Origin of the sequence: Bacillus cereus group sp. BceL291, from assembly GCF_051776705.1 — a bacterium.
Classification (GTDB): domain Bacteria; phylum Bacillota; class Bacilli; order Bacillales; family Bacillaceae_G; genus Bacillus_A; species Bacillus_A cereus.
In genome coordinates this window covers 1-115,343 of record NZ_JBPWAP010000004.1, presented here as the reverse complement: position 1 = coordinate 115,343, position 115,343 = coordinate 1, and the positions used below count along the sequence as shown (strand labels likewise).

Genomic DNA, 115,343 nt, shown 5'->3' with positions numbered 1-115,343 from the left:
ATAAAATGTGCGACTATATTGTCAAAGTTCTCAATACAAGCGGTATGATACGAAAGTGATAATACGACAAAACAAATGAGTAACGTAAAACTTAGCAAGTATAAATGTCGATATCGTTTCACATACATAACCTCACTATGCAAAAAAATGGAGCGGTTGTTTTAGTTTTCCTCTCCATTTCTTTTTTATGCATAGTTTATTAAAAAATATAATTATTAATTTTTTGCTTCATCTCAGGGATATCTTCTCTTGTTACAGTGAAGCGAATAACCTTCTCATCAAGATCAAGTGCCTCAGCGAATAAACCAGCTAATCCACGTGATTTTCTATCTACTTCCATAATTATTTCTAATCGGTCGTATGCACGTGGCAAAATTAATAATTCTAATTCATCTAATCTGCCGTAGTACTCTCCAGAAACCGGAATAAACTCAAATTCTTGTGCGAATGGAACTTGCTTACGTAATCGGTGCGGTAATTCTTCACATTCTATATGACGTGCTTTAAACCCTAATTCATTTACACTATCTAAAACACTACTTAATAATGCATTAGGTAACACTTGAACGTAGTCGCGGTCACTTGGGTCTATACTACGTTTAATATCAAGACCTGTATGAATCCAAACCGTTTTCATACCAAGTGTAAGTGGTGCTTCAATTGGCATTGGAAAAGAAAATGGAATGTCAACTGTTTCATTCGGTTCTACAGAAAAAGGTTCGGTTAAGCGTACTCGCTCTAAATCATATGTTGCTGTTACTTTTTTATCATCCACTTCTCGTACATACGACGTCGATAATGTTAAGTAAATGCTTTCAATTTGTTGGCTAACTGAACCTCCAGTTATATGAACCTTTCCAACTATTTCTTCCCCAACAATATACTCATCTTTTTCAAGAACAGTATCTACCTTTGCACTTCCAATACCAACGCTTGCTAAAAACTTTTGAAACATGGAGTCTCCATCCTTTCTAAAGCAGAAGCTACATCTTGTTTTAAATCTTGTACATTCTCATAGTACGGCGTTTTTATTTGTAACATTCGCATAAGCATTTCGCGATTATAATTTTCCAAAGTTAATTCTTCGTACCATGGTTTTTCCTGTTTTTCATTAGATTCATATCCTGCATATAATAAAAATAATGAGAAATGACCGAGCGCATAAAAGTCGCTACGAAATTGAACTTCTCGCATCAAAGCTTGTTCACCTTCGTAAGTTGTAGCTCGCTCATCATCCTCACCTTTCCATTTAGCTAATCCAAAATCAATAATACTAATTTGATTTTCTTTCATTAATATGTTTGGAATGCGTAAATCTCGGTGAATAATGCCTTCACTATGAAACACCGATACAATTTCTAATATTTCATATAAAATCTCAAAAACTTCACGTTCTGTATATACATACCCATCTATGAAAATATAATCTTCAAAATTTTTACCAGACATGTACTCCATCACAAAGAAGCTCTTTTTCTCCCATATGAAATGATCATATAGACTAGGAATTGCATGATGATTTAATGTTTGTAAAATCATTTTCTCTTGTTCAAATGATTTTCTACCAGACTCATATCTTTGTTTACTTTGTCTTAATTGTTTTAAGACTTTATATCTATTTATCTGCAAATCATTAACGACATATGTAACCCCATAACTGCCCATTCCAATTACTGATTCAATTTTATAATGCTCTGCAACAATTGTATTTTTTCGCAGTGGTCTATCAAATAATGCTAGTACACGACGCCATTTCATCAGCTACTTGAAAAGAAGCTACGGCTTTTACGTTTTCTTTTATAATGTTGATGTCCATAACCAGATGAACGTCGTTTATAATCGCTACTTGAATACGAGCGCCCTCTACGACGATAATCACTACTTGAATACGAACGATATTTTTTCTTTCCTAATAAAGAATCAATAATTTTTTTGAACATTCCTTCACCTCTTGAGTAAAATTTCCTTTTCATTATATCAATAATTATTGACTATACTTGTGACAGGTTTGTAAAGAGTAAAAAACGACGAGTTATGCCCGTCGTTACTTTCATTCATCCTCTTCATCAAAAACTTCATCAATCATGCATTTCTCTAATAAATACTCAAATGTAATATCTGCGAGATCTTCAATTTCTTCTCGTTTTGGGACGTACCCTCTTTCAATTAGTTGCTCATAAAAAAACTCCGCAATCTCTTCCGTATCAATCACGACTTCAATTTCCTTCATGAGCATCACTCCTTTATTTCTGTTTTATGAAAAAATCTCAAAATTATGTATATGAGATTAGAAAAATAGATTTTATTTTTTTATAGGTCATAAGCTTTGGACGAGATGCATACGATTGTAGTACAAGCTATTCAAAGGGGGAAATAATAATGGAAAATCAATATGAAGTAAGACAAACAAAAGAAGAGTTCATGCATGAAGATCAATGGGCAGACTCTCTTATAAAGTGGCTTTTTATTTTTTTAATAGTTGTAGGCATACCTTATACTGCATATGTTGTTGTTCAATTTATTCTCTCTTTCTAGTTAACTATTTTTTCTCTGTCAATTTAACTAAATAATTATGAACAACATCCATTACAATTTTATATTCTTCATCTTTAAATGTATCGAACAATAATTGATAATCGTTATAAATGTCAAGTAATCCATCAATGATTTCTTGACGATTCGTCTTAACACTCACTTTTTTCGAGTTGTTAATTGACTTTAACTTTCCTAAATCTAATTTATTCATACCTGCTTTATCTTGTTTCATTTTCTTCAAAATTGCATTTGCCGTTTGAGCATTGGCGAGTAACGTTAAATCTGATTCATCCGCTTCTAACCATTCACCATCCGTAATCCGTGACAATTCATAAATTGTATCTTCCCATGCGTCATTCTTATATCTCCATACTTCTGTACGAAAACCAACAATACGGAAAACATCTTTATCATATCCAGTTACTTGCACAAGATCACCAAACGTGAAATTATAATTTAATTCAATCCACTCCGTATCGCCCTTTTTCATATCTTGCTCTGTAACGTGCTGCAATGTTTGCTCTACGTAAAATCCATCGTGATTATTGACTTCGTATACATAAACTCCATCTAAGACCTTCATATTTGTGATTTTCCCAACGGTTCCATATAGCGTAATCACGACTATGTCCCCTACGTTGTATTTAGGTTGTTTTTTTCTTGCCATCTCTATCTCTCCTTTTTTTGACGTCGTGATTTTGATATCAGTATATGCAACCTACATAAAAACGCTTATCACAGAAGCTTATATTCATAAATTTTTTCAATAAAAAATATAATCTTATAAAATTTACATTACACTCAAACAAAAGCTAGTAACTAGACTAGCTTCAAATCAACAAATTTCATAATAAAAAAACATACAGAATACTTCACTTTAAATAAAGTAATGTATTCTGTATGTTTTCAAATAGTTTTTATCTATCTTGTATGTATAAATCCCAGGCTTCATCAAATATAGACATACTTTCTAGCATTCCGCTCAACTCTAAGTATGAACTAATTTCATCATAGTCTTCAGATTGCTTCGGAAAACTTAAATCATCATACATCGCCTCTGCTAAATCTGAAATTTCATTTCTAAATAAAGCTGCACGATGCTTCATCATATAATGGTAAAATGTCTTTTTCAAAAATATTCCCTACCTTTCTAACTTGGGTACATTATACAAGGCAAAAAAGAAAAAAACCAGCATAAAAGCTGGTTAAAAGTCGAAATAATTTCTTTTTAATAGACGCGGTCTTCCCATTAATTCTTCATATGTTAGTTGTTTTGGTAAATCTTTCGTGTAAATTAAGAATAATTGATCTTCAATTTCTTTTACTGTATGGTCTGATTGATAGTCCATCCCACACGAGGAACAAGAAATACATGGTGTCTCTTGGATTTCAATGGCTTTCGTACCATCTGGTAATTCCCAATATACAGTATTCAAGCTTTCTTTCGCTTCTGTACTGTCACACCACATACAATTCATACTGCATCACCCTCAGTTTTTTTGTCGTTTTCTTCTAACTTAGCCATTTGTGCTTGATATTTTTTATCTTTTAATTGATCGCGCTTATCACGTTTATCTTTTAAAGATGCATGAGTATCATTATCTTCGTAGTCTTTACGACGGTTCATACGCTGTAAGTCGTCTGGAACGAGGTTAAATTTCTTATCGCTCATAAGACCTGCGATACCAACATCTGAACGTTTTTCTTCGTAGTTCGGATAAATCTCTTTAAAGTATCCTTCCGCTCTTCCTGGAATATAGCTCTCTGGCTCTGGATACGTCGTAATAACACCTTCAAAGTTACGAAGTACAACTTTATCTGCACTTTGTGAGATTAAATAGTTTGGTTGAAGTGCAATTTTACCGCCTCCGCCTGGCGCATCAACAACGAATGTCGGAACAGCATAACCAGATGTGTGTCCACGTAAACCTTCAATAATTTCAAGACCTTTAGATACTGGTGCACGGAAGTGACCGATACCTTCAGATAAGTCACATTGATAAATGTAGTATGGACGTACACGGATTTTTACTAAGTCATGCATAAGTTTTTTCATAATTGGAACGCTGTCGTTAATACCAGCTAAAATTACTGCTTGGTTTCCGACTGGAACACCAGCATTCGCTAACATTTCACATGCCTTTTTCGATTCTTCAGTAATTTCAATAGATGTATTGAAATGTGTATTTAACCATACTGGATGGTATTTTTTAATAATGTTACATAAGTTTTCTGTAATACGTTGTGGGAATACTACTGGTGCTCTCGTTCCGATACGAATAATCTCAACATGCGGAATCTCTCGTAAATTTTTTAATACATATTCTAAAATTTTATCGTTAATTAGAAGTCCGTCACCACCGGAGATTAATACATCTCGTACTTGTGGCGTTTCACGAATATAAGCAATTGCATCATCTAATTGTTTCTTCGGTACACCCATTCCAATTTGTCCACTAAAACGACGACGTGTACAGTAACGACAATACATAGAACATTGATTTGTTACTAAGAATAGTACACGGTCCGGATAACGATGTGTTAGCCCTGGAACTGGTGAATCTTCGTCTTCGTGAAGTGGGTCTTCTAAATCATATTTTGTTTTATATAACTCTTCCGAAATCGGTACTGATTGCATCCGAATCGGACAGCGTGGATCATCAGGATTCATTAGCCAAGCATAGTACGGTGTAATGTTTAACGGGATCGTTTTCGTTGAAATTTTAACGCCCTCTTCTTCTTCAGGTGTTAAGTTAATCACTTTTCTTAAGTCATCTAACGTTTTGATCGTATTCGTTAATTGCCAAACCCAATCATTCCATTGCTCTTCAGTAACATCTTTCCATAATTCGATATCCTTCCAGTGACGATTTGGTTTGTATACATCATGTAACATTGCTATTCCCCCTTTTTATACGCTCATCCTTTATATAAGCAATAGTTATGCCAACTTTACATTGTTGATAAGTAAATGTGCGGAGAACCCTATTACATAAGCGAAAAAATATTTTTAAGCGTTGTATGAAATCAATACTTAACATCATATTCATTACTTTTTATATATGTAAACGCTCTTTTATTGGTGCAAACACACAAAAACCGCCGATTATTCGGCGGTTTTGTCGTACTTGCTCAGTTTATATTGAAGCGTTTGACGAGGGATACCCAACATTTTTGCGGCTTGTAATATATTCCCTTCCGTTTCAATCAACGCTTGATCTATTAATTCTTTTTCTGTTTGATGAAGTGCTTCTCTAAGTGGCATTATACCCTTCTTCTTCGAAAACTTCTCTTTCCGAAATGTACGTGGTAAACAATTGGCTGTTAATGTATTCCCTTCTGCAATAATAACAGCATGTTCAACCGTATGTTTTAACTCCCGGACATTTCCAGGCCACTGATAAGCTTGCAGTCTATCTTTCGCTTCCTCATCAATTTGAAGTACACCTTTTTTATAACTTTTATTATATTCTTTCAAAAAATAAGATGCTAATAATAGTACATCCTCAGTTCTTTCACGAAGCGGTGGGATATATAATGAAAATACGTTTAAGCGATAATATAAATCAGTGCGAATTTTATTCTCTCGTAAACATATTTCTGGAGGCTGGTTCATTGCGGTAATAACACGAACATCTACTTTTCTCGTCTTATTATCACCAATTCTTCTAATGACTCCATCTTCTAACACTCGTAACATTTTTGCCTGCAAATCAAGAGGCATTGAATTCAGTTCATCTAAAAATAATGTACCACCATCAACAAGTTCAAATAGCCCAGCTCTTTCAATCGCTCCCGTATAGCTTCCTTTTGTCGTTCCAAACAATAAACTTTCTAATAGCGACTCTGGTAAAGCTGCACAGTTTTGTGCAATAAATGGCTTGTTTTTTCTTTTAGAAGCTTCATGAATTGCTTGTACGAACAGTTCTTTTCCTGTTCCTGTTTCACCATATATTAAAACATTCGCGTCTGTTGGTGCTACTTTTTGTGCTAACTCTTTCGTCTGTTTAAACCGCGTATCATTTGTCACTATCGTCTCAAATGCAGCGTGCTTTTTAATCACTTTTTTTCTAGATGATCGCTTTATTTTCGACTGTAAGTCAACAATTGTGTCAGTAAGTTTTTGAATTGTAGAGTAATCCTTTGCAATTTCAACAGCCCCAGCAATATTCCCATCTATAAAAATAGGTAACGTCGTATTTACTGTACAAACATCTTCACCATTTAAATTTTGATAATGTTGTACCTGATGTACGATAGGTTTTTTTGTATCTAGTACTTTCATCAATGTACTCGTTTCCCTTGATAAAGACGGGAACGCTTCTAACAGATGTTTCCCTAACACTTTTTCAATCTTGGATCCATCGTGTTTTGCAGCTACAGAATTATAAAATATTGTAATTCCATTTTCATCTACAGCGTGTATAGCCTCATCAATACTGCCCAAAATCGCTTCAATGACTTCTTGTGTCGAAACTGCTAGCAATGTCATCCCCCCTCTTGCCGAAAATCCAGCAATTACATGCCGAATTTTCGGCACACCTATGTGCGATTGTAAGCATGACGATTCCGTTCTATAATTTTGACCAATTTTATATTTTCATTAGATAACTCGAAACTCTAATTAGTACAACTTTTTCGAACACCCAGCTCCACCTAACTGTTTTGCTTTACAGCCAAATTTTGAGACGGAAGTTTTACTGCTTTCGAATAACTAGATAGATCTTTCACCCATATATTCATATCTTCCAACTTATCGAAAATGTAGCAATTATTCGCCAGTCTTCCTGTATACGTATAGCCTAATTGATGAAAGGCAGCATTCATTCCGAAAGAAAGCGATCGAGCAATTGTATAGGAACAGAAAATAGATCTTTCTCGAAGCTCTTCCTCTAATTTAATTAGTAAACTTTTCATAAATCCATGTTTACGATATTCAGGTAAAGTAGCACAATTCGTTAATTCTGCATTCCCTTCCTTTATGTTCATTTCTGCAGATGCTGTACTAATAATTTCCCCCTCAAATTCATACACGTAGTAAATTGTATCGTCTTCTTTCATCGTCTGTAATACATAACTCGCTTCATTTAAAGGTGTCGGATACACTTCAAATACTTTTCCGAAGACAGTTGCTAATTCTTCTGCATCTTCTTCAGTCGCTTTTCTCAGCAAAAATTTCTCTGGAACTACTTTTTCTTTTATTTCTTTTCCTTTTACACCGCTTAATATAGTATCTTCCTCAGTCCAATGCATACTATTTCGTCTTTCATCATTATTATATTTCACAAAAAAGTATGCATCGTGTCCTTGAAAATAATGAGGTATCGTTGCTTCCAACACAAAACCGAAAGAGAGCCATGTTGAAACATGCTCTCCCTTTCCTTTAATAATACATTTAGTGAAAGAATGTTTCTCTGCTAGTTCGTCAATTGTCTGTATAATACTTTCAACATTTCCTGTATAGTGATCTACCCGGATACGTTTATTAAAATAATCTAAAACGCCTTCTACTGTATAACAATTCGTCTGTTCTCTAAAAGATTCATAGTATTTCATTTTTTCACCTCACACCAATCTAGTAATGTACATGCAATAATTTTTGCGGCAGCTATCATTTTATCAACTTCTATATATTCGTTTGGATAGTGTGCTACTTTCGTCTCTCCTGGACCAAATACTATTGTTGGTACGTTTGCAATTTGTGTAAATAAACCTCCATCAGTCCCCCACGGAGATGCTTCAATAATTGGTTCGTTCCCTTCGATTTCAACAAAGTTATGATGAAGTGTTGTAATGAGTTCATGATTTTCTTCTAATTCACCAGGAACCCATCTCGCTCCAAACCATTCTACTTCTACCGGATTTTCAACAAACCAATTGTCCACATCATTTAATTCAACAATCCAATTCTCAAACTCTTCTTTTGCCGCCTCTATAGTCTCATTCGGCGCAACACCGCATCTTCCTTCTAAAATTAATTCATCGGGAACAGAACTTGGCCAACTCCCTCCTTCAATTTTGCCAATGTTAATTGGAATTGGAATTGGAATTCCTTTAAATAACGGATCTGTAATTCGACTATTTCTTTTCTCCTCTAGCTTTCTTACATGTTCTATAACAAACATGCTTTTTTCAATTGCACTAACCCCTTCATAGCGCGTTCCACCGTGTGCAGCTTTCCCTTTTACACGTAGACGAAACCACATGGAACCTTGTTGTTTCGGGAAAAACTTCATATTAGTAGGCTCTGGAATAATGACACCATCTGCTTTATATCCTCGTAATATAGTTGCTAATGTCCCTGCTCCACCACTTTCCTCTTCTATTACACTTTGAAAATAGATGTCTCCTTTTAATTCAATACTAGATTCAATGATCGCTTCCATCGCAAGCATAAGTGCGACATTTCCGCCCTTCATATCCGTCGTTCCACGGCCATATATACGATTCCCTATTTTCTCACCGCTATAAGGGTGATGTTCCCACTGATTCACATCCCCTTCTGGAACTACATCAATATGCCCATTTAATATCATAGATTTCCCGTCGCCACTTCCTTTTAAAGTTGCTACAATATTTGGGCTATCTGAAAAACTTGTACGGGGTGATACAAAATAAGGATGATCTTTCATTTTAGAAAAGGAGGGCTCCCATATATCGAGATCTAAACCTAATTCACGTAATTTTTCAATCACAATTGCCTGCGCACCGCTTTCATCACCAGATACGCTCTTTTCTTGAATTAATCGTTTTAAAAATTTCACACTTTCCTCTTCATGGCTCTCAATATAATCACAAACTTGCTTTTTTAATTGCTCCATATATTACATCTCCCTTCATTCAATTACTAGTAAGTTAGAACTAATTTGAAAATCAGCTTCTGTATGTCGTTTTACATCTTCTACTGTGTATGGGCTCATTAATTCTTGTAATATAAGTCCACTCGGAGTTACCTCCATGACTGCCATATCAGTAATAATTAAATCTACACATTTCTTTGAAGTTAATGGCAATGTACACTCTGAAACAATTTTTGCATTTCCGTACTTATCAACATGATTCATCACAACAACGACCCGCTTCGCTTTTTGTGCTAAATCCATTGCTCCACCAATACCTGGAACACGTTTTCCAGGTACAATCCAGTTTGCTAAATCGCCATTTTCACTTACTTGTAATGAACCAAGAATCGTTATGTCTAGCAAACCTTTTCGGATCATCCCAAACGCTGTGCAGCTATCGAAATAACTCGCTCCTGTTATAAGAGAAGTTGGTAAACCTGCTGCATTACACAAATTTTCATCTTCATTCCCTTTACTTGGCGTTGGTCCCATGCCCACGATTCCATTTTCCGCATGAAACATAACATTTATATCGTCAGGCAAATGATTTGGTACAAGCGATGGTATGCCAATACCTAAATTTACAATCATACCATTTTGTATTTCTTTCGCCGCACGCCTAGCAATCTTATCCCTCACTTCTACGCCCATACCCATTTCCAGTTCACTCCTTCCGACGGTACAATATAATTTACGAAAACACCTGGAACGACAATTTCCTCTGGATCTAAACTTCCAAGCGGGACTATTTCTTCCGCTTCTACAATTGTTATATCCCCAGCCATCGCTACGTGAGGATTCATATTTCGTGCACTTTTGTCAAATACAAGGTTACCAAACGGATCTGCCTTTTTTGCATATACAATTGAAACTTCAGCAGTTAATGCTGTTTCAACTAAGTAGGTCTTACCATTCATTTCAACTGTTCGTTTTCCCTCTTCCACAATCGTATCAACACCAACATCAACTAAAACACCACCAAGACCAACGCCACCAGCGCGAATGCGCTCTGCTAATGTTCCCTGCGGAGAAAACTCAATTTGTAATCTTCCCTCGTTTAGTTGCCTTCCTGCATTTGGATTGGAGCCAATGTGAGAAGTAATTATTGATTTAACTCTTTCATTTGTAACAAGACGACCGATACCTACATCAGGAAATCCAGTGTCATTTCCAATTAAATTTAAATTTGTAACGCCTTTTTCTAAAATTGCCTGTATTAAAGATGGAGGGGATCCAATCCCTCCAAATCCCCCAAACATCAATGCCATATCATCATGGAACAAAGAAATTACTTCCTCAATTTCTTTTAATTTACCGAATGTATTTGTAATAGTTGTCATGCGATACTATGCCCTCCTTTTTGCATCATCTCTTCCACACTTTTAGAGAAAATTGAAAGTAATTCATCTAACTCGGAATATGTAGTTGTCATTGGCGGTGCTACAAGCAGTGCACTATCTTCTTTTCCTGCTTGCCCTGAAACTGCTTGGTATAAAAGCAGACCATTTTTAGCTGCAACTGAAATAAGCTCTGACGCTTTTGTAAACGGTTGCAATTCTACTCCGATTAGCAACCCTTTTCCGCGCACATCAGCAATGATTGTCGATTGTTGCTGAACTTTCTGTAAGCCTTTTATTAAATACTCTCCCTTTTCTGCTGTTTTTTCAGGAAGATTATGTTTCTCCATATATTCAATAACAGCTAAAGCCGTTGCTGCAGACAATGGATTTGCACTTAACGTATGACCGCTCATTACTGAACGTGATCCACGTAATATTGGTTCCATAACACGATCACTTACAACTGTCGCTGCCATCGGTGTATATCCCGCTCCTAACCCTTTACCAAGTGTCATAATATCCGGCTCTACGCCCCAATGCTCCATCGCAAACCATGCTCCAGTACGACCAAGCCCAGTCATTACTTCATCCGCAATAAATAAAATATCGTAATGGTCGCAAATCTCTTTAATGACTTTATAATAGTCTTTCGGCGGAACAACCGCGCCTCCAGCTGCTCCGATAATCGGCTCAGCAATAAAAGCAGCAATATGCTCTGCACCAATTCTTTCAATTGATCTTTCTAGTTCAGTCGCACATGCCAGCTGACAAGTTGGATATACCTTTTGAACAGGACATCTGAAACAATATGGAGCTGGTATAGTCGGATAATCTTCCAAAATAGATACGAAACGTTGTCTACGTAGTGGATGCCCAGACATTGATAAAGCACCCATCGTAATACCGTGATAACTCATCCATCTTGATAAAATTTTATGTTTCCCTTGAATACCTCGCTCTTGAAAATGCTGAATTGCAATTTTCATAGCTGTTTCATTCGCTTCCGTACCACTATTTACAAAAAAACTCCAGTTCAAATCTCCTACACTTAAATCACTTAACTTCTTCGCTAATTTTTCAGCTGGTTCACTCGTAAACTGTGATCTATAAACGAAAGCAATCTCCTCAGCTTGCTTTTTAATAACGTCTGCAATCTCCTTTACGCCATGCCCAATACCTGCCGTAATTGCTCCTGACGAACCATCAAAATATTTATTGCCATTTTGATCATACAAATAAACACCTTTTCCATGTGAAATCATTGGATACGGCTGACCAACAAGTGGTTTAATTAAGTAATCGCGCATAGCGCTCCCCCATTTCTCCAATTTGTATATATATATGAAGAAAATTGACGTTTCTTTCATAAAAAAGAATCCTCTGCAAAAGCAGTGAATTTATCAAAAAACTATTATAAAATATACAAATGAGTGCTTAAAAAATTTTATAAAACAGAAAATTCGGAACTAAAAAACTGAAGACCAACCCTTTTCTATACGCCCAAATGACCCTCCTTTTTATATGAAATGACTGCATCACCAAATGTTTTTATAGCATAATGCCAGCTGTCCTTAAATACCGACATTCTGTACACTTCGACGGAACTCCCGTTAAACTCCTTCCTATTATCCTACTTTAAATTGCATATTTTAAAACAAATTTCGACACCCACCTTACTAATCAATTCAGATTCCTATTCATTATGTAAACTTTTCATTTTTAAACTATAAAAAAAGAACCGATTAACCACACTAATCAGTTCGTCATGACGCTCTCTTATGGGTTAATACTGTCAATTGCTAAAATAAATAGAAAAATGAAGTTTACAAATTCATCCTACAGTCTATAACACAAAACCTTTTCATAACTTCATTCACAATTACTATCGGGATATCCCTATCCCGAAGTGGCACTCCTTTCCTCAGATTAAAAGTATCTTTCCTTTATAATTTATGTAGGACAATTATCACTTTGTATGTGTATTTGCCTATAATTAAAAAAATCCCTAGTTTTCTAGCGATTTTTGGACATGTATTCAATATGTTAATTGAAATGCACTTTCAATTTGGCATTTATTTTACTTTCGTACAGTCATATGTACTGCTTTACTCTGTGAAATTCTCGTAAGCACCAGCACCTCTTTATGAAAACATATTTGTTGTCACTTTTTAATTTTCCCTTTATAAAATCATTTTTTTTGCATAACCGCTTTCTTGCTTCGCATATAGTTTTAATGATGACAAAGGAGGAATGTTCATGTCTCAATCTGAAATCGAAAAATATGGACAAGAAGTTACGCAATACGAACAGCTCGCACGTTACTATCAGTTTCGTAACCCTAAAAAATATATAGAATTATATATGAAATATTACGATGCACTATCAAAACTTGTACAGGCGTATGAAACAAGAGACTCACAAGAAGCTGCTTTACCATCACATATAAGAATTTTTCATGCCGATCCAAATATACCAGCGGTTGACATTTTAGTAAACGGACAAAAGGTTATTAAAAATATTTCATTTAAGCAATTCAGCCCTTATTTATCATTAGTGCAAGGTAAATACCGTATAGATATTGTTCCTGTCGGAAATGAAACTCCAATCTTTTCAGCGTTGGTACCAATAATGGGAAATCATACTTATACTCTTGCTGCAATAAATAGTGATAATCACCTACAATTACAACCTATACTTGATAATACACATTTACCAGCTGGTCAAGCAAAAATACGCTTTGCACATTTCTCTCCAGATACCCCTGTTGTAAATGTAGATTTAAAAGATGGAGATCATTTATTTGAAAATGTACTCTTTAAACAAATAACCGATTTTTTGCAAGTTAGCCCTGGTACAGCAGATATTGAAATTTCACTCGCAGATAATAAAAACGTTTTATTGACTATACCGAAATTCAATGTTGAACCAAATGTTATTTATACAATTTCAATAGTAGGTTATTCAACTAAAGATCCTAAATTAGAAGCCGTTATACTAACAAATTAAAACAGTCTACACCATTCATTTGGTGTAGACTGTTTATTTTTGAAATGCAATTTGAAATTCTGTCCAATCGTTATCTGATCGACACATAATGGATCCATTATGTTTTTCCACAATTTGTTTACATACAAATAATCCAATACCAGTTCCTAACTTTTTAGTAGTTACAAATGGTTCAAAAATCGTTTCTACATTTTCAGCTGGAATCATTGGTCCATTATTTTTTATCACAATTCGAATAGCTTGATCTTCTTCAAATACATCAATGATAATTTTTCGTTCTTCTTTCATTGATTCAAGAGCATCAATTGAATTCATTAATATGTTTAAAAATACTTGTCTCACTTCACTCCGATAACCAACAAGCGGAATTGGATACGGTAAATTCTTTTCAATCAAAACATTCGCATTGACCAAACTCGGATATAAGAATTGTATAATGTCTTGAAACAAGTCATTAAGCCAAAACCGTTCCGATTCATTCCACATTTCTTTTTTTGATACGAGTAAAAATTGCGAAATACGAAAATTTAATTGATCTAATTCATGCGAAATAATATCTAAATACGATAAACTCGGATGATCTGCCTTTAATAATTTGACAAACCCCATAATGGAAGTAAGCGGATTACGAAATTCATGTACAAAACTAGCTGACATTTGTCCTAAAATCGTCAGTCTTTCTTTATGTGTTTCGTTAATATATTGCTGTTTTTCCTCTAAATTCTTCGATATAATTTCCGAATATTTTAAAACGGTATAATAAATTAATTTGTCAAAACAAGTATGTATTTTTGCCATAATTGGTTTCAATTCACGAGCGCTAACATCTAATTCACACATCGCTTCGAAAAGTTCATTTCTTCCCACGTTTGCGTTATAAACAAAATCTCCAATATTCGCATCTGCTCCAGCACGTTCAATAGCAATTTTCTCACATAACGGTTGAAGATAATTTATATCTTTATCTTCCATAGTAAGTTCGATAATTAACTCTAGTAAATCCTCTCCATTTTGAACTACTTCTAGTTTAAATGGATCTTTTTCGGAAATTATCATTTTGTTTTTCCAGTTCTCTACGAATTGGTGCCTATTGTTTTTCAAGTGTGAACAAAATATTTCTTTAATATCCTTATCGATTGGAAAAACCTCCATTCCCTCCATTTCCATACGACGAATACCCTTTATATTTTGAATATTAACACAAAAAATACGATTCGTTAATAGATTTTTGTCACATTTTGTTAATTTCTGTTGATAAAATTATTTTTTCTTTCTTATTTAACTAATTGTATGCAAATCCCCTTTTTCCTTCACATATTTTCATTATTTCCGTAGTCAAAACGACTTTTTTTGCATCATTTTTAATTCTTGCGTACAATAGAAAATGAAAGGTGTGAAAAATATGGTAAATAAAAATGTGGAAGATTATCTCCAAGAAGGCATTTACGGCCAAAAGCAAAACAAACCAGAAGAACGTAATATGTATTTAACTACATTACGTGAGCGTGTGGAAATCGCTTTAACGATCGGTCAAGTAATGCAAAGTAATGTATACTCTGAAGTGGCGGGTAGCATGCGCCCTTCTCAATCATTACAACTCCTCCTAAATGGTGGCATTGCTTACCCACATTTATCAAAATACATTAAATTAGCAAACGAAAAAAATGTTCCTTTTACAATTGTTCAAAATAAAGATACAAAAACACCAATCGGTTTAGTATTAACTCATGCTACTGCTGTAGATAAAGAACAAATTTATGTAGAAGATACTATTTTCAAACAAGAAATGAAGTAAAAGTTACACTTAATTAAATAGTTACTAGAAGCGTAAAAAACGAGTATGGAATCGTAAACATTTCCTACTCGTTTTTTAGTGCAAGTTTTAAGTTTTTCTATTTTATTTTTTAATACATACTAATTTCATTTCTGTCATTTCTTCTATTGCATATTTAATTCCTTCACGCCCCGTACCACTTTCTTTCACACCACCATAAGGCATATGATCTACTCTGAACGTTGGGATATCATTAATCATGACACCACCAACCTCTAGCTCATCAATTGCACGCATTGCTTTAAATAAATTATTTGTGAATACACCTGCCTGTAAGCCGTAACGCGAATTATTTACTTGTTCAATCGCTTCATCAAATTCTTTAAATGTATTTACTGTCATGAGTGGACCGAATACTTCTTGGCACTGCACAGATACATAATCTGGAACATTTGTTAATACAGTCGGTTCAAAAATTCTTGCATCCCGCTTCTTACCACCGCATAAAACAGTTGCTCCTTCCTTAATTGCTTCTTGAACCCACATATCAATTCGCTCTACATCTTTTTTTGAAATTAAAGCTGATACATCCGTTTCCTCAAGCAGTGGATCACCAACAACAACTGATTCCATCGCTTTCTTTAGCTTCGAAAGAAATTCATGTATTTTCGTTTCATGTACAAAAACACGTTGTACGGAAATACAAACTTGTCCATTATTAACAAATGCTCCCCATTTTACACGTTCAATTATTTCATCTGTTAACTCTACATCTTCATCAATAATAACAGCAGCATTTGATCCTAGTTCTAACGTAACTCGTTTTAGCCCAGCCTTTTGTTTTATTCCGATTCCAACTTTTGGACTTCCGGTAAAAGTAATAGAAGCAACGTAATCATTTTTGACGATTGCCTCACCAACCGTGGAGCCAGGGCCAGAAATGATATTTAAAGCTCCATTTGGCAATCCTGCCTCTTCAAATAACTCAACTAATGCATAAGATGATAATGGCGTTTGATCAGCTGGCTTTAATACAACTGTATTTCCGGCAGCAATTGCTGGTCCAACTTTATGCGCTACTAAATTTAATGGGAAATTAAATGGTGTAATAGCCCCTATAACCCCAATCGGCTTTCGGATTGTATATGCGATACGCCCATCCGCACCAGGTGCGGCGTCTAATGGCAATGTCTCACCATATATACGCTTCGCTTCTTCAGCTGCAAATTTGTATGTTTGAACAGTACGATCTACTTCTCCCCTTGCAGCACGTATTGGTTTTGCAGCTTCTTTTGCAATAATCTCTGCAAATTCTTCTCTTCTTTCATCCATTTTTTGTGCAACTTTCTCTAAAATAGTCGCACGATCATATGCAGATAATGTATTCATTTTTGTCATTGCATTTTTTGCAGCGGTAACAGCCTCTTTTACATCTTCTTCCGTGCCTTGTGCAATTTCCGCTAATGTTTCTTCAGAATATGGTGCATATAATGGTTTATACGTGTTTACAGATTTCCAATCTCCATTTATATATAAATGCTTTTTCATACTTCTTCTCCTTCCAAATATATGTATACAACAATACTTCACCTAGTGAAAGGTTTGACTTATGTCATTGTATCATAGCCCTTATCCCTCAAAAAACATTATGCTCAAAAAAACTCTGCTATATAGCAGAGTTTACGAGCTAATTTGCTCTTGTAACGAAATTTGTTTTTCATCTTCTAAAATAACAATCGATTCTACTATCTTTGTAACTTCTAATCTTTTTATATAATGTCCATCTAATTCTTTCACACAAAACTTATAATTTTCAATTTCAATGGAATCCTCTTCAGCAATCTCTATATTCTTCGTTAAAATCCAACCACCGATTGTATCAACACCATCATCATCAATCCCTAAACCAAATAACGTATTCACTTCACTAACAAGTACTTTTCCCTCTAGTATCGTCTTCGTTTCACTAACTTGTTGAATTTCTGGCTGCTCATCCGTATCAAACTCATCCTGAATATCTCCAACAATTTCTTCCAGAATATCTTCAACAGTAACAAGTCCAGATGTTCCACCATATTCATCTATCAATATAGCAATATGTGTTCTTTCTTTTTGCATTTTTAAAAACAAATCATGAATTGGAATAGAATCAATAACTAAAATAATTGGTCTCATATATTGCTCTACTGTCTTCTTATTAACAGCTTTATGTTGTACAAATTCAGTAAAAATATCTTTAAAATTCACAAAACCTATTACGTGGTCTTTGTCGCCATCAACAACTGGATACCTTGTATATTTTTCACGAGACATTTTTTGCAAAGCTTCTTCAGCAGGCATCTCTTTACTTATAATATTCATTTCAGTTCGAGGTACCATTATTTCTTTTGCAATGCGATCATCGAATTCAAAAATTTTATTCACATATTTATATTCAGATTGATTAATCTCACCATTTTTATAACTTTCTGAAACTAACAACCGTAATTCTTCTTCTGAATGAATCTCATCATGCCCCTTCGGCGGTTTTAGCCCTAGCAGCTTCGTAATGATTCGAGCTGAACCATTTAATAGCCAAATGAATGGGAATGCAATACGATAAAAGAAAATTAACGGCTTAGAAACAAGTAAACTCACTTGTTCAGATTTTTGAATTGCAAATGTTTTTGGGGCCAATTCACCTATTACAACATGTAAAAAAGTAATTAACAAAAACACTAAAATTACAGCAAAAATGTCTGCTAGTTGAGTAGAGATATTCCAATTTGCAAAAAGCGTATCAAACATTTGCTTTAACGCAGGTTTACCAAACCACCCAATTCCTAAAGCTGTAACAGTAATTCCCAGCTGACAAGCAGATAAATATTCGTCTAAGTTTGTAATGACTGTTTTGACCGATGTTGCACGATTATTTCCTTCTGCAATTAAATAGTCAATTCGTGAACTTCTCACTTTAACAATTGCAAATTCTGCTGCAACGAAAAATGCCGTTAAAGCAATTAAAACAATCACTATACTTATACTATATATGTCCAAATACTTTTCCTTACTTACTTTGTAAGCAAGGAAGCCACCTCCTACTTAATTTTATTCAAGTGAAGTAAGCATTCTAATACTCTAACAAAATTCTACATTAGCAACCACCTTTTTATATATTATATGCATACATAAAAAAGATATTTATCATTATGATAATCTAATTCATTTACACTCGTCAAATTATTCTAAATGTTACGATAAAACATTTTTATTTAAACGAACTATTCTTCTCAACTCAATTTCGTGAAAAAACACTTTCTTTGCCGATTCCACACTTCTTTTGTCGCACTAGAAGGGAACTTACTTCATAGCTCGAAATCATTCAACAGGATATATATAGGAGGGATTATTTTGGAATATAAAACACCATTTATCGCAAAGAAATTAGGTGTTAGCCCAAAGGCTGTTGTCCGGATCGCACAACAATTAAATCTTACGATAGAGAAAAACAAATATGGCCACTTTATTTTCACACAAGAGGATGTCGATCAAATGTTAGAACACCATCGATTTCAAATAGAGCAATCTCAAAATTCTCAATCTACTCAAAAGGCTTCCTCAAATGAAGTTGAGGAATTAAAAACTCAAGTTAATACAATTGTTCAAAACATATTACCCAATGATTTTGAGCAATTAGCTGATCAATTAAACACTATTACGAGAAGACTTGATCGAATGGAAGAACAAATGCAAGATAAGGCAAATGATGTCGTCACGTACCAACTTTTACAACACCGTCGTGAAATGGAGGAAATGTTAGAGCGAATTCAAAAATTAGAAGCTGCCCTAACGAAAGAAGAACCCATTTATATTACTCCTGATTCAAAACCAACATATGAACGAGAAAAGAAACCGAAGCGCCGCAAAATGATTTTTAGTATATTTGGATTATAATTTTTAGACCCTTATTAAAATAATAAGGGTCTTTTTTAATGAAGAGTTATATCCTATACAAATATTATTCTCTTTATTATACATATTCACTTCGCTTTATTTCGTTAACATAATATTTTTACTGTATTCTGCAATTAATGCCTGTGCATGAGCATTCCCTTGAATCACATCACGAAATTCTTTTAAAGAATACAAATGCGTAACCCCTTTTCGAGCATGAATTCTTACTGGTACACCTTGTAAAGTATCATGAAACTGAAATGGATTATCTATTGGCTCAATTGGAAAACCAAGTGTAAGTAAATACATATACATTCTTTTTGTTACTGCTGCAATGTACCATTCAGCTTTTGTTTCTAACGCATGTATAAATAAAATAGCTGTTAGCCTTTTGAAATGTCCTCTCCCACGAGACGTTTTCGAAATACTTAACTTGCCTATTTCATATACATTCTTCAAATCTTTTACTAAATCATTTTTAGAAAACGGATAGAAAAACTCAGAATTTGATTGTTCAGGTATCGTATACTTAATACATTCTACTGTACCAATAGGATGTTCATCTTCTATTAATAAAAATCGTGATGGATTTAAATTACGTTCTACGAACATTAAGTTTCTTTCTTCACAAAAATCTCCCCATAGTTGCTCGAACCCAAAATGTTCTTCCTTTGTTTGAACACGCTGGAACATATTTAACCGCCTTTCCCATCGTCGCTCTGTTTTTGATAACGCTTTCACTATCTATCATATAAGAACAAATCTTCGTATGCAACTAAAAATATTTATGACTTATTATATTCTGCAAAATGAATTAGATTCCAATTTAATCGACTTTTATCCCGCGCTCACATTCCTTTTAATAACACATTTGTAACACTTTTCAAATCTAAATTACATTATGTTTCTTTCCATACAGCATATAATTCTTCTTAATCTAAAGAAATCCTTTATGAAAAAGGATTTCTTTTACTTCTTAATGCTTTTTAACCATTTTTCAAAAATTTGTATCATCCCATGTTTTCCAGCTAATTTCTCTTCCCCTTGTTTCGTCTTATATGGATATAACTGCAAGAAAACACCGCATCCAGACTCAATTTTTTTACTATGCATATGGCTTCCTGGATATACACAAATGACTTCATAAATTGACCTTCGATAATAGACTCGCTTTCCATCCTGTTCTTCTACATACTTTATAGACCAGTACTTATACATTTGCTCAGTTGCTTTCGTATTTCCGACGTGCTGAAAAATATTGTACATTGGACTATACTTCACTTCAATAATAATAGAAGATTTATATACGTATTTCCCATCTTCTTTTACATAACAGTCTAAGCGAATATCTGGCTTCTTCGTATCCTCACCATTGTAAAAATTACTACCTTTACTTAATGCAATAAGAGGATGTGTTTCAATTAAGTCATTAAATGCAACATGCACCTTTATATCATCTCGTTCTAAAACTACTGTCGTTCCATCTTGTAATCCATCTACATAAAAATGTTCTTGTATTTGTTCACGGATAGAGTTTCTAGCTTCAAAACCAATTTGCTCTAAAATTGAAATAACGATAAAAAAAGCGTAATATTCATACACTAAAAACGTTGGCTTATAAACAAATAATAACGATGGAGATTGATCCGTATATTGCGGGAGTACTTCTAAATGATGTAGTAATTGTTGATGTGGTATCGGTAAATCATGTAAGTTCATGTTACTTGTTTCAGTAACTTCCCTCCAAAACGAAGAATGCATTAACATTTGAAAGTATTGTACATTTTCATGCACAATATGCGCCAATATTTTATATTCTTGTATTTTCATTGAGCTCTTTCGTAAATCGGCTTCTTTTAGTAAATGTATATTTTTATATTTTTGCTTCTCTCTATCAGTTACCGATCCATTACGCTCAATTGTTTGTATAATCGTTTTTACGGCTTGAAACTCTTCTGATTTTTTCTTTTTTTCTCTTTCTAAGATTTCAATTGTTTGACGTAAAAAACTTTTTGCTTCAATTAAATAATGATAAAATTGCATCGCTTTATATTTAAGAAATGCATTTTCCTTACTATTTTTTTGTTCCATAAACTTACGATTATAATATTTGGCATAAGGTTTTCGTTCTGCTACTATAGTTCCTTTTCTTGTTGGCCTTCGCTCTTTTCCTTCCCATTTATATTCATTTATAAATTTTGAGCTTGATTCTATTTTCTTAAAGATTTGCTTTATCATTTTCATTTTTTGGGGTAACTTTCTAAGTAACACTAAATAAGAAGAATCCTCAATATCGCTAAGTGCAGAGAAGGTCTTTTTATAGTAACCTCTATCCAAAATCAACTCATTTAAAATTGACTTCACATAGTCTTGAATCATTTCAAATTGATCATCAAAAAAGTTTTTCGGTACGATTTGAAATGCGCCATAATACGTTGTATCTTCTATACGCACTTCAAAATGGTATAAACCACAGCGCCATGGATAAAAGAATTCTGTTTTCCCATGTTCATATATTAATACTCTTTGTTTTTTTTCATTTATTTCATATTGAGCCTCTTTTATATTTTTCTGTCCCTCATATACTTTATTCCATATAAAAGTAATATTCATTGGAATTTCATAATTGTACTGCAATCTTATTGGTTTTAATTCTTGTACTTTATAAATACATTGAACTAATGCTGTAGTAGATGTACAAAGACGATTTAATAAAATATAATCTCCTTTCCCCTCATTTCCAATGATTAACTTTAATACAAAAGGGAGCGTTTCATTCGTATCAACGATTTTTGTTTCGTAACGCCCTTCATTTTGCATATCCATACAGCTCCAGTTCTCTACGTTTTTCTCGTATATATGCTAAAGAGTGTTCAAATGTAGATACTCTGTTTGCAAGTGCAGATTGCAAAAGAGGTACTAAGGTCGCCCCCCTTTTTGCTTCTTCAGAAAGTAAAGGCCCAACCATCATTTCGGTCCCTCTGATTTTCGTCAATACACGCTGCTTTATTTGTAAATCAAACCCCTCTTCTCTACTGATCATATAGGTATGATTATTTTGGAACGGTATGTTTTGCAAATAAGTCGCAATTGCATTTGCACATCGGAAAGAAATTCCCTTAGACGCGTCATGTGATGACAATACGACATGCAACTTATCTAATAGCTCTAATTCTTCTTCAGAAAACACTTCAATCATCGCTTTATTTCTCATCCAATTTATCCGAAATTCTCCCGCTGTTACTTTCAAAGGTGGATGTAATACGACTTTCCCCTGTTCCATGCCCATCTCACAAAACGGAATTTTCTGTAACGTTATTAGGTTCGTTCGATCTAATAATCGATCAGAGAGCTCTTTTGTTGTTTCATCAAAATTCACAGTACCTACAAATATAATATTTTCTCCAATTTCAATTGTTGATGGAATTGAATTCTCTATGTCCTGTACACCCTCATACAAGTTTAAAATACGATTTTTTGTTTCAAGTTCAAGAACAGATAGAAACGGAGTAAACCAATGCTCAATATGAGACATGTTCATTTCATCAAAAACGATTATATACAGTTGATTTGGATTTTCTTTCGCCTTCATTAACGTCCTAACTAACTTCGTTTCACTTTCAATAAAAGTACCATTTGGATGAAGGTAACCAAGTAAATCATGTGGTTCTTGATACGATGGCGAAATCGGAATCCAAACCAACTCTTCCCCATACTGTAACCCTAATGCTTCTGCATAAGTTTGCACAAACCGTGATTTCCCAACGCCCGGTATACCACCAAGAATCGTTAACATATTTGTTTTTACACTTATATGGAAATTATAAATATCCGTTTCATCCAAATATAACCCTTTATTATGCACCATACTTTGTACATACTGTAAAAAAGACGATTCACGCTCATCCCATTCCCATTCATCTTTTTGTACTTTTATATCCTCTACTTCAACTAGCTTACCTTCTTCATGCATTCGTTTTTTTAATTGCTCATACACATAATCACTTACAAAATATAATTGATCTTCTACCGCTATTTCTACATACTTCGTCCAGTCACTGCAGTTTATATATTTACACTCACGTTTCTGTTCAAAATAGGCGATTGAGCTAATTGATGACTTTAGGGATATGTTTCCGTAAAGTCTTCCATCGTGCCACAATAATTCGGGAGGCTCAAAGTCTTTCGGAAATTTTGGCATAAGAAATGATAAATAACCGTTGCTAAGTTTTCGTTCTAAAGATTCTCTTTTTTTATTATTTGTAACTTTAGGTGCCGGAATCATTTTATAGCTGCTTGCTATTTCTTTCGGTTCTTCTGTACATATTAACTCCACGTATACATTTCCTCTTTCATAATAAAGACGAAACATTACTAGTTGCTTTTCTAATTTCCTCTTCTTTAATTCCGAAAAGATTTTTTCATTCTTTTTATTGCTACATAACCCTTCAAATACATATGGTTCATTTGTAAATTGTTCCTGTAAAGTGAATGGTATTGGCGATAAGCATTGTACAAAGAAATTCTCTCCACTCTTCTCTTTCTCAGCTTTTGTAAATTTCCCTAAAAATCTCATATAGTACATTCGTTTTATAAAACTTGGCTGAAGAGCTTTATGTAATTTCACCTTAGTCACCTTCTTTTTTCATACTATTCTTAGTGTATGAAAGAAACGAAAAACTAGAAATAAAAAACCTGACGTTATCCGCCAGGTTCAAAATAAAAACTTATATTAATGAGAAGGAAATGCTTTTTTCTCCTGTAAAATTGCATTATGAGCAATTTTCATTTTCGCAAGTACGTAACGTAATCGATCTTCAGCGTTTTCATCTTTACTTATTTGTAATTCCGCCAAATTTTCAACAGAACTTGCTAAATTTTCAATGACTCCTCTTAGTTCAGGATGATGATTAAAAAAAGATTCTTGCACTAATACTTTCCTTAACTCACTAGCTAAATCAATTATTCTAGACAACTGTTCTTTTTCTTCCATTCTCATCCCTCCTGAATATCTTATGTAGTAAATATTCTCTAAACAAAGAAAAAAGCCCTTTAAATGAAAAGGACTTTTTACATTTTTATATTTCCAGTTAATAACATATATATGGATGTGATAGCCGCAACAATAATTGCCCACATCACATACTTCTCTGCACCTATAAAGCAACGGTTCCCTTGTTCTTTTCTTGCAAATGTGTAAACAATAATTCCAATTCCATACACAATTGAAACGAGTAGTAAATTCTTTAAACCAGCTGCATAAAGAAGCCATACAGAGTAAATAGAAGCAATTAAAGCTAACGCTCCGTTTTTTAATTTAGCGTCTTTTAGCTCGTTTGTAATGACTAATTTAAATTGGAATAACGCTGATAATAAATATGGTAATAAAATTGATGTTGAGGCAATGAAATACATAATTTGATATGTTGATTCCGAAAACAAAACGATGATAAATATAGTTTGGGCAACACCATTTGAAATCCATAATGCCATGTGCGGTGTTTGCTTTTTATTTGTTTTCGTAAAGACTTTCGGAAATACGCCATCTTTTCCTGCCACATGAGAAATTTCAGAAACAAGTAAAAACCAACCAATTAATGTACCGACAAGTGAAGCAACTAATCCGATGTTAATCGCAACTGCACCCCATGGACCAACAACGTGCTCTAATACATGCCCCATTGAAGGGGTTTCTAACACAGAAAGTTCGCCTCTTGTCATAGCTCCCATTGACAGGACAGAAATTAAAATATAAATGGACATTACTAAAATAAGTCCCAATACTGTTGCCTTTCCAACATCTCGACTATTCTTCGCTCTTCCAGATAATACAACTGCTCCTTCAACTCCAATGAAAACCCAAAGTGTTACAAGCATTGTATTTTTCACTTGACCAAGTATAGCGGAAAGTGAGATCGTTCCTTCTCCCCAAAAATCATGTGTAAATGTGTCCCAGCGAAAGGCTGTTACCATTACAACAATAAATAAAACGATTGGAACTAACTTCCCTATTGTTGCGATCACATTCATAATAGAAGCTTCACGAATTCCAAATAAAATTAAAAAATGAAGTGTCCATAATAAAAGTGATGCCCCAACGATAGACGCAACATTATTTCCTCCTTTGAAAATTGGAAAGAAATAACCTAATGTACTAAACAGTAACATAATTGTTGCGACATTACCTAAGATTCCTGCTAGCCAATATCCCCAAGCACTATTAAATCCAATATATTCACCGAAACCAGCACGTGCATAACTATAAATTCCACCTTCAAGTTCCGGTTTTTGTCTTGCTAACGTTTGATATACGAGCGCAAGTGGAATCATTCCCATCGCTGTAATACACCAGCCAATTATTATTGCACCACTGTTTGCTCCTACTGCTAAATCATGCGGTAAACTAAAAACACCGCCACCAACCATTGTTCCAACTACTAATGCGATTAATGGAAAAAATCCTAACTTCTTTTCTATTTGTACCACCCCATCTGTCATTCTAGGTGTTATGTTCGTTCAACTATTAAAGTCACCTTTTTCTCTAATAGACGTTTCTCTTATATTTTTTCAGGAAAACATTACTTATTCTAAAAGAAAATGAGCAAAAATGGAATACTTTTTTGAAAAAATGTATAAGTATGCACAAAAAAACCGCTCATTTTGTAATGAACGGCCATTTCAAACATATAAATTTGTATATTTCTTGTAAATTTAACGAAGTAACTTCTCTTTTTGTAAAAATTGTTTTGCGACTTCTTCACTACTTTTACCATTTACGTTAACTTCATAATTCATTTTTCGCATTTCTTCATCTGTAATCTTTCCAGATAATTTATTTAATACCTTTTCAAGTTCAGGATATTTCTGTAACGTTTCTTTTCTTAATAATGGTGCTCCTTGATAAGGTGGGAATAACCCTTTATCATCTTTTAGCACTTTCAGTCCGTATTGCTCCAATTCACTATCTGTTGAATATGCATCAATTACGTTAACATCTCCAGATTCAATTGCGCTATAACGCAGCTTCGGCTCCATCGTTTTAACATTCGAGAACTTATAGTTATATAATTTTTGCATTCCTTTATAACCATCTTCACGATCAGCAAATTCCAATGTAAATCCTACTTTGGCTTCCTGCGCAACATTCCCTAAATCAGAAATTGTATTTATATTCTTTTGATCTGCTATTTTTTTCGGCATAGCTAGTGCATATGTATTGTTATACTCCATTGGCTTCAACATAATCATATTATATTTCTTTTCCATTCCAATGCGAGCCTGCTCATATACTTCATCACGATTTGTACTCTTTGGTTCTTCTTTTACGAAAGTAGATAAAGCTGTTCCTGAAAATTCTGGGTATATATCTACTTCTCCTGATTTCAACGCTTCAAATACAAATGCTGTTTTCCCAAGACCTGGTTTTAATTGTACGTGTAAATCTGTATCTTGTTCAATAAGCTGCTTATACATTTGAATTAAAATTTCAGGTTCTGATCCAAGTTTGCCCGCAATAACAATATCTTTCTTTTCTGTACTCCAAAGAAATGGAGAAGCAATCATTATACAAACAATACATATCGTCAATATAACACGCTTAGAAGAGCGTTTCGGTCGTTCAAGTATGCGAAGTACTATATCAAAGAATAAAGCGAGTAACGCGGCTGGTACGGCCCCTAAAATGATAAGCGCATGATCATTTCGATCTATACCTAATAGTATAAGCTTACCGAGCCCACCTGCACCAATGAGAGCTGCTAATGTAGCCGTTCCAACAATTAATACCATCGCTGTACGAATACCAGCCATAATGATAGGCAATGCAAGAGGAAGTTCTACCTTCCACAATCTTCTCCAACTATTCATCCCCATAGCTTTCGCGGCTTCTATTAAAGATTCATCTAATTCCCTTATTCCTGTATATGTATTTCGTAAAATAGGTAATAGTGCATACACAACTAATGCGATAATCGCTGGAAGTTTTCCGATTCCTACTAATGGAATTAATAGTCCGAGTAATGCAAGTGATGGCACTGTCTGCATTACTGCAGAAGTTCCTATTATAAATTCAGCCATTCGTTCTTTTCTTGTTAATAAGATGCCAAGTGGCACCGCTATAATTACTGCAAAAAATAATGAAATAAGCGATATTTGTAAATGCTCACTTAATGCAGTTAGTAATTCTATTTTTCGTTCTTGGAACGTTTGTATAAAATTAGTCACTGTTTAGCCTCTTTCCTTCATTTGTTCAACAATGTAATTGACAATGTGACGACTTGTTAACGCTCCAATATATTGACCGTTTTTTTCAACTGGAACGACCTCCTCATCACGCACACGAACTAACGCTTCTTGTAAAGAAGAATGTAATGATAGCGCCTGCCCTTTTAATTGCACACTTTGATCAAGCGGCAATACATCTGCTACACTTTTCCCCTCATACCAAGTTCGCCCACGATTTCCAATGAATTCCTCTACAAATTCATTTTTCGGATTATGTATAATTCCTTCTGGTGTATCTAGTTGAACAACTTTTCCTTCTTTCATAATACAAATGCGATCTCCAAGTGATAATGCTTCTTGCATATCATGTGTTACGAACACGATTGTTTTTTGAATCTTTTTTTGCAACTGTACAATATCCTTCTGAAGCTGTTCCCTACTTAATGGATCTAACGCACTAAATGGTTCATCCATAAGAACGATTTTCGGGTTTGCGGCTAATGCTCGCACGACACCGACACGTTGTTTTTGTCCTCCTGACAATTCATCAGGCATACGATTTCGATAAATATCCGGATCTAATCCAACCATATGTAACAAGTCATCGACGCGTGCTTTAATTTCTTTTTTGCTCCATTGCCTCATTTCAGGAACAACTGCAATATTTTCAGCAATTGTCATATGAGGAAACAAAGCAATCTGTTGCAACACGTATCCTATATCCCAACGTAATTCGTTTATATTATATCGTTGAATATCTTTTCCATCGATTAAAATCGATCCTTCAGTCGTTTCGATTAAACGATTAATCATCTTCATTGTCGTTGTTTTCCCGCAACCACTCGGACCGATGAGAACAAAAAATTCTCCCTTTTTAATTTCTAAATGCAATGAATCCACTGCTTTCGTGCCATCTTCATACGATTTTGACACATGATTAAATTGAATCACAAATACAACTCCTTTACTGTTGTTTCCTTTATTTTGATGGAATATGGCATTCATTTCAAATGATACGCTTTTAAATTAAAAAAGAGCTCACATTTGAGCTCTAACGGTCGAACAATATTGTTTTCATTATAGCAGCATATTCGCGAACATACATTTTTCTCTTAGAACGAATTGGTGTTTCAGCAGCTAGTGCCTCCATCTTCATGCCTAAACGCTTTGCAATTATTTTCGTTCGATATAAATGATACGTATTACTTACAACTACCGCATGTTTCACATTATATAAATCCATACTAAACTTTAAGTTTTCATACGTATTTGTAGATTGATCTTCTATTAAAATACGACTCTCATCTATACCGTGTACCATTAAATAGTTTCTCATGCTGTGAGCTTCCGGTATATCTTCATCTTCTCCTTGACCACCTGAAACAATTACTTTCGCTTCAGGATGGGAAAATAAATACTCCAACGCTACATCCAAACGATTTTGAAGAGATAAAGACGGTCTATCTCCAAATAACTTTGCACCCAGTATAAGAACGTACGGAGAGTGATAGCTCAACTTTTCACGAGCAACTTTGTTCATTCTAAACGTCATATAAATGATATATAGTGGCGGTAATAATAAAATGATAAGAAAGATCCATTTGTTCATAAATAAGTTTGCACTCCCTTTCTTTTTATTATACAGAAAAAGAAAGGGTGGCAGAAGTGTTTTTTAAACGATTGATTTATTAGAAACATTCGCCGCTACTTTACGTTGTGATAGTACATAATAAATAGCGATTCCTAATGAGAAGATCAATATGCAGCTTAATACATAAAATGGAAGCATTACTCCGGCTTTAGATACACCCGCTGTAAACAGCATTAATAATACAATTCGTATTCCAGTACCAATTAAGCGAAATAAGCTGTCTACACGTCCCATTACTTCGTTTGGAATTTCCTCCATCATCAATACATTTCTCGCCACTCTTGTACCCGCATTTCCAACTGCTTGAAAAATTGCAAGTCCATATAAGAAAATTACGGAAGGTTCAATAATCATTGCGGTAATTGAAATTACATAAATGAACATCGTCATAACGATTGAAACTTCTGTTTTTACATATTTCATTATGAGTGGAATACAGATTCCTGCAACAACCGCTCCGACACCGTACATCATCCCCTCTATTGCGTATACAGAGGCATTGGCTTTAAGTATATCCGAAATATAAACTGGTATTAAATAATTTGCCATCATAACACCTATAAACGGCATATAAGTGGCCAGTAAGAACCAAAAGAGCTTAGGACGTTTTTTCATAAAGTGAATTCCTTCAAACAATTGCTTCTTAAATGTTATTTTTCTTTTCACTTCTTTTTTCTTTACGTACGGTATACATAAGAAAAGAAAAAATGCTCCAGCAAAAGTTAACATGTCTACTAACAAAATCCACTTCAAAGATACAATTTCAATTAAGAAGCTCGCGGCCGCTCCAGAAATAACTTGTGTTAACTGTCCTTGTATTTCCATCGTTCCACTTAAACTTTTATAATGTTCTGCTTGAAATATCTCTTGGTTGAACGCAAATATTGTAGGATAAAATAATAAATAGTAGAATGATCCGGCTATATAAATAAGAATATAGTGAATAGAATGATAAGGTTGCCCAGCAAATCCCCATATAACCATTATTCCGATTACGGCTATTCCGATTCCTTCGTTACATAGCAATAAAGATTTTCTTGAAAAACGATCAATACTTTGCCCAATGAATGGTGTTAATAAAAACATAATGAGGGTTGCAATGATAGAAACATAACCAAATGTTGTCTCTCCTCCACTTTCTTTAATTAACAGCCAAGGAATCGTTATCATAACAATCCCGGAACCAATAGCAGATAGACTATTGGCTCCTAGAATGTAATACAAGCGAGAATCATGATAAAGTGAGGACATATCATTCCACTCCTAGTTGTTTTTTCACCTCTTTATATACGCTCATATATGCTTTCAATTCTTTAACTACATCATGAATTAATGGTTTTGCATCTTCCCCAAGTTCACCATCTTGCACATGTAATCCATCAAGCACAACTTGTTTTGGAATTGCATTTGCATAAACACCTCTAGCGACCGTTCGCATGCTGTTTAATGCATTTATTCCACCTTTACCGCCACCAGCAACCGCTAACAACGCAACTGGTTTATGAATAAATTCACTACTACTTAAGTAATCTAAAGAGTTTTTCAGCGCACCGCTCATCGCATTATGATATTCTGGTGTACATAATACAACCCCATCCGCAGCTTTCACTAACGTTTTTAATTTTTTTACTGCCTCTAAATCACGTTGCGACTCTTCTCCATTGTATAAAGGTAACTCCTCAATTGCTAAATCATATAATTCCCCTTCAAATTGATCCGCAATATATTTTGCCACCACGCGAGTTCTACCAAATTTTCTTGGTGTACCGTTAATAACGACTAGTTTCATGATTATTTCTCCCCTTTGTTTTCAAGTTCTACTTATATATTATCAGAAATTTCTATACAAAACACAATATAAAGAGTTAACTTGTTTCATAAAATAGTATGATAAACAAAAAAGAACTCATACTTTCGTATGAGTTTCGTACAATTACTTTGATTCATCTCTCATGCTCAATGTACCTAAACTTTCATTTGCTTCAAAATGATTATATGCTTTTTCCGCTAATCTTTTCCGTTCTTCTGGTAATTCTATATATTTCATTACGTTTTCAATTATTTTTTCGTACGGAGTAAATACAATTCCTGGCCACTCTACCTCATCTTCTGGATTACTATTTTCGGAAATAATAAATTTCTTATTCGCAACTGCATAAGACACGCGAGGTGTTTCAAGAATTCCTGATAAGTAAAAATGAATATTTAATATAATTTTAGCTCTAGCAATCAATTCATTTCTAACAATTCCCCACGCATTATTTTTAAAAACTATATTTAAATTCGGGGCAATCGCTTTTAGATGATCAAAAATAGCTTGTCGCCTCGGATTAAGAGCACCTATAAACAGAATATCAATATCTTCAATAATCTCATCTTCAAACGCATCTTTTTTTATTTCCAAAGTTGGAGCATAGTTCATTTCTACATGTTTTATTTCTTTTCCTACCCCTTTTTGTTGAAGCCATTCTATATTTTGTTTACTATAATCCCAAATCACTCTATCTTTTAATAATATTAAATAAAGGGGATGCGCATATGGACTTCCTTCGTATAGCTGTTCTAAATTATAAATAATTGCATCTTTCGGAAGAAGATTCGGGTTATATGCGTATGTATGTGCTCCAAAAACAACTGTATTCTTTGCATTTTCCAGTATTGTTTCTGATATAATTACTGTATTTCCCTCCTGCTCCAACCGCCACTTTAAAGCTCGCGCAACATCTATGAAACTACCGTATGTCTTTGGGCATATAAAAAGACAATAATCATATTCTTTATTCAAATAAACTTCCATTAATCTTAAATTATTTTTATATAAATCTACATCTGGATGTTTAAGTACCAACTCATTTGCATGTTTTCTTGCTACTTTATATAATCCAGCATAATAAGCAGCGATGCATCTTCTTAATTCGATTCTTTCCCGGTCCTCATCTAATACATCCATGTTTAAAAGAAGATTTGCGATACAATACGCTTTTAAATGATCACGATCATAATAATAGTCTAGTAGTGGCATCAATTCTTCATACGTATTTCCATGCACCGATTCTCCTAGTTCAATCGCCCATCTCATTAATTCCATGATTACTCCACTACTCCTTTAACCGAAAATGTATTTAATAAAATTTCGCATTATTCTCTACTATATTTGCTATATGAAATGGAATCTTTTCTTTTATCGATTCCAAATACTTTTGCGACACCGCCCCTAAATGTTTTTTATGAGGTATATAGAAAGCACTAATAGAAATTTCATAGTCAAATAAGTAATCATACACATGATAATCTACAAATAGTAGATCATCCTTTGGAAAAGGAATTTCCTTCCCTTGCAGAGCATACATCAAAGCAATATTGTTTTGAGATCGTAATCGATACAACCTTGCAAGTTGGTATAATGGTTCAGCCCGGGTTGGTCTATATTCCCAAGCTTTTTGAAAATAAAAAACAGCTAATGCTAAATATTGCTCTTCTTGCCCTTTAACAGTTTCTTTTTCATCAGCATCTGTCACTTCATTTTGTTTATTTGCTGAACGATTTGCTAACTGCTCATAACAAAATCCTATTCGCAATAACGAATAGAATACCTCTTCAACCCATCCTCCTGCTTCCACTCGTTTTTTATACCATTTAATTGAATTCTCAAATTGACTTAAATGAAAATAAGTCTGAGCTAAATAAAATAAATATCTTATATGCAAATCTGGCGTTGTTTCTGGGTCGTTTATTCCTTGTAACAACAACCTCTCATCTCTTTCAAATTTATCAGCTTTGCTCCCGCCATCTCCGGGATCATTCACGACAAGAGTCTCTAACCGAGCTACCCTCGTATTGTAATTCGCTCCAACTTTTGAACGATCTATATCCCAATACTCATGAGTAACACCGACAGATTTCCATGGTAAAGAAGCTTTCAAAAGACGCGTAAGCCAATATTTAATATGAACATCATATTGTAATGTAAGATAATGATCTTCCGTTAAGCTCGTTTTATCGAAATTCGGATCGACCTCTAAAATCATATCCGCATCTAATATTAATAAATAATCTGCTTCTGGGTATGTTTTTTGCGCTAACGAAACAGCTAAGCTTCTGTTATAACCAAAGTTTTTAAACGGCTCATGATGAACCGTCCCAGGTATCTCATTTTCCTTACACCAATTTTCAATAATTTCAGGCGTATTATCCGTCGATCCAGTATCACAAATAGAAACAAAGTCTACAATTGATTTTGTTGCATTTAAACATCTTTCCATAATTCTAGACTCATTTTTGACGATCATACAAAGACATAACTTTTTTTCTTCCTTTACAGACTTCACTTGCTCATTTCCCATTTAACCACCTCATATTTTATTAACACGCTCTTCTCATATGTAACAACATTTCTTAGCTATACTGATGACATAAGCACCCTTTTACTATTTATGAAAACTTCATTTTATTTATTCTTACTTTTATGTTGAGATATATTTCATGCAGCGCTTTATATTTGATACAATCAATACAAAAAAACATAATGCGGGAATCCGTACATTTCAAAGTCTAAGAGGAGGTTATTGTCATTTGTGACAAAAAAACGATGATTGATTGGTATTTTTAAATTAGTAATTTCTTAAACTATAAAAAAGAAACTTGCGCTTATGCACAAGTTTCTTTTCAAAAACATCCTTATTTTTTCACAACTTCATGTCCACCGAACTGATTACGTAGTGCTGAAACTACTTTTCCATGGAATGTATCATCTTCCTGAGAACGATAGCGCATAAATAATGACATAGCGATAACTGGTGCTGCAGCTTGAAGTTCAAGTGCAGTTTCAACAGTCCATTTTCCTTCTCCTGAAGAGTTCATTACACCTTTAATGCCATCTAGTTTCGGATCTTCTGCAAATGCTTTTTCAGTTAAGTCCATTAACCAACCACGGATAACTGATCCATTCGCCCATACTTTTGCAACATCTTCATAATTGAAATCAAAGTCACTCTTATCTAGTACTTCAAATCCTTCAGCGATTGCTTGCATCATGCCGTACTCAATACCGTTATGAACCATTTTTAAGAAATGACCACTACCAACACGGCCAGCATAAGAATAGCCATTTTCTACTGCTAAATCTTTAAATAAAGGTTCTAATTGGTCGTAAATTTCTTTTTCTCCACCAACCATTAAGCAAGCACCGTATCTAGCTCCTTCTACACCGCCTGATGTACCGATATCTATATAATGTAATCCGAAGCTTTTTGCTTCTTCAGCACGGCGTAACGTATCTTTATAGAATGAATTTCCGCCTTCAATAACGATATCACCTTCATCTAATAACGGATAAACATCTTTTAGTACTGACTCTACAACTTCTCCTGCAGGCACCATTACCCAAATTGTACGAGGAGCTTCTAGTTCAGCGATCATTTCTTTTAATGTATGACGTGCAGTAATTCCTAGTTTTCCTGCCTTTTCAACAAGCTCTTTATTTACATCGTATACAACTACTTCATGCTTGTCTTCATATAAGTGTTCAGCTAATGGGAATCCCATTTTTCCTAATCCAATTAAACCTAGTTTCATATTAATCAATCTCCTATTCTATACAAATATATTTAATATCGAAATTAGCCCAAGTGCTACTACAGATAATATAGTCTCCATTGCAGTCCATGTTAATAATGTTTCTTTCACAGTCATTCCGAAATACTCTTTAATCATCCAAAATCCTGAATCATTCACGTGTGATAAAATTAATGACCCTGCACCAGTTGCAAGTGCTAATAATTCAACATTTACACCTGGTGTGCTTGCTGCAATCGGCGCAACAATACCAGCTGCTGTCATCATAGAAACAGTTGCCGATCCAGTTGCAATTCGAATAAGTGCCGCAATTCCCCACCCTAATAATATCGGTGAAATATGTGATTCTTTCGCCATATCTGCAATTGTCGTTCCAATTCCAGAATCTAATAGTACTTTATTAAATGCGCCGCCTGCACCAATAACTAACAATATGTTTGCAATAGGTCCAAGGCAATCATTTGTAAATTGTAACACTTTATCTTTTGAGAAACCTTTTGCATATCCAAGACTAAAGAAAGAGTAAATGGTTGCAATTAATAAAGCGACAATCGGATCTCCAATAAAGTGTAATACTTGTGCTAGTTGACTCGTTTTATTTAATGCAACTTCTGCTATTGATGCACCAAGCATAAGAAATACTGGAAGTAAAATTGTAAACAATGTATTCCCAAAGCTTGGAAGCTCTTTTTTATTATCTTTTTCAATAAATTGCTCCGCTATATCTAATGGTACTTCCTTATGTATACGAGCACCAATCCATTTCCCGTAAAGTGGACCTGAAATAATTGCAGTTGGAAGTCCGACAATTAATGCATATAAAATTGTCTTCCCTACATCTGCTTTAAAAATACCAACTGCCGCCATTGCCGCTGGATGCGGCGGCACTAGTCCGTGCACAACGGATAGTCCTGCTACTAGCGGGATACCGATTGTAATAAGTGATACCCCTGTTTCTAATGCAATTGTAAATACTAACGGAATTAATAGTACAAATCCAACTTGGAAAAATACCGGAATCCCTACTAAAAATGCAACGAACATCATCGCCCAGTGAACTCGTTTCTTCCCAAAACGATTAATTAATGTGTTAGCGATACGTTCAGCACCACCAGATTCGGCCATCATTTTTCCAAGCATCGTTCCTAGTGCTAAAACTATTGCTAAAAATCCTAACGTATTACCAAGTCCTAGTTTAATAGAATCAATAATTCCTGGATCTTTTGGTGAAGTTCCAATTAAAGGCATTCCCATTGCTAATCCTACACCAATTGCTGTTAAAATTAATGCGACAAATGGATGCCATTTTACTACCGTAATAAGTAAAAGTAGTATGACAACTGCCGCTAGTACGATCCCAACTACCATTTCTCCCAATCCCCCTATTTTTTACGTTGGAAAGCAGCTATACAATCAAATTCTTCCTTCAAGCGATTGTAAAGTCGTTCATACATATAAAACATTTCTAAATATATAGCCGTATTTTCTTTATTCGGTACATGATGATGGACAATATCAATCCAATCCTTTACCTCTTCAAGAGAATCAATTTTTCCTACAGCATACAAAGCAACTGCCGCTGCCCCAAGCGCAGATGCTTCATGACTTTCAGGTACAAGCAATTCTTTTCCCATCATATCGGACAACATTTGTCTCCAAAATGCAGATTTTGCAAACCCTCCTGAAACTCGTATTTCAGTAAGTGGCCCTGTACAATCCCTGATTGCGAGTGCTACTGAATATACACTCATACAAACACCTTCCATCACTGCACGTATAAAATGTTCTCGCTTATGTTGAAGATTGATTCCAAAGAATGTACCACGAGCATTTGCATTCCAGTAAGGTGCGCGTTCTCCAGATAAGAAAGGTAAGAACAATAGCCCATCCGCTCCAGCTGGTACGCTTTCTGCATATTTAATTAATAAATCATAAGGATCAATGCCGAGCTTTCTTGCTACTTCTTGCTCTGGACTACCAAATTCATCACGTAACCATCTCAGTAATATTCCGCCGTTATTCGTTGGACCACCGATTACCCAGTGCTCATCTGTTAATGCGTAACAAAACGTTCTCCCTTTCTCATCTGTATTTATATTTGATGAGATTGTTCGAACCGCACCACTCGTTCCAATCGTAATTGCAGCCGCACCCGGTGATATCGCACCAACTCCTACATTTGCAAGAACCCCATCACTTGCTCCGATGACAATTGGTGTTTCTGCACTTATCCCCATCTTCTGTGCTAATTCTGGCTTCATACCTGATAAAATATATGTAGTTGGTACAGGGGTTGATAATTTTTCTGGTGACATATGTAACATAGTTAAAACATCTTTATCCCAGTTTAATGTTTCTAAATTAAATAACCCCGTAGCAGAAGCAATCGAATAATCAACTACGTAGCGTGAAAATAATTGGTAAATCACATACTCTTTAATGGAAATGAATTTATAGGCACTTGTATATAACTCTGGTTCCTCTTCTTTCATCCATAACAATTTAGAAAGTGGTGACATCGGATGAATCGGTGTACCTGTACGTCTATAAATTTCATGCCCATTCATTTGTTGTAATAATTTTTCTGATTGCTTCGTACTTCGATTATCTGCCCAAATGATAGAACGCGTTAATGGCGCACCATTTTCATCTACTGCAATTAATGCGTGCATAGCTGTACTAATACCGATTGAAGAAATATCTTCTGGTAATACATTACCTTTTTCAATGGCAGCGCTTACACTTTTGTATACAGCGGCACATATTACATCAGGATCTTGCTCAGCCCATCCTACATTCGGTTGAATAATTGGGTAATCGATTGCATGTGATGCAATGACTTTTCCTTTTTCTGTGAACACAACCGTTTTTGTACTTGTGGTACCGATATCAATCCCGATTACTCTCCCCCTTGTTTCCATGCGAATCTTCCCTTCATTTCTAGCAAAATATGATTTAGTAAACCGTTTACATGAATTAGTATATAAAATATTTTTTCATTTATCAAGTTATAAAAAGAAAATTTTTTTCATATCAAAAAATAAATCCCCTCATTCCATTTCACTTATATACTACATTTAGCTTTTCCATGGGGTAAAATTACGTTATATTCGTTACGCAATACACTCTTTCCTCTCATTAACAACACATACATAGTCCTCCATACGTTCTACTTATTTGCTTGAAGAAAGAGTTGAAAAGCAATATTCATTTTTAGCGGTCACGTAACATCACCATCAAGCCAAGAAAAGTAACTAACCGCAGAATGGGAATTCTGTGCATTTTGCTCTTATTTATTGTTTTAGGTTCACTAGTCTTTTATCTTGATAAACATAGAGCGTGGCCCCCTACTATCACTTTTTTACCTTGTAAATATATCTTGCATACTATAAAACCGAAAAGTATTTTTATTTTTCAGAAAAATAAAAAACAATGACACGGAATTTATTGTATAATGTTGTAAAAAGATGTCGGAGGGATTTAATGTTAAATAAAATATCTCAATTCACAATTAAGCTTTCATCAATTCTTTTATCACTCTTACTATTATTAAATTCACCTTATTTATTTATCACTCAACAAGGATTTACCTTTCAACCAATTTATTTTTTTAATCAGACCGTTACTATGTTAAAACAGGTTTTTTCCCCTGAATCATTAGTGATTATAGGATCAGACCCGAAGTTTGGCCATTTCAAAAAAACACCATTATTTCCAACTGTTTTAGAACCTTACCTATATTCATTTACTATATTATTTTTAGCCTTTTTTCTTGCTCTCTTTTTATCATCTAGCATGGCATTTTTTTATTTTTTAGCAAAAGATTATATAAAAAAATGGATAAACCGAATTGTGTTCATATTAGAAGCTGTCCCTGATATGATGATGATGATTTGTTTGCAAATATTTTTCATATGGGTACTTCAGAAATTTGGAGAATCTCCTGTCACTATTATTTCTTTTAATGAAAATCGAGCTTATTTACTCCCTATTTTATCATTAGCTGTCTTACCTACATTACAAATGTTTCGGATGATGGTGTTATACATAAAAGAAGAGCAAGGAAAACATTACGTAGAGGTTGCATATGGAAAAGGCCTTTCATCAAGTTATATACTATGCATTCATTTATTCAAAAATATATCTATCCACTTCTTCCACCATTTAAAAACGATTTTTGTTTTCTTACTTTCTAATTTATTCATTTTAGAATTTGTTTTTAATATGGAAGGCATTATTCAATTTTTATTTAATAAGGCGTTTGTTTCACCTCCAGCTGCATTTATCATACTTGTTATGATTGTTTTACCATTTTACGCCATTTTCCAAATAGTCTCATTCATGATGAATAGATGGAAAAAGCAATTGAAAGGAGTATCATTATGAAATCTATTTGGAAATCAAAACGCTTTTTAATCGGCTTTACTTATCTATTCATACTTATTTCAGCTAGTTTTATTTATAGTTGGTTCTTTAAAGATAACATCCCAAAACCTCCTCAGTTACTTTACAATGACAATAACGAATTACTTGGAAAGGCCCCCTTTCCGCCATCGTTAATTCCACCTTTTGGATCTGATCGTTTTGGAGAGTCTGTTTTCTTACAAATTGTAGAAGGAGCAAAATTCACTATTTTATTAGCCGTGGCAATTAGCTTCTTTCGAATTTTATGCGGAACATGTATAGGAATCCTCTTAAGTTTATTTGCTCCAAAACTCAAGAGATTTTTCCAGTCATGCTCAGAAGTTTTTTATTATATTCCAACTCTATTTATCGCATTCATACTCATCACGCCCGTTAATATTATAATTACATCAAATGCTGATGGGGTAGATCCAAATATTTCATTTACGTTTTATCAAGTACTCGTACTTATTTTCGTCGCTCTGCCTACACTTTCTTTATACATATCCTCAGAAGTTGATGAATTTATGAAACAAGATTACATCTTAAGTTCACAATTACTGGGGGCTAGTCGTTTTCATATTATAAAAAAACACTTACGAGTCTTATTACTTGACCGCTTATTTGTATTATTTATGGAACATATCGTCCAAACACTCATACTCGTTATCCATTTAGCGTTGCTTAACATTGTAATTGGCGGCATACAAATGCGTGAACTCTATGACGGAGTGCTCAAACCTGTTTCTCTATCTAATGATTGGGCAGGTCTTATTGGATTAAATCGTAATGAAATGAATCTTTCATGGTGGATTATTTTTTATACTCTCGCTTCATTCTTTATTACGATTCTATTTATTAAGCTTATGACCATCGGGATTCAAGATGCACTGAAAGCAAGAGATTCGCAAATTGTAGCAATTCAAAACGTTCCAGATCATAAAAAATTTGTTAAACATAAAGATTCCTTTTCGTTTGCAAATAAAGTAAACCTTTAATCATTTCTCATTAATCAAGTATTAATTGGCATCGATATTAGTAGAAAATAAAGAAGATGATCCTATTAAATACAGGGATCATCTTCTTATACTGTCTAACTTTTTTACATGTCCTTTGCTAGACTCATGCTTTTTATATTTAAAGTGAATTATTTGCAATCACAATTATGTTTTTTAAAATCAATTACCATACGCCCTTGAATTCTACCTTGTTCCATTTCTTCGAATACATTTTGTACTTTATCTAGAGAACAAGTTTGAACAACCGGCACTACTTTTCCTTCTGCCCCGAACATAAACGCCTCTTCCAAATCTTTACGAGTACCAACTAGAGAACCAACTACTTCAATTCCATCCAGTACAAGTCGTGGGATGTTTAAGTCCATTGTTTCTACTGGTAGCCCTACTGCAACTACTTTACCGCAAGCACGTACTGCATCAACTGCTGAGTTAAAGGCTACTTTAGAGACTGCTGTTACTACCGCAGCATAAGCGCCACCAAACTCCTCTTGCACAATTTTATCAGCAGGACCTTGAGAAATTGGATTGATAGTCATATCAGCACCAACTTCTTTCGCTAAGGCTAATTTGTCGTCATTAATATCTACTGCGATTACCTTTGCACCAAATACATTTTTAGCATATTGGATAGCTAAGTTACCTAATCCACCGCAGCCATAGATTACAATAGGTTGACTAGGTTTAATATCTGATACTTTAATAGCTTTATATGTAGTTACACCAGCACAAGTAATTGATGATGCTTGAGCAGGATCTAATCCCTCTGGTACTTTTACCGCATAATCAGCTGTAACGATACATTGTTCAGCCATACCACCATCCACTGAATAACCAGCGTTTTTAACTTCACGGCAAAATGTTTCTCTACCAGTTACGCAATATTCACAACGTCCACAAGATTGGAACATCCATGCAATACTTACACGGTCACCTATCTTTAGTGAAGTAACATCATCAGCTATTTTCGTAACAATACCTACACCCTCATGACCAAGAATACGGCCATCAGTGTTACCAAAATCATGATTCGCAACGTGTAAATCAGTGTGGCAAACTCCACAATACTCTACATCTACTAACGCTTCACCTGAGTGTAACGGACGTAATTCTTTGTCAATCACTTCGATGTTTGCTTTGCTGTTTTTATTAACCACTACTGCTTTCATATGTGATCTCCCCTTTAGTGTTTTAGCATTTTAATGAGTTTATCTCACAACTACTTTCTTCACTACTTTGGCTAGTTATTGTACCAAATTTAAGTGTTCAATCATCATTACATCTTCATCATAACATGACACTTCATAAACAACTTGTGAAATTATGAACAATATTTGAATCATTACACAAATCGGTCTTTATTTTAAATTTTTAAAAATGAGAGTTTATCATTGACTATAAGTAAGTCACATATTTCTAAAACAAAATAAATTAACAAACTTCTCACCGATAAAAAAGCTCTTCACTCAATATTTTCTACATGTAAACACTTAGTTTCACAGTAATATCCTTTGCCACCAACATAAACTTTTTCTATTTTATTTTTGCTATTGGTTGCTAATTTAACTAATATTTCAGAAGGCGAGTGTAAAGAATAACCTTGTTCAAATACATAGACTTCTTTTTTCAAGTAGTCCTGTTCATAAAGGTAGCAAGCTAATGCACCGTTCGAAGTTCCAGTCGCTGCTTCTTCATTGATGTCGTATAGCGGAGCAAAATTTCTGCATATAATTCGATTGTCATTAAAAGTATATAGATGCATCCCGACAACATTATAATACTTGCTGATTTCTTTAATTTTTTCAAAATTAGGTTGCAGTGCATGTAATTGTGTTTCGCTTTTTATAGGAATTAAAATATCTTTTAAGCCCGTGGAGACAATTTGAATTGGGTATTTATTTTCTATATCTTTACTATCAAAACAGTCGATGAACTCGTTTGGAGATACAACATCATAGAATATCGGTTTATTTTGTTCCATGAATATGATGTCATCTTTTATAGTAATAGTAAGAACACCGCTGTTCGTTTCAATCGTATAGCGATTCCTGAAAAGTTTATTTAAATGCATCAGTATCGCGAAAGAGCCAATTGTGGCATGACCACATAAATCAACTTCTTCTTTTGGTGTAAAATACTCAAATTTATAATCAGCAATTTCAGATTCTGATATAAATGCGGTTTCCGCATAGCCCAGTTGTTTGGCTATTTCCATTTTTTGAGTAGTGGTCAATGTATTCTCAATAAATACCACTCCTGCTTTATTTCCGCCTTTATGATCCTTGCTAAATGCACTTGCAACATAAACAGATATTTTCATAAGACACCTTCCTCACTTATAGTAAATTATAGTATAGAAAGCACTACATATAAATTCCATTGGATAAATTATCCCTAAAATAAGAAACAAACTATTTTTAGCATTTGAACTCTCCAAAAATAGTTTGTCTACAGTCTGAAAGCTCTTCATTTGAAGAGCTTTTTTTATATTCGCTTCATCGAAATCGTTTCACGTATACTTTGTAAATTTTTTAGAGTTTCCTCTTGTCGCTGCAACGACAACCCTACATACAAAGTATCTAATAAGCTTAACTGTGCTAATCGTGATGAACTTGCTTCTGTGCGGAATTCAGTCTCACGTGTTGATGTATATAACGTTATATCAGCAAGTTGACTTAATGCTGATTTCTTATAGCTCGTAATCGCAATAATTTTGGCTCCTCTTGCTTTCGCTACTTCTAACGCTTCAAGTAATCCTTTATTGCTACCAGAATGAGAAATACCAATAACAACTGAATTTTCCGAGAGTAAACCTGCCCCCATAATTTGAAAATGCGAATCAGTATGAGCGATACAAGAAATACCCGTTCTCATAAACTTATGATACGCATCCATTGCAATAATACCAGAGCCACCATTTCCATAAAACTCAATTCGACTTGCTTCTTGTAAGGCTCGTACAGCCTGCTCAAGTGCCGTTTCATTAAGCAAATGTAAAGTATCTTGCAGTCCTGTAATATGCGAATGAAAAACTTTTTTAGCAACAGTTACCATACTATCTTCTGCTGATACCTCTTCATGGATATTTTGCATCGGTGTATGTACAATTTCACGAGCTAATGTAATCTTTAAATCTTGAAAACCTTGCAAACCAAGGTTTTTACATAAGCGGAATATCGTAGCTTCGGAACTATTCGTAACTTCAGCTAATTCTGTAATAGATTTATGTACAACATCTTGTGGATGTTTCAAAATATGTTCGGCAATACTTCGCAATTTCGGTGATAAACCATTTAACGAAGCCTGAATCTTTCCAATCCCACTTCTTGTACCAGGCATAACATATCCTCCCCTTCCATCGTAGCTTTATCCTGTAAAAACCGATTAGTTAAACTAATCATCAGTGGGGATGGTCCTCCACTGATTAGAGTTTCACTTTATTGTACCTAATTATCGAAAGAAGAAAAACCTATATTAGGGATTACTATAATTTTTAGTTGCTCCTATGTATTCTGTCATACGATATAACAGAATTATTCATGCTTATGAATAATTCTCTCCATGTTTCACTGCGTATAATGCGGCTTGCGTACGATCATCCACTTCCAATTTAGCTAAAACGTTTGAAACGTGTGTTTTCACAGTTTGTTCTGTAATATGAAGTTCTGCTGCAATCTCCTTGTTGCTTCTTCCTTTCGCAATTTCGCGAAGTACCTCTTGCTCTCTTTTCGTTAACATTGAAAAAGGATTTTCTACTTCCTTCTTTACTGCAGAACGCCCCATTAATGCAGGTGTTACTTTCGGGTGAAAATTCGCATTTCCTTGATGTACTGCAATAATAGAAGCGACAAGTTGCTCAGGTTGTACTTCTTTTAATTGATAACCATCTGCTCCAGCTTCAAGTGCTGGTATAACATAATCTTGCTCTGAAAAACTACTTAATATAAGTACCTTTATTGTCTCATCATATTGCTTTAGACGTTTTGTTGCCTCAATTCCATCCATTTTCGGCATCGATACATCCATTAGTACGACATCTGGTCTTTCTTTTTGCACGAAATGTAATGCCTCTTCGCCATTTTCCGCTTCCCCAATAATTTCAAATTCTTCTCTCGTTTTCAAAAAGAATACAAGTCCTCTTCGAACGATATGATGATCCTCAACTAGTAGCAGTTTAATCTTCAACCTTATTCTCCCCTTCAAATCGGCAATTGAATTTCTATTTTTGTACCCTTTTTCAGCTCTGTTATAATTTGAAACGATCCCTTCATTAACTGAATACGTTCCTTCATACTTTTCAGGCCAAGTGCTGATTCCCTTACTTGTTCTTGTATAAATCCTATTCCATTGTCTTCTATGTAAAAATGTAACTGGTTATTTTCTATTTTCAAAAGAATATGTACCTTTTCACACGAAGCATGCTTTTTACAATTATGTAGCGCCTCTTGGCTAATACGCCATAAAACTTCTTCTATTTCATCCCCCATTGAAACCATCCCATCAATTCGAACTTCCACTTGAACTCCTAATAACTTCCCGTAATTTTGAATTGCTTCTGCTAATCCTTTCTCCAATCCTTCAGGTCTTAATTGCCAAATTAATAGCGTCATTTCTTGTAATGCTTCTTGTGATAATTCCCCAATATAACTTAACATCTCTTGCAATTCTCTATCTTGCGTCATATTCAGAGTACCTTTCGCTGTTAGCATAATAGAAAATAACAATTGTTTTACTGAATCATGTAAATCACGTGCAAGTCGATTTCTTTCCGCTACCACTACATATTTACGTTCTTTCTCAACTAATTGAATACGTTGTATTGTCGTTCCAATTTGAAATGCAATTGATTCTAATAATGCTAACTCTTCCTCAGAAAAATGAGTCTTATGAGGTGCAGCCACATTTAGTAGACCAAATTTTTCTGATCCAGACCTAAGCGGAATTGTCGCATGATGTGTAACATCTTCTGTCTCTCCCCAATTACATTCAATTGCATCTTCTATTCGCTTACATTCAATAATATTAGTCGCTTTTTCCAATCTCCCATTTACAAAACGTTCTACACACCAACAGTTTCCTTCACACATCGGCTTCTTCTTTTGCCACGTAAGAGCCTCTGGTAAATTTTCGTCTACAAGCATGCTGTGCTTTCCACTTTCATCAATAAAGAATATCCACCCTGTTTGTAAATTCATTACTTGTAACAATGTATGCAACACTTTTTCTAACATATCCTGTAAGTTTGTTGCTTCATTTAATAATTCAGCAATTTCTTTTAATGCTTCTAAACGACGCATCTCTTTTTCTTCAAAGTTCATTCTCATCACCAACTACAATTATAACATTAAGAAATTTCTAAATTCTATAAATAAAAAAAGAACCGAATTCCTTCAGCCCTTTCTTTATATCAATCATTTTATTATTGTTATTCTATCCAATGTTGGAAGCAGAATTTTTGTTAACAAACGATTCTACTTTAGCTGTCCGATAAAGATTGTCCACCATGGATATGCTGTAAACCTTCAGTAGTAACAACCATATTCGCTGCTGGCATTTGCACTTGATTCTTATGGAACATAGACATTAATTCAAATCTTACTTGTCTAGAAGTTTCAAAATAATCTTCTGGCTTTATTAAACCTGTAATACAAAATTCATAGCCAACATATTTCAAGTTAGGATTTAAGTCTGTAACACCGACGTATTTAAATGGTTCAACAGCCTCATCCTCTACTCTATAAAGAGTTTGATTCAATTTTTCATTGCATATAACACATACTTCTTCTAACAATTCCTTCACTCTTGTTGGATCTTCCTGATAACTTACCGTGATGCGTTCAATTACACGCATCCATCCTTTATTAAAATTTTGTATCGTTCTAATCTCTCCGTGCGGGATGGTAAGTAGTTTTCCTGACCATTCACGAATTTGCATAAAACGAATACTAATCTCTTCAATAGTTCCTGAATTTGTTCCGTTAAAAGTTACAAAATCACCAACTCGAAACTCTTTGTCCGCTAATCTTGCAAAGCCTAATATAACATCTTTTAGCATCTGTTGTGCAGCAAAACCGATAACAACTCCAGCTATCCCTGCACCTGCAATAATACTTTTTATATCTACAAATTGGCTAATTAAATATATGATAAGACTGATGATAATGATATATCTAAAAATAGATCGAATTACACTTTGAATCGTCTGCTCTACCTCTTCATCAAAAAAGCTCGATTTCCTAAAAAACCAATCAATAATGCGGTTTATTACAAATGAAATAATGATTAGAACGAAAGCAAATAGTAAAAATCTTAAAAGTAAAAACTCTCTTACATAATTAAAAAATTCTTCCGTATACGTTAATAAACTCATCTAACCACTTCCTTACTAATTAAAAAATTCATAATCGCCTAAGTTTGTTCCAGAAAAATCTATTATCCTAATCTAAAATGCCACTACCCTTACTATGTATTTTGACTCTATTACTAATTCACTTTAAACAGTATGTCTAGCTGTTCTTTTTCCTTTCCCTTTAAATATACCCTTTTTAATAATCTAAAGGGAGCAAATCGTGAAATTTTTTAAACGTTAAAACTTTATTCATGTCATTACGATTTCAACTCATTTATTCATTAACTACGTAAAAAAAGAGCTGAATTTATCAGCTCTTTTATTCGATATTAATTGTTGTCTTACTGCTCTTTTCTTCTTTCAATTTTGGTAATTCAATTGTCAGTACGCCATCTTTATAATTTGCTCTAACATTTTCTTCCTCAACTTGTTTAAAACTAAAGCGTCGAGTTACAGAACCTATAGAACGTTCTTTACGAATATATGTGCCATTCTCATTTTTTTCTTCTACTTCATTATGGTTAGTTGCTTGAATCGTTAATACATCTTGTTCAAAATCAACTTGAATGTTTTCTTTTTGAAAACCTGGTAAATCTGCTTTCACAGTATATTTATCAGATTGCTCATGAACATCTACTTTAAAAGTATCCATGTTCAGTGGCTTAAAGAAAGCATCTGTCATCCCTTCTAATAAAGAAGGCCCAAAATCAAAAATACCATTTTGACGTTTTGTTATTTCTGGAAATAAATTACGCATATTTTTTCCTCCTTATTATTTATGAATGAAAGATTATCTCTTTCTGCCTTTATTATAACATTTGGTCAAAAAAGGTCAAAGTTTTTGTTTGACCTTTTTTGATGTATATTTTACCAAATAAAACACATGAGATATTTGACACCTCTTACATTTATAAAGAGGAATATATTTATATAATAACGAATAGTTTATATGCTCTTATTTTTCCTTAATGAGGTTACCTACAATGGGGTATATCGAAGAAATTAGAGAAGTTGTCGGATCAAGACCACTCAATTTATTAGGCGTTGCGGTAGCTGTTTTCAATGAACAAGGACAAATAAAAGAGACCTTTTTTAAAGGCCTCTTTTTTCACTTCACTTCTGCATGTAGGCATGACTTAAAATGTCCAAGTGCATATTCATGCCCTTGTGCATTAAAAGATGCAACCGCCTTTTCATAAACAACAATTTTAAACCCTTTATTATAAGCATCTACTGCTGTATGAAGAACACAAATATCAGTACAAACACCTACAAGATGAACTTCTGCTATTCCTCTTTCTCTTAACTTCATCTCTAAGTCTGTTCCTGCAAATGCACTATACCGTGTTTTATCCATGTAATATACATTCTCTGCATTTTTATATGTTTCGTACACATCTTGTAATTCACCAAACAAATCTCTTCCACTTGTACCAGCTATATTATGAGGCGGGAATAACTTTGATTCTGGATGATATACATCATTTTCTTCATGTTTATCAATAGCAAAGACAACGTAATCTCCATTTTCAATATATTGCTTCGTTATATGTACAATTTCCTTCTCAATTTCCTGTCCTGGTTTCCCGCATGTTAAAGCGCCTTTCTCAGCTACAAAATCATATGTATAATCAATATTTATAAGAGCTCGTTTCATTACTATCTCTCCTTCTCCTGTTTCACAGTAAACAATAGAAAATTTGTTATTACGACATCGTATGTACTATTCGACATTTCAAATGAAATACCTACATTTTTCTTGCAAAACTCACCTTAATCCGAGTTTATCATAAAGTGAAACTTTAATCATTGGAGAGTTTGTTCATCTCCAATGATTATCAGCCCTCATCAATCGTGCATTTACAGGCAGTTGATCTCCCACCTAATCTCCTCACCTATACCGAGTTTTAAGGTAAGGTCTTACTGCCCGTTAGTGCGGGATATAATAGATAAACAATGGTAAAATAAATAGCTCCTATTAATAAGTCATGAATTTGATAATTGAGCGTAGCTTGAATCATCTCTTGTATCGTAAACCAAAATACTGCCATCATCATACTAATCAAGACGATACGAATACACCGATTCACATCTTCAACCTCTTTCTCTGTCATAGTAGTAACAAGTGATTACTTCCTATTTAATCGTATTAGAAAATGAAATAAGTTATTCACTCTTGCACACTCTAGTCCAAACAAAAAAGCACACTACTTTTTGAGTAATGTACTTTTTATTCTTGTTAAGACGCAGGTTTTGTCTCAAATGTTGCTTGATTAAAACTAATAACCTTTCCTTTCGGGTCATTGTTTTCATACTGAACTGCAGTAATTGTATGACTACCTGTTTCCAGCGTTTTTTCTTTTAACTGCACTGTTGTCTGCGTTGTACTAGTTACTTGATGTTTATCTGTATACATTTGATCTACAAATACGAATGTTTCTTTATCACTTTGAAAATTAGAAAGTTCTAATTCAACTTGCTGAATTAACGTATCCTTTTTGATGAATACAGTCGGTATATTGCCGTTTTCAGAAGTACCATCTGGAGTAATAACTTTTACTTTCCCTTCTCCAATTGACATTGCTCCTTCAGGAAATACAACCATATTCTCATCACTTGCGTTTACAACTTGTTCTTCCTGTTTTGATTGCGCGTCCTCTTTTTCCTGTGGAGCACCGCAACCAACTAATAACAATACAGACAATCCAGTGATTATGAATTTTTTCAAAATTCATCCCCCCTGTAACTTCATTATAATTTATTATACAAAAATAACTTTTAAATTTTGAGACTACTTTCAACACTTTCATGAACAAATAGAATCTTGCTCACGATTAATGTATCATACTTTCCTTAATAGAACATTAATTTTTTTTATGAAATAAATAGTAATTCCCTCTTATCTATCATTTTAGCCCAACATATGAATTACATACCCTCAAAAATAAAAAGACATTGTTAGTTCAATGTCTTTTCTATGCAGCAATTAAAAAACAAACGTTGTAATCTCATCTACTTCTTTTCTTGGAAGTTTCTTCGGTTTATCTTTCGGAAATCCGAGTGAAATAACCATATTTATTTGTTTTTCAGGCTCAATTTGTAAATATTGGCGCAGTTCATCTTGAGCTAGCAATACTGGCCCTGTCATTGGACAAGTACCAAGTCCCTTTGCATGTGCAGCTAACATTAAGTTTTGTGCCGCTAAACAGCTACTCTTAATGCCTTCTTCTTCCCAAACGGAATCTGGAACAAAAGCAATTGGATCAAATATCTTTTCACGGAACTTTGATTCATATGGTGTTGCCAAACATACAATTAATACTGGTGCCTCCGAGAAAGCTGTTGCATATGGTCCGAAAGAACGTGTAAGTAATTTCCCTGCTTTCTCTTCTCCATTTTCTGCTGCTTTTGCCGCAAGTTTATGTAATGCATCCCATGTCATTTGTTCAATTTCTTTAATCTTCTCTCGATTCATGATAACTAAGAATTCCCACGTTTGTGAATTCGTATCACTCGGTGCGTAACGAGCACAATCAATTATTTCTTTTATATCATTAGTAGATACTTCTTGATTTGTAAACTTTCTAACACTTCGTCTTCCGTGAATTACTTCTTTAAAATCTTCATAATTCATATATTAAATCCCCTTTTTACAGCGTTTTCAAAACTTGTCCTATGCTTGAATTATATCATGAAAAAAAGCCGGAAGAATACCAGCTTTTTTCTTCATGATTAATTTGTCACTTTAAACAAACGAATACTCTCTTCGTATGCAGCTTGTAGTTTTTTCGTAATTGGTCCTCTTTCACCAGCCCCGAACTGTTCATCACCAATTTGAACGACTGGGAATATTTCAAGTGGCGTCGCTGTAAAAAAGCACTCCTCAGCGTCATATACTTCTTGTAATGAAAACTCTCGTTCCTCTACATCGATATGTAACTCTTTCGCTAATGTAATTACGTAGTGACGTGTAATACCATGTAAAATGAAATGATCCGCTGGATGTGTAATCAACTTATTATTCTTCACGATAAAGAAATTGGAATGACACCCTTCAGTCACAATACCATCTCGTACTAATATTGCTTCTTGATACCCTTGTTCATTTATTTTGTTTTTGATCATGATATTAGGAAGCAAATTTAAAGATTTTATATGGCAAAACTTCCACCTGATGTCCTCTTCTACTGTCACCTTAATCCCTGCCTCCATTGAAGCAACTGGTCTTGGGAACGAAACAAGATTTGCAAAATATGTCGGTTGTAAATCTGATTCATATACATGATTGCGCGGTTGTGTACCTCTTGATATTTGTAAATATACATTCCCATCTTCTTGAAACTGATTTTTTTCAATCATTTGATATAACTCTTCTACTAATTCTTCCTTCGTAAATGGTGGAATTAGTTTTATTTCTGCCATAGAGTTAAAGAATCGTTCTAAATGTAAATCTAATAAATGTGGCTTCCCGTCATATAGTCTGAATACCTCGTATATACCATCACCAAATTGAAAGCCTCTCTCCTCTAATGGAATCATCGGCTGTTCTTCCTTCGTATTTACAATTCTTCCGTTAAATAAAATCCAATCTTTATGAGTAGCTTTCATTCTTCCCCACTCCTTTATCACATGATTGTTTTAATTGTACAACTTATCTACACTCAAAAGAAGGAATTTTCTGTATTTTAACAAACAAAAAAGTGCATCTCTTATTTAAAGGGATGCACTCGACTATTCATTTACTTCAGAAAATATTTTTCAATATCATCTAACATAAGATTTGCAGCTACAATACCACCTGCTGTATTCCAAATCACTTCATCTACTTGGAATACTTTATTATTTTTAGAAGCCTGTAGTTGCTTAAAGAGTGGATCTTCTGTCCATTCCTTCGCTAACGAATTTCCTTCATTATTCTTATCTGCATCTTTATCAGACGTGAAATAGAATAAGTAGTCTCCGTCCATATTTGGAATCTGCTCTTTTGTAATTCCTTTTATCGCAAAATCATCTTTATCTTGTAATGGTGGTCGTTTAAATCCAATATCATTTAAAACAACACCCGAGAATGAGTTTTTTTGATAAATACGAACATCACCTGGCACGAAACGAATAATAGAAACTTTAGAATTCAATTTATCGCCTAACTTCTCTTTCATTCCTTCAATGCGTTTTTTATAATCATCAAGAGCTTTTTGCCCTTCTTTTTCTTTATTTACAGCTTTTGTATAAAGTGTAAAGTTTTCTTTCCAATCACCGCGTAATGTTTCTGCATAAACAGTTGGTGCGATTTCTTTTAGCTGATCATATATTTTTTCATGACGCATTTTATTTCCGATAATTAAATCTGGCTTAAGCTTCATTACAGCCTCTAAATTAATATCACGTTCAGTTCCTACAACTTCCGTGTTTTTTAACTCTTTCGCTAAATGAGGATACCATTCATCACCAGCACGTGGTTTCGTAGTCCCCACTGGCGTTACGCCCACAGCTAGGAGAGCCTCTGCGCCTTCATTTGTTAAAACAACAACTTTTTTAGGTGTACCATTTACTGTCGTTTCACCCATTGCATGCTTTACCGTATATGAATCTTTTGCTTTCGCTGATATATTATTTTCTTTTTTCTCTTCTTTACTACATCCTGCAATTACAACCATGAGTATCATAATGCAGAACATAATTAGTTTTTTAGTATGTATCATATGTCCTCCCTAGATGAAATCGATTATCATTAACATTTAAAGATTAATGTATCTTATATACATTGTCAATGTATATAAGAAAACTTTTTTAATACATACTATTTAGATTCTATCCGCTTTTCTAAGGTTTCTTTTTAAAACATAGTGCATAAGTATGAAAATAAATGTTGTTATTAAAATGCGTATCCTTGTTATACATAACAAGGATACGCATCCATATTGCATTATCATTTTAATTCCTAATATTGAGTATATTTAATATACGCTGGGTCATTATATACCCACTGATTTCCACCAAGGTTTAACCAACCATTTTCATTTATATATACTAAATAAGATTCTGGAGAATTTAATTGGCGGATAACTGCAGATGTAGTTGATGGACCACTTCTTAAATTTACATTCATCCCTTGTATATATGCAACCCCAATCGGGCTTCCATCACTATTGCTTGTCTTTACAAAATTAATGTACGAAGGATCATTATACACCCATTGCCCATTCCCCAAATCTAGCCATCCGTTACTTTCCTGATATACAACGTAAGATTCTGGAGAATTTAATTGACGAATAACTGAGGAAGAAGTTGATGGACCATTTCTTAAATTTACATTTTTCCCAAGAATATAAGCGATTCCCTTCGTTTGAGGTGTCGGTTGTGGGTTAGGGGGTTGTGGATTTGGAGCTACTCCAAAAATAGCTGCTATTCCATTTGCATACGATTGACTTAGATCTTCAATAAATTGTGGATTTTTTAATAAATTTGCATCAAACGCTGTATCAATAAAAGCAGTCTCAGTTAAAATTGCATCCATTGTGGTTTCTCTTAATACCGCATAATTTTCTTTTTTTGCTCCTCGATCACGAAGACCATATTTTGTTAATACAGGATTGACAGCTGTATGCATTTTTTGTTGCTTTGCATATGCAGTGCTGCTATTGGATAACGCATTATAAATATAACTTTCAAAACCTGTACCCCCGCCGCTATTAATATGAAATGAAATAAAATAATCCGCACTGAAAGCATTAGCAATATTAGCACGTTCAGATAAAGAAATAAACACATCACTATCACGTGTCATTTTAATTGTAATTGGGTAATTTACCGTTAAAATGTCTCGAACGCGTCTAGCAATTTGAAGTGTTAAGTTTTTTTCTACTAAACCATTACCAACAGCACCAGAATCATATCCACCGTGCCCTGCGTCTATAACAAGTTTCATTTTATTGCCCCGCCCCTTTCTTGTAATATGTTTGCATTTCTACTCGTCCTATTTTATGTGAAATGTACAGGTTCTGTTACAATTGCAAATAAAAAAACCGCCTTATGTAAGGCGGTTTCTATCATCTTGCTTTAACCAATTTAAAATAAATATATACGATTGATAGTGAACATAACGTATGCAAAATAAAATAAATAAAAGTGCTATTCCAACACCACTATAAAGTAAACCAAACTTTAAAAAAACATTTACAAGTGGTGGAAAGTTCATTAAATTTTGTAATGTACTAAGCATACAAAACATAATGAAAAAGACAGGGATGTATTGTAATTCATACGGCTTTTTTTTCTTACTCATTCTTTTCCGAATGATTATATGACATAATTCTGCTACTATAAAGCACCCTCCAATTAATACAAGACCAGAAGTCATCGTCATACATCCACCTGCCTTATATTTATTGTATCGCATAAATAATCATCGTTATATTTTCTTTACATACTCTTCATCTTCTGAAGCAAAACCAAAACTCTCTATGAAAGACTTCGCCTTTTCTGTTAATTTCTCTTGTAGCACTTTGATTTCTTTCACATTTCTTTGTTTCATCATTTCTTCAAATGTAAAATACGTATTTGTACCATAACCGTAACCTTGGTAATCAAAATGAATAATTAGCTGTGATAAAACAGCCCGTTCCTCTTGTACACTATAATCTATTACACCAATATATGTATCATCAACTTTCACACAGTACTGTACCTTTTTCTCACCTAAACTATGCGATTTAAACATTTCTTTAACAACGCTTTCATTTTCTACAGTAACTTTCTCAAACGTAATCATATGTTGTCCATCCTTTTACTATTATTGTATCAATAATACTTCCTATTTATGAAAAAAACCTTAAGACCGTATGCGATCTTAAGGTTTTTCTAATTAAACTAAGCTATACGCACGTTTTGTTTCTTCATGGAACTTATTCGTATCGTATTTATGCTCAACATAAATTTGGTGCCATACCATAAACGCAAGTACAGTCCAAATTTTACGGCTATAATCGCCTTTATCTGCACAATGTGCTTCCAGTAAGTTTAATACATACTGTTTGTCGATTAAATGCTCTGTCTTACTTTCGTTTATAATATTTATAGCCCAATCATGCATTTCGTCTTTTAACCAGTGACGAATTGGTACTGGGAATCCAAGTTTTTTACGATCTAATACGTGATCTGGAACGATTCCGCGTGCTGCTTCACGTAAAATAGCTTTCGTAGTTCCGTTAGCAATCTTAAATTCAGTTGGAATTTTAGATGCAACATCGAATACTTCTTTATCTAAGAACGGTACACGAAGTTCTAATGAGTTTGCCATTGTCATTTTATCAGCTTTTAATAAAATGTCACCGCGTAGCCATGTGAACATGTCAATGTACTGCATTTTACTTACATCATCATAATCTTTAATCTCGTTATACAATGGTTTCGTGATATCCATATAGTTAACACTTTCATTGTAATACTTCATTAATTCAGCTTTTTCTTCTTCACGGAAGATTTTAGCATTTCCATAGTAACGCTCTTCAATTGGTGTACATCCACGCTCTAGGAAGCTCTTACCTTTAAATCCTTCTTTAAGAGCACCACTTAATGCTTTTAGAACGCTCTTACCTGGGCTAGGAATGTAAGAGAACATTTTTAGTGAGTTTGGCTCACGGTAAATGTTATAACCACCAAATAGCTCGTCTGCGCCTTCACCAGAAAGAACAACTGTTACATGTTTACGTGCTTCTTTCGCAACGAAGTACAATGGTACAGCTGCTGGATCAGCTAAAGGATCATCCATATGCCAAATGATTTTTGGGAACTCATCCATAAATTCTTTCGCTGAAATGAATACGTTATGGTTTTTAACGCCTAATTTCTCAGCAGTTTCTTTCGCAACATCAACTTCACTGAAACCACGTTGCTCAAAACCAACAGAGAATGTTAAAAGATTTGGATTCATTTCTCTTGCGATAGAAGCGATGATAGATGAATCGATACCACCAGATAAGAATGAACCTACTGGTACATCACTACGCATATGCACTTTTACTGAATCATATAACACATCACGAATTGCTTGGATATGCTCCTCTTTCGTTGCACTTGAAGCATTGAAATAAGGTTTCCAGTAGCGATGGATTTCCATCTCTTTACCGATTTCTTTTACGAAATAATGACCAGGCTCGATTTTATTAACATCAATTGTTAAAGTTTCTGGCTCTGGACCATATTGGTACGTAAAGTAATGTTGTAGTGACGTTGGATTAACGCCTTTATCTTCCATCACATGCATAATACTTTTCTTCTCAGATGCGAAGAATGTAGTATCACCTTGTTGTGCGATGTATAAAGGTTTAATACCGAAGTGGTCACGTGCACCGAAAAGTTTCTTTTCTTCACGATCCCAAATCATAAATGCAAACATACCACGAAGGTAGTCTACACATTTTTCTTTCATATGTGCATACAATGCAATGATAACTTCTGTATCAGATTGCGTTGCAAACGTTGCACCTTTTTCAAGTAACATTTCACGTAATTCTACATAGTTGTAAATTTCACCATTAAAAATAATTACATATCGATCATTTTCATAAGTTAGCGGCTGATGTCCTGCCTCTAAGTCAATGATGCTTAAACGGCGGAAGCCAAATTGTACATGTTCATCACGAAAATATCCTTCGTCATCTGGACCACGGTGGAAAATCATCGTGTTCATATTTTCAAATTGATGTTTTTCTGTTTCTGAAAACTCTCTAGGGTTTTCACATAAACATCCTACAAAACCACACATACTTCTTACCCTCTTTCAGTTTTCATTCTGTCTCTATACTACTATATCAACCCTATTTATACTAGCATAATCAACTGAATATGGCGACCAAAAACTATAAAAAAATCACTCCATTTCACATTTTTAACAATTTTTTATGAAAACATGAAAACTAGGCACTCACCTTTCTCCGCTTTTGTCATATGATATTGCAAATTGATTTCTAGGAGGGAATACCATGAGTGAAGAAAAAAAAGATTCTTCTCGCCCACCGGTTCGTAATTACTTAAAGCAAATTGATGATTTCTTCGAGCAAACACCTCTTCGCAATGTAATCGCTGATTTAAATCATTTTTTCCAAAAAGGAAACCGTTTATTAACATTCCCTGTAGATTTATATGAAGTTGGTGAAGAACTCGTTGTTACAGCTGAACTACCAGGTATACAAAAAGAACAAATCCAAATTGAAATACAAAGTGAATACTTAAAAGTCTCTGTAAAAGAAGAGATACTTGAAGAGGAAGAAGAACAAACATCCCATAACTATTATCGCCGAGAACGTTCCATTTCAGAAGCATCAAGATTGATTAAATTGCCGTATTCAATTAATAAAAAAGCGGCAAAAGCTTCTTATCAAAATGGCGTATTAGAAATTCGGGCGCCGAAACTTCCCCAGCAACATGACATTTTATCGATAGACTAATGCAAAAAAATAAGGGTGCTATGCACCCTTATTTTTAACCCACTAATCGCTTCATATCACGTATAATGTCTTCGTATGGCGTATTACTAATGCCACTATACTTTTTCATTACTTTTCCGTTTTGATCAATTAAATAAAATGATGTACCATGCATGACCTGACCGTTCTCCGGCTTATCTACAAGTGATTGGAAATTATCTTTTGAAAACTTTGTAATATCTTCTAACGAATACCCCGTTAATAAATTCCAGTTACTAGTATCCTCTGTAAACTTTTGAATAAAAGCTTTCAGATTTTCTGGCTTATCAAGGTCTGGATCTACACTAAATGAAACAAACTGAACGTCTAATTTCTCTTCTTTTGCCATCTTTTGAAGCTTGGCCATATTTGCAGTCATTGGTGGACAAACTGTCTGACAATTTGTGAACATAAAATCTGCAACCCAAACTTTCCCTTTTAAATCTTTTGTACCAAATTGCTTTCCATCTTGATTTGTAAATTGGAAGGTTTCTAAATCCCAATTTAATGGTTTACGAAGCTTTGAACCTGATTCACTACATCCAGCAAGTACAAAGAGACAAAATACAACCATAAGACCAATTATTTTTTGATAACGCTTCATTTATAAACCTCTTTTCTCTATCCTAAATTTAAATAGGTTATGTTTATAATAACAAAAGTTAACACTACGAGAAAATTGTTTACTACATTTGTTCACGAAATCGTACGAATTTACGTATGTTACTTCTTTATTTCAAGCGAATTACTAGACAAAATATATTTTTTTACTATTATTTCTCTAAATAAAAGTGATAAAACTAATTTTATTGTTACTTTTGTAAATACCTCTCCCTATTTTTTAACAATTCCTTAAACATTAATCCATGTTTTACACTGTATTCCTTAACAACATTTCGGTACAATACAAATACAACGATTTTAAATGAGGTGATGTTCATGGCAAAGCGCTATGAAAATATGGATAATGTTAGTACAAAAAAATCAATTCGCTCTTTTTTACGCTGGCGTAAAGAACGAAAGCAAAACAAAAAAGATTTTTCTTTCTTAGTAGAACAATCACCCGTTAAACAAAGTGCATTTTTACAAAGTAATGTTGAAAAAACGACTATCACATGGATTGGGCATTCCACTTTTCTTATCCAAACGAATGGACTTAATATATTAACAGATCCAGTATGGGCTAATAAATTAAAGCTAGTTCCAAGACTTACAGAACCTGGACTCTCTATAGAAGCACTACCTAAAATTGATATTGTCCTTATTTCACATGGTCATTATGATCATTTAGATTTTTCAACTCTTCGTCAGTTGAATGATGATGTTCTATATCTTGTACCTATTGGATTAAAAAAATTATTTACTCGTAAGAAATTTAAACATGTAGAAGAGTATAAATGGTGGGAAAGTACGATAATTAACGAAGTTTCTTTTCACTTCGTACCTGCTCAGCACTGGACGAGAAGATTCTTATTTGATATGAATACGTCTCACTGGGGTGGATGGATTATTGATAATGAAACGACTATGGAAACCATATATTTTTGTGGCGACAGTGGCTATTTCCAAGGTTTCAAAGAAATTGGTGAACGCTTTTTAATTGATATTGCTCTTATGCCCATTGGCGCTTATGAACCAGAATGGTTTATGAAAGTATCTCATGTTTCACCTGAAGAGGCCGTGCAAGCTTATTTAGATTTAAACGCTACACATTTTATACCAATGCATTACGGAGCTTTTGCACTCGCCGATGAAGCACCTCGTGAAGCAATAACTAGACTTCGAAATAATTGGAATTTGCGCATGTTACCGTGGGAACAACTGCATGTACTCTTTTTAGGTCAAACTTTTATTTATAGTAACGCAACAAATGATAAGCAAATAAACGAAAAAATTGAAACTTTACATGTGTAACGTAATGACTGATTTTCTATATCCAACATATAATATAGAAAATCCTATAGTGAAACTTTAATTAGTGGGATTTCTTCATCCCCACTGATTATTTGCCTTCACCGATCAAGCTTTTACGGGCAGCCCGCTACCTAACCTCTTTGCTCCAGCTAAATTTGAGGTAGAGAGTTTTACTGTCCGCAAATAGCAGGATAAAGGGTGTTTTCTATGAATGAATATTTACAGACTCGCTATATCATTAGCGGTAGTGCCTGTGTAGCTCTTCTTATTTCTTACTTTCTATTTACATAAAAAAGCTACTTGAAATATATTTTCAAGTAGCTTTTTTATTACTCTGCTAAATACATAAATCCGATTGCGCCCGGACCTGTATGAGTACTAATAATAGGCGTTGTATAGAAAATTTCTGATTGAGCAAATCCACTCACTTTTTCAACCGCCGCTTTCATACTTTCAGCTAAAGGAATTGCTTTCGCATGCGGAATTGCAACAGCTTTTACGACTTTTCCAGCCGTATCTTGCTCAAATAACTTAGCTAATGTTTTTACAATTTGGCCTTGGCTACGAACTTTCGTTACAGGATTATAAACACCGTCTTCAAGACTAGCAATTGGCTTTATATTAAGTAGCGAACCGATAAACGCTTTTCCTTTACCGATACGTCCACCCTTCACTAAGTTTTCTAATGTATCCACTACTACATATAAACGAGTATTCTTTCTTACTTCATCTACACGTTTTAAAATTTCTTCTAGTGAGCGTCCGTCATTTGCCATTTTTGCAGCTTCAATTACTTGATATGCTAAAGCATGTGTAATAAATTGAGAATCAACAACTGTTACTTTTGTATCAGTCATTGATGCAGCGCTATTTGCAGTTGCTACAGTACCGCTCATTCCACTTGTCATATGGATAGAAAGGACTTCGCTTCCATCTTCCCCTAGCTTGTCATACATTTCTACAAATGTACCCATAGCTGGTTGTGATGTTTTTGGTAATTCCTCTGATTTAATCATTTCTTCAATAAATTCGTCAGGTTGTAAATCAACGCGATCTAAATATGTTTGTCCATTTACAGAGATTGATAATGGTAAAACATGAATGTCATACTTTTCGATTACGTCTTGTGATAAATCTGCCGTTGAATCTGTTACAATTTTAATTTTTTGCATACTATACTTCTTCCCTTTCCAATACGCTCTCCTTGTTATTATACTAGTATTCCCATTGCTTTCAACAATTTGGAACGAAATTTCATCAAATTAATTATATTTTCATATCTAAAATGAAAAAGACAGAGTTTACTAACCCTGTCCGTACTTCGTATCATGCATTTTTTTCAAGGGTATTTGTTTTATATACATTTAAATAATCATTCCACTTCAAACAATTTTGTAAATATTCACGGAAAGAATACGAAAATCTTGGGTGTTTTTGTCTTTGAATTTTTGCAATAAATAATTGAAGACGAGACTGAATTAGAAACGATAATGGATGCTGTGCCTGTAGGACAGGGATTTCGAATATTTTAATGCAATCCCCTGTTGAATGAGTGAAATAAAAACTTTTCGTAATCACAATATCAATCCTCTTTTTCATTGGATTTTTGAACTTCCTCTACTTTGCGCTGTAACACGTTGTTTAAAGTGGAGTAAAATCAGACTTATATGATTTCTGTAGTCCTTATGGCTAGAAGATTTATACTCTATTCATCTCCACCTAATTCACCTTCCCGTCCTAAATATCTCTGAGACGGGAATCTCATTATCCATCAATTGTTTAATACATTTAGTATAAGCTTATAAAAGCGCAAAGTTTGTCTAAATTTTGGAGATTCTATAATTTTTTTCTTCTATATATTGTATACGTTTATAGCTATAGTATAACAAATAAATAAAAAAGTGCCTTTATAACGAGGCACTTTTCGACTGCATTTCTTCTCTTTTCTTTTTCCTCTTACTAACAACCTTTGATAACGCAATACTTACTTCATAAATACAAATAAGCGGCACTGCAACTAAACTATGAGATAAAAAGTCTGGCGGTGATATACAAGATGCAATGATAATTAATGCTACGTAAGCATACCTTCTTATTTTTATTAAAAATTCCGCCGTAAGTATTCCAATGCTAGTTAAAAACATTACAACGACTGGCAATTCAAAAATCACAGCAAATGGAACTGTTAAATTAAGTACAAAATGAAAATACTTTTCTGTCGTAAACATCGTATTAAACATTTCATTACCTATCGTAGTTAAAAAGTGAAATAGAAACGGCATTACAATGAAATATCCAAAACATAAACCTGCGAGAAATAATATAGACAATACCGGTATATACATTATTGTCATCTTTTGTTCATTTGGATGTAAACCCGGTTTTACAAATAACCAAATTTGTATAGCAGCAAAAGGAATTGTACAAACGATAGCAAATACTGTAGCAATCGAGAAAAAAATCCACAATACATCACTTGGACCGAGAACAGTTAATTTCATTGGTAAATCTTTTACAAGCCAAAAATAAATATCCTTTGTAAAAGTAAATCCAATAATTAAAAATAGTACAAAGGATAACACCGTATATATTACTCTTTTTCGAAGCTCAACAATATGTTCTACTACGCTCATTTCCCGATCTTCCATCTCGTTCACCACACTTTATTTATCCATTACAAGGAAAATACACTACATTTTTTCTTTCTTTTCCTTTTCTTGAAATGCGTCATCTGTCAATTCTTTCGTTGATTTTTTAAACTCTTTTAACGTTTCCCCTAAAGCCTTCCCGATTTCCGGCAATTTTTTAGGTCCAAATAAAATGAGTACTGCTACTAAAATTAAAATTAACCCTGGAAAGCCAATATTTGAAAACATTTCCCCATCCCCTTTATTAGTAGTTTCCTTGTCCTACTATTACATAATTTTATTTTGTCAAAAAAGTTTGAAAACGTCAACAAATCCATTGTCTTTTGTCAAAAAAATTCAAAAATATAATCAATTATACAAATTTCATTTTCTATTGCTCTTGTGTATGATATGGTAAGGGAAATGACATATTATTTTATGATAGTAGAAAGGATTTGCATTATGACTGAAAAAATGACACGAATGACCCAATTTGTAAAAGAAGAAATTGCAAATGCAATTACACATGGTATCGGTGCCATTTTAAGCATCCCTGCCTTAATCATATTGATTATTCATGCTTCTAAGCACGGTACCGCATCAGCTGTAGTTGCATTTACTGTTTATGGTGTAAGCATGTTCTTACTGTACTTGTTTTCAACATTGCTACATAGCATTCATCATCCTAAAGTAGAAAAAATATTTACTATTTTAGATCATTCAGCCATTTACTTATTGATTGCTGGCACGTATACTCCTTTTCTACTTATTACACTTCGTGGCCCATTAGGATGGACGTTGCTTGCTATAATATGGACACTAGCAATCGGAGGTATCGTCTTCAAAATTTTCTTTGTACGTCGCTTTATAAAGGCTTCAACTTTATGTTACATCATTATGGGTTGGCTCATAATCGTTGCCATTAAACCACTTTATGAAAATCTAACTGGACATGGTTTTTCACTACTTTTAGCAGGTGGAATTTTATATTCTGTCGGAGCTATATTCTTCCTTTGGGAAAAGCTACCTTTCAACCATGCCATATGGCACCTGTTCGTTTTAGGTGGTAGTGCGATGATGTTCTTCTGTGTACTCTTTTATGTCTTACCTACAGCATAATAAAAAAGGATTCAGCTTACTATAAGCTGAATCCTTTTTTATTACTTATGTAATTGTGATGCGATAACTTCCTGTGTATGCTTCGTTAATTCTTTAATATCCATATTCGCATAATCTTCAGGTGTAATCGGCTTAGAAATTGTTACTGTTGCATGAGCTGGCTTCATACGATTTCCATTCGCTTCAAACATCTTATATGTACCATCTAACGTTACAGGTAAAATTGCTACACCTGACTTTACTGCCAGATGAAAACTACCAGCCTTAAACTCTCCAACTTCGCCACCCTTACTTCTCGTTCCTTCAGGGAAAATTACGATAGAATGTCCATTTTTTAATAGTTCAATTCCATCTTTAATCGCTTGAAGAGATTGACGACGATCGCTACGATCCATAAATACACAATTCATAAGTTCCATCCAAGTTGGTACAACTGGGAACTTTTTAATCTCTGCTTTTGAAACGAATCCAATTGGTTTATTTAAGTAACCTAGTAAAACAGGGATATCCATATTACTTTGGTGATTACTTACAACTAGTACTGGCTTGTCTTTCGGAACATTTTCAAGTCCTTTCACTTCTACTGCCCCTCCAGCTACACGTACCATTTTCTTACCAAACCAATTTGTCGTTTTATACACAGCATTATCTTTTTCTTTTGGCGCCATCGTATTTACTTGTCTTTTAAGACGCCACATTCTCGGTGTAATCGCAATTACGATTAAAATTAAATAAAAGATTTTAAAAAACGTTTGAATCATACAGAACCCCCACCTATTATCATTCCGACCTTCATTATACTAGACAAACGAAGGAAAAAGAAGAAAAAAAGTCCAAACAGCAAGTGTTTGGACTTTTTAAGCATTCTATATTAGAAACGTTTTGCTAATTCACGAGCATTAGCAATTGCTGCTTCTTTAATTTCTTGTGCTTTTTCAGGGTTTGCATTCATACCTTCAACTGCGATATATTCAGTATCATTTACACCGACAAATCCTAATACAGTCTTTAAGTGATTGCGACCGAAGTCTACAGCTGCGTATGCTCCTTCAGAATATACGCCACCTGTTGCCTGAATGTGAAGTGCTTTTTTACCTTCTAATAAGCCGACTGGACCATTTTCAGTATATTTGAATGTTTTACCTGCGATTGCTACGTTATCTAAGTATGCTTTTACTACTGGTGGATAGCTAAAGTTCCACATTGGAGTTACGAATACATAACGATCTGCATTCATAAATGTTTCTAAGTTTGTGTTCATTGCTGCTACTTTTTGTTGTTGAACTTCAGTTAAAGCTTCAAAGCCTTCACCTGCTGCAAATTTACCCCAAGCAGCAAATACATCTGCATCAATTGCTGGTACTGTAGTGTTGAATAAATCAATTGTTACAACTTCGTCTTGTGGATGTTCGTTTTTATAAGCTTCGATGAAAGCCTCCCCTACTGCCATTCCGAAAGAACCTTCTGCTGAATTTGGATTTGCTGTGATAAATAGTACTTTTGTCATTGTATTCTCTCCCTTTTTTCTCTTTATCTTTAATTCAAGATTTGTTTTTTAAAAGTTAATAACTTACCTTATGTAAGTATAATACAAAAAGTTTTAATCAATGTCAATAAAAAATAGCTACTTTTTTTTCGTAAGTTAATGATTTACTTTGTTTCCTTAAAATTTAGTATACAGATATTAAGAATTCTTTCGTATAAAAAGGCTACCTCTACAACTTATAGAGATAGCCTTCTATTACATATTATTTTTGAAATACATGTTTTACTTTTTCAGCTGGAATATTACTCCCGCCTCTACCTTTTACATCTTCAATCATCATTGTAATGACCATATCTGGTGAATTTAAATCAAATGCAGCGAACCAACCTAGTTCTTTTCCTTCGGCCTCTTTTGATACTTTTAATTCCGCTGTACCTGTTTTTCCAGCAAGAGTCATACCATCAATTTTAGCAATTTTCCCTGTACCATCTGGATCATTAATTACTTTCGTCATTGCAGTTTTTAATATATCCTGATTTCCTTTAGAAATTACATTTTCTTTCCAAGCTTTTGGTTGTTTATCTGTTTTAATAATATACGGTGACGGAATAGTTCCATCATTTACAATCGGCGCATACGTTAAAGCTAAATGAAGAGGAGTCATTAATACTTGTCCTTGTCCATATCCCGTATCTGCCATTTGAATATCATTTTTAATGCCGTCATTTGCAATTTTAGAAGCAGGGAATCCATATTCAATTGGTAGTTTCTCATCGAATCCGAATTTTTTCGCTTCACTCATAAACTTGTCTTTTCCGATTTTTAAAGCTTCTTGTGCGAAGTAAATATTATCCGAGTATTTCATCGCCTTATCAAAATCAATCGGATTTGCATCTTTCACACGCGTTACATAGTAATTACCCCAAGAAGAATCTTTTGTCCATTTTAATCCTTCAATTTTCAACTCTTCTTTTGGATCAATCGTTTTCGTTTCAAGACCAATTGCAGCTGTAATAGGTTTAAATACAGAACCTGGTACCGACAATTGTGTAAAACGATTTGTCATTGGTTTTTTCGGATCATTATTCCAAGCTTCGCGTTGTGCCTTCGATGTCCCTCGTGCAATTATATTAGGATCATATGCTGGACTACTTACTAGTGCAATTGTTTCTCCACTTTTCGGATTAATTGCTGCACTTGAACCAGCTTCGCCCTTCATTTCATTATACGTTTTTTCTTGAACAACACTATCAATAGTTAAAGTTACATTTTCTCCATCAACAGCATCTGTTTTTGCTAAATTTTTAATTTCTTTTCCTTGCGCATCTTCTACAAAGACACGGCCACCTTTCTTACCGCGTAGCTTTTCCTCTAATACTTGCTCTAAGCCAGCTTTACCAACTGGGTCATCAGCTTGATAGCCTTTCTTTTGTAGCGTTTTTAAATCTTCAGCATTTACCTTTCCAATATAACCAGTCAGATGAGCTGCCGCTTCCCCTAGCGGATATGTACGAACATTTACAGGTTTTGTTGAAACACCTGGTAAATCAATGTACGTATTTTGTGTTGCCCCTTCAGGCAAAATTCCAATTGGTACGAGATACCCTGGTTTTACCCATTTAGCAGCTAATTTTTGATCAATTTCTTCTACAGACGTATTTAATAACTTCGCTACTGTTTCTTTCGTTTGCGGAGCAGTATCGCCTAACTTTTCAGGAATCAATCCGATTTCAGAAGCTTTCCCATTCGTTGCAAGACCTTTTCCATTACGATCGTATATTTCACCACGTTTTGGCTGTGTTGTCTGCATACGCACTTTACTATCTTTCGTCATGCCAGGGAAAATAAAATCAGGAGTCCAATCTATTTTCCAAGATTCTTTATCTCCATCTTTTTCTTTTACCATTTTTGCTTCATGACCAAATGTGATTTTACCACCAACTGTATCCATGCTTACTTTAAAAGGAACAGGACCTTCATCTTTTTTATCTTCTTTTACTTCCCCTGTTTCTACCTTTAAGTCTTTCACTTCGATACCAGAATAAATTTTTTCATATTTCTCAGTAAACTCTTTCTTTGAAATATCTTTTTTTGCATTTTTTGATAGTTGATCATACATATCTGCAAATTTTTGTTTATTCCACGCTTTTACATATGTATCAAACGCTTCTTGTGGTTTTTCTTCTTTACCACATCCAACTAACATGAATGTTAAGCAAAGAAAAAGAATCCCCCATATCTTTCTCAATCGATTCTCCTCCTCTTTCTATATTAGTACTTTTGAAAATTTTAGCATTTTTACATGCTACCTATCATTATAGCACTATCGAATCTCATCTATAAACTTATATTGGTGAATATAAATAAAAAGATTGATGTGAATTCTCACATCAATCTTTTTTATTATTGTTGCTTCTCATATACATGGTAATAATACGTATACGGGTTTTTTTCATCCGTTAAACCTTTTTCTACAAAAATCTCTTTCCAATTTGTCATATCCATTTCTGGGAAGAATGTATCTCCTTCAAATGCATAATGGATTTTTGTTATATATAACTTGTCTACATAAGGTAAAAAGAGATCGTAAATTTGCGCTCCGCCAAAAATAAAAATCTCTTCTTCATTTTTACATAGTTCAAATACTTCTTCTACAGAATGAACAACTTCACACCCTTCAACATGATACCCTTCATTACGAGTTACAATAATATTACGTCTTCCAGGCAGTGGTCTACCAATCGCTTCATAGTTCTTTCTTCCCATAATAAGCGGGTGGCCCATCGTTGTTTTCTTCACGTATTGTAATTCACTCGGTAAACGCCAAGGTAAATTATTATCTTTACCAATTACTCTATTTTCGTCCATCGCGACCATAAATGAAACAATCATTTTTTCATCTCCTCTACAATTATACTGCAACCGGTGCTTTAATTGCTGGATGCGGATCGTATCCTTCAATCGTTAAATCTTCCATTTCAAAATCAAACACAGATTTCACATCTGGATTTAATGTAAGTTTCGGGAATGGACGTGGTTCACGTGCCAATTGCTTTTCTACTTGTTCAAAATGATTTGTATAAATGTGTGCATCTCCAATTGTATGAACAAATTCTCCTACTTCAAGACCACATTCATGTGCAATTAAATGTGTTAGTAGTGAATAACTTGCGATGTTAAATGGAATTCCAAGGAATATGTCACCACTTCTTTGATATAGCTGACAAGAAAGTTTTCCGTCCGCTACATAAAATTGGAATAATGTATGACAAGGCGGTAATGCCATACTCGGTACGTCTTCAGGATTCCAAGCAGAAACGATTAAACGACGTGAGTCTGGTGTTTTTTTAATCATTTCAATTACATCTTTTAATTGATCAAGTGTCTCACCAGCTGTCGTTTTCCAAGCACGCCATTGTTTACCGTAAACGTCTCCTAAATAACCATATTTATTTGAGAACTCATCATCTTCTAAAACGTTCTTTTTAAACAATTCCATTTGCTCATCGTACTGTACTTTAAATTCTTCATCTTGTTGTGAGCGAAGACCAAAATCAGTCATGTCAGGACCAGTATACTCATCACTTTCTACCCAGCTCTTAAACGCCCATTCATTCCAAATGTTATTATTATGCTGCAATAAATAGCGAATATTTGTATCACCTTTCATAAACCAAAGTAGTTCACTTGCTACAAGGCGAAATGGTACTCTTTTTGTCGTTAATAAAGGAAATCCTTTGCTCAAATCAAAACGCATTTGATATCCAAATACAGATACAGTTCCTGTCCCTGTACGATCTTCTTTCTTCGTACCATGTTCCATTACATGGCGGCATAAATTTAAGTATTCATTTTCAGCATGTTTCATATGTAGGAAAACCTTCTTTCAATCGTATATGGAATTTATCATAACATGAAAAATGGTAAATTTAATAATCTTAATTAATAAAATTTCTTGCGCTAATTCTTACAAAATTATTAACTTTCCATATTTTAAAAGGTTTTCATTTTCTATTACCGAAAGTATAGTGCGGTAGATCAAAATTTATATTTGGAGGTTAGAAATATGTCTAAAATTGAAACACCTGTTATGACTTCTTTACAAACCACGGTTGAAAAAATGATGAAGGATTTAAATGTTCCTGGTGTTGCTGTCGCTGTTATAAAAGACGGTGAAGTTATTCTTTCAGAAGGTTTCGGCTATCGTAATATGGAAACAAAAGAGGCTGTTACACCGAATACTCGATTCGCAATCGGTTCCTCAACGAAAGCGTTTGGTACACTTTCATTAAGCTTGTTAGCACAGCAAAAAAAGTTTAATTGGGATGCTCCTGTCCCGTCTTATATACCTAACTTTACTTTATCTGAACTACTTGCTAGCTCACAAGTTACAGGACGGGATTTAGCTTCTCATCGAACTGGAGTGAGTCGTCATGAGGCTCTTTGGTACAGTTCTTCCTTATCTCGAAAAGATCTCGTTGAAAAAATAAAACATTTACCACTTGATGCACCGTTCCGGACTGCATTTCTATATAACAACTTAATGTATGCAACAATTAGCTACATTGTTGAAAACATTACAAATCAAACGTGGGAGCAATACACTACAGAACATATTTTAGAACCTTTAAATATGAGACATACAAACTTCTCTGTTAACGATTCACAAACTACAGATGATTACGCTTTACCTTACATTGAAAATGACGGTGAAATAAAAGCAGTTCCATTCCGTAACATCGATACAGTTGGCGCTGCTGGGTGTATTAATTCCACAATTGAAGATATGGCAAATTGGGTACTTCTCCACTTAAATGAAGGAAAATTTGGAGATCATGAATTAATCTCCTCTGAATTATTACAACAAATGTATACACCACACAATTCAATTCCAGACCAACCGGTTTTATCACTCCCTGAATCTCCATTAAATAGTTACGGTCTTGGTTGGTTTATTAGCGCTTATCGTGGTAAAAAAGTGATTCATCATGGCGGTAATATCGATGGATTTTCAGCGCTTGTTTCATTCATACCAACAGAAAACATAGGCCTTGTTATTTTAACGAATGCTGGAGGAACATTACTTCCTACTTATCTCGCTAATCAAATTTATGACGAACTACTTGAATTAGAATCCATTGATTGGCATAAACGTGCTGTAGAAGATACTAAAAAAATGAAGGAAATGATGAAAGAAGCAACTGAATCCCTCCCTGAACAAATTAAAGGGACTACACCTTCGCACAAGTTAGAGGATTATACTGGTACTTTTGAACATCCTGCATACGGAACATTACAAGTATACAAACGAGATGATTCGTTATATGTACAATTTATGGAAATGGATATTCAATTAGGGCATCATCATTACGACATCTTCTCCACAAAAGTTGACTTATTCCAAATGAAAATGAGCTTATTATTCGCTTATGAAATGAATGTAAGTGGTGAATTCCCATCCCTTCAGTTACATGTACCAGCTACATTAAGTACTCAGCCGCTTACATTTAAGAAAATTAAATAAGTATCTTGATGTTAAAAAATAAAGGTAGGTGCGAATCACACCTACCTTTTCTATTTCATATCAATCTTATCTGGTTGAAACCAAATTGGCTTCGATAACTCAAAGTTATTATGATCCTCTAAAACTATAGTAAGACGCTCTAACATATCATCTAACATATGCGGCGCTGCTCGTAATGTCCAGACAACTGAGGAGAAAACTGTCATGCCAACGTACACCGTGTATAATTTCCAGAACTCCTCTGGTATTTTCCTATTAAAGTATCCTTCTATTTGTCCGATTGAATACGGAATACTAATATCCCTTGCAAACAGTGCAATTTTTACGAAATCATGAATTGGGTCGCCCCAGTCATAGCCATTAAAATCAACAACACCTACATATTTTCCATCCCGTACAATTATATTTTCTAAATGAAAATCATCGTGTTGAAATCGATTCGGGCAGCTCTTTAAATATATTTCATTTTCTTCTATAAACTTTATGATTTTATCATCATTTTTTATTTTTATTCCGCATGTTTTGTATACCTCTACATATTTACTATGTTTTTTCATAGCTCTTTCATACCATGGAAGTATATCCTTAGGAGCTTCAAATGTATGCATTTTTGCTAAATCTTTTCCTGCCTCTATACCAATATCATATTGTTCTTTTGGTGAATACGTAGGCAATAGCTTCTTCGCATCTTCCCCTTCTAAATATGAAAAAATACTATAGCATACACCTTCTTCTTCCAATATACCTATTTCAATTGGCCTTTGTGCCTGTACGTTACGTTTTACCATTTCATTTAAAATTTGAAACTCTATTTTCTTTCTTTCATACTCTTTTATATCGCCTGTCCGAAATAAATATTTTTCATTATTTGCATTCGTAATTACATATTTCTTATCTGGAGAGAAACCTTTAGAAATTTCTTCAATATTCGCTGCATCTTTTACTATTTGTATATTGCTTTGCCGTGCTGTAATTATCTTCATATCTATTCCCCTTACATTTCTGCATTTGGTGTATAGGCAACTTCTACAATAAATCCATTCGGATCGTAAAAATCAATCGTATAGTAACCTTCCGAATAATGATTCATTTCAATTGGACCACGTATTACCTTCACTTTCGTACTAGAAAGAAAATCTGCTACTTCATCAACTACTTCTCTATGAATAGCTTGATAACAAATATGTCTAGGCCCTAACGTCCTTACAATTTCCTCATCTACTTCTTTAAAGTATATTTCACTTTCTCCTGTGCTATATGCTATTTCATTTAACTTTCTCCACCCAATTATGGAAAACAACTTATTATAAAAAGAAATGGACTCCTCTAAATTTGCTACCCAAAATTCAATATGATGAATGCCTGCTCGCAGTGTATTCATATTAAGAATACGCTCCTTGTACTACTTGCACAATTTCCATCGGCTTATGAACCATGTAATCTGGTGCATCTTTTTTCACTGTTTCAATAACATCATATCCCCAAGATACCCAAATTACGTTCACTCCAGCCTTTTTACACGCTGCTACGTCTCGCTGTTCATCACCGACATATAACATATCTTTCTCTGTTATTTTTTTTGATTTCAAAAATCTTTTTATCATTTTATCTTTACCGAACAAATTTTTAGAACAATACACTTCTTGTATATTTTCTATATCATTCTTTTGTAAAAACGCCCGAATATGCTCTTCTGAGTTCGATGATATGACTGCAATTCCGTAGCCTTTTTTATGTAGTTCATCTAATACTTCTTTCATCCCATGGAACAAAACGAGATTTTTTATAGCCGGCTGATATAATTTATAAAATTCCAACGCTAATATCGGTAATTTATACAGTGGTACATTAAGTTGTTTACATCTCTCTGGCATCGTTAATTTACGTAAATATTCAATTTCGTCTTCCTTTACTGCTTTATACCCATGTTTTTCAGCAAGTTGATTATAAATCGGTACAAATATATTTTGTGAGTCTACTAATGTGCCATCAAAGTCAAAAACAATATATTTTTGCATTCCCATACTCCCTTTGCTTCTTTTTTCTAAACCTATGTTATTCAACAACATAGTTGTCTGTCCCTTCTATAAAAATAAAAAAGAACAAGATTTTCTCTTGTTCTTTTTAAGAAAGCCATTTCGGCGGTACATTCGTATTCCAATAAATATTTCCTAACTCATGATGTCCAGAGTATCCATCATCAAAACGGTGGTAATGGAAATTAAAATAATAACCATCTTGCGGTGGATGATCTCTTCTTACATGGAAACGCAATAAATCATTTCCTGATTTCGTATCGTAGACATGAAAAATCTTTTCATTATTCCCACCAGCTGGTTTTTGAGAAATCGCTAATGATTGTAGTGAATCTTCTGGTACATCACTAGCAAGCTCAGCAATTGCCTCTTCAATTTTCGGTAATATTACATCTTTAAACTCATCTTCAATTACTGGACCAATTTTAGTACCAAACTTTTGCATCGACTGCTTCTCTGCTTCTTGCATTGCATAAGTAATAAAAGTATCGGTGGTTAACCTGTCATTCGCTTCTTCATATGTGTAGGACGTGCTCTCCAAACTTTGTTGCCCAGCTGTGCTCGTAGGCTTGTCCGCAGCTTTGGCATTATCAAGTAATATGGAAGGAGGCGTCACTAAACCAAATGTAAACACGGTAATTAGTGCGACTAAGGTTTTTCTAAACCAATTTGGCATTTATGTTCCCTCCCCTTTCACTCATTATTTTTTATATAACGGTGGTTTCTTCTATTATACAAAATGATTGTAATTATTGCACTTTACAATTTTGTTAACGTTCACATATTTTTCACTTGAATATGAAATTGTAAGATTTCATACAATAAAAATACAACAAAAATAAGGAGGCGATCAGATGACTTTAGATGTCATGTATTCCGCCGCAAGTATACTCGTTTTAGTATATTTTATTTATCAATGTGTTACAGACTAGAAAAAGAGCCATCAATGGCTCTTTTTTAATGGTAGAAATACAATCCATACAATCAATAAAATAAAAACAATGCCACCAATCACAGCTGGCAATAAATAAAACCGGGAAAGTATAACTATTCCATATAAAAGTATTGCTGGTAGTAGTAAATAACGATCTGCCTTCCATCTTAACAATAGTAATTTCCCTTCATCACAATATACACGAAGAAACATCTTATTCGTAAATTCAGTCCAATAATCACGTGCATAGCGAGAAATTGCAACTACAGCAAATACGAGAACAATAGCCGCAATCCACCTTGGAGTCATAATTATACTTACAGTACTGATACATACAATTTGAATATAAAATATTCGTGCAGTACTTGTACGGAAAAATTCTTTCAAAAAAGATTCGACAATACGAGAATCAGCTTTTTTCCCTAAAAGTCTTTTAGAGCGAGGAAATATCCACGGTTTTTTATTCGAACTACTCGGTTTAGCCGCATGACCACCAACTTGCATAATTCCGCTCGTCCAGCGCATGCTTTCCTCCTTTTCTTTCTCGATTTCTTTAAAAAAGAACTTTTTATAATTCATTTTCTCTTTTACTAATACACTACTTAAGAAAATTACTAGACCGATAAATAAAATTGAATACAATGGATTTTTATAAATAAAAAATAAACTAATTCCAAAAAAGGACACGCTCATAGAAAATACTACATTTTTTACAATCCATAAAACCCATCGTTTCCCCACATGTACATGAATAAATCTCGTTAACAACGACAACATAAATCGAAATATAGTAAAGAATACCCAAAATAATAGGACTTGTATCCCTGTTACTTCGATACTTTCCATCAACACCGGTAACATAATAACGACTACAATTATATTCGTTATCGCTATTCGAACAAATGTGTACATCATGCCATACTGGACTAATTTTCGCATATGTGTTGCATACGAAATTAAAAATAAACTATCCGCTTGCTCAAAAAATGAACGAACTCCTCTTCCATATGTAATCACATAAAATGCGAGTAATCCTAATCCGAAATAAATCGTCTCTTCCGTTGATAATTCATTTATCCATAGCGATCGATAATAGATTCCCATAAATATAAGTGCTGGAATAATAATATATAATGCGACTGTCCAATCTGTTACCGAACGTATAGACTTCCATTTCCGCTCAAGTTCATGGCGTAATCTCTTATAAAATTGTTGTTTAATCATGTTGTTCACGCCTTACAATTACATCAAAGCAGTCTAATAATGAACTACCCGGCATTTCCGCTAATATTTGAATAGATTCTAAATGTCCATCTGCGACTAATGTACCTTGTGAAATGAGTAAAAATCTTTCACAAATTTTTTCAGCAGTATCTAATACGTGCGTACAAAATAAAATTCCTGCCCCGCGCTCTTTTTCTTTATATAAATAATTTAAAAACTCTTTCGTAGCTACCGGATCTAAACCGATAAAAGGTTCGTCAATGATATAAAAATCTGGCTCAGTTAAAAACGCCAATATTAGCATCGATTTTTGTTTCATGCCTTTTGAAAATTTTGATAAATACTCATGTTTATGCTTATTCATTCGAAAAGTATGTAATAATTGTTCCGCTCGTTCTTCCCAACTTCCCATTTCACTTCCACGAGCTGCCATTAATAATTCAATATGTTCCCAGAGCGTCAAGTAATCATAGTATGTTGGATGTTCTGGTACGTATGCATACGGATTTTTCTTTTCACCGAATGATATTTCACCGTCCATATTTACAAGTAATCCGAGTATCGTTTTAATCGTCGTACTCTTCCCAGCACCATTTGCTCCAATAAGAGCAACTAGTTCACCTTTTTCGATAGAAAAAGCTATATCATGAATTATTTTTTCGCCTATTTCATATCCAGCTGAGCGGATATTTACTTTTAACATGCATTCCCCTTCTTTCCATTTCTAATACAATCAAGGAAAAGAATAACATATAACTATCTATATATCATTATAAAATATTTATTTTCATAGCAGGAAAAAACATTTTTTAACAGAATATTAAATGTTTGATTACATTTTATTGGAGTGGATAATATGTCTTTTCAAATTCGTGAAGCAACGATAGATGATATAGACGCACTTTGTTCTTTAACGAAAGAATTAAAAGGTTCCTCTATTTCCTATGAAGATATGAACAACCGATTACAATTCGTACAAATGAGTCCGTTTGATTTTTTATATGTTTACGAGGAAGAAGAAGCTATATTTGGGTTACTTGGATTTCGTATACGTGAAAATTTAGAAGATGTAACACGTTATGGAGAGATTTCAATTATTAGCGTTGATTCTAACATACGACGGAAAGGCATTGGACAAGTGTTGATGGATTATGCCGAGCAATTAGCAAAGAAACATAATTGCATTGGCACATGGCTAGTTAGTGGAACAAAAAGAGTAGAAGCTCATCCTTTTTACAAAAAATTAGGATATGAAGTAAATGGCTACAGATTTGTAAAACATTTTTAAACTACTTATAAATTGAAGGGACTATAACTATGACAAACATTAAAGCAATTTTCATTGATCGTGACGGTACAATTGGTGGTGACACTACAATACATTATCCGGGATCTTTTACATTATTTCCGTTTACAAAAGCAGCTTTGCAAAAACTAAAAGCTCAAAATATAAAAATTTTCTCTTTCACAAATCAACCTGGTATCGCAGATGGAATTGCAACTGTAGCCGATTTTGTACAAGAATTAGAAGGCTTCGGTTTTGATGATATTTATGTATGTCCTCACAAACACGGTGATGGTTGTGAATGTCGTAAACCAAGTACAGGTATGCTGCTACAAGCAGCTGAAAAACACGGGCTTGATTTAACAAAATGCGCTGTAATTGGTGATCGCTGGACCGATATCGTTGCAGGAGCAACAGTGCATGCGATAACGATATTGGTGCGCACAGGCGCTGGATACGATGCTTTACATACGTACCGAGACAAATGGGCACATATTGAACCAAACTACATTGCAGATAACTTTGAAGATGCAACAAACTGGGTTTTAAATCAACTATAATACAAATGAAAATTTTGATTCACCCGAAATAATTTAAAACATAGTTAAAATAGCCTTTTTGGCAAATAATTGTATTCCACAAAACGGATCACCTCAAAAGGTAGCAAGTTCCCTTTTGATACGCAAACATTGCAATTCAAATTATATTTTTTATTAGTAACAGCAATTAACGTAAAGAAGGAATAGCTTAGTGGCTATCCCTTCTTTATTGACTTCTATTATTTACATTTGTTATCTGTTTTTATTGAGTATTCTCATCGTTTTTATACTCCAAAATATCCCCTGGCTGACACTCCAAAGCTTTACATATCGCTTCTAATGTTGAAAAACGAACCGCTTTTGCTTTCCCATTTTTCAAAATAGAAAGATTCGCCATCGTAATTCCAACCTTCTCCGAAAGCTCCGTTACACTCATTTTTCGTTTTGCTAACATGACGTCAATATTAATAATGATTGTCATATCCGCCACCTCAGACCGTCAAATCATTTTCTGATTTTATGTTAATTGCCTCTTGTAGAAGTCGTTGGAGGATAGCAGCAAAAACGGCGATAACGAGCGAAGCAAAAACGATAATGAGTCCCACTAGCCCAATAGGAGGGTCCATTTTTTTCGCTATAAAATGAAAAAGTGGCAAACTTAATACATACAAACCACTGATTGTAATTGCACAGCGCTTTATATTCTTTAACGCCTTTACTGATAATTCCGAGAACGCTGTGTTCTCATCAATGTACTGTAAAAGATTGAAAGCCTGATAAAGAGCAACGTAAAAAGGCACAGCTGCTCCATACATCACAATGAAAACAAGATATTTTATCGGAGCAATATTAGGATACAAATTTGCTGCGAAATTCGCCATTTCCGGCACTAAAAATATGCATAAAGCAAGTACTGAAATTCCAGCAAGAAAAATAATTACTTTTAAGAACGTTGTTGAACTTCGTTTAAGATTCATTTACAATACCTCACTTATTTAATGGCAACATAATTTTATCACGACATTTATTGTTTAACAATAAATAAATATCGTTTTATTTTTGTCATGTTTTTTAATTTAGGCAAAAATAAAAAAGAATTTCTCATTACAAAGAAATTCTTTTTCTTGAAAATGTCTCTTTCAACTTAATTTTTTAAAACGTTAATTCGTAATGGAAATAACGATTATCTCTCAAATAACCATTTTCAGCGTATAATCGTTGTGCTGATAAATTATCAATCTCCGTTTGCAGCTTTACACCTTTTGCTCCATTTTCTAATGCGTATTCTTTAGCAGCTTCTAATAATTTTTTACCTGTTCCGGCTCCACGCTTCGCCGCTTGTACAAATAAATCATTTAAAATCCATAATTCTTTCATTGAAATAGAAGAAAATGATGGGTATAGTTGCGTGAACCCAATATATTCGCCGTCTTCAACTGCTACGAAAATAACGGACTCTTTTTTCTCAATTCTATTTCGTAAAAATACTTTTGCCCCTTCTAAATCAGAATCTTGCCTATAAAACATGCGATAGTTATTAAAAACTGATGCTAGTCCATCTAAATCTGCAATTGTTGCCTCATATATTCTCATTTTACTCCATTCCCCTTCCAATACTGTCTCATTATATCCGTTGCCCATTTAGGCTGGTGTATTTCTTCTGTCGGCATAAACTCTTTCATTATTGGTTTTATATCCAATATAGGAGTGCCATCAATAGCATCTAATCCCTCAACAATAATTGATTTACCTTCTCTTTTGATCACCTTTACAATTGTTACACCTATGCGATTTGGGCGATTTTTCCCACGCTGTGCAAAAATACCTACTTCAGGATAATCCTTATTATTTCTAGGATGTCTAGCAAAATACTGAATTTGCTCGTCAGTTACTTTATGAAAATAAAAAACAACTTCAATATGAGAAAAATCTTCAACCCCTTGTATACTCTCTTCTGCATACATTTCAGTTAAAGTTATACGAGATCTTACTTCTCCCCACTCATCATCTTTTATTTCCTTTCTTTCATTATGTACAAATGCGATTGGTTGAACTGAAAACATACGCATTCCCCCTTAAATGTAACCACTTACATTATAAAATATTTTCTGAATGTTTTCCAGATATACGAATAAAGTTTACATAATATAATTATACTCTATCTAGAGCTACCTTGACTGCTTCAATTGCATGTATATGAGTTGTATCAAATATCGGGACAGATACGTTTTCTTGCTTTATTAATAACCCTATTTCTGTACAACCTAATATGATTCCCTGTGCTCCTTTTTGCACTAACTCTTCGATGACTCTTTTATAATATTCTCTAGATTGAGATACTATTTTTCCTAAACATAATTCTGTATATATTACTTTATTTATTTCTTTTCTATTTTTTTCTGATGGTACTATTACTTTTATATCATGCTCTTCAATACGTGACTTATAGAAATCTTGCTCCATTGTATATTTAGTTCCAAGCAGACCAACCTTTTGAATGTCTTTTCTTTTAATTTCTTTTGCAGTTGCATCAGCAATATGTAAGACTGGAATATCAATTTTGGCCTTTATTTTTCCAACTACCTTATGCATTGTATTTGTACAAATGATTATAAAGTCTGCTCCTCCCTTTTGTAATGAATATGCCGCATTCCCTAGAATTTCTCCAGCACCATCCCAATCTCCGCTAGACTGACATCGTTCAATCTCTTCAAAATCCACACTATTAATCAAACATTTTGCTGAATGTAGCCCTCCTAATCTCTCTTTTATTTCTTCATTAATAATTCGATAATATTCAGAAGTTGATTCCCAACTCATACCACCTATAAGACCTATCGTTTTCATATAAACACCTACCTAAACTTTTTTTATAAAACTAATAACAACGTTTTATTATATATATTATACACAATAAAACAAGACTTTAAGTTTGGAATATAAAGTCTTGTTTTAACGTAATAATATAGAATAATTGTACTTTCATTTCCAAGGAAATTTTTATAGAATATTCTGAAATTAATAATCTGATATTTTTATAAATTCTTTATACTTATAATTAAAACACTCTCGATACAACTCTTTGATTTCATCATATGATGGAACACGTGGGTTATTAGCTGGGCTACCACTTTCAATTGCATCTGATGCCATTTTAGAGATAGCATTTTCAAATTCAATTTCATCGATACCGTATTCTTTTAAATTTGGAATACGAAGATCATAGCAAAGCTTTTTTATTTCCCCAATCGTATAGTCTGCTACTTCCTCATCAGAATTCGAATACAAATCCTTATTTAAGTTACGTCCAATTTTTGCAAACCTTTTCACTGCACTTGTTTTTGTAAACTCTAACACTGTAGGTAATAGTATGGCATTTGATATTCCATGCGGTACATGAAATAATGCTCCCACTGGCCTTGACATTCCATGAACTAATGTAACTGATGCATTCGAAAATGCAATTCCAGCTTGTAAGGAAGCAATCATCATCGCTTCTCTTGCCTCCATATTATGTCCATCTTCATATGCTATACGTAAATATTTCATAATACTTTCAATAGCTGAAAGAGCAAGTACATCTGTAAGTGGTTGTGAAAATTTAGAAATATAAGCTTCAATCGCATGACATAACGCATCTATTCCTGTTGCTGCCGTAATTTGTGGTGGTAACGAACTTGTCAAAACTGGATCTATAATTGCTACTTTCGGTATAAAACTAGGATGCTTCATCATCATTTTTACATCTGTTTTTTTATTCGTAATTACTGCTACACTTGTAACTTCCGAACCAGTACCAGAAGTTGTTGGAATTGCAATAAGTGGTAGTGGATTGTTTTCTATTTCAATATCCTTTTGGACATAATCCTCAACTTCTCCACCATTTGTATATAAAACCGCTACCGCTTTCGCAGCATCAATACAACTTCCACCACCAATACCGATAATAAAATCGCACTTTTCCTCTTTACAAAGAGATAACGCTTCTAATACGTGTATATTTGTAGGCTCAGCATCCACTTTATTATATGTGCTAACAATAATACCTTTCTTATTTAGTTGTTGCATACACTTTTCAACATATCCTAATTTCTCCATAATTGTATCAGTAACTATAAAAGCTCTTTTCCCTAACTTTTTTGATTGTTCTCCCAGTTTTTCAAGCGAATTCCTTCCATATAATACCGACTTTGGCATACGAAACTCAGAAACCTCTTGCAAGTCCCCCACCCCTTCTTATCCTAATTAATATTTTATAATATAAATTATCGATTTGATGAATCTTTACGATTCAAATTTTTTAATAGAGTCCTGTTAAAGTATAGAATGCGATAACTAAAAATACAGCAACCGTTTTCAAAATAGTAATAGCAAATATATCTTTATATGACTGTTTATGTGTTAATCCCGTTACTGTAAGAATAGTAATAATAGCCCCGTTATGTGGTAGTGTATCCATTCCTCCTGATGCCATTGATACGATACGGTGCATAACTTCTAATGGAATATCAAATTGATTGGCCGCTGCAATAAATTTATCTCCCATTGCGCTTAATACTATTCCCATTCCTCCTGATGCCGAGCCTGTAATTCCAGCTAAAATATTCGTCGTTACTGCACCATTCACTAACGGATTTGTGAAAGTAGCAGAGATGCCATCTCTCATAATTGCGAAGCCTGGAAGTGCTGCAATGACACCACCGAATCCAAACTCAGCTCCTGTATTCATCGTTGCAAGTAGCGCTCCACCAATACTTGTATTCAATCCAGCTTGGAAACCTGTTACTACTCGCTTCCAATATAATAATAACGTTGTTAAGATCCCTATAATAAGTGCCAATTCTACAGACCAAATTCCTACTACTGCACTTAATTCTACTTTTCCAAATGCTTTCATACCAATTGCAGAAAAATCAAAACCGCTTGGATACCACTTCGGTATCATAATAGTAAACACTTTATTCATTACACCTACTAAAATAAGTGGTATAAATGCAATAAGTTGTTGCGCTCTTGTGATTTCAATGTTATTAATTAATGGCATATTTTTTTGTTCTACTTGCAAAGATGCTGCCATTTCAGTATTTCCATCATTAAAACCAAAATATCCTTCACCTGCTGCTTTTGCCTTCTTACGTCTACTCTCTAAATATAGTAAACCTAATGTAAGAACAAAAATTGCTCCTACAATCCCAAGTATCGGTGCAGCATAAATATCCGTTTTAAAAAATGTTGTAGGTATTACATTTTGAATTTGTGGTGATCCAGGTAGCGCATCCATTGTAAACGTTACTGCTCCAAGAACAATCGTTCCAGGGATTAAACGCTTTGGAATATTAGCTTGTCGAAACAACTTAGCTGCGAACGGATAAACAGCAAACACTACTACATACACACTAACACCACTATACGTTAAAATAGCCCCCATTAATACAATCGCTAATATAGTACGTTTTTCACCAACTAACTCAATAATTGTTTTTGCGATAGAATCTGCAATTCCTGACATTTCCACTACTTTTCCAAATATTGCTCCTAATAAAAACACAGGAAAATATAATTTTATAAATCCAACCATTTTCTCCATAAAGATATTAGAAAAGAAAGGTAATACATAACTAGGTTCTGTCAAAAATACTGCAAATAATGCAAATATCGGCGCGAATAAAATAACAGAAAAACCTCTGTATGCTACGAACATAAGTAAACTTAGTGCTAATAATATAATAACTAACTCCAATTTTACCCCTCCATTAAACAGAATATTCTAAATTTTATTGATAAATTTCTACTAACCTTTTAATTCTGACATCCCTCCTCTTATTCATACAAATTTTTATGCTAAAAATGTCTAATTATAATTATTCGATTACATATGAAAAATCCCTTTAAACAGAAACGAATTCATCGTCATACGTTATAAAGGGATTGCTAGAATCTATATTTACTGCTGTATTAAATTTTTCTCTATACAAAAATGATACAGTTCTTCAACATCTTTCACTATGTAGGTCGCACTAACTTCAGTCAGTTCTTTTTCACAGCCATAGCCATATAAAACACCAATTGAAGCAATTCCATTCTGATTTGCACCTATTATATCGTGCTTTCTATCACCAATCATTATCATTTCTTCTTTATTTAGTTCTTCATGTGTTTGTAAAATATGAGCAATTATTTCTTCTTTTTTTATTCTCGTACCATCTAAATTACTTCCAATGATGTCTTCGAAATAATTCGTTAATTGAAAATGCTCTATAACTTGTTTCGCAAATACAGTGGGCTTTGAAGTTGCTACGAATATGCGATTCCCTGAACTTTTTAATTGTTGCAAGAGCTTCAGAATCCCCTCTTATACATTATTTTCAAACAATCCACGCTGCTTTAAATACTCACGGAAGTAAAAAACAGCACGTTCAACCTCTCCTTCACTCATATTATATCTCTCTATGAATGATTGCTGAATAGGAGGACCTATAAATGAATCTAACTCACTTATATGTACTTCTTCAATTCCTACTTTTTTTAATGCATATAAAACCGAGTTTACAATCCCTTCTTTCGGATCAGTTAAAGTTCCATCTAAATCAAATAGAAATGTTTTATACATGCTTCATTCCTCCACTTAATTTGCTGTATAAATAAGTGCTAACATCTCTTCCACTTCTCCCTATTATACTATTATTATCTATTTTTTCGAAAAATCAATTTCCCTATGTCACATACTTTCAGTTACAAAATACGATAGATATGATACAGTAAAAAAGTTACAATTATTTTAATAGAAACTGGTGAAACAAATGTCAATTACGTTAATTTTTATAATGGCTTTCACAATTGTGATCCACGCAGTTGAAACAAGCTCTTATAGTATTCGATTAGCTGGAGTACGTTTAAAGAAGATTGCGGTTGCCTTGTCTGTTGTAGGAATGGTGTTACTTATTTCAAGAACATCAAACTTACTACAAGCCTTTTTAATCGGTGGTATTGTCGATGAAGCAAAACTAGATTCTTCTATTAATTTAGAGCATATTATACGACTCGTACTATTATCGGCTTCTATCGGTACTTTAATCGCGATCATTCTTTATCCAACTTTGACAAAATTATTTGGATATGTCATTCAAAACTTTGAAACAGACGGTTCTTTCATTCGAATGATGAAAACGAATAACATTCAAAAATTAAAGTACACAAAAAAATATGTCCGTTTTCCAAAGTTAGAAATGATTCATAGACTGCGTATCGGTGGTATTCCAAAGCGTATTATGCTTATTAACATGTTTGCTACTGCTATTTATACAGCAGGGGTACTTTCAGCCCTTTACGCTTCTTTTTTAAATCCAGATTATGCAACAAATGCAAGTACAGCTTCTGGCCTTGTAAATGGTTTCGCCACTATTTTATTAACTGTATTACTCGATCCACGCATTGCTCTTTTAACAGAACGTGCTCTACAATCAGAAAGCGGCGCTGAATCTATGAGTAAAATGTATGGTTGGCTAATGATTTCTAGACTTCTCGGCACATTATTAGCACAACTGCTATTTGTACCAGGTGCTTACTGGATTTTATGGATTATTGAACTGATGCATTAATTTACTAGAAAGGTGAATTTATCAATGAAGATCAAAACAGAGAAAGATATAATTCGCTTAATAGAAAACGACGAATGGATGATGAATGTATTACAAATGGCAAAATCACTAGAGCTACCTGATTGGTGGATTTGTGCCGGATTTGTTCGTTCTAAAATTTGGGATACTTTACATGACTATGAAGCTAAAACGGCTATGCCTGATGTTGATGTGATTTATTATGATAGTCTACATCAAGATGAGATATACGAACAATCATTAGAAACGAAATTAATGAATATTGATGCTACTATCCCTTGGTCTGTAAAAAATCAAGCTCGTATGCATGTAGTGAATAATATGCCACCATATTCTTCTTCTGTTAATGCTATTTCTAAATTCCCTGAAACAGCAACGGCTTTAGGAGTTACACTTGATGAACTAAACAACGTTATCTTAACAGCCCCATGTGGTATTGAAGATGTCCTTTCCTTACAAGTGAAACCAACAGCTCATTTTCTTGAATCGAAAGAACGATTACATATGTACAAAAACAGAGTTATAAAAAAGAATTGGCAAAGTAAGTGGCCTAACATCACAATCACATATCCAGAAATTTAGAAAGGGTGCCTCTCATTTATAGAAGCACCCTTTTCTTCATTTCAAAAAATGTATGACTGTTTCTGCAAATCTATCTGCTTCCTCATAATGAGGTGAATGACCGCTCTCTTCAAATACGATATACTTGCCGTTTCGGGCATCTTTATTAAATGTTTTAATTTGTTCTTCACACGTTACTACATCATGTTTTCCTACTATTAATAACATTAGATTTTGTACATCTTTTATTTTTGATAATAATGATGTATGACATGCTCCCTCTAATTTTAATCTATCAAAGTGAATTTTGGAGCGATTTGAAAATATTTCCCACTCTTCATCACTGTATAAACTCTCATCTGTCCTATTTTCCTTATTATTGTAAATCTCCATTCTTTTTTCTTCTAATTCAGCGCTTAGTCTTATATAAGCTTCTAACAACTCTTCTGAACTAGCATCGCTAGATGAATAAGCAAAGCATTCTTTTGCTATTTCTTCTTTTCCATACTTTTTTAATAAATGTCCTGTCTTTTGTAACAAAGCCCTACTTGTTAATGCAAAATTAAAAGTTGGTCCTTCAAATATTATTTTCTCTATTGAACTTGGATATATCGACGCATAAAGCAATGCTACATATCCACCGAAAGAGTGTCCAATTATAGACCACTTCTCAATTTGTAATACTTTTTTTAATTCCTCACAGTCTTCAATCAAATCATTTAATCCAAAAGCTTCGTCTTCAGTTATTTCTTCTGAGCGACAAACACCTCTTTGATCTATTATAATTACATATAGAGAATCTTTTAAACGTTCCGCTTGATGAAATGAAAAATCATAACAACTTTCTCCTGGTCCACCATGCAAGTATAAGACTGGCTTATTTTTAGGATTTCCATGTGTTTCAACGTATAGCTTTTTCCCTCTAATATTCATGTATTTCCCTGCTTCTATCAAATTTTCCTTTATAATCACCACCCCCCTTTTTTTACTGAATATTATAACATTTAATATTAAATAATTCCTATTACATTTAAGAAGACGATAATTATTGCAAGTGGTGCTACAAATCGAAGTAAAAATGCCCAACAAGTAAATACTTTCTTTCCATAATTTCCACCTACAAAAAACTCTGCTTCTAGTACCTTCTTCTCCATTTTGAATGAAACGAAAATACTAATAAATAGTGCTCCAAGTGGCATTAATATATTACTAGATAAAAAGTCTACTGCATCAAAAATATTCTTTCCGAAAATCGTAATATCACTCCATACTCCAAATGATAACGCTGATGGTATACCTACCAAGAAAATGCCGAAACCGATCATCCATGATAATTTCGTTCTCTTTTCTTGTTCACCATTTGCTAATGCTGAAACAACAGTTTCTAGTAGAGAAAATGCTGATGTTAATGTCGCAAATGTAAATAGTGCAAGAAATACTGTTAAGAAAAATCCACCGAATGGGATTTGACTAAATACAGATGGTAATACGATAAATAGTAATCCAGGTCCTTCTGTTGGCTCCATTCCTAATGAAAATACGGCTGGAAAAATAGCAAGACCTGCAAATAATGAAACAAATAAATTTAATCCAACAATTGTTATTGCTGATTTTGGTAAACTTTCTTTTTTATTTAAATAGGAACTATACGTAACCATAATTGAAATCCCGATACTAATTGCAAAGAATGATTGCCCCATTGCGAACAAAATACTTTCCGAAGTAATCTTTGAGAAATCTGGTTGTAAGAAAAACTTCACACCTTTCATTGCATCATCAAGTGTTAACGAACGAATAATAAGAGCGACAAATAAAACGAACAATGCTGGCAACATATATTTACTTGCTTTTTCAATTCCGTTTTGTACACCCTTTGATACAACCCATATCGTAATGAACATAAAAGCGAAATGTCCCATAATAGCCCAAGCAGGATTCCCAATTGTTTCAGTAAATAATGTACCGTAATTTTGTCCTGGAGTAATCAGTTGTCCAGTTATTCCTCTGAATAAATAAATTAATACCCATCCACCTACAACACTATAAAACGAAAGTAGTATAAAACAAGTTCCAACACCAAGGCGTCCAATCCAATGCCATCCCGTATTTGGTGCGATGCTTTTAAATGCTCCAACTGCTTGTTTCTGCGTACTGCGTCCAATCATAAATTCAGCTATAAGTAGCGGTAGTCCAATTAAAACAGTAAATAATATAAATATTAAAAAGAACGCTCCTCCCCCACTCTTCCCAGCGATATAAGGGAACTTCCATATCGCACCAAGTCCAATTGCTGATCCGGCTGCCGCCATTATAAAACCTAATTTCGAAGTCCATTGCTCCGTCTGTTTCATCTCATTTTCCTCCTAATTAAATCTTTTTATATAAATAAATAAATTTTATAAACCTATTCAAATAAACCCTCCATTTCTTCTTCCATATAATAAAAAAATGGCCTAGCATCTCTATATAAAGAGACGCTAAGCCATTTACTTAACGCGGTACCACCCTTATTGATTCCATTATGAATCCACCTTAGTAGTAATCGTTTGATTACAAACCTAATATCGAAGGTTAACCGTTAAGATTTACTAAGAATGTAATTCCGTTCCACCTTACTGCTCCTAGGCGAGTTCAGGATGTTATTTGACTATGTCACACCAACCCATAGCTCTCTGTACAAATACATGACCTTACTACTCCTATTCAACACATTTTAATATTTAGAATATATTTTCTTTTGAAATTAATATGAAGTATATCTGTTATATTTGTAACTGTCAAGGGTATATTGATTTTTTTGTCGAAATGGTTCATATTTCAACTGACTTTTACTAAGCTTATTAGAAAAAGAAAGAGTCTATATTTTCACCTTTTCAAACGAACTATAAAAAAAGAATCTTCGCGATAATCGCGAAGATTCTTTTTACGGTATGAGACGAGTACAATCTCTCGGAAAAGCACTCGCCTCTCGTACATTTGTTAATTCTAAAAGTTTATATACAACCCTTTCTAACCCAATTCCGAAACCTCCATGTGGTGGACAACCATATCGAAATGTATTTAAATAAGATTGAAATTTATCTGGGTGTAATCCTTTTTCTTTAAACGAAACGAGTAACATTTCATAATTATGAATTCGCTGTGCCCCTGACGTTATTTCTAATCCTTTATATAATAAGTCGAATGAATCAGTAATAGCTGGATTCTCTTTATTCGGCATCGTATACATCGGTCTCGCTTTTTTCGGATAATGCGTAATGAAAACAAATTCACTATTATATATTTCCTTCACATATTTCCCTAGTAACTTTTCACCTTCTGTATCTAAATCCCCTACAGGAGATTCTTTACGATACTTACTTTTCAAAATTTCTTGTGCTTCTAACAATGTAATTTTAGGTATTTCAGTAATAACAGGTACTTCTATTTGTAATAGTTGTAGTTCTATTTCACATTTTTTCGCTACTTGTTGAAACATATATCGTAAAACATCCGTTTCTAGTTGCATCACTTCATAAAAATCATGAATAAAACCAAGCTCTACGTCTAACGATATATATTCATTCAAATGACGGGAAGAATTATGATGTTCCGCTCTATATACAGGTGCAATTTCAAAAACTCGTTCTAACCCACCTGCCACCATCATTTGCTTATAGAACTGTGGTGATTGTGCTAAATAAGCTTCTTTTTGGAAGTATGGAAGCTTAAAAACATTTGCTCCTCCTTCTGCCCCTTGCGAAACAATTTTCGGCGTAAAGATCCGTGTGAAATCGTTCTCTATAAGAAATTCACTAAAGCTTTGAACGAGTGTAGATTTCACTTTAAAAATCGCTGCGGTTCGCTCATGCCTTAATGATATTACTCGCTCATTAAGTAGTTGATCTAAGCCAACTTGTAACTTCTTTTTATTTATTTCAAATGGAAGTGGCTCTGCACTGTTTATTACTTTCACTTCATGAGCAAGTACTTCAACACCCAATTCTGTTTTCGATGTCTCGACTATTTCACCAATTACGTGGACGACACTTTCTACATCAACTTTATATCCAGCCAATTCATTTTCTAATACACATTGAATTACTCCTGTTCTGTCCCGTAATAATAAAAAACTAACATTTCCAAGATGTCGAATCTTTTTTACCCATCCTTGAAGTAATACAACCTTTCCACTTTGCTTTTTACATTCTTTTGTGAGTGAACGCTTCATTATTGAATCCATTATTTTTCCCTCCAGTAATTTTATATTTATTTACGTTATTGTTGTCATCGTCATCATCCACGGTCACTCACCCCCTTTCAAAGAATACAAAAATCCGCCCCTATAAATAGGGACGGATTTTTTTCCGCGGTACCACCCAAATTGTCATACTGACCATCTTAGCCCTGATAACGGTAGGTACCGTTTGCTTTTACTAATAATCACGTTCAAAGCAACACTCACAGGTGTCTTTCCATCATGCGGTATCGCAACCTTTCCAGCAACTGGCTGCTCTCTGTAGACCTTTGCACCATGTACTTTTCCTGATCATCACTTTTTATATTTACAGAGTATTCTAACTCCTTATCTTATAAAACGCAAGCTTTTTTTGAAACATTCTGGTTTTATAACTCCTAACTTCTTCTAAAGTGTGAAAAGTTAATTTTGTAATACATATTCTTATGTATTACATCCAAAATTACACCTTTAATATTTTCCAATTTTTACATAAAAACTAATTCATTTACGCATATTAATAAAAATTTTAAAGCGAGGTGTGTATATGCAAAAAGCAATTAGTTTCTTTCTCCTTTTGTTTTGCTTAATTGTAGTAAACGAAACGTATGCCTATTCACCAAAATCTTTACCAATCTCTCAAAACTCTGATCAATGGCAAGTGAATATTGATAAACCGAAAAAAACAAACAAGAATATGCTTCAAGCTAAAAAAGATGAATTTCAAACATATCATTTTTCAGTAAAGAATGTCGGGAATAGTGAAGTATATAATGTAAACGTCGAAGTATTCCGCAACGAACCAAATAAGAAAACGAAATATGAACTCTTTTCCCTAAAGGAAAGTCGTTTGGCAAGTGGAAAAACTGGATTTGAACACGCTAATTTACCCGTTGCTACAAAAGCAGATGAAGTTGATGTTATTATTACATGGCAAGAACACCCATTCCGATCGATGCGAAATGGTCAAAAAGTTGAATCTAGAAAATTTAAAGAGCATTTTGTTTTTAAAGAAGCTAAAAAGTAAATGGGATACGGATATATTCACACTATCATTGATATAGCTTTATTTACTAGTACCAGTTCTTAAGCAAATTAAAAAGTCGTGGCTTATAAATGCCACGACTTTTTATATTAATTCGTACTAATGCCTCTCGCTGCCCAAATGCGATCGATATCAGCAGCATGTTGTCCGCCATATAAAAGAGCATCCGCTTGCTTAATCGCTTTCGCTCCATCACTGAATTTAGAGTTTGGTGTTAATGACCAGTGTGATTGTAAAATGATTTTTGTTGCTACATCACGGCCAAAAGCTTGTGCCATTTCGTATTGGCCTTGAGCCCAAATTTCACCATCATCATGCACTTCATTCGTTATATCTTTCGGATATACTTTATTCGTATCTAATCGGCGTAAGCATGTTGGATCTGAACTAGAATAAGCTGTCGCATCCCATTCTCCAACACATGCTTTACCATATCCAGTAGTCGATACTGCATCTTCATATGTAGCACCTAAGAAGTCGCCAAATCCTTCTCCCATCGCTCCACCTTCTGCTGAACTACCAAAGCCAGGAACTTGGTTATCTTGAATCGAATGCCCATACTCATGTGCGATAATACCAGCATCTTCTGCATCATCAACACCGCCAGTACCGAAAGTTAAAGCTTTTGTTGATGGAGAATAGAATGAGTTATCATCAGTTGTACCATTAACATTCACTTTTATCGAACGGTTATTAATATTTTTAAAACCTAGACTTTGAATGTAACGTTGCAATGTGTCGATATGATAGTACGACATAACATCTTCAAAGCTATCATTTGCGCGTGTATAGTTAAATTGTAAATTCGTAGATTTTGTTTTCGCTTTTGAAGAAATCGTTACATATTCTCCAATTAAAAATCCTGTTCCATCTAAACCTTTTAACGTAACAGTTTTCAGTTGGTTCGTTAGAGCTGTTGAATCTGCATCGTTATTATCTTTTAAGCCTACTTTACTACCGCTAGATACGACTGGGTTAGGTAAAAATACTTTTCCTGACCCTTCAGCTTTTCGGTTTATATCAACCTTTTTAATTAACTTTCCATTTTCTGCATCAATAAATGTTTCCCATGCACCAAATGGATTATTAGAATGGACTACAACTTTATATACTGGACGAGCAATTCCTTCTTCAACAATATATCCGAACTCTTTATCTGTAGGAGCCCATAAATTTTGCTCACTTGCTTCTCCAACATACGCCATTGATTTTTGTATTGCATCTTTTTCACTAATTTTTGTCGTTACTTCCTTCACACCTGTAACAGGCTGATAATCAGAAACAGCGAGTACTCCCTTTCCCTCTCCGTTAAGCGTAACTGTTATTTGTTTTGAAAATACAGGTGCACCATTAACAACTTGTTGGAACCTAACATATGAAGCTACTGATGTTTCTGTTGTAGAAATATATTGCAAGTCTGAAAGATCTGTTTTCAATCCATACTGCGCAGCATTTTCTTTTAAATATTCAGTTGCTTTTTTCTGTGGCGAATAAGCTTCTAACTTTACTTGCTGTTGTTTTTCCAATGCCGAAACCGTAGAAATCGTCCCCATTACTAACGGCACGGTCATTGCCATTGCCACCATTTTTTTATTAAACATAGAACCACTCCCCCTAATAAAGTAGCTCAACCTTATCCCATTACCACTAGGCAATCATTCCCCGCAAAACGGATGGATAAAAATTGAATCTACGAGTAATTCTCTATGAACACTTCTATTACCTTTCCATTTAGGGTAAGTGAAATTTTCTCAATATTTATGTGTAAAGTGAACACAATACTTTAGAAAGAAATTTCTAAATCCATTCCTTATCCCTAAAGCTTTTCATATTACTGTTTAAAAAAATAGACTATTTTTTACCTAACGGTAGGTTGAAAAAATCACTTGTAAGTGATACGATTTAAATAACCTTTTTTTAGGAGGATCTATATGAGTAAAAGTGAAGAAACACTCTCTTCAATAATGGAAGCAAGTTATCGCCTTTTTGCTACGTACGGTATTGTTAAAACAACTTATACGATGATTGGTGAGGAGGTTGGTATCGCAAAACCATCTATATATTACTACTTTAAGTCTAAAGATGCTTTAATTGAATGTATTTTTACTGAATTATGTAAAGCTATGCAGTTCTCTTCTTATTTCCATACAGAAGAGTTTACAAAATCAAATTTTATTGAAAAATGTATTGCAATTGGCCTTAAAATAATTGATGAACAGCGAAACGACCCTTATTTTAACCGAGTGTTACAAGAATATGTATTACTATCTTCAAGAAACAAGATGTACAAAGATCGATTACTAACTGTGCAAACAGAATACTTACATGGATTTGAAGTACTCCTTATAAAAGCAAATGAACTTCAATTAATTGAAAATAAAAATCTAGTTTCAAAAGCTCATATGTTAGCATTAGTGCTTGATAATATCGGAAATTTTATGATGATTGATGCAAAGATAGATTATAAACAAATTTGGATTGAAGCTGTAAATAACATTTTTGAAAGAAGGGGTTGAAGTGAATACAAAAAAACGCATTATCGGCTTAGATTTTGCTAGAGCTTGGGCGATGTTTGGTATGCTACTTGTTAATTTCATGGTGATAACAGGTGCAGAAGGAAATGGTCCCCCTTTTTTAATAACCTTCATGTCACTATTTGAAGGTAGAGCCTCTGCTTTGTTTGTTATACTTGCTGGCATCGGTATAACTTTAATGACTAGGTCAGCCGTTGCTAGCAATGAACAAATAAAAATTTCTAATAGCCGAAAGACCATATGGAAACGATCACTTTTCTTATTTATTTTAGGATTACTACTATATGTAATGGAGTGGACTGGGGATATATTACACTACTATGGTGTTTACCTTTTCGTTGCTGCATTACTCATGACAGTACGCAAAAAACTATTACTTTTTCTTTCTATCATTATTTTATTGTTCGCACAATCTCTTCAGCTTACTTTCAATACTTTCGAGGGTTGGGTAGGTCCAACTCCATTTATAAATTATGTAGACTTCTGGACAATAAAGGGTTTTCTTCGCAACTTATTCTTTAATGGCTATCACCCTATTTTCCCTTGGTTCTCGTTCTTCTTAATCGGTATGTTAATTGGCAGGTTAGATCTTCATAATAAAAAAATAAAAAAAAGATTACTCTTACTCGGTATTACAATCACAATATTGACAGAACTTTTATCAAAAGGACTTACACACTTTTTTATTCCATACATCGGCAGAGAGACCGCCACATTTTTATTTAATACAGGACCCATCTTACCAAATGTATTATATATTTTATCTGCTACAGGATCCTCTATTGCTATATTAATCATTTGCCTCTATATCGCTGAAAAATATAGAAATAATTGGTTTGTCACTTCCATTGTGCAAACAGGACAATTAACATTAACTCATTATGTCAGTCATGTATTTATCGGTATTGGGACATTAATTCTATTAAATAGAATGGAAAATCAATCACTACTATTCGTTTTATTATTTGCTACTGCATTTTTCATTTTCAGCATTTTAATTAGTGTGTTATGGAGAAAGAAATTTTCTAGAGGTCCTATCGAATGGATTATGAGGAAATTAGCCGGATAAATTTCCATCATACAAAAAGGAAGTTGGAATTATTCCAACTTCCTTTTCCTTTAATGAGCCGCGCTTAATTTAATTCGAACTTTCGTTTCACCTAAAGAAAGTTCATCGTCTTCGTTCGTTAAGTGACCAAATGTAAATTGTTTAACGAGTAAGTTTTCTTCCAATAAATCTTTATGGTTCGTTAACGTTCGCTGTAGCTCTACTTCTGTATCAAGAATAACATCGACTCGTAAATTAACTGGTAAATTCAACTGTTTACGATATTCTTGAACCGCACGAATGAATTCACGCGCTACTCCTTCTTGCAACAATTCTTCCGTTACATTCGTATCTAACATAACTGTATATTGTCCGTTAGTCGTATTAGAGAATCCTGATTTTGCAACTTTCTCAACTAACACATCTTCAGCAGTTACAACTACTTCTTCTCCTGGTGTTGCTTCGTAAACTGCTCTTCCTGTTGATACAAAGTTTTGTACTTCTTCTTGTGATAATTGTTTTAGCCAACCATTCACTGCATTCACATTTTTACCGAATTTCGGCCCCGCTGTTTTAAAATTAAGCTTCAATTGATATGATGTGTATTTTGTTTCATCGAGTTCAACATGGAATGCTTTTACATTTAACTCATCCATAACGATATCACGATAAGATTCCCAATCCATATCATTCTCGTTATGCTCAAGTAATACAAGTTCTGCTAGCGGCTGTTTTACTTTTAAAGAATGCTGATTACGGTTACTTCTTCCAAGTTCAACAACTTGTAAAACAGCATCCATTTCCGCTTCTAATTTCGGTTGAAGTAGTGATTCATTTACAACTGGATAATCAGCTAAATGAACGCTGCTTCCTTCTAAATTTAGATGAATGTCTTCCGCGACAAACGGTGTAAATGGTGCAATTAATTTACTAATTGTTACAAGCACTTCATGAAGTGTCTCATACGCAGCTGCTTTCTCAGCGTTCATACCAGATTCCCAGAAACGATTACGTGAGCGTCTTACATACCAGTTACTCACTTCATCTACAAGTGCTGCAATTTCACGAGCTGCATTCGTAAATTGATAATCATCAAGTGCAGTTCTCACTTTTTTCGTTGTACTATGCAATCTTGATAATACCCATTCGTCTAATTTCGTAAGCTTTACATCATACGTTTCTTTCGGATTATACTCATCTAAATTTGCATATAAAACGTAGAAGCTATACACATTGACTAATGTATCTACAAATTTAGATTTCGCTTCCAGTACTGTTCTTTCAGAAAAACGCTTCGCATTCCACGGGGCACTATCAACAAGTAAAGCCCATCTTAGCGCATCTGCACCAAATTTATCTACTAAATCAACTGGATCTAGTGCATTTCCTTTGCTTTTAGACATTTTCTGCCCTTCTTCATCTAAAACATGCCCTAGTGATAACACTCGTTTATACGGTACTTTTCCTGTATATAGTGCTGATACTGCTAATAAACTATAAAACCAGCCGCGTGTTTGATCAATTCCTTCTGCAATAACATCCGCTGGAAACTGCTCTTCAAATAACTCTTTATTTTCAAATGGGTAATGATATTGTGCAAATGGCATAGAACCACTATCAAACCAAACATCAATCACTTCTGGTGTACGATTCATTGTGCCTCCGCATTTCCCGCAGCACACTTGTACTTCATCTACATACGGCTTATGCAATTCCAAATCTTCTGGTGTTTCTTTCGTACTATACTTTCTTAATTCGGCAATGCTCTTCGGTGCGAACTGATGATTGCAACTTTCACATTCCCACACGTTTAATGGTGTTCCCCAATATCTATTTCGGCTAATATTCCAATCCACCATATTTTCTAAAAACTTACCAAAACGTCCATGTTTCATATGATCCGGATACCAAGTAACAGAATCATTATTTTGTAAAAATGTATCTTTAATTGCAGTTGTTCGGATTAACCAACTTTCTCCTGCATAATAAAGTAGTGGTGAATCACAACGCCAGCAATGCGGATAGCTATGTTCATATTTTTCTTTATGATACAGTAAACCTTCCTTCGCTAAATAACGAACGATATCCACGTCACAATCTTTTACAAATTTCCCTTTCAAAAATGGTACTGCTTCTGTATACTCACCTTTTTCATCTACAACGTGCAAAAATGACAATCCTTCACTTTGAACAACTCTATAATCGTCCTCTCCATATGCTGGAGCAATATGAACAAGTCCTGTACCACTATCTCCCGTTACAAAATCTGCTGCAATAACGCGGTAACCATTTGTAACTTCTTTCATCGGAAATGGCGCTGTATAAGATGTGTTTAATAATTCTTCGCCTTTATGAACAGATAATACTTCATAGTTCTCTTTTAATACTTCTTGTACACGTTCTTTCGCAACAATGTATACATGACTTTCTTGTTTTGCTTTAACGTATTCCATATTTGGATGGACAGCAAGCGCAACGTTTGCTGGAAGTGTCCAAGGTGTTGTGGTCCAACCTAAAAAATACTCATTTTCACTATCTTTCACTTTAAACTTCACAGTTGCACTTAAATCTTTTACTGTTTTATACCCTTGTGCAACCTCATGTGAGCTCAATGAGGTTTGGCAGCTTGGGCAGTATGGTGAAACTCTATGTCCTTTATATAACAATCCCTTTTCATGGATTGTCCCCAAAATATGCCATACACTTTCGATATATGGATTCCTTAAAGTTACATATGGATCATCCATATCTACCCAATAACCGATGCTTTCAGTGAATTCACGCCACTGCTTTTCATATGTGAAAACACTCTCTTTACACTTTTGAATAAATGGTTCAATGCCATATTCTTCGATCTCATGTTTACCAGAAATACCAAGTTGCTTCTCAACACCTAGTTCTACAGGTAAACCGTGTGTATCCCATCCTGCTTTTCTTACTACTTTATAACCAGCCATCGTTTTATATCTTGCTACTAAATCTTTAATTGCCCGACCAAGTGCATGGCCGACGTGTGGTAAACCGTTCGCCGTTGGTGGTCCTTCATAAAACACAAACGATTGCGCGCCTTCTCGATTCTGAATTGATTGTTCAAAAATGCTTTGTTCGTTCCACTGCTTACGAATACGTGTTTCTCTCCCTACAGCTGACTCTTTTACATCTACTTTCTTCATCTACAATCACTCCTTTGAATGTTTTAAAAGCACACAAAAAACCCGCCCCTATGAAGTAGGGACGGGTTTACCCGCGTTACCACCCTAATTCTATTAGCTTTTTCACTAATAGCGCTTAGCAACGTACTATCATACGTGTTCTTTGTAACGGTAGACATCCGTCCGGGCTTACTCACTTTCAGCCTCGGCTCCTCGGAGATGATTTTCAAATAACTTCTGCCCACCGGCTTTCAGCAATATACCGGCTCTCTGGAGAACAGTTCACTATTTTACTCTTTCTCGTCTTCAGATTTGTATACTTTGTTAAAAGTTATTTTATGCCATTTAGCAACTAATTGTCAACTAATTCAAAATATATTCTTATCCTTATCCCCTATTCTTATACAATTACTTTTCAAATTCTCGCAATGCTGCTAAATTTTCATCATCCTCAATAAGTTCAACAAAGAATCCCGAGTCATCCTCACGAAGGACAATTTCAAGCTCTTCCTTCGCCTCTTCATTTCTATTTAACTGTGCTAAATAACAAGCACGATCATATCTTGCTAACAAATCACTTGCATCCATTGTTAATACTTTATTTGTTATTTTTTCTGCCTTTAGTGTTTGGCCGGCACCATGATATGAAGACGCTAAAGAAAGAAGAATTACTGTTTCATTTGGATGATGTATAGAAGCATTTTCTAATACTTGAATTGCCTCTTCAAACCTTTCTTGACTTTGATATATTTCTCCTAAAGCAAGAAATGCTCTACTTACAAACGGTGTTTGCTCTGTTAATTGTAAGATAATCTTTTCTGCTTTTCTTTCTTCCCCTGCTTTAAAGAATACTTGTGCTTGCAGAAGAAGAGTATCATAATCATCTGGTAGTTCTCGAACCATTTGCTTCGTTAATTCCAAAGCATCTCTTAACATATCTTCTTCCTCGCACTCAGCGAAAAGATTTACAAGTTGCTTCGCTACTTCATAATCCCATTTATTTTCTAGTGACGTGTGCAGAATCTCTATTGCTTCTTTATTCATCTCTACATTCTCATAAAATAGCGCAAATCGCTGTGCTGCCATACTATTTTTCGGATTTAACTTTAAAGAGATTTCATATAAATCAATTATCATAGTAACCATTGAAATTTCTTTCGCACGATTTTTCATACGATAAAAAGCTCTCGTAATGATAGATCGTTTCGGCTGTTCATGCAGCTGGCGTTCAATCCATATTTCCGTAACCGCAGCTGCAGCATACATGAATGCTGTACTTCTTTCTGCTTTTTTCACCTTTAACGTATGAAGAAAATCTCGTATGTTAGACAATTTTTTATGTTGCTCTACTGCTTTTACATAAACATCAAATATACGTTCATTATCAAAATCTTTTTGTATTACTTTCATTGCAACTTCAATTGCTTTTACATTTCTTTTTTTCACTAATACTTTTGCATAATGATATAGAACTTCTATATGCTCACCATCTAATTGTAGCGCGTATTCAATCTGTGCTTGTTCTTTATCTATTTCATTCATCGCTCCGTACACATATGCAATCGCATCTAAACGCCATATTTCAGGTACTTCGTCTGCTAATTGCTCTAGTTCAGTCAGCAATTCTTCCTGAAGATTCATATCTACTGAAAGCTGTGCTAAATATTCCATATTAATATGCAACGGCTCTTCTTTCATCGCCTGAACCATATGACTTTGTTCTTTAGAACGGTTTTCTTCTTTTTCGTATATTTCCGCAAGCTGTAAATGTACACCTACGAAATTCCCATCAAGCTCTAAACATGTTTCATACGCTTGTTTTGCTTCCGTCAATTGCCCTAATGCCATAAGTGTTTCACCAATTCGGTAATACGGTAATGCCGTTTCCATTTGTTCTATCGCCTTATTATATCTTTTCATCGCTTGGCCGTACTGTCCAATAGATTCATATAAAATACCTGCATAACAACCGTACTCACTTACTTCATTTCTTTCTTTGTGTAACGTTCTTAAAAATGCTATACCTCGTTGTACAAATTCCGTTCCTTTAATTCGATTCACATATTCATCTAACGCACTTGCTACATTATAATCACTTTTCTTTATACCATTTTCTAACTTAGATAGTGCTACTTTAAACCCTTCTTCATTTCCACCAAGTTCAATTTCAGCATCCCATAAAACCATTCCTGCATTCATGAGGAAATCTTGACTCTTTTCAATTTGCTTCTCAAGACCAAGAATATATTCTTTTGCTTCCTTATATTGTTCTCTTGCCATATAAACTTGTGTAAGTCCGAAGTGAGAATAAACATCCTCATCATTTTCTTCTAAAGCACGCTTATACAATACTTCTGCTTCTTCCAAGCTATCATTTTGAAAATGATAATCACCTAATTTTACGTAAAGAGGTGCTTTATCATCACAATTCTCAATACCGTTTAATAAAATTTCTTTCGCACTTTCCTCATCCTTCAAATCAGATTCGTATATTTCCGAAAGTTTCGTATAAATGTAAGGTGCATTACTATCCAAATGAATCGCTACTTTAAGCCCTTTTATTGCTAAATATAATTTCCCTAGTTGATGTGCACATCTCGCTCGTTCATACCATACATGCGCTTCATATTTGTACTCTTTTAACAAGTCATTAAAGATTTCATATGCTTCTTCATATCTTTCTAAATCTATTAATATTAAACCGTGATTTGTTAAAGTGAACCTTTCAGGACTACGCTCTAACGCAACTTGAGAGTATTGCAATGCTTTTTCAGATTGATCAATATACATATAGGATAAAGCTAGAAAACTCCAAGCAATAGGCTGATCTGCGTCTAATTGTAACGATAAACGAAAGCTTGAAATCGCTTCTAGATAACTTTCCTGTTCAAACGCATATCTTCCGTTTATTAAATGATATAAAGCACGATTATTTTTCTTCTCAACGCTTGTCAGCATTTGCTCCGCTTTCTCTACTTCCTGAAGACGAATAAAACACTGTGCACCATGCAATTTAACAAAGTCCGAGTTCGGAAACTTTTCCATTAACTTATCGATACAATATAAAATAAATTCTTTATCTACTTCAACATCTAAGTGCTTTATCGTATATAACCACGTATTTGGATTATCACTCGTTTCTTTTAAAAATTGTACTAGGTTACTAATTCCCTCTTTGTCATGTTCATCTAAATGATCAGTAAGAGAAAAAATAGATTTAAAATAACGATTTTCTTCTTCACTTAGAAACTCTAGTTGCTCCTTCTTTTCTTTCGGAACAAACGTGATTGCTAAACAGCCTGTATAACGATATTTTTCTTGTACTTTACTATATTCCACAAGAACTGGCTCTATAAAGTTTGGATCTTGAACATAGAAAGCTTGCAATGTATCATCATATCCAGATAGAACTTGTACGTGTGAAGCATGCTCAATATCTATACTTAATAAAACAGGAATTCCTTCGTCAATCAGTCTCTTATAATTCTCTTCATTCCCTTTAAAATAACGATATTCATAACCTAATTCTTCTAAATAAGAAACAGTATCTGAAAACTTCGAACCTGTCATATCAAAAATAAACTCTGCTATTTCATCTTGTGTACGTTTCTCTCCCCATATACGCAACGTCATCTCTAAACTTGTCGGAACACAATAATTATCCTTTTGTACAATAGGAACTATCGGCAAGTGAACCTTTTTTCCATCCGGATTTTTTTCTAAATTATGATATAAAGATTCTTTTAAACTCTTTTCTTCTTTTAATAGTTTTTGTAAATCTGCAAATTTATTCATTTTGTACAGCGCTTCTGCACGTAAATGTACAAAGTAAGTATTATAGGCATGATATGGCAGCTGAGTATTTATATTATCTATTACCGCTAACATCTCTTCATATTGCTCTAAATCTAATAAATACTTTATCTTCTCAAAATGAAAATATGGTACTTGTGGGAATTTTACAATCGCATCATCGATTAACTGTATCGCGCGTTTTTGTTCTCCTTTATTCGCATACAATTGTGATAATAAATAGGTAGATAACTCTTCACAATCTTCATGCTGCATGCCAGCAATAAATTGTTCTTCCGCTTTCTCCCATTCACCTGTATGCATATAAACGTAGCCCCATTTATCAAACACTGCGCGCGCACTGTACTCCTCTGCTTTTTGCATATACATTAACGCTTCTTCGTTTCGTTTCATTTCTAAAAGACATCGTACTAACGTAAAATATGTTTTCGCTAAAAAATCTGCATCTATTTCTTCTTTACTTAACTCTTCTAAAGAAGATTTTAACAACTGCTCCGCTTCAAGAATTTTCCGCTCATCAATTAACTCATCACAATATAAAGAGAGCGTTCTCATATTTGGGAATTTTTTATAAGCGTAACGAATGAGGAATGAACTGTATTGGTGCATAAGCCCTTCATCAGTAAGGCGAATCAATATATCGAACTCCTTATGCGAAGGAATATTGGCAAGCCAATTCTTCACATAGGATAAAGTATTCGTTTCTTTTATATATGCAATTTCATTATTTATTTCCTGTAATCCATCTACAAATCTCTTGTCTTTTAAACAAGTTTCTAACTGCTTAAAATCTAGCATGCATTCACCTCGAATTTATATTTAAACTGCTACTTGCTTAGATTTTACACACCATATAGTATGTATTCAACTAAAATCTCTTATAATAGATGTTATTAATTAATATTATTCAAATTTATAACAAAATATAGTAAAAATGATTGTTTTTCTCCGTATTTTGTTTAATTATATGGAATAACGTAACATGCGGTTTTAATCTTGTAGAAGCTGAAATTAGTACATAAAATTATATCGGCGATTTTCAAATTATATCGACCGATTCTTAACATATATCAGCGATTATATGTCGAATATCGACTTATCGACATTAAACGACAAGCCTTATACATCATACCTTTTAACAAACTATGTCACCAAATGTAATTTTCATATTGGGAGCGTATACAAAAGAAGAATACACATGAAATATTTTAAAAAATCGTAGTTCAGCTTCATATTGAGCTAGCGCATTATCATATGTTAATCCTCTGGCTATTAAACGTTCTACAAATTGTTGCTTATCACCCGGATCACCTGCAATCCCCTCTTCTTTTAATGATTGATACAAATCGTTTTTATCATTGTGATGCATATTTGAATCTAAAAAGTTCACTTTATCGCTTACTCTACATTCAATATTTTTCACACCTAATTCACTTAAATATATCGGTATTTTCATGCCTATATTGCCATCTTTACCATTTCTTTGCGTATCACTTTCAAATAATTTCTGCAAAACACCTAGCTGAATAAATTCCGATTGTTTCTCCCCATCTAGTAAATAAGAAGCCATATTAGAAATCCAATGTGGTTCAAAACAGATTATTTTTCCGCCTCCTTTTATATACAAAACTAAAGTTCTCTATATAATAGCCGTATTCCTACACTTTTCTTAAAATTTCAAAGCAAAAAAGCTAGTGTATTTTTAATAATACACTAGCTTTTTATTTGGAAGAAAAATTTAACAAGTACAATCACAATCAAAACAATCCGTACAGTCTAAATCGTCACAATCTGCTTTTCTCTTTCTTTTGTTTCTTTTAAGATAATAATACAGTAGCCCAAACAATAGTATACAAATAACAAAAGCTATTATTGCTTCTGTATACTTATTTTGAATCATAAAACCAATTCCACTTCCGCCTGAAATAAAAATTAGAATTAAATAAATCCAGAACATCTATGTAAATACCTCCATTACTATATATCTTAAGATAATATCCATATAACACTAGAGGAAATGAATAATCCCATACCATTACCGCTTAATACACCAGTAGTTATTCTTAGCAAATTTGAGCTACTTCTCCATTTCCACTTTTGGGTGAACCCATCGATAAGTAACGGAATTTGAGCGAAAAATGATAGTATGATTGCCAAAAGAAATGAAGGTGTCATATAAAAATAAATTGGAAACATTAAAATACCAATAAGCATGCCTGTACAACGCGCACATAAAGGTATGTACTTTTGTAGTTTAAAAAAACTCCTATCTAATCTTCTATGACAAGGAATTTGTAAAATAAAAGTTCGAATCAATATGAATCACCCTCTCTAAAAAGATTTTAATTGATTTTGCCAAAAAAATATATATTCAATAAAAAAACAAACCAGGTTTATACTAGACCCAGTTTGTCAGTTTACTACTATGTTACATCTCCTCAGGTGCCTCCACCCCAAGTAAACGTAATCCTTCTTTTAATACAACCGTCACAGCATAAACCAATGCGAGTCTGCTGTCTTTTTCTTCGCTCTCTTCTAATATACGAACATTACCGTAATATTTATTGAATGATTGTGCTACATCTAATATATATTTCGAAATAATCGATGGCTCATTTTTATTGAAAGCTGCTTCAATTATTTGCGGGAATTTATTTAGTAATTTTACGACACTCCAGCTATGATCGTCTTTTAAAGCAAATGTACATGTTTCAAATTCTACACTTTCTTTTCTTAAAATAGAACAAGCACGTGCATGTGTGTACTGTACGTAAGGTCCTGTTTCTCCTTCAAATTTCAGCATATTTTCTAATGAGAATTCGATATTATGCATACGCTCATTTTTTAAATCGTGGAAGATGACTGCACCAACACCGACTTGCTTTGCTACTTCTTCTTTCTGTTTTAAGTTTGGATTTTTCTCTTCAATATTTTGTTTTGCAAGTTCGATTGCTTCTTCGAGTACTTCTTCAAGTAAAATAACTCTTCCTTTACGTGTCGACATTTTCTTACCATCTTTTAAAATGAAGCCAAACGGTACGTGTTCCATACCATCAACCCAAGTATAGCCAAGTTTTTTTAATACGGTGAAAAATTGATTGAAATGTAAGCTTTGTTCTGGACCAACAACATATAGCGCTTTATCAAACCCATAAGTGTTTTGACGATATAAAGCTGCCGTTAAGTCACGCGTTGCATAAATCGTCGCACCATCTGATTTTCTAATTAAGCAAGGCGGCATTCCTTCTTCTTCTAAATTAACGACTAATGCACCTTCTGATTCTTCAAGCAACTCATGTTCTTCTAAAATCCCAATAAAATCTTCCATTAAATTATTATAAAATGCTTCTCCCTGAAAATTAGTAAATTCTACGCCGAGAAGTTCATAGATGCGAGAAAATTCTTTAAGGGACTCATGACGGAACCAATTCCAAAGCTCTACCGCTTCTTCATCACCTTCTTCTAATTTCTTAAACCAAGCACGTCCTTCTTCTTCTAGTTCTTCGTCGTCTTTTACCTCTTCATGGAATTGGACATATAACTTAAATAGCTCACGTATTGGATCTTCTTTAACTACTGCTTCATTTCCCCATTTTTTATAAGCCGTAATTAACTTTCCAAACTGTGTTCCCCAATCTCCTATATAATTAATCCCTACAACTTCATAGCCACATTTTTCAGCGATATGTTTCAGCGAATTTCCTATCATTGTAGAACGTAAATGCCCCATCGAAAAAGGTTTCGCGATATTAGGAGAGGAATAATCAATTACTACTGTTTTTTCACAGCCAAAGTGGTTTTGACCGAACTCTTCTTTCTCCGCTAAAACTGTTTTTAATACTGCATCACTTACAGTTTCACGATTGAAAAATACATTTACATAAGGACCAACGGCTTCTACTTTCGTAAAAAACGGATTATTTAATTTCTCAGCAACTTCCTTTGCGATAAGAGCTGGTGCTTTTTTATATTGCTTCGCTAATGAAAAGCATGGGAACGCTGCATCTCCAAATTCATCTTGTTTCGGTGTTTCAATTAAATCTAAAATTTGTTTTTGCGTTAATTCATTCGTGAAAATATTAGATAAACTTTCCGCAAACTGCATTTTATAATCCATGATACAACCTCCTTATTTTTTAAAACACAAAAAACTCGTCTCTAAAAAAGAGACGAGTTTTAACCCGTGGTACCACCCTTGTTGTTCGTTACGAACCACTTTCCCGTTTATAACGAGGACAGGGGGCCTCGGCTTTCTCTACTATTCGTTCAAGAAGCATCTCCGAAGTGCGCTTCATCTTTTTCTTCCGTACTAGGCTCACACCATCCCTAGCTCGCTTTCCTTCTAAAAAAGACTACTCTCTTCATCACAGACAGTATATTTAATTAATTATTGCTTATTATACATCTTTTCAAACAATTAGCAAGGGTGAATTACACCAAAGTGAAACTTAGCACTTTTTCTTTTGTATACATAAAAATTGTGTTTTTCAAATCTAGAACTACGAAAATAATCTTTTAAAACGACACGTTTTCTCGCCACTCGTTTTGCCTCCGCAATTGTTTCATCAGTAATATCATGATACAAAGCGAAGTGTTTTAATCCTTTAATTCCGTCGGATTCTATGACAGTTTCTTCAAACATCGGATCAAGGTAAACGACATCGTAACTATTGTCTTCACATTGCGCTAAAAATGAAAAATGCTCCGTTTGCTTTACTTGAATTCTTTGCATTGCTTCATCAATTTCAGAAACGGATGAAGACCATGTTTTCAAACCATTTTCCATAATATAAGCCATATACTCATTGCCTTCAAGTCCTGTTACTTTTCCGCTTTCACCAACAACATAACTAGCTACAATACTATCTGATGCCATCCCGAGCGTACAATCTAACACTGTCATTCCTCTCTCTAATTGCGTGGCTTGTACAAACGGATCGTGTTCTCCACGCATTAACCTTTTCACACGAAACATCGCTGAGTTCGGATGAAAGAAAAACGATTCTTCCGTACCTTTCGGATAAATAGCTAATCGGTTCTTCCCTACGACAAGCACATCTTGTTCATACTGCTCATGCAGCTTATGTACTGGTATGTCATTACGTTTAACGAATGAACGATTTAATTCTGCGGCTACCTGCTTTGCATAATCTGTCATTTCTTTATTCGTTCTTCCTGCTGTTGTTACGATCATTGTTTCACCTCTATATAAAGAAAAGAGGGAGATTTACTCTCCCCCTTCTTTAGCAATTCTTTTCGAAAGCTTGTTCTAAGTTCGTAATAATTTCGTCCATAGTTGCACCTTCAATTTCATGACGGTGAATGAAGTGAACAACTTCTCTTCCTTTTAATAATGCCATAGATGGTGAAGATGGAGGAATTTCTCCGAAGTATTCACGCATTTTTGCAGTAGCATCTTTATCTTGACCTGCGAATACAGTTACAAGATGATCAGGTTGTTTTTCAGCACGAACAACCGCTTGACCTGCTGATGGACGTGCTAAACCAGCTGCACAACCACAAACAGAGTTTACAACTACTAAAGTTGTACCTGATGTATTTTCCATAAATTCTGTTACAGCTTCTTCTGTAGTTAACTCTTCAAACCCAGAACGCACTAACTCTTGGCGCATTGGGATTACCATTTGGCGCATGTATTCTTCATAAGCATTTGACATCTTGTAATCTCTCCTTCAACTTTCATTCCAAATTCATCATATCACGCTCTATTAATAGGTGCAAAAGAAAGATAACGATGATTTCATTTTTTTGTAGGGATTTCACAAACCCCACCGCGGCAATGCCCCACTGGAACAAGTTTTCTATTGTTAGCGATATAATCGTATACTTTACTTCCAAAACCAAGTACGATAGATAGCTTTATAAAAGGAACTGCAAACCAATAAGATGGAACGGCCTTTGCTAATACATCTATGCTCTGAATACCGTCATACCACTTATTATTTTTAAAAATATACAGTCTTTGTTCCATCTTACTTTGTAGTTCTTGAGAAAGCTCATACTTCTCAACTACATCTTCATTTCGAAATGAAACAAATTTCATCTTACCCTTTTTATCTAATTTTTTCGTACGTTCTGCAACAGCCGTACACATCGGACACCAACTATCATAGAAAACAATCATACATTATTCCCCTTTACGTGACTCCGTCATTTGTTTCCATACAGAACCTTTTGCTTCTTCTCCGCCTTCAATACGCTCTAATGCTAGACGTGCTTGCATCGCTACTTCAAACTCTGGATCATCTTGCGCTGCTTTTAATGCTGGAATCGCGCTTTCATCTCCAAGTTCAAATAAGAACATCGCTGCACGCCAGCGTACTAATTTACTTGGATCTTTCAGAGATTTAATCATAACGAACATCGCTGCCGGATCACCTACATCTGATAAACAATCTCCTGCAGTACGGCGAACACTTACAGAGCGATCTAACAACGCTTTATATAATAACGGTAATACTTCATCACCTTTTACCATACCTAAATACGCTGTTGCTAAACGGCGTATTGAAACTTTTTCATCATCTAACGCCATCTTCAACACTGGAATATCTTCTTCAGTAGGATCCATTTGTTCTAATGCTGCAAAACGGTTTTTCCAGTCAGAATCTTTCATCATCTCTTCTGTTACTTTATATGGCTCACGCTTTTGGATCGTTACTTCAACAGCACCTGCTTGATTTAATAATTCTTTAACCGTTTCATTTACACGTTCTTCTGAATAAGCAGCAACAATCTCTTCTACTACTTCTTTCCCGATTTCTTCAAAGTTACCGTAACGTGTACTTTGTTCCACCCATTTACGCTCTTTTACAACATTTGGTGCAGACATTTGCACTTTCATAATTGATTCTTTAAAACGATCAGGTAAACCAACACGTTCTTCCGTCGTTCCATCTGTTAACTTTACTTGCATTGGAATTGTAAAGAACATTTGAACAAACACTTTCACTTCTCCAAAATGAGCAAGTTGTTGTTCTTCACTTTCTTCCACTACTTCTTCGCCGAAAACAGCACGAACTTGTTGTAATAAAACTTTCCAGTCATACTTCGCATTTCGCTCCACTGCTAAAAAGTCGGCTACATGATATACACCTTTAATGCCTTCAATTTTCAAAATTTCTTGCACTTGCATTGGTGCTTGTTCTTTATTTTCATTTGTATAATTATTACGTGCTCCTGATGGTAATACTTCATTCAAAATAACTTTCATTGTGTTTGGACTTGGCGTCGGTTCAATTGCTTTAATCTTCACGTAAAAAACTCTCCTTTATTGCATGTTCTTAGCTGTATTGTAACATGTTATCACTCTATACTCCTACTCGGATGCTTAATTTTACTACTTTCTTCCCGCTACCATACTATTTCATTCTTTTTACATTTTAAATTAGGAACGGGATTTTAAAAGCTTTCGTTTCCGATAATTTTTATTTTTTATCCATTTCTTGAGACATCGCCATTATTTTTGAAAAAAACACGCTAAACAAAAAAATATAATAAGCTATCCATATGGATAGCTTATTTACATAATTTTCGTTATTGGAAGACAACTATTTTTATAAATACAAAAGGCAGAAAAGTATATAGATTCTACAAAATATTTTGATTGTGATACATTTACAGAATCTCTTATTTTATAATTAATGTCTTATTATTTTTTGGAGGGAATTCGATGAAAAAGTTTGTTTTGATATTTGGGCCACAAGCAGTTGGGAAAATGACAGTTGGACAAGAACTAGCAAAGATGACTGATTTAAAATTATTTCATAACCATATGACAATTGATTTATTGGAGCCATTGTATGGATTCTCTTCGGAAATGTGGCGATTAACCCATCTTTTCCGAAAGGAAATATTTCAATCATTTTCAAAGAGTGAACATTATGGAATGATTTTTACATACGTATGGGCGTTTAATGAAAAGAAAGATTGGGATGATGTTGAAAGTATATGTAATATTTTTCGTTCCCAAGGGGTTGATATTTATTTTGTTGAATTAGAAGCTGATGTAGAAGAAAAACTTCAACGAAATAAAACACCTCATCGACTTGAACATAAGCCAACGAAAAGAAAGATTGAACAATCTGAACAAAATTTATTAAGCACATTTGAAAATTTTAGATTAAATTCAAAAGAAGGAGAAATTACAGAGAAAAATTATATAAGGATCAATAATACGAATTTAAATGCTACAGAAGTAGCTGAAATTATAAAGAAAGAATTTCAACTATAGTTTTTTTTAACAAATTGAACAGTTCGGATTTTATGAATATCATATACATTTCTAATTAACATAACGTCCTATTATCGGTTGCAACAAAAAGGGATTCCTTACTCTCAGAAGGAATCCCTTTTTTTATTTTCTATCACTCGATTCATCTTTTTATACATTCCTATCCTGTGATGGGTTTTATGGTTCTCGTTTGTTACTGGATTAGCCAAAAAACGTTCTAAAATTTTGTATACTCTTTACTTATTTTTTCAAAAAAGCTGGCGGTATCCCCTCTTTAAGTTTATTAAAATACTTTCCACAATTTTTTCCGAAGCTATTACTTAAAATCACCTTTTATTACGATGCCCCCTCCCGCCTTCTCTCCAAAAAGGTAATACTCTCAATCACAACTTCAGTTCTATATATTCTCTTGCCTTGTTCATCATCGTAATTACTAGTCTGAATACGCCCTGTAATCCCAACGAGCGACCCCTTCTTACAATATTCAGCTACATTCTCAGCCGATTTGCGCCAAACGACACAATTAATAAAATCGACTTGTTGTTCACCTAAACTATTTCGAAATCCTCTATTCACCGCAACACATATTCGTGCATAAGCGACGCCTTGTTTTGTGTAGTATAATTCTGGCTCCTTTGTCAATCTACCGATTAATACAACTCGATTCATCATAAGTTATACCACCTCACATGTTTTTCTTCATTGTAAGGAGAAATGTTTGAATGGTAAAAAGCACAAAATGATATATCCGTAAGTAGAAAGTATTATTTTGGACCTTACAAAACAAAAAAAGAAACCATACATAGTTCAAACATGTATAGTTTCAAAATTTATTACACTTCAGTACAAGATATGTAATATCCTCCGCGAGCCATCTTTATTTCAGCACGGTACATTACATTTTCTAAGTAGAAAGTAATCGGTTTAACTTTACTCTCAAATTTTAGTCTTTCATTGCATTCAGTTGCATATCCTTCAATCGCTGAAGTAATAACTTTTGATGATGGATACGTTAAAGCTTCATCTAGTTCTATGAAAAAACTTTTAGAAAATAATTTTTTCATAATCCCCTTCTTCTCTTTCATCATATTCCATCTCCTTCACTTCAAGTTGCTATCATCCATATTATACCATACATTCAATATATCTTTGAAAATAAAAAAATCCTGCATTTTTCATGCAGGATTTTTTTATTAGTCATTTTTCGTAAAGTAAGAAACGAAACGAAGAATTTCTAAGTATAACCATACTAATGTAAGCATTAGTCCCATCGCAGTATACCACTCCATATATTTCGGAGCTTGACTACGTACACCATTTTCGATTAAATCGAAATCTAGTAATAAGTTTAATGCAGCAACTACAATAACAACTGCACTAATAATAATACCGATTGTACCACCTTGGTGAATGTATGGAACAGTTACACCAAACATATTTAGTAGGAATACGACTAAATACATAACCATAATTCCAAGTGTTGCTGCCATAACGCCTGTACGGAATTTATCCGTTACTTTTACTACGCGTGTTGCATATAACACTAACATTGCAAATAGAATTGAGATTGTTAGTAATACAGCATTTAAAACGATAGAATCGCCAAATTTCATTGTATAAACTGCTGAAATACTTCCTAACACAACCCCTTCTACCGCTGCATAGATTGGTGCACCAAAAGGTGAAATGCGCGGGAAGAACATAGACGCGAATGCGATGATTGCCGCAACGATTAAAGCACCAATTAATACTGGCATCTTCATCGTCCCCTGCATCATCTGTATGTATGAATAGACAGACGTTGCAAGTAGCAAGATAAGCATAATGAACGTTTTGCCTACTGTTCCGCCAATCGTCATCGCAGAAGCGCTTGCTCCCTCTTTACGGAATGCCTCTTTTTTCAACATTGGATTAGATGTTCTCATTTTTTCCCTCCTAAAATAGGTTCTACCAATAGTGTAAAGTTTTTCTCTTTACTTTTCAATATATGCAGCTTGTTTTTATTTTAATCCTTCAACGATGTCTGATAGTTCACTCCATCTTTCCATCTGTTTTTCTAGCTCTTCTTCTGTTTTCTGCTGTGCTTCAGATAATTCTTGTGCCTTTGTGAAGTCAGATCCAACTTTCGCAAGTTCTTCTCCAATTGACTCAATTTTTTCTTCAAGTTCGGCAATTGTATCTTCAATCGTTTCCCATTCACGCTGCTCATTATATGAAAGTTTACGTTTACGTTGTTGTTTTGGAGCTTCTTCTACTACTTTTTTCTCTTTTTGAACTTCCGCTTTCTCCATAAGTTCTCTCGTTTTTTCCATTTCTAAATAATCTGTATAACTACCTAGGAATTCACGCACTTCGCCTCCGCCAGTAAAGATGAACAGTTCATCTACTACTTTATCTAAGAAGTAACGGTCATGCGATACAGTTAAAACGACACCTGGGAAATCTTCTAAATAATCTTCTAGTACTGTTAATGTTTGTGTATCTAGATCATTCGTAGGTTCATCAAGTAAAAGTACGTTTGGTTCTCCCATTAAAATACGTAATAAATATAAACGTCTTCTTTCACCACCAGATAGTTTACCAAGCGGTGTACCATGTGAATGCGTCGGGAATAAGAAACGTTCTAACATTTGAGATGCACCAATTACTTTTCCATCTGTCGTATGAATAACTTCTGCAATCTCTTTAATGTATTCAATCATACGCTGATTTAAATTCATCTCTTCATTTTCTTGCGTATAATAAGCAACTTTTACAGTTTGCCCAACTTCAATTTCACCAATATCAGGAGATAACTTACCTGCAAGCATATTTAATAGCGAAGATTTCCCGCTTCCATTCGCTCCAATAATTCCGATGCGATCGCCTGGTTTCACAATATGATTAAAGTTGTTTAATACCGTTTTATCACCAAATTTTTTCGTTACATCTTTTAACTCAAGTACTTTTTTCCCAAGACGGCTACCGCTAAGTGCAATATCAACTGACTGTTTTGCAGCTGGTCCTTCTAGTTCCTTTAGCTCATCAAAACGCTGAATACGCGCCTTTTGTTTCGTAGAACGGGCTTTTGCACCACGACGAATCCAAGCAAGTTCACGACGATATAAATTTTGGCGTTTCGATTCTTGTGCCAATTCTTGCTCTTCACGAAGTGCTTTCGCTTCTAAAAATGTACTATAGTTTCCTTCGTAGCTATATAATTTACCATTATCTAATTCAAAAATACGGTTCGTCACACGATCTAAGAAATAACGATCATGGGTTACAAGTAATACCGCACCTGTATATCTTGCTAAATATTCTTCTAACCATTCAACTGTCTCATGGTCAAGATGGTTCGTAGGCTCGTCTAAAATTAATAAATCAGGTGTTTCAATAAAACATTGTGCCATTGCGATACGTTTTTTCTGTCCACCAGATAAATTCCCAACAATTGCAGTGAAATCTGTAATTCCTAATTTCGTTAAAAGAGATTTCGCACTTGCATTTGCTTCCCATGCACTCATTGCATCCATACGTTGCTGCACTGCAAATAATTGTTCCTGTACTTTTTCATTACTTGGATCTTTTTCAATATTTAATAGTGCTTTTTCATAATCACGAAGAAGACGAATTAAAGGTGTATCACCATGGAACACTTGCTCTAATACTGTTAGTTTTTCATCAAACTCTGGTTGCTGTGATAAATAACTAATTGTATACCCACGTGAATACGTCATATCACCTGTATCAGGAGTTTCTAATCCTGCAATTATTTTTAATAATGTCGATTTACCAGTTCCGTTTACACCGATAATTCCGACACGTTGTCCTTCTGTAATACTACATGATAATCCATCAAATAACGGCTTTTCTCCATATGATTTTGATAAGTTCTCCACAGTTAACATTTTCATATTTGTGCATTCCACTCTTTCATAAATTGTTCAATAAACTGTTCCATATAACGATGACGAATTTCAGCCTCTTGTTTTGCTGCATTCGTATTCATTAAATCTTTTAATTTCAAAAGTTTTTCATAAAAATGCTTTAAAGATGGATCATTATTTTTTCTATACTCTTCTTTCGTCATTTCTTCACGCGGCGGAATAGTTGGGTCATACATTAATCTCCCTTTCGCCCCGCCATATGCAAAGGTACGAGCTATTCCAATTGCTCCAAGGGCGTCTAAGCGATCCGCATCTTGAACAAGCTTCCCTTCAAGTGAATCCACTTTACCGCCATGGCCACCTTTATAAGACATATTGGCGATGATATGAAGAATATGTTTACTTTCCTTTTCTTCAACACGTAGCTCTTCTAACCAATCAGAAACTTTTTTCATTCCTGCTTCTTCACTTTCATTTAGCTTTTCATCTGCCACATCGTGAAGTAATGCTGCCATTTCAATTATAAAACGATTTCCACCTTCTTGCTCAGATAAAGAAATCGCCATTTTATGTACACGTTCAATATGATACCAATCATGCCCACTCGCATCTTTTTCTAAAATATGTTTTACAAAAGTAATTGTTTTTTGAATTTTTTCTTGTTTTGTCATTTTATCTTCACCCAGTTACTTATTGTAACACGCCCGCATTTTTTCATCACATATTTTCTTGTCCGCCCATACACTAGGTGGTAGGCATCATCATGAAGGAGGAATAAACATGTTCTATAATAATCAACCGCCTTATCCAAGGCAACCATTGTATCCTCAACAACAAGAACAGAGATACACAGAACAATACGAAGAACAAGAGTTACAACAGCAAGAACCACAATATGACGAAAACCCATATGCAACAACGCAAAATCAAGAAACTGAATTTCAACAAAATCCATATGAAACACGTCCAAATTATGAATATCCTCAAAATCCATATGTAATACCACAAAACCAAGAACAACAATATCAACAAAATCCATATGCAGCACCACAAAATCAAGAACAACAAAATCAAGAACAACAATATCAACAAAATCCATATGTAGCACCACAAAACCAAGAACAACAATATCAACAAAATCCATATGTAGCACCACAAAACCAAGAACAACAATATCAACAAAATCCATACACAACTCAACCACAACAACCGCAATACCAACAACAAATGTATCAACCAAACTACGACGTACGTGTCTCACCACTTAAACCACCAACAATAGATCCAACTCAACCACAAATCTTACCACCTGGACCAACACTAGACATTACACAACCACAAATCTTACCACCTGGACCAATTACTGAACCAACACAACAACAAATTCAACAAGTTGTCGGTACACAGTTTTTACCTTTCAAGAAACCCGTACTAGATTTCGTAAAACCATGGGTAGATTACGGTTTAAATGAAGCAAAACATACATCACATGAACACGCATTAACAGAAGTTGCTGCGATTATGTTTTTAGTTGGTAAAGGCTTCAATCCGACGATCGCACATTATATCGTTGAATCTTGGGAGAAGAATGAACAGTTTTAGAATTGTTTATTTGATAAAATATAAAAAACACAAAAGTGCCAAACCCCTTATACCACAAGGGTTTTGGCACTTTTTAATATCTAAAACAAATTTTATTGAAATAATTATTTTTATAGATTTTCATACTTTTTTATATAGTACGTGAACATATACAGTACAAAATTACACCTTTGTATACACATTTTTAGAAACATCTTACGTTTATCAAACAATAACCAAAAGACGTACCTGCAACCTCATCATATAAATAATAGATATTAAAAAGAGGACACTATAAGCGCCCTCTTCCTTAGGTTTTAAATATGTTCTCCATGATCCATAAACACTTCAATTGCTTCGTTTTGTGGTATGTCTTTTACATTAGTAAGACCAAAAGTAAAAACAGCGGATAACATCATCATTAATAAGATTGCTTTTTTCATTTTAGCGCCCTTCTTTCTATGCTCTTTTTGTCTGCATCTAAAGCGATGTGCAAATACTTGCTTGCTTTTCTGTGATTTTCTGAACCATAGAATCTTTCACCTAAAAGAGAAGCATATTCTTTTACCCAATCATATAATTCTTCTTTTTCAAAATACGAAATACCTTCTATAACCACATTTTCTAATTCTTCTTGCGGTACATAGTTATGTACTGCTTTTAAAATTCGGAAATGATGACGATAACATAAGTCGCTAATCTTATAGCCATTCTCAATATATTCATTAGCGATATGACTATAACCTAACTTAAAATGCTCTCTTGCTAAAAGAAACATAGTTTTAGCGTTATTTTCTAATGAATCCTCTAAGTGTTTAATTGCTAACTCTGGCATGTTTTGACTTGCGTATAAAAGTCCTAAATTATGCTTAACTCGTTTAATAAGAAGTTCATCATTAGATTTTTGGAAGGTACCTAGTGCTGAAAGTAAATATTCCTCTGCACTTTCGAATTCATTTAGTCGAATGTGTGCCATTCCTAAAGTATTTAAGCATGCTGCAGTTTTTAATTCATACCCTGGACTAATTGAAAATACTTCATTCGCCTTTGTAGCAAATTGAACTGCTAGGATCGGTTTTAATACGTGATAGTAATGGACTGCAAGCCAATAATTAAATTCTGCTTTTTCAATTTCATCATGCATGTATTCTAAAAACGTTTCAGCTTTTTCAAATTGCATTCTTGCTTCACTATGGTTTGCTTTATTAATAGCGTAAATTGCTTTAAATAAATGATGATAGTACTCTAAAAATGTTTCTGTAGACTCTGATAAAGGCTCGATTTTGTCCAGAATATCTTTTGTACTATCCATATCCCGAATTAGCAGTTTATATCGTGCATTCAATAAAGCGTAGTAGACTAATATTGTTTGGTCTTCCTTAATATTATTGATTTTATTTGCAATATCTTCTTTTATTTTCTGAGACTGTAATACACGTTGTGAAATCATAGCTTGATACCATTCGTTTAATAATTTTGTGATTTCTTCTTTAGAAATAATGTCAACACTCATCTACTTCTACCCCCTTTTGTTAAATGTTATCATGACATGCTTGTTTGCATAAATAAGTTTTTGAATATTCTAACTTGAAAAAATTATTTTTGAATATTCATGTTAACAAAATGGTCCCTTTTCAAACCTTAAAAAAGAACACACGTTTGTTTGTAGTGGAGTTAAAAAAACAAAAGTGAGGTATTACATCATGGGATATAACAGCTTTCCTGTAGTACGTGGAAGAGGTATGGTGTTAACAATAGTATAATATATGAGTAGAGATAACGTATACAACGATAGGTAGTTCTCTTTTTTTGTCTCTTTGTAGAAGCTATAATAATAGTAAAAAGAGATAGTA

112 protein-coding genes, 4 pseudogenes and 4 other annotated features (1 of these 120 running past the window's edge) are annotated in these 115,343 nt (G+C 34.1%); of the genes and pseudogenes, 21 read left to right on the top strand and 95 right to left on the bottom strand.

The genetic code is table 11. From position 1 onward, the window contains the following. From ACS2CR_RS05230 to ACS2CR_RS05210, 5 genes are all read right to left on the bottom strand, one after another. Window positions 1–122, bottom strand: partial view of a phosphatase PAP2 family protein gene (locus ACS2CR_RS05230; protein WP_000833370.1) — the 5' portion only. 514 nt of this gene lie to the left of the window's left edge; the window shows 122 of its 636 coding nt (coding positions 1–122); the start codon lies at window positions 120–122; its stop codon lies beyond the left edge, outside the window. A 77-nt stretch (window positions 123–199) separates the two neighbouring features. After that, the gene (locus ACS2CR_RS05225) at window positions 200–955 is read right to left on the bottom strand and encodes a sporulation protein (protein ID WP_000486631.1); all 756 of its coding nucleotides are present in this window, start codon (window positions 953–955) and stop codon (window positions 200–202) included. Continuing rightward, complete coding sequence (locus ACS2CR_RS05220) at window positions 937–1,758, bottom strand: serine/threonine protein kinase (RefSeq protein ID WP_000872051.1); 822 nt, start codon at window positions 1,756–1,758, stop codon at window positions 937–939. The genes ACS2CR_RS05225 and ACS2CR_RS05220 overlap by 19 nt, the downstream gene beginning before the upstream one ends. Then, window positions 1,758–1,940 carry a hypothetical protein gene (locus ACS2CR_RS05215; RefSeq protein WP_000473371.1) on the bottom strand — a complete coding sequence of 61 codons (183 nt, stop codon included), beginning with the start codon at window positions 1,938–1,940 and terminating at the stop codon, window positions 1,758–1,760. The genes ACS2CR_RS05220 and ACS2CR_RS05215 overlap by 1 nt, the downstream gene beginning before the upstream one ends. 110 nt (window positions 1,941–2,050) lie before the next feature. Beyond that, entirely contained in the window at window positions 2,051–2,230 is a 180-nt protein-coding gene (locus ACS2CR_RS05210; protein ID WP_000658451.1) for a YozD family protein, read from the bottom strand. 149 nt (window positions 2,231–2,379) lie between these two features. Between ACS2CR_RS05210 and ACS2CR_RS05205 the strand changes: the two genes are divergently transcribed. Beyond that, the gene (locus ACS2CR_RS05205; protein WP_000431487.1) at window positions 2,380–2,535 is read left to right on the top strand and encodes a DUF3930 family protein; all 156 of its coding nucleotides are present in this window, start codon (window positions 2,380–2,382) and stop codon (window positions 2,533–2,535) included. A 4-nt stretch (window positions 2,536–2,539) separates the two neighbouring features. Here ACS2CR_RS05205 and ACS2CR_RS05200 read toward each other — a convergent pair whose 3' ends face one another. The 10 genes from ACS2CR_RS05200 to ACS2CR_RS05155 form a co-directional block, all read right to left on the bottom strand. Further along, window positions 2,540–3,202 carry a hypothetical protein gene (locus ACS2CR_RS05200; protein ID WP_000101499.1) on the bottom strand — a complete coding sequence of 221 codons (663 nt, stop codon included), beginning with the start codon at window positions 3,200–3,202 and terminating at the stop codon, window positions 2,540–2,542. A gap of 250 nt (window positions 3,203–3,452) precedes the next feature. After that, the gene (locus ACS2CR_RS05195) at window positions 3,453–3,668 is read right to left on the bottom strand and encodes a YozE family protein (protein WP_000750717.1); all 216 of its coding nucleotides are present in this window, start codon (window positions 3,666–3,668) and stop codon (window positions 3,453–3,455) included. A gap of 72 nt (window positions 3,669–3,740) precedes the next feature. Then, window positions 3,741–4,013 carry a YokU family protein gene (locus ACS2CR_RS05190; protein ID WP_000995763.1) on the bottom strand — a complete coding sequence of 91 codons (273 nt, stop codon included), beginning with the start codon at window positions 4,011–4,013 and terminating at the stop codon, window positions 3,741–3,743. Then, a complete protein-coding gene (ablA, locus tag ACS2CR_RS05185; protein WP_000902142.1) occupies window positions 4,010–5,431 on the bottom strand; it encodes a lysine 2,3-aminomutase in 1,422 nt (473 codons plus the stop codon). The genes ACS2CR_RS05190 and ablA overlap by 4 nt, the downstream gene beginning before the upstream one ends. A 210-nt stretch (window positions 5,432–5,641) precedes the next feature. After that, complete coding sequence (rocR, locus tag ACS2CR_RS05180) at window positions 5,642–7,027, bottom strand: arginine utilization transcriptional regulator RocR (protein ID WP_074643110.1); 1,386 nt, start codon at window positions 7,025–7,027, stop codon at window positions 5,642–5,644. A 164-nt stretch (window positions 7,028–7,191) separates the two neighbouring features. Further along, window positions 7,192–8,091, bottom strand: coding sequence for a putative beta-lysine N-acetyltransferase (gene ablB / locus ACS2CR_RS05175; protein ID WP_000878608.1), 900 nt, complete (start codon window positions 8,089–8,091; stop codon window positions 7,192–7,194). Further along, complete coding sequence (locus ACS2CR_RS05170) at window positions 8,088–9,356, bottom strand: peptidase (RefSeq protein ID WP_000436691.1); 1,269 nt, start codon at window positions 9,354–9,356, stop codon at window positions 8,088–8,090. Before ACS2CR_RS05170 ends, ablB begins: the two co-directional genes overlap by 4 nt. Before the next feature lie 15 nt (window positions 9,357–9,371). Continuing rightward, complete coding sequence (locus ACS2CR_RS05165) at window positions 9,372–10,034, bottom strand: CoA transferase subunit B (RefSeq protein ID WP_000525278.1); 663 nt, start codon at window positions 10,032–10,034, stop codon at window positions 9,372–9,374. Continuing rightward, entirely contained in the window at window positions 10,019–10,717 is a 699-nt protein-coding gene (gene atoD / locus ACS2CR_RS05160; RefSeq protein ID WP_053512289.1) for an acetate CoA-transferase subunit alpha, read from the bottom strand. The genes ACS2CR_RS05165 and atoD overlap by 16 nt, the downstream gene beginning before the upstream one ends. Beyond that, complete coding sequence (locus tag ACS2CR_RS05155; protein WP_001205882.1) at window positions 10,714–12,024, bottom strand: aspartate aminotransferase family protein; 1,311 nt, start codon at window positions 12,022–12,024, stop codon at window positions 10,714–10,716. Before ACS2CR_RS05155 ends, atoD begins: the two co-directional genes overlap by 4 nt. A 949-nt stretch (window positions 12,025–12,973) precedes the next feature. Between ACS2CR_RS05155 and ACS2CR_RS05150 the strand changes: the two genes are divergently transcribed. After that, window positions 12,974–13,723 carry a DUF4397 domain-containing protein gene (locus ACS2CR_RS05150; RefSeq protein WP_000083284.1) on the top strand — a complete coding sequence of 250 codons (750 nt, stop codon included), beginning with the start codon at window positions 12,974–12,976 and terminating at the stop codon, window positions 13,721–13,723. A gap of 33 nt (window positions 13,724–13,756) precedes the next feature. Here ACS2CR_RS05150 and ACS2CR_RS05145 read toward each other — a convergent pair whose 3' ends face one another. Further along, window positions 13,757–14,890: a BA2291 family sporulation histidine kinase gene (locus tag ACS2CR_RS05145; protein ID WP_000425086.1), complete on the bottom strand. Its 1,134-nt coding sequence runs from the start codon at window positions 14,888–14,890 to the stop codon at window positions 13,757–13,759. 235 nt (window positions 14,891–15,125) lie between these two features. On the opposite strand from ACS2CR_RS05145, the gene ACS2CR_RS05140 reads away from it, so the two are divergent. After that, the gene (locus tag ACS2CR_RS05140) at window positions 15,126–15,518 is read left to right on the top strand and encodes a YueI family protein (protein ID WP_000247557.1); all 393 of its coding nucleotides are present in this window, start codon (window positions 15,126–15,128) and stop codon (window positions 15,516–15,518) included. Window positions 15,519–15,620: 102 nt separating this feature from the next. On the opposite strand, the gene ACS2CR_RS05135 is transcribed toward ACS2CR_RS05140, so the two are convergent. Beyond that, entirely contained in the window at window positions 15,621–17,045 is a 1,425-nt protein-coding gene (locus ACS2CR_RS05135) for an aldehyde dehydrogenase family protein (protein WP_016109912.1), read from the bottom strand. A gap of 132 nt (window positions 17,046–17,177) precedes the next feature. Further along, on the bottom strand, window positions 17,178–18,533 hold the full coding sequence (locus tag ACS2CR_RS05130) for a hemolysin family protein (RefSeq protein ID WP_016109911.1): 1,356 nt from the start codon (window positions 18,531–18,533) through the stop codon (window positions 17,178–17,180). A 354-nt stretch (window positions 18,534–18,887) separates the two neighbouring features. Between ACS2CR_RS05130 and racA the strand changes: the two genes are divergently transcribed. Next, entirely contained in the window at window positions 18,888–19,430 is a 543-nt protein-coding gene (gene racA, locus ACS2CR_RS05125; RefSeq protein WP_000456021.1) for a chromosome-anchoring protein RacA, read from the top strand. A 96-nt stretch (window positions 19,431–19,526) separates the two neighbouring features. On the opposite strand, the gene ACS2CR_RS05120 is transcribed toward racA, so the two are convergent. The 12 genes from ACS2CR_RS05120 to ACS2CR_RS05065 all read right to left on the bottom strand — a co-directional run bounded on the left by ACS2CR_RS05120 (window position 19,527) and on the right by ACS2CR_RS05065 (window position 33,647). Beyond that, on the bottom strand, window positions 19,527–20,123 hold the full coding sequence (locus ACS2CR_RS05120) for a hypothetical protein (RefSeq protein ID WP_000487794.1): 597 nt from the start codon (window positions 20,121–20,123) through the stop codon (window positions 19,527–19,529). 276 nt (window positions 20,124–20,399) lie between these two features. Beyond that, window positions 20,400–22,250, bottom strand: coding sequence for a hypothetical protein (locus ACS2CR_RS05115; protein WP_001178736.1), 1,851 nt, complete (start codon window positions 22,248–22,250; stop codon window positions 20,400–20,402). Continuing rightward, the gene (locus ACS2CR_RS05110) at window positions 22,240–24,057 is read right to left on the bottom strand and encodes an AAA family ATPase (RefSeq protein ID WP_053512291.1); all 1,818 of its coding nucleotides are present in this window, start codon (window positions 24,055–24,057) and stop codon (window positions 22,240–22,242) included. Before ACS2CR_RS05110 ends, ACS2CR_RS05115 begins: the two co-directional genes overlap by 11 nt. Before the next feature lie 105 nt (window positions 24,058–24,162). Beyond that, window positions 24,163–24,423 (bottom strand): hypothetical protein, encoded by a 261-nt coding sequence (locus ACS2CR_RS05105; RefSeq protein ID WP_000391445.1) that lies wholly within the window; start codon window positions 24,421–24,423, stop codon window positions 24,163–24,165. 77 nt (window positions 24,424–24,500) lie between these two features. Continuing rightward, window positions 24,501–25,928: a basic amino acid/polyamine antiporter gene (locus ACS2CR_RS05100; RefSeq protein ID WP_053512292.1), complete on the bottom strand. Its 1,428-nt coding sequence runs from the start codon at window positions 25,926–25,928 to the stop codon at window positions 24,501–24,503. 213 nt (window positions 25,929–26,141) lie between these two features. After that, window positions 26,142–27,653, bottom strand: a complete 1,512-nt coding sequence (locus tag ACS2CR_RS05095) for an ABC transporter permease/substrate-binding protein (RefSeq protein ID WP_000181014.1) — start codon at window positions 27,651–27,653, stop codon at window positions 26,142–26,144. A gap of 3 nt (window positions 27,654–27,656) precedes the next feature. Next, entirely contained in the window at window positions 27,657–28,604 is a 948-nt protein-coding gene (locus tag ACS2CR_RS05090; protein ID WP_053512294.1) for an ABC transporter ATP-binding protein, read from the bottom strand. A gap of 100 nt (window positions 28,605–28,704) precedes the next feature. Then, the gene (locus tag ACS2CR_RS05085; protein WP_001045713.1) at window positions 28,705–29,262 is read right to left on the bottom strand and encodes a YdcF family protein; all 558 of its coding nucleotides are present in this window, start codon (window positions 29,260–29,262) and stop codon (window positions 28,705–28,707) included. Between the two features lie 63 nt (window positions 29,263–29,325). Beyond that, window positions 29,326–30,555: an MFS transporter gene (locus ACS2CR_RS05080; RefSeq protein WP_000097161.1), complete on the bottom strand. Its 1,230-nt coding sequence runs from the start codon at window positions 30,553–30,555 to the stop codon at window positions 29,326–29,328. A 1-nt stretch (window position 30,556) separates the two neighbouring features. Beyond that, entirely contained in the window at window positions 30,557–31,093 is a 537-nt protein-coding gene (locus tag ACS2CR_RS05075) for an NADPH-dependent FMN reductase (RefSeq protein WP_000780355.1), read from the bottom strand. A 144-nt stretch (window positions 31,094–31,237) separates the two neighbouring features. Then, on the bottom strand, window positions 31,238–32,392 hold the full coding sequence (locus ACS2CR_RS05070) for a hypothetical protein (RefSeq protein ID WP_000422324.1): 1,155 nt from the start codon (window positions 32,390–32,392) through the stop codon (window positions 31,238–31,240). A gap of 34 nt (window positions 32,393–32,426) precedes the next feature. Continuing rightward, window positions 32,427–33,647: a glycosyltransferase gene (locus tag ACS2CR_RS05065; RefSeq protein WP_000526219.1), complete on the bottom strand. Its 1,221-nt coding sequence runs from the start codon at window positions 33,645–33,647 to the stop codon at window positions 32,427–32,429. 139 nt (window positions 33,648–33,786) lie between these two features. Here ACS2CR_RS05065 and ACS2CR_RS05060 point away from each other — a divergent pair. Beyond that, a pseudogene (locus ACS2CR_RS05060) lies at window positions 33,787–33,870 on the top strand (DUF2711 domain-containing protein); the annotation flags it as partial. Window positions 33,871–33,981: 111 nt separating this feature from the next. On the opposite strand, the gene gnd reads toward ACS2CR_RS05060, so the two are convergent. The 3 genes from gnd to gntK are packed head-to-tail and all read right to left on the bottom strand — an operon-like array spanning window position 33,982 to window position 37,799. Then, a complete protein-coding gene (gene gnd, locus ACS2CR_RS05055; RefSeq protein ID WP_016109906.1) occupies window positions 33,982–34,878 on the bottom strand; it encodes a phosphogluconate dehydrogenase (NAD(+)-dependent, decarboxylating) in 897 nt (298 codons plus the stop codon). Between the two features lie 18 nt (window positions 34,879–34,896). Then, window positions 34,897–36,246 (bottom strand): GntP family permease, encoded by a 1,350-nt coding sequence (locus tag ACS2CR_RS05050; RefSeq protein WP_000260202.1) that lies wholly within the window; start codon window positions 36,244–36,246, stop codon window positions 34,897–34,899. A 14-nt stretch (window positions 36,247–36,260) separates the two neighbouring features. Beyond that, window positions 36,261–37,799: a gluconokinase gene (gene gntK / locus ACS2CR_RS05045; protein WP_153602416.1), complete on the bottom strand. Its 1,539-nt coding sequence runs from the start codon at window positions 37,797–37,799 to the stop codon at window positions 36,261–36,263. A 562-nt stretch (window positions 37,800–38,361) separates the two neighbouring features. Between gntK and ACS2CR_RS05040 the strand changes: the two genes are divergently transcribed. Further along, complete coding sequence (locus ACS2CR_RS05040) at window positions 38,362–39,264, top strand: ABC transporter permease subunit (protein WP_053512295.1); 903 nt, start codon at window positions 38,362–38,364, stop codon at window positions 39,262–39,264. Next, on the top strand, window positions 39,261–40,280 hold the full coding sequence (locus ACS2CR_RS05035; RefSeq protein WP_000836567.1) for an ABC transporter permease: 1,020 nt from the start codon (window positions 39,261–39,263) through the stop codon (window positions 40,278–40,280). Before ACS2CR_RS05040 ends, ACS2CR_RS05035 begins: the two co-directional genes overlap by 4 nt. A 149-nt stretch (window positions 40,281–40,429) precedes the next feature. On the opposite strand, the gene adhP is transcribed toward ACS2CR_RS05035, so the two are convergent. The 7 genes from adhP to ACS2CR_RS05000 all read right to left on the bottom strand — a co-directional run bounded on the left by adhP (window position 40,430) and on the right by ACS2CR_RS05000 (window position 47,404). Further along, a complete protein-coding gene (gene adhP / locus ACS2CR_RS05030; protein ID WP_000649109.1) occupies window positions 40,430–41,467 on the bottom strand; it encodes an alcohol dehydrogenase AdhP in 1,038 nt (345 codons plus the stop codon). Between the two features lie 293 nt (window positions 41,468–41,760). Next, window positions 41,761–42,618, bottom strand: a complete 858-nt coding sequence (locus ACS2CR_RS05025; protein WP_000704316.1) for a PhzF family phenazine biosynthesis protein — start codon at window positions 42,616–42,618, stop codon at window positions 41,761–41,763. A gap of 164 nt (window positions 42,619–42,782) precedes the next feature. Beyond that, entirely contained in the window at window positions 42,783–43,637 is an 855-nt protein-coding gene (locus tag ACS2CR_RS05020) for a MurR/RpiR family transcriptional regulator (RefSeq protein ID WP_001119646.1), read from the bottom strand. A gap of 204 nt (window positions 43,638–43,841) precedes the next feature. Beyond that, a complete protein-coding gene (gene casR / locus ACS2CR_RS05015) occupies window positions 43,842–44,483 on the bottom strand; it encodes a two-component system response regulator CasR (protein WP_000694629.1) in 642 nt (213 codons plus the stop codon). Window positions 44,484–44,497: 14 nt separating this feature from the next. Then, window positions 44,498–45,595: a two-component system sensor histidine kinase CasK gene (gene casK, locus ACS2CR_RS05010; protein WP_170924154.1), complete on the bottom strand. Its 1,098-nt coding sequence runs from the start codon at window positions 45,593–45,595 to the stop codon at window positions 44,498–44,500. A 179-nt stretch (window positions 45,596–45,774) separates the two neighbouring features. Beyond that, window positions 45,775–46,668: a mechanosensitive ion channel family protein gene (locus tag ACS2CR_RS05005; RefSeq protein WP_016109900.1), complete on the bottom strand. Its 894-nt coding sequence runs from the start codon at window positions 46,666–46,668 to the stop codon at window positions 45,775–45,777. Window positions 46,669–46,966: 298 nt separating this feature from the next. After that, window positions 46,967–47,404, bottom strand: a complete 438-nt coding sequence (locus ACS2CR_RS05000; protein WP_001245053.1) for an Hsp20/alpha crystallin family protein — start codon at window positions 47,402–47,404, stop codon at window positions 46,967–46,969. Window positions 47,405–47,630: 226 nt separating this feature from the next. On the opposite strand from ACS2CR_RS05000, the pseudogene ACS2CR_RS04995 reads away from it, so the two are divergent. After that, window positions 47,631–47,726, top strand: a pseudogene (locus ACS2CR_RS04995) (DNA mismatch repair protein MutT); the annotation flags it as partial. A 29-nt stretch (window positions 47,727–47,755) separates the two neighbouring features. On the opposite strand, the gene ACS2CR_RS04990 reads toward ACS2CR_RS04995, so the two are convergent. The 10 genes from ACS2CR_RS04990 to asnB all read right to left on the bottom strand — a co-directional run bounded on the left by ACS2CR_RS04990 (window position 47,756) and on the right by asnB (window position 56,413). Further along, a complete protein-coding gene (locus tag ACS2CR_RS04990) occupies window positions 47,756–48,304 on the bottom strand; it encodes a cysteine hydrolase family protein (protein ID WP_000816762.1) in 549 nt (182 codons plus the stop codon). A gap of 250 nt (window positions 48,305–48,554) precedes the next feature. Beyond that, a complete protein-coding gene (locus tag ACS2CR_RS04985) occupies window positions 48,555–48,761 on the bottom strand; it encodes a hypothetical protein (protein ID WP_000136533.1) in 207 nt (68 codons plus the stop codon). A gap of 125 nt (window positions 48,762–48,886) precedes the next feature. Further along, a complete protein-coding gene (locus tag ACS2CR_RS04980; protein ID WP_000713496.1) occupies window positions 48,887–49,375 on the bottom strand; it encodes a hypothetical protein in 489 nt (162 codons plus the stop codon). 258 nt (window positions 49,376–49,633) lie between these two features. Then, window positions 49,634–50,281 carry a nitroreductase family protein gene (locus tag ACS2CR_RS04975; protein WP_001105310.1) on the bottom strand — a complete coding sequence of 216 codons (648 nt, stop codon included), beginning with the start codon at window positions 50,279–50,281 and terminating at the stop codon, window positions 49,634–49,636. A gap of 98 nt (window positions 50,282–50,379) precedes the next feature. Beyond that, window positions 50,380–51,255 (bottom strand): D-amino-acid transaminase, encoded by an 876-nt coding sequence (dat, locus tag ACS2CR_RS04970; protein WP_000648368.1) that lies wholly within the window; start codon window positions 51,253–51,255, stop codon window positions 50,380–50,382. 131 nt (window positions 51,256–51,386) lie between these two features. Beyond that, window positions 51,387–52,349, bottom strand: coding sequence for an ABC transporter substrate-binding protein (locus tag ACS2CR_RS04965; protein WP_000581991.1), 963 nt, complete (start codon window positions 52,347–52,349; stop codon window positions 51,387–51,389). A gap of 239 nt (window positions 52,350–52,588) precedes the next feature. Then, window positions 52,589–53,575: an N-acetylmuramoyl-L-alanine amidase gene (locus ACS2CR_RS04960; RefSeq protein WP_021727621.1), complete on the bottom strand. Its 987-nt coding sequence runs from the start codon at window positions 53,573–53,575 to the stop codon at window positions 52,589–52,591. A 102-nt stretch (window positions 53,576–53,677) separates the two neighbouring features. Then, window positions 53,678–54,007, bottom strand: a complete 330-nt coding sequence (locus ACS2CR_RS04955; protein ID WP_000200459.1) for a hypothetical protein — start codon at window positions 54,005–54,007, stop codon at window positions 53,678–53,680. 51 nt (window positions 54,008–54,058) lie between these two features. Next, entirely contained in the window at window positions 54,059–54,418 is a 360-nt protein-coding gene (locus ACS2CR_RS04950) for a GNAT family N-acetyltransferase (RefSeq protein ID WP_000627522.1), read from the bottom strand. Between the two features lie 93 nt (window positions 54,419–54,511). Further along, window positions 54,512–56,413: an asparagine synthase (glutamine-hydrolyzing) gene (gene asnB / locus ACS2CR_RS04945; protein WP_000333816.1), complete on the bottom strand. Its 1,902-nt coding sequence runs from the start codon at window positions 56,411–56,413 to the stop codon at window positions 54,512–54,514. A gap of 217 nt (window positions 56,414–56,630) precedes the next feature. On the opposite strand from asnB, the gene ACS2CR_RS04940 reads away from it, so the two are divergent. Next, window positions 56,631–57,095 carry an Hsp20/alpha crystallin family protein gene (locus tag ACS2CR_RS04940; RefSeq protein ID WP_001288085.1) on the top strand — a complete coding sequence of 155 codons (465 nt, stop codon included), beginning with the start codon at window positions 56,631–56,633 and terminating at the stop codon, window positions 57,093–57,095. Window positions 57,096–57,129: 34 nt separating this feature from the next. Here ACS2CR_RS04940 and ACS2CR_RS04935 read toward each other — a convergent pair whose 3' ends face one another. Further along, on the bottom strand, window positions 57,130–57,717 hold the full coding sequence (locus ACS2CR_RS04935; RefSeq protein ID WP_000833335.1) for an SCO family protein: 588 nt from the start codon (window positions 57,715–57,717) through the stop codon (window positions 57,130–57,132). Between the two features lie 335 nt (window positions 57,718–58,052). Here ACS2CR_RS04935 and ACS2CR_RS04930 point away from each other — a divergent pair, with 335 nt between their 5' ends. Then, entirely contained in the window at window positions 58,053–59,027 is a 975-nt protein-coding gene (locus tag ACS2CR_RS04930) for an MBL fold metallo-hydrolase (protein WP_001129627.1), read from the top strand. Window positions 59,028–59,356: 329 nt separating this feature from the next. Here the strand turns inward: ACS2CR_RS04930 and ACS2CR_RS04925 are convergent, their stop codons facing one another. From ACS2CR_RS04925 to ACS2CR_RS04910, 4 genes are all read right to left on the bottom strand, one after another. Further along, window positions 59,357–60,199 (bottom strand): DegV family protein, encoded by an 843-nt coding sequence (locus tag ACS2CR_RS04925; RefSeq protein WP_001169470.1) that lies wholly within the window; start codon window positions 60,197–60,199, stop codon window positions 59,357–59,359. A gap of 154 nt (window positions 60,200–60,353) precedes the next feature. Beyond that, on the bottom strand, window positions 60,354–60,605 hold the full coding sequence (locus ACS2CR_RS04920) for a DUF2535 family protein (RefSeq protein ID WP_000629013.1): 252 nt from the start codon (window positions 60,603–60,605) through the stop codon (window positions 60,354–60,356). Window positions 60,606–60,934: 329 nt separating this feature from the next. Then, window positions 60,935–61,675 carry a twin-arginine translocase subunit TatC gene (gene tatC / locus ACS2CR_RS04915; RefSeq protein ID WP_000390120.1) on the bottom strand — a complete coding sequence of 247 codons (741 nt, stop codon included), beginning with the start codon at window positions 61,673–61,675 and terminating at the stop codon, window positions 60,935–60,937. 42 nt (window positions 61,676–61,717) lie between these two features. Continuing rightward, window positions 61,718–61,903, bottom strand: a complete 186-nt coding sequence (locus ACS2CR_RS04910; protein WP_000492443.1) for a twin-arginine translocase TatA/TatE family subunit — start codon at window positions 61,901–61,903, stop codon at window positions 61,718–61,720. A 213-nt stretch (window positions 61,904–62,116) separates the two neighbouring features. Between ACS2CR_RS04910 and trhA the strand changes: the two genes are divergently transcribed. Next, window positions 62,117–62,773 carry a PAQR family membrane homeostasis protein TrhA gene (gene trhA / locus ACS2CR_RS04905; RefSeq protein ID WP_000136889.1) on the top strand — a complete coding sequence of 219 codons (657 nt, stop codon included), beginning with the start codon at window positions 62,117–62,119 and terminating at the stop codon, window positions 62,771–62,773. Between the two features lie 41 nt (window positions 62,774–62,814). On the opposite strand, the gene ACS2CR_RS04900 is transcribed toward trhA, so the two are convergent. The 5 genes from ACS2CR_RS04900 to ACS2CR_RS04880 all read right to left on the bottom strand — a co-directional run bounded on the left by ACS2CR_RS04900 (window position 62,815) and on the right by ACS2CR_RS04880 (window position 68,127). Then, window positions 62,815–63,534, bottom strand: a complete 720-nt coding sequence (locus tag ACS2CR_RS04900) for a lysophospholipid acyltransferase family protein (protein WP_000616577.1) — start codon at window positions 63,532–63,534, stop codon at window positions 62,815–62,817. Between the two features lie 110 nt (window positions 63,535–63,644). Further along, window positions 63,645–64,280, bottom strand: a complete 636-nt coding sequence (locus ACS2CR_RS04895; protein ID WP_000170025.1) for an FMN-dependent NADH-azoreductase — start codon at window positions 64,278–64,280, stop codon at window positions 63,645–63,647. Window positions 64,281–64,521: 241 nt separating this feature from the next. Next, the gene (gene pbpC / locus ACS2CR_RS04890; RefSeq protein ID WP_001227250.1) at window positions 64,522–66,507 is read right to left on the bottom strand and encodes a penicillin-binding protein 3; all 1,986 of its coding nucleotides are present in this window, start codon (window positions 66,505–66,507) and stop codon (window positions 64,522–64,524) included. Between the two features lie 155 nt (window positions 66,508–66,662). Next, window positions 66,663–67,151 carry a dihydrofolate reductase gene (locus ACS2CR_RS04885; RefSeq protein WP_000637207.1) on the bottom strand — a complete coding sequence of 163 codons (489 nt, stop codon included), beginning with the start codon at window positions 67,149–67,151 and terminating at the stop codon, window positions 66,663–66,665. Between the two features lie 19 nt (window positions 67,152–67,170). Further along, entirely contained in the window at window positions 67,171–68,127 is a 957-nt protein-coding gene (locus ACS2CR_RS04880) for a thymidylate synthase (RefSeq protein WP_000679609.1), read from the bottom strand. Between the two features lie 198 nt (window positions 68,128–68,325). On the opposite strand from ACS2CR_RS04880, the gene ACS2CR_RS04875 reads away from it, so the two are divergent. Continuing rightward, window positions 68,326–69,783, top strand: coding sequence for a serine hydrolase (locus ACS2CR_RS04875; protein WP_000034354.1), 1,458 nt, complete (start codon window positions 68,326–68,328; stop codon window positions 69,781–69,783). Window positions 69,784–69,833: 50 nt separating this feature from the next. On the opposite strand, the gene ACS2CR_RS04870 is transcribed toward ACS2CR_RS04875, so the two are convergent. The 6 genes from ACS2CR_RS04870 to ACS2CR_RS04845 form a co-directional block, all read right to left on the bottom strand. Beyond that, entirely contained in the window at window positions 69,834–70,766 is a 933-nt protein-coding gene (locus tag ACS2CR_RS04870; protein ID WP_153602415.1) for an aminoglycoside phosphotransferase family protein, read from the bottom strand. An 11-nt stretch (window positions 70,767–70,777) separates the two neighbouring features. Further along, on the bottom strand, window positions 70,778–71,164 hold the full coding sequence (locus tag ACS2CR_RS04865; RefSeq protein WP_001094662.1) for a VOC family protein: 387 nt from the start codon (window positions 71,162–71,164) through the stop codon (window positions 70,778–70,780). 1 nt (window position 71,165) lies between these two features. Then, complete coding sequence (locus tag ACS2CR_RS04860; RefSeq protein WP_153602414.1) at window positions 71,166–71,801, bottom strand: HAD family hydrolase; 636 nt, start codon at window positions 71,799–71,801, stop codon at window positions 71,166–71,168. 106 nt (window positions 71,802–71,907) lie between these two features. Next, complete coding sequence (locus ACS2CR_RS04855; protein ID WP_001134420.1) at window positions 71,908–72,495, bottom strand: YpjP family protein; 588 nt, start codon at window positions 72,493–72,495, stop codon at window positions 71,908–71,910. A 267-nt stretch (window positions 72,496–72,762) separates the two neighbouring features. Then, on the bottom strand, window positions 72,763–73,977 hold the full coding sequence (locus ACS2CR_RS04850) for an ABC transporter permease (protein WP_000595447.1): 1,215 nt from the start codon (window positions 73,975–73,977) through the stop codon (window positions 72,763–72,765). Continuing rightward, window positions 73,970–74,680 (bottom strand): ABC transporter ATP-binding protein, encoded by a 711-nt coding sequence (locus ACS2CR_RS04845; protein WP_000921902.1) that lies wholly within the window; start codon window positions 74,678–74,680, stop codon window positions 73,970–73,972. Before ACS2CR_RS04845 ends, ACS2CR_RS04850 begins: the two co-directional genes overlap by 8 nt. A gap of 153 nt (window positions 74,681–74,833) precedes the next feature. Here ACS2CR_RS04845 and ACS2CR_RS04840 point away from each other — a divergent pair, with 153 nt between their 5' ends. Both ACS2CR_RS04840 and ACS2CR_RS04835 read left to right on the top strand, forming a co-directional pair. Further along, a complete protein-coding gene (locus ACS2CR_RS04840; RefSeq protein ID WP_000009776.1) occupies window positions 74,834–75,265 on the top strand; it encodes a GNAT family N-acetyltransferase in 432 nt (143 codons plus the stop codon). A gap of 29 nt (window positions 75,266–75,294) precedes the next feature. Continuing rightward, entirely contained in the window at window positions 75,295–75,822 is a 528-nt protein-coding gene (locus ACS2CR_RS04835) for an HAD-IIIA family hydrolase (protein ID WP_000181777.1), read from the top strand. Window positions 75,823–76,063: 241 nt separating this feature from the next. Here the strand turns inward: ACS2CR_RS04835 and ACS2CR_RS04830 are convergent, their stop codons facing one another. The 8 genes and pseudogenes from ACS2CR_RS04830 to ACS2CR_RS04795 form a co-directional block, all read right to left on the bottom strand. Beyond that, complete coding sequence (locus ACS2CR_RS04830; RefSeq protein WP_000152534.1) at window positions 76,064–76,282, bottom strand: helix-turn-helix domain-containing protein; 219 nt, start codon at window positions 76,280–76,282, stop codon at window positions 76,064–76,066. Between the two features lie 10 nt (window positions 76,283–76,292). Then, on the bottom strand, window positions 76,293–76,778 hold the full coding sequence (locus ACS2CR_RS04825) for a DUF2975 domain-containing protein (RefSeq protein WP_053512297.1): 486 nt from the start codon (window positions 76,776–76,778) through the stop codon (window positions 76,293–76,295). Between the two features lie 175 nt (window positions 76,779–76,953). Continuing rightward, on the bottom strand, window positions 76,954–77,394 hold the full coding sequence (locus ACS2CR_RS04820) for a GNAT family N-acetyltransferase (protein WP_001223866.1): 441 nt from the start codon (window positions 77,392–77,394) through the stop codon (window positions 76,954–76,956). Then, window positions 77,391–77,864 (bottom strand): SAM-dependent methyltransferase, encoded by a 474-nt coding sequence (locus tag ACS2CR_RS04815; protein ID WP_000493255.1) that lies wholly within the window; start codon window positions 77,862–77,864, stop codon window positions 77,391–77,393. Before ACS2CR_RS04815 ends, ACS2CR_RS04820 begins: the two co-directional genes overlap by 4 nt. A gap of 88 nt (window positions 77,865–77,952) precedes the next feature. Next, window positions 77,953–78,648, bottom strand: a complete 696-nt coding sequence (locus ACS2CR_RS04810) for an aspartate/glutamate racemase family protein (protein ID WP_000848569.1) — start codon at window positions 78,646–78,648, stop codon at window positions 77,953–77,955. A 171-nt stretch (window positions 78,649–78,819) separates the two neighbouring features. After that, window positions 78,820–80,022 (bottom strand): iron-containing alcohol dehydrogenase, encoded by a 1,203-nt coding sequence (locus ACS2CR_RS04805; RefSeq protein WP_016109887.1) that lies wholly within the window; start codon window positions 80,020–80,022, stop codon window positions 78,820–78,822. 79 nt (window positions 80,023–80,101) lie between these two features. Beyond that, a complete protein-coding gene (locus tag ACS2CR_RS04800) occupies window positions 80,102–81,541 on the bottom strand; it encodes a GntP family permease (RefSeq protein ID WP_000424327.1) in 1,440 nt (479 codons plus the stop codon). A 204-nt stretch (window positions 81,542–81,745) separates the two neighbouring features. After that, a pseudogene (locus ACS2CR_RS04795) lies at window positions 81,746–82,411 on the bottom strand (HAD family hydrolase). Window positions 82,412–82,601: 190 nt separating this feature from the next. Here ACS2CR_RS04795 and ACS2CR_RS04790 point away from each other — a divergent pair. Continuing rightward, window positions 82,602–83,399 carry a lipid II flippase Amj family protein gene (locus tag ACS2CR_RS04790; protein ID WP_000028915.1) on the top strand — a complete coding sequence of 266 codons (798 nt, stop codon included), beginning with the start codon at window positions 82,602–82,604 and terminating at the stop codon, window positions 83,397–83,399. A 24-nt stretch (window positions 83,400–83,423) separates the two neighbouring features. Then, entirely contained in the window at window positions 83,424–83,999 is a 576-nt protein-coding gene (locus tag ACS2CR_RS04785; protein WP_000695357.1) for a nucleotidyltransferase family protein, read from the top strand. A gap of 36 nt (window positions 84,000–84,035) precedes the next feature. Here the strand turns inward: ACS2CR_RS04785 and ACS2CR_RS04780 are convergent, their stop codons facing one another. From ACS2CR_RS04780 to aspS, 3 genes are all read right to left on the bottom strand, one after another. After that, window positions 84,036–84,911, bottom strand: a complete 876-nt coding sequence (locus tag ACS2CR_RS04780; protein ID WP_002100944.1) for an alpha/beta fold hydrolase — start codon at window positions 84,909–84,911, stop codon at window positions 84,036–84,038. A 77-nt stretch (window positions 84,912–84,988) separates the two neighbouring features. Further along, window positions 84,989–86,329: a sodium-dependent transporter gene (locus ACS2CR_RS04775; protein ID WP_000814539.1), complete on the bottom strand. Its 1,341-nt coding sequence runs from the start codon at window positions 86,327–86,329 to the stop codon at window positions 84,989–84,991. Window positions 86,330–86,445: 116 nt separating this feature from the next. Beyond that, window positions 86,446–86,694 (bottom strand) — a binding site (T-box leader). Between the two features lie 207 nt (window positions 86,695–86,901). Further along, window positions 86,902–88,200 carry an aspartate--tRNA(Asn) ligase gene (gene aspS, locus ACS2CR_RS04770; protein ID WP_053512298.1) on the bottom strand — a complete coding sequence of 433 codons (1,299 nt, stop codon included), beginning with the start codon at window positions 88,198–88,200 and terminating at the stop codon, window positions 86,902–86,904. A 105-nt stretch (window positions 88,201–88,305) separates the two neighbouring features. Then, window positions 88,306–88,519 (bottom strand) — a binding site (T-box leader). A gap of 222 nt (window positions 88,520–88,741) precedes the next feature. On the opposite strand from aspS, the gene ACS2CR_RS04765 reads away from it, so the two are divergent. Beyond that, window positions 88,742–89,221: a hypothetical protein gene (locus tag ACS2CR_RS04765; RefSeq protein WP_001167912.1), complete on the top strand. Its 480-nt coding sequence runs from the start codon at window positions 88,742–88,744 to the stop codon at window positions 89,219–89,221. A 107-nt stretch (window positions 89,222–89,328) separates the two neighbouring features. On the opposite strand, the gene ACS2CR_RS04760 is transcribed toward ACS2CR_RS04765, so the two are convergent. Then, on the bottom strand, window positions 89,329–90,840 hold the full coding sequence (locus ACS2CR_RS04760) for a M36 family metallopeptidase (RefSeq protein ID WP_000482274.1): 1,512 nt from the start codon (window positions 90,838–90,840) through the stop codon (window positions 89,329–89,331). 330 nt (window positions 90,841–91,170) lie between these two features. Here ACS2CR_RS04760 and ACS2CR_RS04755 point away from each other — a divergent pair, with 330 nt between their 5' ends. After that, the gene (locus ACS2CR_RS04755) at window positions 91,171–91,755 is read left to right on the top strand and encodes a TetR/AcrR family transcriptional regulator (RefSeq protein ID WP_000045222.1); all 585 of its coding nucleotides are present in this window, start codon (window positions 91,171–91,173) and stop codon (window positions 91,753–91,755) included. Window position 91,756: 1 nt separating this feature from the next. Further along, window positions 91,757–92,842 carry a DUF418 domain-containing protein gene (locus tag ACS2CR_RS04750; RefSeq protein ID WP_001093123.1) on the top strand — a complete coding sequence of 362 codons (1,086 nt, stop codon included), beginning with the start codon at window positions 91,757–91,759 and terminating at the stop codon, window positions 92,840–92,842. Window positions 92,843–92,892: 50 nt separating this feature from the next. Here ACS2CR_RS04750 and ileS read toward each other — a convergent pair whose 3' ends face one another. The 10 genes and pseudogenes from ileS to ACS2CR_RS04700 form a co-directional block, all read right to left on the bottom strand. Next, window positions 92,893–95,994: an isoleucine--tRNA ligase gene (gene ileS, locus ACS2CR_RS04745; RefSeq protein ID WP_053512299.1), complete on the bottom strand. Its 3,102-nt coding sequence runs from the start codon at window positions 95,992–95,994 to the stop codon at window positions 92,893–92,895. A 54-nt stretch (window positions 95,995–96,048) separates the two neighbouring features. After that, window positions 96,049–96,289, bottom strand: a binding site (T-box leader). Between the two features lie 92 nt (window positions 96,290–96,381). Beyond that, complete coding sequence (locus tag ACS2CR_RS04740; protein WP_053512300.1) at window positions 96,382–100,584, bottom strand: bacteriocin-processing peptidase family protein; 4,203 nt, start codon at window positions 100,582–100,584, stop codon at window positions 96,382–96,384. 337 nt (window positions 100,585–100,921) lie between these two features. Beyond that, window positions 100,922–101,407, bottom strand: a pseudogene (locus ACS2CR_RS04735) (class I SAM-dependent methyltransferase); the annotation flags it as partial. Window positions 101,408–101,524: 117 nt separating this feature from the next. After that, on the bottom strand, window positions 101,525–101,743 hold the full coding sequence (locus ACS2CR_RS04730) for a hypothetical protein (protein ID WP_000498601.1): 219 nt from the start codon (window positions 101,741–101,743) through the stop codon (window positions 101,525–101,527). Between the two features lie 29 nt (window positions 101,744–101,772). Further along, on the bottom strand, window positions 101,773–102,102 hold the full coding sequence (locus ACS2CR_RS04725; RefSeq protein WP_000621475.1) for a DUF2085 domain-containing protein: 330 nt from the start codon (window positions 102,100–102,102) through the stop codon (window positions 101,773–101,775). Between the two features lie 112 nt (window positions 102,103–102,214). Beyond that, on the bottom strand, window positions 102,215–103,903 hold the full coding sequence (gene argS, locus ACS2CR_RS04720) for an arginine--tRNA ligase (RefSeq protein ID WP_000384921.1): 1,689 nt from the start codon (window positions 103,901–103,903) through the stop codon (window positions 102,215–102,217). Window positions 103,904–103,948: 45 nt separating this feature from the next. Then, window positions 103,949–104,163, bottom strand: a binding site (T-box leader). Window positions 104,164–104,203: 40 nt separating this feature from the next. Beyond that, window positions 104,204–104,980 carry a class I SAM-dependent methyltransferase gene (locus ACS2CR_RS04715; RefSeq protein WP_000637451.1) on the bottom strand — a complete coding sequence of 259 codons (777 nt, stop codon included), beginning with the start codon at window positions 104,978–104,980 and terminating at the stop codon, window positions 104,204–104,206. 49 nt (window positions 104,981–105,029) lie between these two features. Further along, window positions 105,030–105,464 carry a BrxA/BrxB family bacilliredoxin gene (locus ACS2CR_RS04710; protein WP_153602413.1) on the bottom strand — a complete coding sequence of 145 codons (435 nt, stop codon included), beginning with the start codon at window positions 105,462–105,464 and terminating at the stop codon, window positions 105,030–105,032. 83 nt (window positions 105,465–105,547) lie between these two features. Continuing rightward, on the bottom strand, window positions 105,548–105,931 hold the full coding sequence (locus ACS2CR_RS04705) for a thiol-disulfide oxidoreductase DCC family protein (protein WP_000634884.1): 384 nt from the start codon (window positions 105,929–105,931) through the stop codon (window positions 105,548–105,550). Window positions 105,932–105,934: 3 nt separating this feature from the next. After that, window positions 105,935–107,062 carry a conserved virulence factor C family protein gene (locus ACS2CR_RS04700; RefSeq protein WP_000692580.1) on the bottom strand — a complete coding sequence of 376 codons (1,128 nt, stop codon included), beginning with the start codon at window positions 107,060–107,062 and terminating at the stop codon, window positions 105,935–105,937. Window positions 107,063–107,479: 417 nt separating this feature from the next. Between ACS2CR_RS04700 and ACS2CR_RS04695 the strand changes: the two genes are divergently transcribed. Then, window positions 107,480–108,040, top strand: a complete 561-nt coding sequence (locus tag ACS2CR_RS04695; protein ID WP_053512301.1) for an AAA family ATPase — start codon at window positions 107,480–107,482, stop codon at window positions 108,038–108,040. A gap of 336 nt (window positions 108,041–108,376) precedes the next feature. Here ACS2CR_RS04695 and ACS2CR_RS04690 read toward each other — a convergent pair whose 3' ends face one another. From ACS2CR_RS04690 to ACS2CR_RS04670, 5 genes are all read right to left on the bottom strand, one after another. Further along, window positions 108,377–108,712, bottom strand: coding sequence for a single-stranded DNA-binding protein (locus tag ACS2CR_RS04690; RefSeq protein ID WP_000982014.1), 336 nt, complete (start codon window positions 108,710–108,712; stop codon window positions 108,377–108,379). 161 nt (window positions 108,713–108,873) lie between these two features. Then, window positions 108,874–109,128, bottom strand: a complete 255-nt coding sequence (locus ACS2CR_RS04685) for a DUF4318 domain-containing protein (protein WP_000975140.1) — start codon at window positions 109,126–109,128, stop codon at window positions 108,874–108,876. Between the two features lie 105 nt (window positions 109,129–109,233). Further along, entirely contained in the window at window positions 109,234–109,965 is a 732-nt protein-coding gene (locus ACS2CR_RS04680; RefSeq protein WP_001260655.1) for a Bax inhibitor-1/YccA family protein, read from the bottom strand. Window positions 109,966–110,040: 75 nt separating this feature from the next. Further along, a complete protein-coding gene (locus ACS2CR_RS04675; RefSeq protein ID WP_000783186.1) occupies window positions 110,041–111,936 on the bottom strand; it encodes an ABC-F family ATP-binding cassette domain-containing protein in 1,896 nt (631 codons plus the stop codon). Beyond that, entirely contained in the window at window positions 111,933–112,580 is a 648-nt protein-coding gene (locus ACS2CR_RS04670) for an HD domain-containing protein (RefSeq protein WP_153602412.1), read from the bottom strand. Before ACS2CR_RS04670 ends, ACS2CR_RS04675 begins: the two co-directional genes overlap by 4 nt. Before the next feature lie 109 nt (window positions 112,581–112,689). Here ACS2CR_RS04670 and ACS2CR_RS04665 point away from each other — a divergent pair, with 109 nt between their 5' ends. Then, window positions 112,690–113,511: a hypothetical protein gene (locus ACS2CR_RS04665; RefSeq protein ID WP_153602411.1), complete on the top strand. Its 822-nt coding sequence runs from the start codon at window positions 112,690–112,692 to the stop codon at window positions 113,509–113,511. A 296-nt stretch (window positions 113,512–113,807) separates the two neighbouring features. On the opposite strand, the gene ACS2CR_RS04660 is transcribed toward ACS2CR_RS04665, so the two are convergent. Beyond that, on the bottom strand, window positions 113,808–113,933 hold the full coding sequence (locus ACS2CR_RS04660) for a hypothetical protein (protein WP_000709202.1): 126 nt from the start codon (window positions 113,931–113,933) through the stop codon (window positions 113,808–113,810). After that, window positions 113,930–115,003, bottom strand: a complete 1,074-nt coding sequence (locus ACS2CR_RS04655) for a tetratricopeptide repeat protein (protein ID WP_000109863.1) — start codon at window positions 115,001–115,003, stop codon at window positions 113,930–113,932. The genes ACS2CR_RS04660 and ACS2CR_RS04655 overlap by 4 nt, the downstream gene beginning before the upstream one ends. Window positions 115,004–115,343 lie beyond the last annotated feature (340 nt).

Bases quoted from the DNA above. Each gene is read 5' to 3' on its own strand.
- ACS2CR_RS05225 (WP_000486631.1), bottom strand. From the start codon at position 955: ATGTTTCAAAAGTTTTTAGCAAGCGTTGGTATTGGAAGTGCAAAGGTA.
- ACS2CR_RS05220 (WP_000872051.1), bottom strand. From the start codon at position 1,758: ATGAAATGGCGTCGTGTACTAGCATTATTTGATAGACCACTGCGAAAA.
- ACS2CR_RS05215 (WP_000473371.1), bottom strand. From the start codon at position 1,940: ATGTTCAAAAAAATTATTGATTCTTTATTAGGAAAGAAAAAATATCGT.
- ACS2CR_RS05210 (WP_000658451.1), bottom strand. From the start codon at position 2,230: ATGAAGGAAATTGAAGTCGTGATTGATACGGAAGAGATTGCGGAGTTT.
- ACS2CR_RS05205 (WP_000431487.1), top strand. From the start codon at position 2,380: ATGGAAAATCAATATGAAGTAAGACAAACAAAAGAAGAGTTCATGCAT.
- ACS2CR_RS05200 (WP_000101499.1), bottom strand. From the start codon at position 3,202: ATGGCAAGAAAAAAACAACCTAAATACAACGTAGGGGACATAGTCGTG.
- ACS2CR_RS05190 (WP_000995763.1), bottom strand. From the start codon at position 4,013: ATGAATTGTATGTGGTGTGACAGTACAGAAGCGAAAGAAAGCTTGAAT.
- ablA (WP_000902142.1), bottom strand. From the start codon at position 5,431: ATGTTACATGATGTATACAAACCAAATCGTCACTGGAAGGATATCGAA.
- rocR (WP_074643110.1), bottom strand. From the start codon at position 7,027: ATGACATTGCTAGCAGTTTCGACACAAGAAGTCATTGAAGCGATTTTG.
- ablB (WP_000878608.1), bottom strand. From the start codon at position 8,091: ATGAAATACTATGAATCTTTTAGAGAACAGACGAATTGTTATACAGTA.
- ACS2CR_RS05170 (WP_000436691.1), bottom strand. From the start codon at position 9,356: ATGGAGCAATTAAAAAAGCAAGTTTGTGATTATATTGAGAGCCATGAA.
- ACS2CR_RS05165 (WP_000525278.1), bottom strand. From the start codon at position 10,034: ATGGGTATGGGCGTAGAAGTGAGGGATAAGATTGCTAGGCGTGCGGCG.
- atoD (WP_053512289.1), bottom strand. From the start codon at position 10,717: ATGACAACTATTACAAATACATTCGGTAAATTAAAAGAAATTGAGGAA.
- ACS2CR_RS05155 (WP_001205882.1), bottom strand. From the start codon at position 12,024: ATGCGCGATTACTTAATTAAACCACTTGTTGGTCAGCCGTATCCAATG.
- ACS2CR_RS05150 (WP_000083284.1), top strand. From the start codon at position 12,974: ATGTCTCAATCTGAAATCGAAAAATATGGACAAGAAGTTACGCAATAC.
- ACS2CR_RS05145 (WP_000425086.1), bottom strand. From the start codon at position 14,890: ATGGAAATGGAGGGAATGGAGGTTTTTCCAATCGATAAGGATATTAAA.
- ACS2CR_RS05140 (WP_000247557.1), top strand. From the start codon at position 15,126: ATGGTAAATAAAAATGTGGAAGATTATCTCCAAGAAGGCATTTACGGC.
- ACS2CR_RS05135 (WP_016109912.1), bottom strand. From the start codon at position 17,045: ATGAAAAAGCATTTATATATAAATGGAGATTGGAAATCTGTAAACACG.
- ACS2CR_RS05120 (WP_000487794.1), bottom strand. From the start codon at position 20,123: ATGTTCCAGCGTGTTCAAACAAAGGAAGAACATTTTGGGTTCGAGCAA.
- ACS2CR_RS05115 (WP_001178736.1), bottom strand. From the start codon at position 22,250: ATGCAAAATGAAGGGCGTTACGAAACAAAAATCGTTGATACGAATGAA.
- ACS2CR_RS05105 (WP_000391445.1), bottom strand. From the start codon at position 24,423: ATGGAAGAAAAAGAACAGTTGTCTAGAATAATTGATTTAGCTAGTGAG.
- ACS2CR_RS05100 (WP_053512292.1), bottom strand. From the start codon at position 25,928: ATGACAGATGGGGTGGTACAAATAGAAAAGAAGTTAGGATTTTTTCCA.
- ACS2CR_RS05085 (WP_001045713.1), bottom strand. From the start codon at position 29,262: ATGAACAAATGGATCTTTCTTATCATTTTATTATTACCGCCACTATAT.
- ACS2CR_RS05080 (WP_000097161.1), bottom strand. From the start codon at position 30,555: ATGTCCTCACTTTATCATGATTCTCGCTTGTATTACATTCTAGGAGCC.
- ACS2CR_RS05075 (WP_000780355.1), bottom strand. From the start codon at position 31,093: ATGAAACTAGTCGTTATTAACGGTACACCAAGAAAATTTGGTAGAACT.
- ACS2CR_RS05070 (WP_000422324.1), bottom strand. From the start codon at position 32,392: ATGGAATTAATGAGATGGGCGATTGAACTAGGAGAATCGGTGCATGGA.
- ACS2CR_RS05065 (WP_000526219.1), bottom strand. From the start codon at position 33,647: ATGGGAAATGAGCAAGTGAAGTCTGTAAAGGAAGAAAAAAAGTTATGT.
- gnd (WP_016109906.1), bottom strand. From the start codon at position 34,878: ATGAAACTAGGTTTAATTGGATTAGGAAAAATGGGATTCCCATTAGCT.
- ACS2CR_RS05050 (WP_000260202.1), bottom strand. From the start codon at position 36,246: ATGGTAGTTGGGATCGTACTAGCGGCAGTTGTCATACTACTTTTACTT.
- gntK (WP_153602416.1), bottom strand. From the start codon at position 37,799: ATGGAAACAAGGGGGAGAGTAATCGGGATTGATATCGGTACCACAAGT.
- ACS2CR_RS05040 (WP_053512295.1), top strand. From the start codon at position 38,362: ATGTTAAATAAAATATCTCAATTCACAATTAAGCTTTCATCAATTCTT.
- ACS2CR_RS05035 (WP_000836567.1), top strand. From the start codon at position 39,261: ATGAAATCTATTTGGAAATCAAAACGCTTTTTAATCGGCTTTACTTAT.
- adhP (WP_000649109.1), bottom strand. From the start codon at position 41,467: ATGAAAGCAGTAGTGGTTAATAAAAACAGCAAAGCAAACATCGAAGTG.
- ACS2CR_RS05025 (WP_000704316.1), bottom strand. From the start codon at position 42,618: ATGAAAATATCTGTTTATGTTGCAAGTGCATTTAGCAAGGATCATAAA.
- ACS2CR_RS05020 (WP_001119646.1), bottom strand. From the start codon at position 43,637: ATGCCTGGTACAAGAAGTGGGATTGGAAAGATTCAGGCTTCGTTAAAT.
- casK (WP_170924154.1), bottom strand. From the start codon at position 45,595: ATGCGTCGTTTAGAAGCATTAAAAGAAATTGCTGAATTATTAAATGAA.
- ACS2CR_RS05005 (WP_016109900.1), bottom strand. From the start codon at position 46,668: ATGAGTTTATTAACGTATACGGAAGAATTTTTTAATTATGTAAGAGAG.
- ACS2CR_RS05000 (WP_001245053.1), bottom strand. From the start codon at position 47,404: ATGCGTAATTTATTTCCAGAAATAACAAAACGTCAAAATGGTATTTTT.
- ACS2CR_RS04990 (WP_000816762.1), bottom strand. From the start codon at position 48,304: ATGAAACGAGCTCTTATAAATATTGATTATACATATGATTTTGTAGCT.
- ACS2CR_RS04985 (WP_000136533.1), bottom strand. From the start codon at position 48,761: ATGACAGAGAAAGAGGTTGAAGATGTGAATCGGTGTATTCGTATCGTC.
- ACS2CR_RS04975 (WP_001105310.1), bottom strand. From the start codon at position 50,281: ATGAATTATGAAGATTTTAAAGAAGTAATTCACGGAAGACGAAGTGTT.
- dat (WP_000648368.1), bottom strand. From the start codon at position 51,255: ATGAAAGCTACTCATAAAGATTGGATTTTATTTAACGGAAGAATTGTA.
- ACS2CR_RS04965 (WP_000581991.1), bottom strand. From the start codon at position 52,349: ATGATACATACTAAAAAACTAATTATGTTCTGCATTATGATACTCATG.
- ACS2CR_RS04960 (WP_021727621.1), bottom strand. From the start codon at position 53,575: ATGAAACTTGTTATAGACGCAGGGCACGGTGGATATGATTCTGGTGCT.
- ACS2CR_RS04955 (WP_000200459.1), bottom strand. From the start codon at position 54,007: ATGACTTCTGGTCTTGTATTAATTGGAGGGTGCTTTATAGTAGCAGAA.
- ACS2CR_RS04950 (WP_000627522.1), bottom strand. From the start codon at position 54,418: ATGATTACGTTTGAGAAAGTTACTGTAGAAAATGAAAGCGTTGTTAAA.
- asnB (WP_000333816.1), bottom strand. From the start codon at position 56,413: ATGTGTGGTTTTGTAGGATGTTTATGTGAAAACCCTAGAGAGTTTTCA.
- ACS2CR_RS04940 (WP_001288085.1), top strand. From the start codon at position 56,631: ATGAGTGAAGAAAAAAAAGATTCTTCTCGCCCACCGGTTCGTAATTAC.
- ACS2CR_RS04935 (WP_000833335.1), bottom strand. From the start codon at position 57,717: ATGAAGCGTTATCAAAAAATAATTGGTCTTATGGTTGTATTTTGTCTC.
- ACS2CR_RS04930 (WP_001129627.1), top strand. From the start codon at position 58,053: ATGGCAAAGCGCTATGAAAATATGGATAATGTTAGTACAAAAAAATCA.
- ACS2CR_RS04925 (WP_001169470.1), bottom strand. From the start codon at position 60,199: ATGCAAAAAATTAAAATTGTAACAGATTCAACGGCAGATTTATCACAA.
- tatC (WP_000390120.1), bottom strand. From the start codon at position 61,675: ATGGAAGATCGGGAAATGAGCGTAGTAGAACATATTGTTGAGCTTCGA.
- ACS2CR_RS04910 (WP_000492443.1), bottom strand. From the start codon at position 61,903: ATGTTTTCAAATATTGGCTTTCCAGGGTTAATTTTAATTTTAGTAGCA.
- trhA (WP_000136889.1), top strand. From the start codon at position 62,117: ATGACTGAAAAAATGACACGAATGACCCAATTTGTAAAAGAAGAAATT.
- ACS2CR_RS04900 (WP_000616577.1), bottom strand. From the start codon at position 63,534: ATGATTCAAACGTTTTTTAAAATCTTTTATTTAATTTTAATCGTAATT.
- ACS2CR_RS04895 (WP_000170025.1), bottom strand. From the start codon at position 64,280: ATGACAAAAGTACTATTTATCACAGCAAATCCAAATTCAGCAGAAGGT.
- ACS2CR_RS04885 (WP_000637207.1), bottom strand. From the start codon at position 67,151: ATGATTGTTTCATTTATGGTCGCGATGGACGAAAATAGAGTAATTGGT.
- ACS2CR_RS04880 (WP_000679609.1), bottom strand. From the start codon at position 68,127: ATGAAACATGCTGAAAATGAATACTTAAATTTATGCCGCCATGTAATG.
- ACS2CR_RS04875 (WP_000034354.1), top strand. From the start codon at position 68,326: ATGTCTAAAATTGAAACACCTGTTATGACTTCTTTACAAACCACGGTT.
- ACS2CR_RS04870 (WP_153602415.1), bottom strand. From the start codon at position 70,766: ATGAAGATAATTACAGCACGGCAAAGCAATATACAAATAGTAAAAGAT.
- ACS2CR_RS04865 (WP_001094662.1), bottom strand. From the start codon at position 71,164: ATGAATACACTGCGAGCAGGCATTCATCATATTGAATTTTGGGTAGCA.
- ACS2CR_RS04860 (WP_153602414.1), bottom strand. From the start codon at position 71,801: ATGCAAAAATATATTGTTTTTGACTTTGATGGCACATTAGTAGACTCA.
- ACS2CR_RS04855 (WP_001134420.1), bottom strand. From the start codon at position 72,495: ATGCCAAATTGGTTTAGAAAAACCTTAGTCGCACTAATTACCGTGTTT.
- ACS2CR_RS04850 (WP_000595447.1), bottom strand. From the start codon at position 73,977: ATGATTAAACAACAATTTTATAAGAGATTACGCCATGAACTTGAGCGG.
- ACS2CR_RS04845 (WP_000921902.1), bottom strand. From the start codon at position 74,680: ATGTTAAAAGTAAATATCCGCTCAGCTGGATATGAAATAGGCGAAAAA.
- ACS2CR_RS04840 (WP_000009776.1), top strand. From the start codon at position 74,834: ATGTCTTTTCAAATTCGTGAAGCAACGATAGATGATATAGACGCACTT.
- ACS2CR_RS04835 (WP_000181777.1), top strand. From the start codon at position 75,295: ATGACAAACATTAAAGCAATTTTCATTGATCGTGACGGTACAATTGGT.
- ACS2CR_RS04830 (WP_000152534.1), bottom strand. From the start codon at position 76,282: ATGACAATCATTATTAATATTGACGTCATGTTAGCAAAACGAAAAATG.
- ACS2CR_RS04825 (WP_053512297.1), bottom strand. From the start codon at position 76,778: ATGAATCTTAAACGAAGTTCAACAACGTTCTTAAAAGTAATTATTTTT.
- ACS2CR_RS04820 (WP_001223866.1), bottom strand. From the start codon at position 77,394: ATGAGAATATATGAGGCAACAATTGCAGATTTAGATGGACTAGCATCA.
- ACS2CR_RS04815 (WP_000493255.1), bottom strand. From the start codon at position 77,864: ATGTTTTCAGTTCAACCAATCGCATTTGTACATAATGAAAGAAAGGAA.
- ACS2CR_RS04810 (WP_000848569.1), bottom strand. From the start codon at position 78,648: ATGAAAACGATAGGTCTTATAGGTGGTATGAGTTGGGAATCAACTTCT.
- ACS2CR_RS04790 (WP_000028915.1), top strand. From the start codon at position 82,602: ATGTCAATTACGTTAATTTTTATAATGGCTTTCACAATTGTGATCCAC.
- ACS2CR_RS04785 (WP_000695357.1), top strand. From the start codon at position 83,424: ATGAAGATCAAAACAGAGAAAGATATAATTCGCTTAATAGAAAACGAC.
- ACS2CR_RS04780 (WP_002100944.1), bottom strand. From the start codon at position 84,911: ATGAATATTAGAGGGAAAAAGCTATACGTTGAAACACATGGAAATCCT.
- ACS2CR_RS04775 (WP_000814539.1), bottom strand. From the start codon at position 86,329: ATGAAACAGACGGAGCAATGGACTTCGAAATTAGGTTTTATAATGGCG.
- aspS (WP_053512298.1), bottom strand. From the start codon at position 88,200: ATGGATTCAATAATGAAGCGTTCACTCACAAAAGAATGTAAAAAGCAA.
- ACS2CR_RS04765 (WP_001167912.1), top strand. From the start codon at position 88,742: ATGCAAAAAGCAATTAGTTTCTTTCTCCTTTTGTTTTGCTTAATTGTA.
- ACS2CR_RS04760 (WP_000482274.1), bottom strand. From the start codon at position 90,840: ATGTTTAATAAAAAAATGGTGGCAATGGCAATGACCGTGCCGTTAGTA.
- ACS2CR_RS04755 (WP_000045222.1), top strand. From the start codon at position 91,171: ATGAGTAAAAGTGAAGAAACACTCTCTTCAATAATGGAAGCAAGTTAT.
- ileS (WP_053512299.1), bottom strand. From the start codon at position 95,994: ATGAAGAAAGTAGATGTAAAAGAGTCAGCTGTAGGGAGAGAAACACGT.
- ACS2CR_RS04740 (WP_053512300.1), bottom strand. From the start codon at position 100,584: ATGCTAGATTTTAAGCAGTTAGAAACTTGTTTAAAAGACAAGAGATTT.
- ACS2CR_RS04730 (WP_000498601.1), bottom strand. From the start codon at position 101,743: ATGTTCTGGATTTATTTAATTCTAATTTTTATTTCAGGCGGAAGTGGA.
- argS (WP_000384921.1), bottom strand. From the start codon at position 103,903: ATGGATTATAAAATGCAGTTTGCGGAAAGTTTATCTAATATTTTCACG.
- ACS2CR_RS04715 (WP_000637451.1), bottom strand. From the start codon at position 104,980: ATGATCGTAACAACAGCAGGAAGAACGAATAAAGAAATGACAGATTAT.
- ACS2CR_RS04710 (WP_153602413.1), bottom strand. From the start codon at position 105,464: ATGTCAAATGCTTATGAAGAATACATGCGCCAAATGGTAATCCCAATG.
- ACS2CR_RS04705 (WP_000634884.1), bottom strand. From the start codon at position 105,931: ATGATTGTTTTCTATGATAGTTGGTGTCCGATGTGTACGGCTGTTGCA.
- ACS2CR_RS04695 (WP_053512301.1), top strand. From the start codon at position 107,480: ATGAAAAAGTTTGTTTTGATATTTGGGCCACAAGCAGTTGGGAAAATG.
- ACS2CR_RS04690 (WP_000982014.1), bottom strand. From the start codon at position 108,712: ATGATGAATCGAGTTGTATTAATCGGTAGATTGACAAAGGAGCCAGAA.
- ACS2CR_RS04685 (WP_000975140.1), bottom strand. From the start codon at position 109,128: ATGATGAAAGAGAAGAAGGGGATTATGAAAAAATTATTTTCTAAAAGT.
- ACS2CR_RS04680 (WP_001260655.1), bottom strand. From the start codon at position 109,965: ATGAGAACATCTAATCCAATGTTGAAAAAAGAGGCATTCCGTAAAGAG.
- ACS2CR_RS04675 (WP_000783186.1), bottom strand. From the start codon at position 111,936: ATGAAAATGTTAACTGTGGAGAACTTATCAAAATCATATGGAGAAAAG.
- ACS2CR_RS04670 (WP_153602412.1), bottom strand. From the start codon at position 112,580: ATGACAAAACAAGAAAAAATTCAAAAAACAATTACTTTTGTAAAACAT.
- ACS2CR_RS04665 (WP_153602411.1), top strand. From the start codon at position 112,690: ATGTTCTATAATAATCAACCGCCTTATCCAAGGCAACCATTGTATCCT.
- ACS2CR_RS04660 (WP_000709202.1), bottom strand. From the start codon at position 113,933: ATGAAAAAAGCAATCTTATTAATGATGATGTTATCCGCTGTTTTTACT.
- ACS2CR_RS04655 (WP_000109863.1), bottom strand. From the start codon at position 115,003: ATGAGTGTTGACATTATTTCTAAAGAAGAAATCACAAAATTATTAAAC.